Raw genomic sequence first — 106,806 nt, 5'->3', positions numbered from 1 at the left:
ACACCAGACTCGCCGACGGCTGGGAAAAATACACGCCATCGTCACCGTTTAAATCAATGGTGTTGTAGCGAATCTTCGGTGCTGCGTTACTATTCGAAAAAATGCCGTAACTGCTGTTCTCCACAATCAGGTTGTTTTCGATCTTCGGGCCGCCCGAATTCACCATGATCGCCGTGCCGCAACCGTTGATGATGTTGTGGTTGATCTCGTGGGCGGTACCGGACAGGTTCAAACAGGTGTTGGCGCCGGTGATCTGCACATACCGCACTACGCTGGCCGCGGCGCTGTTGCCGATCGTCAAGCCGCTCCATTGGCCGCCGCCGCTGGCGGCTTCAAAGATGATCGGCGACTCGGCGCTCCCCACCAAACTCGCCAGGCTGTTCACCGTCAGGCTGGCGTTGGCCGGCACTTTGATCCTGGTGCCGGGTTCGATCACCAGCCGCCACGGCCAATTCACAGTCACGTCGCCGGTCAACACCACGTCGCCGCTCCAGCGCTCGTTCTGCGTCAGGCTGCCACTGGTAGTCGGCATGGTGCTGTAGCCGGGATTGTAAACCGCGACGTTGCCGCCATTGCCGTAGGCACCGATCTCGCCGCCCGCGCTGGAGGCGGTCTTGGAGGGCGAGCCGGCGTTCAACCGCCAATCGCCCAGGTAAGGACTTTGGTATTGCGGATCGCTGGAAATCTCGCTGGCTTTCGGGGCCGTTATGTAGGCTGCGCCACTAGATTGTCGATCAGTACCGTTGCCCCAGACGTTGTTGTTGCCTCGGCTAAAGTCACTGCCGTAATACGCATAAAGCCCGATCCTGTTGCGGGTGACGATGTTGTTTTCGAACACCAGACTCGCCGACGGCTGGGAAAAATACACGCCATCGTCACCGTTTAAATCAATGGTGTTGTAGCGAATCTTCGGTGCTGCGTTACTATTCGAAAAAATGCCGTAACTGCTGTTCTCGACAATCAGGTTGTTCTCGATGCGGGGAGAGCCACTAGCGACATATAAGCCAGTTTGATTTTGAACGATGTGGCTATTGGCAAGAATGACATTGCTTGCCGATGACAGGTAAGCGCCGTTGCCGGTACATTCGCTGATCACACTGTTGGCGATATCCTGAGTACCGCCATTGACGGTGACACATGTCGCTGCGCCGCGAATCCGGGCTTGGCGAAAATTGGAGCTTGATCCGGCATTGAGGACGATTCCACCCCAAGCCTGGGCCGGATCATCGCGTCGAAATTCGACATTTTGTTCGGCCGAGCCTTGCACCGATAAACTGCCGTTGACCGTTAACGCAGCACTCGGCGCAAAAGCCAGCTCGGTTCCGGCTGCAACCGTCAGAGTCGCGCCGGAGGCAACGGTGATGTTGCCGGCAACGTGATAAGGAACGCCAATGTTGGGCCAAGTGGTGTTGGCGGTAATGGTTTGGGCCGGAATTTCCTGGGCAGGTGGATTCCCGGCAGCCGCCAGTGTTGCCTGAATCGATAGCATCAAAAAAGCAACAAACATCCAAACTGTGAGCTGAACTCTTCCCATTACCATGTGAGTGTTCCTTCGGTGGAGAAACCGGCATGCGTATGAGCCCCAGACTGTGTCTTAAGGCTTAGTGGTTAATCAAATGTACTAACGTGCGTGGCTATCTGATCCTGACGCTGTGCCGCCGGCATCGGGGATGTTACGGGACGGCACAGCCCAATCGAAGATCAGCTCTGGATCGGTGTCGATTTAGTGCGTAATCGCGATTTACCCGTTATCCAGGCACATCCGGTTGCAAAGAGCAAGAATGTGGGGGGCAGAGGAACTGGAGCAAGGTAAACATTGCCATTTTGGGTATCAAAGCTGGCGATACTCGCGGCGAGCGAGTCCGACAAAACCACAGACGACAACGTCAGATTGCTGGAACCCGGACCGATCGCCTTAAAATTGATGGTTGCCAGTATCGCAGGCGAAGTAATATCCAAACCAGCCGCAAAGGTGGTCTCGGAAAAGCTGATCGAATTCGCATTGATTTGGCTGGTTATCGGCCAGGTGTCGGCGCCGAAAAGATTGCCGCTGGTGATGGAATCCGCGGAAATAAGCCCACCATCAAAATCAAGATTGAATTCAAAGCCGGCCAGATCGCTGATATCCGATATCAGGATGTCCACGCTAAAGGTTGGATTATCCGTGATGACAAGATTCTGATCGACGCCGCCTCCGGGAACCATGTCTACCGACAGTTTGGCGGCAGAGGCGTTGAAAGCTGTTAATGCCAGCGCTATTGCGGACGCGGTTATCATCGAAAGTCTTGACATGTAATCTCCTGTCTTTTCTGAGTCATCAAATTAAATGGAAAGCTGCTTGCCGGCTCACTGTGTTGCGCACTTGGGCCTGGTGCATAGTAACGTTGCGGCGCGGTAATCGAGTACGTTGATCACGCCGTCCTTATTGATGTCGGTCGGCGAGTTTTTGAAGAGGTTTAAATCGTTGGTATCGACATCGTTGTCGAAATCCAGATCGCCAGCCAATCTGACATTCAGTAGCACTTGATCGAAGTCAACATTGCCGTTGGGGTCGGCAATATCCAGGCGGAAAAGGTAGTCGCCCACCAAATCGGGGGTAAGATTCAACTCGCCACTGTGGGCAATAGCCTGGAGCACATTAGCTACATTGCTTCCTGTCGGAGCTCTAACCAATGCCCAATTAAACGACAAGCGATTTGCGGCATCGTCAGCGTCGTAGCTATCCAGTCCCCGAACCAGTACCGGCGAACCTTTGGAAACGACTTGGTCATTTCCGGCATCGGCGACGGGAGCGACGTTAGCGGAAGATGCGTAGAACTTTGCTTGCGAGGTGGATTGTTTGGCACCGTCAGACACCGACAATTCCAAGGTGTACTCGCCTTCCACATCCGGAATCAAACCACTTTGAACCTGATTATTGGAGTTTATTTTGGAGGAGCTGCCCGAAGGGGTTGTTATGATTCTCCACGCGAATCCCAGTTGCGGATTGGGTGAGCTATCCGGATCGAAGCTGGGCGATCCATCCAAGTCGAGCAAGGTGTTAACCGGTACCTGTTTCGGCAATGACGCGATAAGCGCATTGGGGGCGATATTACCTTGCAACGGGTCTGCCGCGTTAAATGACGATTCAACGGAGTTGCTGGTACCGTTGGCATCGGTCACGACCAGCTTGAGCCGATAATCGCCCGGTAGGTCTGGCGTCAGTAATGGTGAAACCGTGTTCTGCAGATTCAGCTTGGCCTTACTTCCAGCCGGTGGTGTCAACGTCCACTGGAAATTCAAGGCATCCTTATCGACATCAAACGACTCCGTTCCATCGACGATGATCGCTTGATTGATTTCTTGGTGTTTAGGTACCCGGATCACGGCGACAGGGGCATCGTTGAGCGGCGTCACCGTTACCGAAACATTGGCTTGAGCCATTCCCCCGTGTCCATCCGAAACGGTATATTGGAAACTATCGTTACCAAAGAAATCGCCGTCTGGACGATAAGTCAACTGGCCACCGGAAATTTCTACGCTACCGTGGCTGCCTTGAGTTACTGCCGTAATGCCCAGTAGGTCATTGTCGACATCCGAGTCGTTACCAAGCACGGAAACCGTTACAGGCTGATCCTCACTGGTACTGGCTTGATCCGGCGTGGCTAAAGGCAAATCGTTCACCGAGACAACAGTGATCTGAACCGTAGCGGAACTGACGCCGCCTCTTCCATCGTTTACGGTATAACTGAAGCTGTCAACGCCGTGATAATTCGGCTTTGGCGTATAGGTTACAGTCCCGCCATTGACCGAGAGCGAACCGTTACTGACTGAACCGATCGACTCCAGAGCCAACCCATCTTGATCAGGATCCTCATCGTTAGCCAATAGTGCCACTGACACCGCCGAATCTTCTTGCGTGCTGACTTGATCGTCAGTGGCCCGCGGAGGGCTGTTTATCGCACCGACGTGGACTTGTACCGTAGCCGTATTGGATTCGAGGCCTTGGCTATCTTTTACCGCATAGGTAAAACTGTCGCGGCCTTTGAAGGTTGTATTCGGTACATAGCGAATCTGACGATTAATGACGCTAACGCTACCGTTGCCGGGAGACGACTTCATCAACAATTCCCCAGCAGGAATGCCGTCTTCGGTATCGGTATCGTTGGCCACCACGTCTATGTTCAAAGTTTCGCCAACGCGAGAGTTAAGCTCATCATTGTGGGCGACGGGAGCGCTTCCTATGTCCGCCAAACGGATCACTCCATCAACGAGATTACTATCAATCGGACTCCCCTGCCCGAACAGGAAAAGAGCGCCTGCGTTACCGGGAATTAACTTAGGAGTCACCGTGATTTGCCCATTATTGGGAAAGTTCGTACCTGCCATGCAACGAAACTCTATGAGCGATCCAGCACCCGTCTTTGGCGAGATAGTCGACAAGTCCCCTCCCAGACCGAAGGCATATCGAGCACTGCTACCGCCAAACTCATTTTTTAGCGCCAATAAGGTCCCAGCGCCCTTGCCGCCGAGGAAAAAGTCGCCCAAGCCGGATTGAAGCTGCGTAAGCACATTGGGGACGATGGTCTCGCTGGGCGCTCCGGCATTCAGAGACGCAGAGCACGTAATTTTGTCGGCAGGAAGTGGTAATGACGGAAGATTTTGTAGCGTTTGAACAAGATTTATCGGTCCAGAAAATGCCACGTCAAGGGCAAATGAGGATAGCCCGGGCGAAGGTACATTGTTAACCCCGACCGCAAAACGTATTATTCGATTGGCGTCCGACTTTATTGTGGTGGGCGTTACCAGAATTTCTGACTTGACTGCGGCTGTGTCCGCTACAACCAGGCTGGAGAAACCTGTTGTTATGATCAGAGCCAGCAGTTTTTTGTATTCACTGCGAGTTAAATCAGCCATGTATTTTGCCTTGTCCTCAATCTACTAAGGTTGAGCAGCGGAATTCTCTACCTTGCCAAATACCGATAAAAATAAATTGAAATCGCCGAAATCCACAATCTTGTCGTTATTTAAATCGAAATCAATATTGAAACTACAGTTCGGCGATTGGCTAGTTTTGCTGCTGCCGAATTTTCCGATAAACAAATTGAAATCTCCAAATCCGATATTGCCATCGCAATTAAAGTCGCTGCCCTTGCCTTCCGGTGAGAAACACGACTCCAGTGCTTCAATTTTCGCCAGAGGCGGGTTATCGAATTGCTTTACCAACCTTCGAACCTTTAGTGGAATTTGAGTATTAGCCTCGCAAGATAAACCATCGAGTTGACTGATTTCGACACTTTCCCCACCAACAAGATTGAGACTTTTTAGCGTGGATTTCGAATAGAGATTATTTAGATCAACTAAAACAGTAGAAGAACTTTGCTCCTGAACGGCAAATGACGAAACAGGATATTTTGACTTGCCTGGTATAGAAAAAAATACCAAAACGCCAGGTGCGGCAGAAACTCCATCCGGCTCAAACACTGTCTGCTTTATCAGGTCGTTGGCGATAGGCTTTCCATCATCACCGATGCGGGTAGTTTCCAATGTTGTGTGAACTTGGGAATAGATATCAGCCTCTGGAAATGTACTGCTATTACCGGATTTACTGAAGGTTTCACCAGCCACAAAATAGTCGGTATCGGCTAACAAACCTTTTACGTCAATTTTTACAATTCCACGTTGCAAAGCATCTAGAGGGCTTACGGTGGAAATCGTCAAATTGTTGGTTATCTCATATTGCCCTTGGCTGTCAGCATAAACGTGCAACTTTGCCGAATCGACCGCTTCACTAGAAACCCAAACAACCGAAAATGCGCGCGGCGTTACATCGCTGAAACTTATATTATATATTTCAGCAAAACAAAACGAGGGCAATCCGTAAAAAGTAAACAGTATGATCGCTTGAAAAGCACAGATGTTTCTCTGCCGAGCTGTTTTGCATATCGAACCTGAATATCTTTTAGCGGCGGAATAACGCATATTTGTCCGTTGGAGAAAAACCATTACCAAAGCAAGTTATTACAGAGCAACCGATTGGCCTGCAATCCGGAAAAGCAACTAAAAACACTACTCTAATTTTGTAACTAAATTAAATATCAACGAAACTGCGTAAATTTGTATTTTTAAACTACGCTTCATTCCTCTTTATCCCATCCATTGGTTTAGTTATTGATATAAGGTCGTAAAATTAAACTATTTCAGACTTGGCGTTACAGTTTTTCGTGATTAAACCCTGCTTGGAAAATGGGTAGCATAGACACATCGGTTGCCAATCTTTTTCCAAGAACTAACTAGCTCCTAGGCTGCTGTGGCACCTAGGAGCTTTCAGCAAAATCTGCACCATATTATCTATTTATATGATTTCATTTATATCTTCTTAAAAGAACCATGTTTACAATCTTAGTTTTGTAAAAAATTCTGACACTTTTGTTCGTCCGTGAGGACAAAGCAATGGAGCTGAAGATGTCAAAAAATCCGAGAAGAAAACATTCACCGGCCTTCACAGCGGATCTGTGTACAGTACCTGTAAAAATAAGGCGCGTAGGGGCTTTTCGGAGACAGTCGATGGGTGACCGGTGTGGGAGTAACATTCGGCAAAGACGGCATCCATCGACACAAATACGCCATCAACTATCGCTTACGAGCAGTCAATATTTTGGTAATTCAATAATGTTTCTTTTATGCCGGATAGAATGCAAATCATTTTCCTGATTCGAACCAATTCTTCTTCTGTGTCCCGAACAAGTTGTGCAAACCATTCCGGCTCAGACATAATTATTTTTTCTAAAATTGTATAAGTATTAATGTTTCGCGGCTTTTTGAACCGTTTTTTTTCGAATACCCTTTTCCCAACAAATTTGGCCTCAAACCACTCTATGCTAATCGAGTTGCTGCGATTGTTTTTTATCCTAAGTCCAAGCGAAATTGACGGATATTCTAAGGCGACGCTCTTTCGATTGTTGCTCCAATAATAAGTCACGTAATATTCTGCCTCTTTATGAAGAATTGCTCTCTGATTGATAATCCATTTATTAACTTCATTACATGATTGCCTGTCACTTTGATTCAATGGCATGCATATATTTTCAGAACCTTGCCCCCTCTCTTTTAAGATCGACTGGGTTATATCATCATTACCATAAGAAGAGGTTGACTCATATCTAACAATATGAGCAATAATTTTTAGCAAATAATGCTGCAGCTTTCTGATGCGCTCGATTTTATTTTCCGTCTCATTCGCCAAGCTCTTTAACTCTATGGGTGCTTCGACCAAATAATCATCTATATAATAAATACGAAATCGATTACTTTGTAGATTGAATTTCCTCGTTTGAACGAATTTGTTTTGTTCCCACTTACCGATACCCCATGTAACAGCGAATCTATCGTTTGTCATTGGCTCTAGCTTAATACCCAATGGATAACGATCGACGCCCACAATTGTTCTAACCAAACCAGAATAGTTGTCCGTATATTGTTCGATGATTAAACTGGCCTGTTCACGCAACTGGTCAAGCTGCTTGAATATCCACGCGCATACTTCGGGCGGAGTTTTATAATGATGGTATGCAACCGTCCCGGTCAAGTTACAGGATCCCGTCTCGACCATGGCCTCACCTTCCTTGCCTGAGTTGAAAACTGCCATGCTAGCGTATTTGAAAATCTAAACCCGTTGGCAAAGTGCATTTCAGATGCATTTAGCCAGCGGGTTCCTTTGATCGATCTTGGTAAGATCGACGCGCGTCTATCATCAGTCGCCAGACCTTTCCATTACGTAATCAGGACTATATTCATGTTTGTACTCGGTTTAGATATTGGTTATTCGAACGTTAAGCTCGCATTCGGTGATCAACTTGCACCACCAACCACAAAATTATTTCCCGCCGGGGCTGCACCCGTTGAACACTTGCCCCAAGCAATCGATCGGGCGAGCGATACTTTACGTGTCACGCTCGACGGCGTCGCGTGGGGCGCTGGCATAAGTGTCAGCAAACTGAGCAATTGGAACCGTGCTCTACATCAGGACTATACAAACACCTCCTCTTACAAAGCGCTGTTTTATGCCGCCTTACTATCATCCGAACGTTCTGTTATCGACGTCTTGGTTACAGGTCTCCCAGTATCACAATGGCAAGACAGGTCAGCGCGGCAAGCATTGGCCAATCAGCTCAAAGGTGTTCACCAAATTACCCCGAAACGGCAAGTCGCTGTAGAACAGGTTCACGTCGTTCCGCAGCCAACCGGCGCCTTCGTCGAACAACTATTTACGACGCAAGACAGACGTTTAAGCGATGGCCGGGTATTAGTGATCGACCCAGGTTATTTTTCGGTGGATTGGGTGCTATTGAACGAAGGTGAAATTGTTTCTGCGTCGTCCGGAACCAGCTTAGAAGCTATGTCAGTGTTGCTAGACAAGACAAGTGAATTGATTTGCGACGACCATGGAGGCAAATTGACCCCTGAAAAAATTGAGGATGCTTTGAGATCCGGAAGCAGTAATGTGCTATTGCTGGGCCAAGAGATTATTCTCCAGGATTATTTGGCCGCGGCTGCACAATCGATCTCGATGATCGCATTAGAAGCCATGAAACAATCTCTCCGCCGAGAGAAGGGTTCTGTTGATATCGTCTTACTGGCCGGTGGTGGCGCATCCCTTTACCGGAACGCAACTAAAGAATTTTTCCCCTTGAACCCCATCTTTACGCCATCGCAGCCAACACTTGCCAACGCGTTAGGCTTTTTCTATTTCGGGAGGGGGTGACGGTGAAAGTATTGGTGACAATCAATCCGAATGCCAACCCAGAGCTTTACGCCGATATCGAAAGAATAAACTCCCGAGATCGGGCGGAACGAGTGCGGACGCTAGCAACCATGGCTGTTGTCATCTCACAACTCGGATTACAAAACTCGTCCGCCGTTGCTTATATATCAGCTAGTGATTTAGCGTCTGAGTCAACCTTATCAAAACTCAAATCGAGCTTAGCTACCGAAGATTGAAAACTTTTGCTATTGCATTTTTATATTTTTGTGATTTCTTAATAAGTAAGCCAAACATATGCGGAAATTGTTACTTATCTTGTACCTAGTTTCTTTGTCAGCTAATGCTTACTCGAATGCACTGATAAACTCGAATTGGGGAAAAATTGCCGCAGAAAAAGGGCTAGACCCCTTTGAATTGTATGCCGTATCATTAATGGAGTCATCGAAATACAGTTCAAATAACACCATAACACCATGGCCATTGGCCATCAACGCAGCGGGAACGGCTATTTTTCCGCGAAACCGTGGGGATGCTTTAAATGCCTTAGCTTGTGAACTCGAAAAAGGAATTACATCGATTGATGTCGGATTGATGCAGATAAATATTAAATGGAACGGCTATCGTGTCAGCGATATAAAAAGTCTATTCGATCCAGAAGTAAACCTTCGGGTCGGCGCCGACATACTTGCCGAAGCCATTCGCTCAGAACCGCATGATAAAACTCTCGGATTAGGTCGTTATCATGCAGGTTATGGCAACGAGCCCGATCGACTGGCACGCGCATACGCCTATGGAAGAAGAATATCGCTAATTGCCAATAGGCTTAGAAAGTATTTCGGAGACTAACAATGACGGAGGCAATCGAAGCGTTCAATCTAAAGCTTTTATTGTTCATTCGAGAGTCCATGCTTGATGATCAATCCAGCAAATTGAAAATTTTACTTGGATTAGACAAGGAAACAGCACAGCTAATAAGCAGCATCAGTATTGACGAAGTAATTACTTTATCTAAATCAGGATTTTTGTTGTTCTCTCCTCGAATTAAATGTGATGAATTTAGAAAAATATTAGACTCAAAAGAACCGGACCCAAAAACACTTATAGAAATTCTAAATAGAAATGGATAGTTATTTATGAGCCACAACGACAAGGCGATTACGGTTTTCAATAGACATGAATTAGCTCTCACAATGATTAGAGCGGGTTTTCGGACGTCTATCGTGTTTATTCATACACAATTATCAAAACTGTTGCTGCGAAGACTTTACAAAGAATTGCATTTGAAATCACCAAGCTCTGGGTTGCTATCGTCATCTGCCTATGTCCTGTCCAATCGCAAGAATCAACTCTACGCAACCTTATTTATGAATATATACGCACAATTGCATGGAAAACAACAAAATTCTGTGGACGTACGGCTTGTGATCGAATCCTGGGATATTTTTAAAATGTTGGTACCAAAATATATGGAACTCGATATACATCCTCAAACGATCAATGAGGCGTGGACATTGACAAGGGACTTTCGATGTGAGACAAATTATTTTGAAACCTGCCCTAAATGCGAAAAACAATATTTGGCTTGTGATGACAGCCGCTTAGCAAAACGATGCCCTTACTGTAACGCTTCGCACTAATGCTAAAACTCAACAGTCAAAAAATTCGCTATCTGCCGATCCGCCCCAACCATATCGATGATGGCCGCATTGCTTGCCCGCATTGCCGCCGCAGAATTGTGCCGTACGTGTATTTTGAGTACGGCGTCGCTGTGCACTCAAGTTGCAGGTTATGTGGTGGGACCGTTCAGGTTTTCCGGAAAGCAAAAAAGCATATGACTTTATTAGGATTGCTTTTCCGCGTCCTTCTTTTTTTCGTTTTCTTGTTCTTGATGGTTGCCTATCATGGTTGAATTTGATGAATTACAACGTATTACCATTAAGATAATCCAATTACTTTTCTAACATACGTCTGCGTTTCTTTAAACGGCGGAATGCCTTGATATTTGTCAACATTTCCTTCGCCTGCGTTATAAGCCGCCACTGCTAATTGTAAATTACCGTGGTAGCGATCAATCAAAAACCGCATATACTGCCCCGCCCCGTCAATCGCTTGCTCCGGATCTTCGCGGTTTGTAACACCAAACCTATCTGCAGTTTCAGGCATTAACTGCATAATGCCTTTCGCTCCTTTTTCCGATTCGACGTGTGGATCGAACGTCGATTCCACTTCGCCCATACGGGCCAATAGACCCGATGGAAGACCGTATTGACGTTCCACTCGATCGAAAATTGGTTTCAAGTGACTGGGCACGGCGTAATCAGCTTTCGGATGATAATCAGTAGGTGAATCTACTGATCCGGCTTCACTGTTTTTTTTTATGGCGTTATTATAGTTGCCGATCGATCTTACTAAATCAGGTCGATTTTGCGTTGCAGCCCGATTCAACAATTCGGCGATATCGCCGCCGATACCCTCGCCGTGTTCGGTCACTAATTTTTCACGCGCTATTGCGGTTCCAGCGCCATCTCCAAAACCAAAATCAGCTGGCCTTATTCCCATGCCTGTTTCCGTGAGCGCCGCTTTGTAGTATTCGAGCTGGGCCGGTGTTAATTGATTAGCCACTTCGTTGCCCTTTGTGTTCCTCCAAGCTTCAACGGCTTTTTTTCCGCCTTCACCTGCTTCACTAAAGGCTTTTTGTGCCGCATCCGCATAACCATCACCCTCCGCAAGATGTTTTGACATTGCATCGTAGAATGGACCTGCAATACCGTAGGCCTCATTTCCCAATGATTCTAATTGCAGTCTCGTACTATACAGCGCCCCAGCTACACCATCGTAATTCATTTCTCCAGCCGATTTTTCGCCTCTGGCCAGATGGTTTATCTCTTTGGCAAAGTAGTCAGCCTTGGTCCCCGCCATTTCTGCAAATTCAGATCGGGTTCCGGCGGTTAGCTCGTTTTTCTCGGTATCGTGAAACTCGCTGACTTTCGCCTCGCCGGCGCCGACCGCTCGGCCAATTTCGCTCATCCGTGCATTCACCTGATGCGGCAAATTGCCGGCCGCCGCGCGTGGGTCAACCACGCTGGCGCGATCAAATTCCGCACGTGCCTGGCCGTGCTTGGGCGCATCGGCTCGAAGACCCGCGTTCTTGTTCGGGTCGGCTATCTCGCCGGTTTTCGCTGCGAACGAGTCGCGCAGCAATTCGAACCCGGCCGTTTTTGCCTGTTGCGATTCGCTTGGATTCATAGATCTGAATCTCGCCGGCGAATGTCCTGTCAACAACGACATGCCGGCCGCCGCGTAGGCCTGGTTTTTATCGGTAATTAAACCAGAGGATCTCCAGTCACTGGCGAGTGTCTGTGCATCGCCGCTTAACCCAAACCGCGTTAACTCATTATTCAGGCGGCTCATTAAACCGGGTTTTGTACTGATCGCCTGTCCGGATTCCAATGCGCCGAATTGGGCGTTCGTGCCGAGGCGGCTTTGCATCGACGCCGTGGCGCTATAGGCTTCCGAAGCGGACAACACATCATTGGCAGACGATTGCAAACTTTGTAGTGTTTGGTTGTTAAGACCCAGCGACACAACTTCGCGGGTACCGGACTGCGCATCGGATGCCACGCTACGGGCCAAGTCCGTTTGAAATCCCGCATCTTCGGTCAAGCGCGTGGCCATATCGTTGGCGATTTCGTTCGAACGTTGGCTGTTTAAGCCGAATTGGCTTTGCAACCTATCGCTGATATTGGCTTGTAGCATGTCTTTTTTGGAGCCACCTTTAGAATTACCTTCGGCTTCATCGCCACCTTTTCGTTCCAGTCCACTGCCACCCAGCGCCATGGCGCCTGACAACACCGAGGCAAATTGATCCGAGGTCATATCGGTATCGCTATACCGCTGTGCGTACCCTGACCCTTCGCTGCGCATCAGCTTATCGGTTTCCGACGAACTACTGTTGAGCCGGCGAGAAAATGATTGTCCTGTCGAGGCGTCGCGATTCGAGGCAAAACTGTTGCCCGCCGAATTCGCCAGTGAACTCATAAATTGAGCACCGGCCTGGCGCATATAGTTCGATGACGACGAGACGGCTTCGGAAGCCTCTCGAGACACATTGAAGGTCGGCAGCACATTTTCCGCGCCGGTTCGGTGGGTGCCTTTCAGCGGAGAGTGTTGATAGGCCGACTGATTGGCAAACACCGGGGCCGTCGCCAACACGGCAGGCGATCCTGCACGCTCGTCGATATAATCTCCACTCTGCATGCGGCCCATGAAATGCGTGGCGGTGACCGAGCCGCCGTAGACCAGCATCAAGGCGATCGCCGGCGTTGAAGACGCCAGCATGCCGCCGATTGCCACCCAATCTTGCAACACCATATCCATTTGGTAAATCCCTTCGATCGAGGGAATATTGAAGCCTTGCGCATCCAGGGCGTCCATTTTTCCGAGAGCCGACATGGTGATGTACAAATTGATGACCGCCATGATCGGCATCCACAGTTGGATCCATAACAGCATTTTGAAGTACTGGCCAACCATCGAAATCCCGGCAGACCCCAGCATGACGGCGAAGACCATGAGCGGGGTAATGGCGTAACTGAGACCCTCTATCCAGGTCATCATCGGCCGGACGATCCGGGTAAACAGCGTCTGTTCTGCGGCCCATTGCATGTTGCGTTGCTGGATAGATTGATGGACCATGGCCGCTTTGTTCCACTTCAAGCCATCTTCGTAGCGCCCGACGATACCTTTTTCGAACATTGGCACGATCAGGCTCGCCAGCATGTAATCGTTCGCACTGATAGTGCTATTGGACAAGGCTGTTAACGCATCACTGATCCGCGTGGACACGTCCTCCGACCTTGCGAGATTCAAAGTTTGCTGCAGTAAGTCTTCTAAACCGGTAATGCCATACTTGGTAATGTAATCATCCAGCGCCGCATAGGCATCGGTACAGGTCAAGACAGTCGGACCGGCGCCCAAGTAGACTTCTGTGGTGTAGATTTTGGAATTGAAACGTATCGCCGTCATCACGCTCGCCGTACGCATGATCGCGTCTAACGTGGTCTGATTTAAATCGACCCCGGTTAACGTACATTCTTTTACGTAATTGACGAACGAAGCTTCCAGATCGACCTTGGCACTCGGTGAATTGGCTTTTCCCAGAGTTATCCGTGATAACAGGCTTTTTCGGACAGCAATTAAGGTATTGAGCGGATCCGCGAACCCGTGTTCAGTCATACTCGGTACCGAAAATCCTTGCTCGAACAAACGCGTCAAGCGGTAACCCATATTGGACAGGATGGAACCCGCTACCGCCGGCCCAAACGGCACATTGTTGACCACAACCACGTTACCAGAATAGGCGTCTTCAACCTTGACGACTACACCCGGCGCAAAGAGCGCGGTATAAATCAGCATAGAGGCAAAGACATCCTGATAGCGAATGCCACTCGCATTGAATTGGGTCAAACCTCGCAGCATCACCATCGTCACTCCCAGTGATGCGCCGACTGCAGCAGCTCCTTTGTAATCGTCGGTTAAAGAAATCATGGCGATCGCATTCAGTATCGCTGCGAGGAACTGGGAGTCTCCAATCGAAAATATTTCGTAAATCACTTGGTTTCCTCCTGAGTGGGATAATTGGCGGCGCTAGCGCCGGTTTGATCGAATGCTGCGTAGTTACGGGTTGGAGTGGCTTTCATGATGTTCGAATAAAAATCGACCACGGCTTTGATATTGCCGTATCGCATCGCCAATTCAGTGGAATCGTCTTCGATTTGTTGCCTAGCCACGCTTAAGGTATCGGCCAATTTCGCGGCGTACGCGCTATCTTCAAGTGAGGAAGCATAGCGGGCGGCATCGTATAAGTTCTGGACCATCGCTTGTGCTAACTCCAGCGCGATTGCTGGCGCCGCATCTTCCGCAAACAATCTGGCCATACCGTAATCCTGTCTGGCCATGTTCCGGATCATCGCGGCGACGGCCCCCGGTACCAACTCCATAAATGCCATTTCATCGGGCGTTAATTCGCCGGTATTGGTGCCGAACTTGTAAACCAAACCCGGTTTGACGCTATTACCAATCAACAAGTCGGACACTCGTTTACGCAGCCCGACTAAGGTCACGTCTTTAATGACAGGATTCAAACAACCGTCGATTTCGGTCGTATCGCAATCGTAGATTTTGACTTTGCTATAACTGCCGCTACCCGAACCGTTTAACAGCTCTTTCATCCCGATAATGCCGTTTAACACAACGACAGGATTGGTATCTCCCTGTCCATCGCTGGCCGCCGAGGGCTCATTAACAATGACCGTGCCGCTGATGCTCATCATCGCTTCGAGTAAATCCAAACCGCCAAATTGGAACCAGTTTTTCGCGTTTTTCTCGTTTAAAGCTCGCCACACCAGGTTTCCCTGAATAATCTTCTTCATTTCGGTAGGCGCGTTGTTGGAGACTTGTTTAGTCGGGTCGCCTTGTGTCGAAGTGTTGGTCAGCGCCCCGAAGACATCGGTAACCCCCTTGGAAAAGGAGATTTTCGATTTTTTCATATTCTCGGTGACCGATGCCGGTAACAAGCTGGTGGCATCGTTCACAATGCCTTGAGCCAATTGACACGAATTCGAGAACATTTGATTAAGGTCCTGGATCCGTTTTTGCAGGCCGGACATAAGAACTCCGCACTGATTACACATCGCGTCGATAGCCAATTGAAAGGCGTATCCCGTTGCGTTGGCAGCGACAGAGCGCATCAAGGTAATGAACTGGTCCTTATTAATGAAAGAAAAGCTGCCACCGAATAAATCGATACCACCGCATCCGGCGCTAAACGAAGGGGGTTGAAAGGAAACCAAGTTAGTTTCCACAATCTTATTACGGGAGACTACGGATCCACCTGTAATGACCCCTCGCCTCTGGCCTAGGTGTGCGGTTGGCGTCGTGACGTTGGTCATCGTGCCGAACATCGCGTCCATTTCCTGTTGCAAGTCAGCGAACCCACTGGCCGGCAGCACTAGCATCCACGCCAGAACGATGATTCGAGTAATACGCAAGTGCCCCATAACAGCTCCTAGTAGGCTATTGAATAGAAACGGTTAAGGCAGCACGGGTTGCGCGCGCAATGCCTCAACCAATCGGCCAGGATCGTTCATTACCGGCTCGGTCAATGTCCCCGCCTCCGGAATCAAAAAAGTTGAATCTGTCACCCCGCGCGCCGTGCTAAACAGCCGGTCCGATATCCACCCGGCATTCTTGGCCGACAGCAATACCCTAGAGGTCAAATCGTCCAGCGACACAACGCCTTGGGCAATCGGCAAGATTTCGTTTGGGGGCTTCATTAAGAACAAAGCAGGAGTAGACATCACGCCTAACGCTTTTGCCTGTCCAGTATCCGATCTGAATTGCTTATAGAATCCCGACGGCATCGGCTTGCCATCCAAAGACACCGGATAAATTTTGAAACCGAAACGCTGCTCCAACACCGTTAACAAGGGCGCTTGCGCTTCGCAAAAATGGCAATCCGAACGAAAAAAAAACAAAAGGCCAGCTTGTTTGGATATCGTCGACATGGCCTGTTCATTCGCCTGTGTCGCCATTTGATTGGCGGCATTGGATGCAAACGTGGCCAGCGGCCGCCGGTTATTCTCGTCCAGCCGCGGATCGCTCATAACTACTCGTTGCGCCACAGTGGCAAACTTCTGGGCTTTATCCATCATTACCCGTTGCAAGTAGTAGTAAGCCGCCACGTTCTTTTCAGTGGGGTTATCGATGGCGGCGTCCTTGTAGTGTTCGAGATTTTTTCTAAACCATTCAGCAGAGAGGTATTCAGGCGGCCGAGGGGGTTCAGAGGGAGGATTAGGATTTGATGAAATCTTTTCCTCTGTCTGAGGCGGACTGGGAGTTTGCTCTATACTAGTGTCAGGAGTTGTTTCACGCCAAAACCATCCCCGCTGTTTGTCCAGAAAAAAAGACGGCTCTCCCTCATCGGATCGAGCCGTCAACGGGAGCAGCAGGCACAGCAATAGGAGCAGACATGGATTCATGGTTTCATTATCTCGTTTTTAAAAATTCAAACCCGCTGGCTAAATGCCTCTGAAATTCACCTACTCAGGCCCCCTGGCCGTTTCAATCCCTTTTCAACGAGTACCTTGATGATCGATGACATGGAAATTTCTATTTCGAAAGATGAATACAGGTTATTACTGGAGTTTTTGTTCTTGGCTGACAGGTGCGTGCTCAGTGCAGAACGGAAGAACCTCAAGTCCACCGAGCCTTATCGCGCGCTGATCGAAAAACTTTTGAGCTACGCCGAACGGTTCCAATGTGCCGATTTGGTCGTCGATATCCCCGGACTCCCTCACCGAATGGTGTCCGACTCCTTAGAATCAAAACTCATTTACAAAATCTTCAGCGAGTCGTTAAATGAGGATCAATTCTGGTTGAAACTCGCCCATGCTCTGGCAGTAAGAGACGTCGACGCCGAATTAGGCGCGATTCCTGCTCAGCCCCAAAGCTCACCCGGACAAACCGAATTGGATGAAATGCGCCTGTTCAAGCTGGCCGAAAAACTCCTCGAATGGCGTAACGAATTGCTCCGGAACGGCCTCAGCCGCTTAGAGTTACGCGCTCCGACGGCATTCGACGTGGTGAGCCCAAAAGGCCGATCCGACATCAATTAAGCGCGGCAATCACCGACTTATCCACAAAATCTGTGGACAAGCTTGTGACAAATCAGTCAATCATCGGCAAACGCCCCCACAATTCAACCAGTTAGAAAACTGTGTAATATTTGGGCAATCTCTCTGTCATCCCCTAGGTCATAGGCACAGCGGCAAGCATTGACACCAGACCCATCACGGTGGATATCGCCGAACTCGCGGCGGCCTGAATCTGGCTCAATTTACTGAACACATCGGCCGGCTGAGTGTAATCGACGATTTTCTGGAACTTCAGGATTTGTTCCGCCACGCTGCGGCGATCGCCCATACCGTCGACCAAGCCAAGTCCTAACGCGTCTTCTCCGCTCCAGACCATTCCCGTAAAGAGATTCGGATCGTCTTTCAACCGATTCCCGCGGTGCGTTTTCACCACCTCGATGAATTGGTGGTGTACGTGAGACAACATGGTTTGCAGCTGTTCGACGGCTTCGGGTTCGGGGTCGGAGAACATATCGCCGACGCCCTTGAATTTTCCAGCCGTATACAATCGGCGCTCAACGCCCAGCTTTTGCATGATGCCGGTAAATCCGAACGAGTCCATTCGGACGCCGATCGATCCGACCATACTGGCCCGATTGGCATAGATTTCATCGCCGGCCACTGCTACGTAGTATCCGCCGGAGGCGCCAAGGTCGCTGATCACGGACACTACTTTCTTATCCGGAAATTTTGTTTTCAGGCGTAGCACTTCATCGAAGATCATGCCGGCTTGTACCGGCGTCCCGCCGGGACTATTAATTTCCAGCATCACAGCTTTCGCCTGATTCTGATCGAAGGCGGTGCGCAAGCTGGCAATCACGCTATCGGCATTGGTTTGGCCGTCCGGGGCGATTTCGCCGCTAATACGCACCATCGCGACATGGGGTTGATTCCGGTTAGTCAGAGACGACCAATTGGAGTAGACGGACAGTCCTAAAAAACTCAATACTGCCAATAGCGATAGCGTTCTAAATGCGGTATTGATGCGCTGGGTTTTGCGCATGACATCCGCGTTGCTTTTGACGATTTCTAGCAAGGCGTTTACGGTAGTCGAGTTTTCGGTCATTGTTTTCACTCCAGAATTTCATAGTCAATGGAATTTCGGATATCCACCCAATAGCTCGGCTGCGATATCGCGAATAATCGCCCTTTCCAGGCTGCGAGGTGTTGTCCTTCACTGAGACACCAAGCGAATAACCAATGGCCGTCGGCCGTCATGCCGCGCAAGACTTGACGAGCTTTCGGGTTATCCCACGCGGTTTGTCCCGCATCCTGAAACTGATTCGCGGGATCGAAGGTGGCCGGTACCGGTGGCGCCCGGCGGATTACCAGGCTGTGGGCGGTGGCCACGCTATCGTCTTTGTCCGTGGCACTTTGCAAAATTACCGGGTAACCTAAGATTTCGTCGCGCGCCGGATCGCGGGGCGCCGGCTCCATATCGGCGAGACGCAACACAGCCCACAACGGTTCGCCGCCACCCGTCAGGCTATACACCCGCCAGCGTACGTTTTTTTCATCACCGCAGTTATCCTGGCACGTCGCCGTCAATCCGGCTTGCCGCACAGCGGTTTCGAAGCGGCGAATCATATCCAAGCGAGCAGTGCCCGGGATGCTGAGTGAATTGGCATAGCTCTCGTCCATATACAAGCGGCCATACACTTTGTACAAGTCGGCCGGCTTTGCAGAGGGTGTTAACAGGCTCAGTGCCAATCCCGCCATGCCGATGCCCGTGCTGACGTCCATTCCGGCCGGGGACAACGGTGCGCCAGTGGCCACCGCCCCGACGAAACTGGCGTCTTCGGCCATATTCCGTATCGGACTGGTCGCACCGGCTGGCATCGCAGCCATTGCCTCTTTACGGGCCTTAAACTGCTTGGCCTGGAATTGCTGATACATTAAATCCTGAACATCTTGCCTTTTACTCCGGCTACCGAGTACATCGCGAATTAAAAACGAAATTTGATGCGCTTCCTCGGTCGGCAGCACTTTACGGTGTGCCTCCGAAATCGCAATGGGCCGGGAGGCCGGAGCGCACGCCGTCAAGGACAACACGATGGCGGCGGCTAGCGAGCGAACGATGGTTGATGTCATGGCAGTTTTCCTTAAGGTTTAGATGGAGCGAGACCTGGCCCCATAGACCAGCCTTGCTCCTCCGCGTCTTGCCGGGTCTGGTTCATGTCGATGCCTTGCAACCGCAGAATATTACGGTCCGCCGTATTGCGACGGTCGCCCTTATAATTCAAATCGGAACTGGCGCCGGTCAACACGTCCAAATTGAGTTTTTCCGGGGTTAGCGCCGTCGGTAATCGCCCGGTACTGGTGAGAATACCAATCCATTCGTCCAGATGAACCTTGCTCCAGTCGACTTTTTGCAGTTCGCTGATTGCAATGCCTTCGCACTGGGGCGACTTAGGCGGTCCGAAGTCCTTGCCTAATTGCGGCCGGATTTGTTCCTGCAGTATTCTGGCCAACGGTGAGTTGAAACAACAATAGGCGTAGTTCTGTTGAACGCACATCCCCAGTATCTTGGAGCCGCAGTACTGTCCGACAAAACTACAGGCTTTCACGGCGTTTTTGGCCATCAATTCGTATTCTTTCTGCTCGCACTTGTAGATCATTTGCACGACCATGTTCAGAATTTGATAGATGGCATAGGCGATCATGATGACGTTGAGCATCGTCCCGATATAAGCCGCCCCTCCCCCCAACTGGAGTTCAGCACCGGTACCTTGTAAATTACCGGCCGCATCTACTGCGGAGGAAGCCCCTTGACTACCTGCCACACTAAATAGCGCATTCGCTGCTTGTGGACCAAAAATATCAGCAGTCCAGGAAACCATTTTTTCCATAGCCATATTCCGCAATGAACTGACCACATCCAAATACGCGGTTTTGGTAAAGCTGGCCGTGCACTCGGAGCCAATGTTATCGACGACAGAATCGAGCTCAAGCAACACATTATCCCAGGCCGTTTTAATAGGAGTGTAAACAGTCTCGCCAGCATCGATCAAAGGGTCGCTTAAGGTTTGCCATGCCCCGCGAATCGGGTTGGTTTTATCCAAGCGCATGACAATGTTGTGGGTTTTACTGACCTTGTACATCAGATCGATGTACTCGCCGATGCCGATGGAGGTCGGCGATTTACAGCAATCGATTTCACTGGTCAGATTGACTACTTTGCATGACCCTCCCTTGCCCTCGAAGACCTTGCAGGTGGTCACATCTTTCGGATCGCTACAGGTTTTATCCATCGCCGCTTGTTGTGCCGAATTCAACGCGGCCAAGGCATTGGTAAACTCCTGGCTTTGTGTGCGGGTAATATCAACACAATCTTCGCCCATACAGCGTACCGTTTCGCCGCAGTCCGGTTTCACGGACGCCGTCGCCTTTATCACGCCGAATTCCTTTCCGCAATCATAGGTATCCTGATACAGCCAGCACTTTCCGCTAGCGCCAATCGTCCCGTCGACGCACTCGGATCGGACGAAGGCACAGCCGCGCGCTTCCAGGGTTGCGCAGGTCTCCGGCACCTGAGCTTCAATATCGCTGACGCACTGTTTAGTTCCGTCCGGCTTTGTCCAACACGGAATATCGTTGGAATTGCACGTCGCGGTCATGGTCGCTTTGGTGCAGGTTTCCGGAATATTTTTGAAAGGTGCGTCTTTGAAATTCGGTTCGCACACCCACATTTGCCCCACCGAAGTGGTGATGGCCATGCAATATTTGTCGCCGATCTTGATCCCGGCGTTGATATCACATGTGGTTTTCACGTTTTTGCAAATTCCGTCGTCCGCCGCCTTAATTAGGTTCTGGCAGGACTTGTCGTTCATGGTCCATTCGTCCCGAATAATAATTTTCAGCGGATCGTATTTCAGTCGGATTTGCGCAAAGGCTTCGCCGCATCCTGAGACCAACGCCTCCGCATTGAATTTCAGGATGGAATTCTTCCGGGCGTTGACAAAAGGTTCTGTCACATTGATGTTGGGATAGGCCTGCCAACTGGTCGACATTTCGCACTTGGGCGACGGTGCCCAGCCGTTGTAACCCGTCCAGACCAGCTGGTCATTGATATGAACCCGCATATAGTCATCCCATTGGGCATACAGGATGGTCGCGGAAATGATCGCTTCCGGATGCTTCACGATGTATTGGCTGGACACAGTGGGATGGGCGCAGCCGCCGTCGCACCAGTAGTTGTCACCCACAATGCCCACCCAAAGATCCACGCATCCGTCCCCACAGGATGCAATTTTGGTTTCGCCTTGGGCCGGTAGAATGACCGGCTCTAGCAGTACATCATGACTGGCGACGCAGGTATTGGTAATGGGAGGGTTACGCCGACAGGTTTTGTAATCCGGTTGCGTGCCTTTACCGGGGGTGAGTGTCGCATTGACCTCCTTATTACAGTCGGTGAAATATTGCGAGAACAGATCATGGTTCTGCATGACATAATCCGTCGTTCCCCAGATGGGATCATCGAATAGATTGGGATGCGCCCGATTCGCCGACTTGATTAGAGTCCGGTACGCTTCGCCGGTATGGCTAGTTTGGCTTTCCATGCTCGTTTGCATGTCGTTGCCGGCTTTGATGGTCGCTGCGTTTTTGCCGTACAACTGGGTGAAGGTCGTGGCGTTACCCGTTTCTGAATCCGGATACAATTCGCTGATTGGGACCGATACGTCCTTACCGGTATTGGGAAAAAGGACCAAGCTTTTTTGATCGGCGCTGAGTGTCGGCATTACAAACCCGCTGACGGCGCTTTCACCGGTTTGTTGTCCAATTTTGGCTGATTCGCTCATAGTGTCAGCGACCACCGCATGGGGCGGCACCCAAATCAACAACACCATCAAGAAATGGCAAATGGCTCGGGTAGATGTGCGCTCGGAAAATTCGATAGCCATCTTAAAATCCTATGCAACAGTCAGTCCATCGCCACAATATGTAGACGTGGTATTCGCCGGAACCGGGATAAGAATGGCCTGCTCCCCATAGCAAATCACTTTCGCCAATCGCATGTTTGCTCTGGGTATCGGCCACTGGGTAAAACATGGTGGTAGCGTATTGGGATTTCGAAATAAACGGGGAAATCGTCCCGCCGCAGACGTGATCATCGCCAACGGTTCTATGGGCCAGGCCGCGCCGATGCAGTGCGGCCGTAGCTCTTGTCATCAATAAACTGCTTTGACGCGGCGCAATGCCTTCACCGGGATGGGCGTGACCGGACAACGGATAGATGCCACCCCAGGCCCCGGCGCACCAGAACATTTCGTCAATCGGCCGGCCGGCGGACGCCGCAATAGCATCGAACGAACACGCCGCCAATGCCACTGGATTGGCAAATAATACGACCTCCGGATTAGTGAAGAATGCCAATTCATCATTGTTCCAGGTCGGATCCAGTTCCGAGACATACAGCAAATCGAAATCTTTGTATCCGTCGGCAAAGCACCGATCTTCCCAGAATAGATCGAGCATGACGTATATCGGGAATGCGTAATAGTGATAATTGAGGAAGACTATTTCATCAGTGTCGTATACAACAGGCGACGAACCACCCCACAATCGCACATTCGACTGATTGATTTTTGTGCCGCCGAGCGTCGGCGCGCACCAAGGATTCGGCACCAACTCCACGACCCTGGCCGGACCCCAATAGCCCATGGTCATACCCACTTCCGGGATAAGCTCTTTGCCGTCGCAAACGCAGTAGACATTACTGGCGGCGGACGACGGAACCAAATCGTCGCCCACGGATGAATCGCCGCTACCTTTTGATTGCGGCGCGCGAAAATCCAGCACACCGCCGGCCAGCCGAATCGGAAACAAACATCCCCAGCAAATATCGGTAATCAATTTCCCTGACCAGAGTTCCGCGTCCGGACATAGGGCGTCCGCAGCACGTGACTGGCCAGAACACAAACACGCACACAGCAATACAAGTTGCAACCACGTCGCTGGTTTAGTCATGGCCTGCCACCGCGATTTCTCTGACTTTGATGTGCATGCCGTCTTGTTCGACGACGCTGGGAACCGCTTCGAGATTAAAACGTTGCCGCACGTCGGCGGTGAGTAAGAACACCGATTGTCCCAACCGTTCTTCGAGCGCATTGAACGCCTGCCATCCTTTGTCCCGTTCCAGACCGGTAATCAAATACGTCACCGGACGACCTGTCATCGCCTTCCCCTCGCGCTCAGCCGTCGCGACTTGATCGGGTTGCGTGGCATCGAAGACCACCAGGCGCTGGGTAAAAGGCAGTTGACTCAGCGGATTGATGCGCTGCCCTTGTCGGACGATGATCTGTCCTGCCGGGGTGACGATGTCTCTTGGCGCTGTCACGGTGATATCAATCAACCGCTCGCGATCTTGCTGTGCCGCTGCGAGCGATAATAGTTCGGCTTTTTGCCAGAAATGGGCCTGTGCTTCACGTTTCTTGGCGGTCCAATCGATGCCGGCCATTCGCGTCTTCATAACCTCGATCAAGTCCAGCTCGGCGATAGCCTGAGTATCGCCGTGTACGCCCAGATCCACGACTCGATCATCCGGTTCCGGACGCGATTTTAACTGTGCCTCCAACCAGGCGATATCGGTAACCCCTTCCACCTTGGCCAGAACACGGTCGCCCTCCTCCACCGTCAAACTCGGCACCACCTGAATGTGGGCATTCTGAAAACGGGTCGGATCCAGTTCGATAGACGGAACCCTCTGAGCATCCAGCGTTTGCGCCAAACCATGAATTTCGCGAATAAATTCCTGCACCCGCTGACCGTCGCGAATACCCCTGAAAACCACTAACACATCGTCTCGGCCGGCGGCCGCTTCGAATAGATTGAGCAGGCCGGTCCGACCCAAGGACGTCGAAGCGTACAGGACATAATGCCGGCGTTGATCACGCTTCGGCTTGGCGAAGGGTTGCGGTGAAGGCGCATGCTTTAAGGTTTCCAAGGCCAGCGCCTTGGCATTCGCGGCGTGCGGATTGGCATCCAACCAGGACGGACGCGGTCCTTGTTGAGCGTGCTGCATCAACGCCTTCGAACGCTCCAACCAATCGGTATCGGCGCCGGCCATTGGTACCGACCCACCGATCAATACCGCCGCCACCGCTATGGGCTTAAAATGGCAACGCATAGACTTTGCCTATAATCTGATCGGGATGCACCACGCCCCAATAGCGGGAGTCGAAGCTATTCTCGGTTGTGCCTGTCACCCACAATTCGCCGTCTGTGACAATCTCGGTCCGAATAAACGCGGCGGCCGGTTGCTTTAATTTACCCGCCAACGCCAACCCTTCGGAGACCACGCTACCGTTCACTCGCGCGGTTTGAGTATCGACCGTTACGGTGTCGCCACCCACACCGGTCGCGATCTTGATCACGATGTGGGTAAACGAAAACCAGGGCGCCATGGCCATACGTTGATCCGCGGCAAACGCCACCAGATCGTCTCGGCGAATGTCTTTGGCGTAGGTGTCGACCACGAACCAGCGGTGATTGCCGGGCAAACACCGATCTTTCTGATCGTCGATACCAATGCGAAACCGATTTTCGAGATAAGCACCGCCAATCACAATCGCGATCAGCGTCGGGAGGGCTTTTTTAAACCAAAATACTTTTTGATCGAGGGGGTTACTCACCGACATAGACATCCTCCGGTGCACCGACCACCATGTTCGCATCGACCACCACGAAACCGGAATCCACCAAATGCGAGATTTTGGCCTGCCATTCATTCATGGCCTGCTTGATGGCATCTTGACTGGCGTCTTTCGACAGATTTCGGGTCCACCCGGTCCGGTCTATCACGAACACCGGCGTCAATAAGTTCAGTTTTTCCAACTCGGTCGATAGCGAATGCCTTACCAGCCAATAGCTGGACGACACACTGACGGCAATGGTGGCCAAAACAACGGCAATCAATGATTTAAGCGACATGGCGTGTTTCCTGTTGTAGCAATAAATGGCGGATGGCGGCATCGGTCGAATAGCCTTGCCGTTTCAGATTTTTGATCGCGTTGACGTGTTCGGCCTTGGTGGAATACAGCAAGCGTTTGTAGGGATCGACCACCAGACGGGCGATGCCTTGACCGTATTCGGTGATAAAGAAAATTTCCGAGTAGACGCCGGGGATAGTGTGAACCGATTTGAGCAATTGGATTCCGCCATCGGAGAGCGGCAGACGATTCTCGTTTTTAATGGTGTCGATCGCTTCCGGTTTTTGACCTAACAGATACATATTGGCCGAGTTCTCGACGATGGCTCGGCCGGTCGGCGAGCGATACAAATCGTTGACCGACTGGGTAATCGTCACCGCGGCACCTCCGTATTTTCGGAACCGTCGATAACCATGTTCAATGAAGGTCGCTGCGTCCCCCATACTCAATAAATCCCAGGATTCGTCGATGATCACGATCTTGCGCCGATCGCGCTCTCCGAGATACATTTCCTGTTGGATCTGATAGATCAATTGCAGCAACACGACTTGTTGTAAGTGTTTGCGCCCCTTCAATTCCTCCAACTCCAACACGGTAAAACTATTCTGAAACCGAACATTGTTGACGCCGTTGAAGAACCGGCCATATTCGCCGGTCGACGTGAAGGGAAAAAGCTGTTCGCCGACATCCTTCAGTCTTTGGTCGGATTCCGCCCGCAACCGCTGAGCGATATCGTCGACGGTCATCTTTTGCGCCATTTCATCCCATAGCCCTTTTAAGATCCGCTTTAATCCGGCGGTCTGAAAGTCGCTGAGTTTTTCGGTGGGCGCCGCCATCGCGGTAACCAATCCCGCCACCACATCGGCTTCGTCTTCCCAGTTTTGCACCAACTCGAATGGATTCAGGCAAATCTGTTTGTCCGCCGTAAATTCCATGAATTCGCCGTCCAGCGTGTCGGCCAGATTCTGATAGGAGCGGCCGACGTCAATTACCCAGATCTGCGCCCCTTCGGTGAGATAATTGACGATGATTTCATTGGTCAGAAAAGATTTACCGGACCCCGATTGCGCGGCGATGCAACAATTGAAATTCGATCCGGAATCAAATAACGAGACATTGACCAGTTGTCCTGAGCGCGAAATAAAGTTAAGTACCGGCGAACCAGTCCCCGACCAATCGGCAAACATCGGCAACAGCGGAATCGCGTGACGGGTTGCCATCGTGATATAGCGGTTACTCACTTGCACTTGGCTGAGTTCCGCGCCCAATGGCAGGCAATTCAGAAAATATGGCAAACTAAAATACCGGTCTTCGAGCAGCTGAAAACCCAGCTCCCGGTAATAGGTGCGCGCATTGGACACGGCTTGGGATTCTTCATGAGGATCGCAGAACAACACCATGCCGAAATAAGTGCGGATGGGGCGATCACCATCGTTCAGCGCGTCGAAGAGTAAGTCGAAATTGTGTTTTCGGATCGCTAACTGCGGGACGATATTTAATAGCGGTCCCACCGCCTGATTGGCGGTGAATTGACGTTTGGTCTCCAATTTCATCCGTGTGGCTTCAGAATCCGGGTAATGCAGTGTGACGGAGATCAACACATTGTCGCGAATACCACGGGCTCCGCTCAGTAGATCCCCCAAATAGCTCAGGGCCGAGCCAAAATACACTTGATCCGGCAGCCGTTTGACCGATAAGGTTTTCACCCGTTTGCTGCCAAGAGTCACGCCGGTCTGATCGACCGCCAGTTCGTTATCGAAATCGAATAATTGTTCGCGGATCAATTTACGCGGATCGCACTCGGGCACCACCAGATCGTGCCAGCTGGCTTCGGGGTGCCAATTCAACATCGTGTTCAACAGACGTACATACACGTCGGCCGTCAATGTCTTTGGCCTTAATCCACTCGTCGCTAACGCTTGAAACGCGGCCAAGAGCAATTCCGACGCATGTCTCAATTCTTTCTGAGTGGGTTTTGCCCCCGACAACGGTATCTTTGCAGTCACCAGCACATGAAACCGCCTAACCCGTGTCGGCAAGGCTTTATCGATCGGATGCTGAGTCGCCCCACGCAGATAGTCCACATTGGAAGCCACCAAGGCTTGATACAACGGATTTCGTTGCTCCATTCGGCGCGTCTTCAAGGTGGCCATCACCGTGTCGATATCGGGCGACGCCCACAAACCCACCTGGAGCAAGGTGTCGATCGGCCATTCCTGATTCAACAAGACGTTGATGCGATCCGCGATCGACGGATCGTTTCCGAAGAGCGGCTCGCACAAAAAACCGAATCCCAAGCTGGCGTCTTCTCCCAAGAACAGATTGTTATCGGGATCGAACGCCAACACGGAGAATAAATTGTCGATTCTGTGGTAACTTTGTTTAGGCATCGGGGTTTACGCTTCTGTTTAACTCTATCGAGTAAGGGTTAACGGTACGGACCTTCGCTTGCTTGTTTTTGATAAGCCTTCTGGCTCTTGCCGCATTACAAGGCACCAGCTCGGTACCATCGCTGCTAAAAACCGGGACCTTTAACCGGCCATTCTGGTTATTCCGAGGACTCACTTTCATGACCCATCCTGAAAGTCAGATGGCGGTTTCCCGCCGGACCTCGTTATCCAAGGTGTGATCACAATCACTTAAAGGATTGCAATTCCAAACCCAGATCACGGTCTATCGATTACGGAATCGATAGGATTACCACGTCGCGGTAACGACGGCGTTGATGATGCCAGGGGCGGTAAACAAACCCAGACCGGCGGCGACACCGACCGCAAAACCCATCAGGGAATTGCGCAATACGCCGGCAATCAGCCCGACGACGATAAACGCCGCCGCAATCAATTTGCCCAACGATCCTTGCATCCAGTTGGTCAACAAGGTGTACACGGCGTTGAATTCGGTACTACCGGTACCGGCAAACGATTCGGAGGAAAACAGAAACATTCCCGCCACGGCGACAAGGGCGACCAACATTTTGATCTGTACCAGATTTTTCATTTGTTTCATGGTTATACCTTTCAGAAAAGTGAGTAAATAGGCTTTAAACCCAAATCTCGGGCGCGGCAACGCCCGGTTGGCGATCTAACGCCTGACTCACCTTCTGGTGGTTTAACCGATTGCTAAAACGGCGATTTTGCTTTTAACAGCGACTCGAATCCTTCCGGCATTTTGCCGCCACCTCCCCCCATTTTTTTACCGTCCACCAGTCCATCCAGATCGAATTTATCCTTTTTGGGCGGCTCACGTTGTTCCACTTGCAGGGCGCGCAATTGCGGATTTTGCGTTACGGATTTCTTGCCGATCATCCAACGTCTCGGCTCTATCTCGGTAAACACATAACCGGATACGTTCAAGTCGCCGTCTTTGTCCTCCCAGGGCGCGATCCAGATTCTCATGACTTCGGATGGCGTGCGTATCGGGGTGGGATCCTCGATATGCGGCACTGGCGATTGTTCCCGGCCACTGCCGGTCAGGGTCACCGGTTGCGGCTTGGTCGCTTCGATGGGTGCAGTTCCCTCACCGGAAGGCAACGCATTATCGGTGACTTGATAGGCGCGTTCGGTGGACATACAAATCGGATCATCCGGCATCCCTTTACAGCCATACGAATCAGGAATCAGCGTACAAGCACCGAGTAGCGGTACCCACACGATTAACAAAACTGATCTGAACATGCGTTTCACCTTATTGTTTTGCAGTTGAGACGCTTTGAGCGCTATTCAGCCAACGGGCTAAATCGTCCGGGGCGCCTTTGTGGGTACGACCGTCCTGGGCAATTACAAACGGCACCGCGGTCAATCCCAAGATGGCCGAAGTAATCACCGCTTTCTGCATGGGCTCCTTGTCGCAGTTGCCTGGAAGCTGTTCCGGCAACCCGGCGTACTCCTGATTGAGCAGTGCGGTAGTCGCCTTTTCCTTGTCCTTGGTTTGCAGCAAGCATTCGATTTTGTTGACCAGAATCGTCGACTCCTGTCCCAATACCGCGATCGGGATAATTTTGAAGGTGTAACGATCGGCGAGTGCCGGCAGCTGCTGTTGCAACTTTTTGCAGTAGCGGCATTGCGGATCGACGAATACAACAACCGGGGTTTTGCCCTTGCCCACCAGCACCGGGCCGAGTTCGTCGATGTTGAGTTTCATGTCGGCTAGCGGTATCCGATTCATCACGGAATCGACTTGTTCGATCCGGGTAATCGGTGTTTTCGACCAGGTATCCATTAATTGGCCTTTGAAGGCAAATCGGCCGTTGCGGGATATGAAGTAGGTCTCGCCGCTCGCCTCCACCATATTGAAACCATCGATCGGTAAAGCCTTCATCGCGTTAATGGCGCCTTTCGCAAACAATGCGGCCTCGGTCGGTGTCGAGACTTCAGGACTTGCCAAGGGTGGCTGACCGGCGAGAGCCAGACTGGACGCCACTAAGAGAAAAATTGCAGGGAGTAATTTCATGGGGTCTCCATTCATTGATTAACTTTTTTCAAGCAACCGCAACTTGGTGCCGCGTTGCACGACTAAATTGATCTTGCGGGTCACATCGATCTCGATCACCGGGAACAGGTTCTCCGCATAATCGATGTAATAATTTGCCAAGCGCTCCATGGCGTAGCCGGTTCCCCGTAACGCCCCTCCCTCTATCGAATCCTGGCTAAAGGAGCGTTGAAACGGGGTTGTGGCCACGCCAGCGGGTCCGGCTAACGCCAGCACCTGGGTTTGCGTCCGACCAAACATATCCGAGAATCCGCGCAGAAAGCCGGCCAACAGTGCATTGCGCAGTAAAGCGCCTTGTTTGCTGACGAAGCGGCCGCGAATACCAACCTTGCCGTCTTCGCCTACCGCATACGCATCCAAGGGCACTTCGATAACACCGCCATCCTGGCGTACACAGGAAATGGATTCCGCCCGAATGTAGGCGCGTTCCGAACTCAAGTCGCCGAATCCGGAGCTGACCACAAAACATTCTTTGACGTCGGCCGTATACCGATTCGGCAGGATGGCGTCGGCTTTTAAGCGCACTAACACCGGAAATGGGTTTTTCTGTGCGCTACTCCCGGTTGGGGCGTCCATACCATTCAACAGGTTGCCCGATAAAATACTGCCTGCCGGGATGAGGACGCTTTCTTGTTCGGCTTTTTTGGTCTCCGCGACTTCGACCTTTTTCTTGGTTTCAGGATCGGTGCTGGCAGCTTGCTTGATCACTCGGATTTGCAGAGCATTTCGCTCCGAGTCCCGCGCCGGGTTCGATGCAATCGGATCAACAGGCATCGCCGCCGGGTCTTGATAGGCCCGCGGATTAAACAAATTGTCGGCGTTGGTGACGCGCTCCTTGGCTTGGTGAGACTTTGCGGCGGCATCGGGAGGCAACACTGTCTGAGCCCCCGAGGGTTCGGCTTTGTTTTCGGTTTTCAAGCGATCGATTTCCGCTTTGAGCGCTTCGATTTGCGTTTGAGCGGTTTGACCAGTTTGATCGGCCAATTGTTTGATCCGTTGCTGATCGGACGCTTGATATTGATTATTTTGGGCGACTACGCCGTCCAGCAGAGAGCGTATTGCATGTTGATCCTCCTGGAGTTTGCGAATTTGCGCCCCAAGACCGTCGATTCCTAAAGACCTGGGATCTGCATCGGTGAAGATATGCCGGGCAACGTCCTTTTTGGAGGCATTTTGTACCGGCGGCGGGGCATCGCCCAACATCAAACTGATTGCCACCATCAGCGTCGCAACAATCGTAGTGACGACAATTACTCGTTGATACGTAGGATTGAGCGCGTCCCATTTTTCAAGTAGCGTGTTCTTCATAATCCGCCCTTATCGCAAGACCGACGGTCTGATCTGTTCTTCGGCTAGGCCTCGTTGCTTCACTACCACAAACAACTCGGTCGATTGTCCGGGTTCCAGCCACACATCCGGCCAGGCCGCCACCGCCACAATGTCGCTAAGCCCGGTTCCCTGACCAATACAAGAACGCTCGTCGAGTTCGATGCGCTGAGGGGTGGTATTGACCGTTTTTGCAATTAAGATCGTCGTATTGCGTCCATCAAAGGCTTGGCCGACGGTAGTTTGAATGCCCTGCTGGTCGCAATAAACGGTTTCGTTCGCCGATACCGGGCGGCCACTGAATCCATTGGGGCTTTGCATTAACGCCAGTTCTCTCAGGGTGGCTTTCAGTTGCGCGACATGCTCTTGTTGAACCGTATCGTCGACGTTACCGCTTTTTTTGGCTGCCGGTTGCGTCTGAGTCAGGCGAGAATATTCGACGCCGGCGAGTTCAAGCCGAATCTCACGGGGCGGAATCAGTTTCGGCGCCAGCGTCAGCGATATGGCAAGCGATTCGTTCTCGCCCGGCGTTATGTATAGAGTGACCGGATCTTCGCTATTGCTGGCGACATAGACCACATTGCCCTCCACTTGCGTTTCGGCGCGACTGACCGTTCTTACCCTAGGACTGGGAAACGGCGTCACAATTCGATTCAGGTGGTTTTGCGCCACCGTGATAATCTCATTGATCCCAGCCGATACTTTGATGGTTTGCGGGGCGATGCCGCCGGTACCGGTAGGTGCTGTTTCCTGGGATTGACCGGTTTTCAATACGTCGGCTGGAACCGCTAACAAGTCTACCGACTGAGGTTCGGCGACGACACAACAAGCTGCCCCAAACAGGCCAATCATTAACGCGCATTTACGGATTTGCATGTGTGGACGCCTCCATTTGCTTTTGCATTTCTAAAAACTCTTTGGTTTTAGGCTCCCCTTGATAGACGTCGAGGTCGTTCACCACCGGGTTGTAGTTAACAATCGCGATTTGAAACTCGTAAGTGCGAAAGGATGATTCGGGTTTATCGTTTGGACCTTTGGTTATGAGCTGGCCGGTCACGAACACTTTGTTGGTTTCCTTTTCGAAATAAACTTGATTCGGCGTAAAAGACGTCGATATTTTGTCAATCTTCAAAGCACTGATCTGATCGTTCATTGCATTGATGATTTCGCGATGGATCTCCGATGACAGTAATGGGGATATCGCGTTGCCTACGAAATCCAGTGTGTTGGGCGTTACGTTGCCAAGTAATTGCGCTAGAAATAGGCCCCACGCTTCCTTGGTTTGGGCAGACGCCTCCTGCCGGGAAATCTCGACCTTCTCAGTCAGATTGGGTGGGATCATGATCACTGTCCGTTCCGTTCGTAACGCGGCAAACGCCGTGATGACGTTGGTTGCCAGCAAACCGATCAATAAAATTCTGTGCAGGCGGTTTTCCGCTTGGACAAAACCCCACGACTGTAAAAATACACTCAGCCTCATTGGTAGTACTTCCTGATATAGGGGTTAGGGACCGATATCGCGTTGGTTGGTAGTAAACCGACCCAGTAAGCTGCGTGTACCAAAAAGCCGTTCGGACGGTTATCGGTGAATCGGCGGATGAACTTGATCACGAAGTACGATGCGATCAAGCAATACAACAGATGATCGATGAAGATGCCAAGCAACATCATGGCCACCACAATGACCAAGTCGTGGGCGGTCCAAATCAACAGAATAGGTGGATCATCGATAAAGCGGGGGATCTTGGTAGGTTCCATGCTAGCCTCCAGTGTTGGTGGCTATTGTGCACAAAACGCAAATTAAAACCCGCTGGCTAAATGCCTTTAAAATGCACTTTGCCAGCGGGTTTGGGGATCAGGATTGTGATAAACAGGTTTTTTTGTTTGAAGAGGTCGCCCATGATTTTAAGCACTACCCCTACTTGGAAGGTCATACCCTCGTTAATTTGCTAAAGTCAACGGCACCAGAGACAATAATGCTAGAGTAGCGGAATTCGGATGGGGACGAAAAGATGCCGAGATGGGCAATTGCTTTGAAACGCGCCGAATTAAATCGCGCGTTGAGCTATAAAAGTCAATTATGACGCCGAAGGACATAACATCTGCCTAGGCAAAACAGGGTTGCATTGTTGCTTCAGATGATTCCTACCGTCGAGCGTTTTTTCTCAGACGAAGTGCTTCGGCTTGGGTGAGCGTATCGAAAGTGATTTGTTGGATGTTTTGTAGAACGACCGGAGGCGCTTTTGGTTCCGTGGGTTTCCCATACACCCCGGCCGCCCGTTCTGCCATTTGCTTTTCCAATCGATAATCTGATTTTGATGAACCTCGAATTCCTGGGTCCAACTGGGTCAGCGTCTTATCGCCTGCCAAGTCTGCCAGGGCCACTTTGGCCTTGGAGGCCGGCGAATGTTTTCTTCTTGGTTTTTTGGACATCTTCTGCTCCATTGCTTTGTCCTCGCGGACGTTCAAAAGTAGCAGGGGTTTTCACTTAACCGGCTGTTCAATTTTTTGGGGCCGGCTCTGTAGGATGTTGACTTCGAAATGTTTGATTACGGAACCTTACCGCACCTACAATTTTTACAGTCGCTTATTTGATTTTTCCTACCACCAATATTTAATCGATCTGTCATCTTAAGGACGGTTTGACTCAGTGACGGACAGCAACTATCGGGTAATCGAATTCAATGACGGCTTTCGAACGATCAATCTGAATAGCTGGCAGTCACAAGGCGACCCCAAGCAGCCGTTCGCCATCCAACTAATTGACAGTCCGGTCCCATCGACAGCGGACAGTCAAACTAACGATAGAACCCTTAACAACTGTCCGACTAACAAATTGAACAAGATAGTTCAGCGGCTGCTTGCCACAATTCTTCATGGCAAGCAGCACAAATCACTTACATCTGGCGATGCATTGCTGCCATACTTAAATTGGCCTCGGCGGCTTTTTCATAGGCGTTAATAAGAACTCGGCAATGGCTGACCAAAGTGTCGCCCTGTTTACCGTAAAGATAACTTTTTGACTGGTATTGGCTAAGCAGTTTTTTGTGCTCTTCAACTTTAAGTTGCAGTTCTTTGGCCGCTTCTTCGTAATGTTTCGCCAATGCCTCGTGATCAGCTTTGGTCGTTGCGCTTTGAACGGCTTGAGTCATATCCATCGGATGCGGGTTCATCTCACTACATGCCACTAAGATGCCAGCACCTAACAATAGGGTAATCAATAGTTTTGTTTTCATAGATTTTCTCCAGATTGAGTTGTTATTCATCGTTAATTTCGTCCTGTTTTTATAGTTTATGGAGTGATGAAAGATTAGAAATGACATCAATCCATTCTATAAATCTTTATATTTCAAGCACAAATAGTGCCATCATTAAAATCAATGAGTTAAATTCGTCTTTACCTGCTCTCGCGGCCGATTGCGCAATACTGGTGCAAACAAAGGTGTTGCCGCACCGTATTGGGTCAATCTCCTAAGCCGATGTGCGTGCAACTTCATATCTTGCCTTTCGAGCCTTAAACGCAGTGTTCAAAAAGTGTTCGCCAACAAGGCGTTGCAGCATTGCTTCCAGTTGAGATTCGTCTAAATCATTCACCTCTTGATGAAGACGCGGAGCAATCTTGGCAAAAATCGTTACCAGTTGAGGGTCAAAGTGGCTGCCACCCTCTTTAGTGAGCTTGGTAATAGCATCAACCGCTGGCCACGCGTCCTTGTACGGACGGTGCGAGGTCAGCGCATCAAACACGTCCCCGATAGCGAATATTCGTGCGTTCAGTGGAATGGCGTCCCCTTTAAGGCCTTGCAGATACCCGCTGCCGTCATATTTTTCATGGTGAAACTCCACGACATCCCGCGCACCGATCAACCAGTGCGATTTGTTTAGAATTTCCACGCCTAATGCCACATGCGTTTTCATGACCTCGAATTCATCCACTGTCAGTTTTTCCGGTTTCAGCAAAATCGGATCACGGATACCGATCTTGCCGACATCATGTAAAAAAGCTCCGGCAATTAGATCGCGCATATTATCTTGAGACAATCCGACCGCTTCACCCAGCCGCAAGGCGTAATAGGTCACCCGATAGTTATGATGGTTGGTTTCCGAATCGCGCTCCGCGATGGCGCAACCGAGCACATTCATGAGTTCAAGATTACCCTGTAAGAGTTCGCCGGAAAGCCTGATGACGCCTCGATTGAGGGAGAGGACAATCGGATACATCAATAGGCTGGTAAAGAAAATGCCCAGCGTAACAAAACCCAGCATACGGATTAGGTTTTGCTTCAAGGCGGCAAAGGTTTCCGGATCAACCTGATAGACGCCTTCGAAATACCCCATCGGCGAATCCTGTTCGCCACGTAGCGGAACCAGGGTGACTAGCCACAATTGGCCATGAATGAAATGAAGGTCGTGAGTAAACCCATCGGCTTTTGGAAATTGATGGCGATATTGATCGATGAAATGTTCGACAAATTCCTTTCCTTTTCTAACGGCTTCGAGCTTTAATTGCTTGTTGCGGTCGTATAATTCAACAATCAGAAAATGCAGGCTAACCAGTTGTTCAGCCAGTTGCCTCAGGTGTTCGGTCGATTGGGCATCGAGTTGTTCCAGATTATGGGCCGATGCCCCGCTGAATATCGCTGATTCCTTCAGCGCAAGGGCATGAACTAACTGCTCGGCTCTCTTGATCTCCAGCCATAAAATGGAACCGCCTACCGTTACGCTCAGGAACAACCAACCTAAAAGCAATCGAACCAGAATTTTTCGATGGATAAAGCGATTGGTGGACATCGCTTGTGGCGATTTCATCCTTTTAGATTGATAGCGATGTGATTGCTTGGTTTTCATTGTTCTAAGCAAACTTTTTAGCTCGATTAAGCAGGATTTTTCTGAGCTCTAAGATTGCCAAGGGTATAAATCCAACCCCGATCCAGACTACACACTGATGCAACGACACCGATTTGATCTGAAACAGGGTTTGCAGCATGGGAACATGGTGTATTGCCAACTGTAAGCTAAAGCACACGGCGACAATCAGAAACAAACGCAAATTGGAGAACAAACCGATTTGCCAGATGACGCGTTGCTCGCTTCGCGCACCGAAGGCACGCAGCAAACCGGTAATCACCAGAGCAGTAAAGGCGGCGTCGCGAGCTTGATCAAGCGTATTGCCGACTATATGCAGTTCATAGGCAAACACGCCGAGCGTGACGCTCGCGGCTAATAAACCGGTGAATAAAGTCAGATAAAACAAATGCCGGTTGAGTAACTGGGACTGAGCCTGTCGAGGCGGGCGATTCAATACCCCCGGATCAATTGGATCGGTGGAAAGGGCCAAGGCCGCAAAACCATCGGTGACCAGGTTGATCCACAAAAGATGTAGCGGTAAAAGCGGTAATGGCCAACCCAACAGCACGGCGCCCAACATCACCAACAACTCGCCGGTGCTACTGCCCAGCAGGTAAGCCAAGGTTTTGGCGATGTTGTCATAAATGCCGCGTCCTTCTTCAACGGCGGCGACAATGGAAGCAAAATTATCATCGGCAACAATCATGTCGGCGGCTTCTTTGGTCACTTCAGTACCGGTAATGCCCATAGCGATTCCGATGGACGCCTCTTTGATAGCCGGCGCATCGTTCACGCCGTCTCCCGTCATCGCGACAACCGCCCCAGTCGCTTTCCATGCCCGCACAATACGCAGTTTATGCTCGGCTGTTACCCGTGCATACACCGAAACATGCGGTACGCGTTCCTTTAACTCAGCATCGTCCAAGTGGTCTATCTCGGTACCAATCAGAACTTCATCGCCCTTATCCATAATCCCTAATTCGCAGCCAATAGCTCGCGCAGTATCAGGGTGGTCGCCGGTGATCATCACCGTTTTGATCCCTGCCCGTTTGCATTTGCTGACGGCCTCTCTGGCTTCACCACGCGGCGGGTCCTGTAAGCCAACGAGTCCTAGCAAAATAAGCTGCTGTTCGATCTCGACATCACTACCGAATACGCCCGCACCGAAATGGATGCCTTCTAGTGGACGCTCTGCCACGGCCAGCACTCGCAACGCATCGTTGGCCAGTAAGCGATTGGCCTGAAAAAATCGAGTGCGGTCGATTTCAGTCAATGCCCTGACACCTTGGTCGGTACGAATCAACGTGCAACGGCTAAGAACGACTTCGGGAGCACCTTTGACAAAGGCCCAGGGGAAATTAGCCTGACGACGGATAACGCTCATGCGTTTGCGGTCAGAATCAAAAGGGATCACCGCCAAACGCGGCATGTCCGTTTCAATGGCAGAACGGGTAATATTCGCTTTCGCGGCGGCCACCAATAACGCCCCCTCGGTAGGATCGCCTACGACAGTAGATCGGCCATCGATTAGCGTGAGTTCGGCATCGTTGCATGCCGCCGATGCTCGCAGCAAGGCGAATAATTCGGGGCTTTCCGAAGGGAAACTTTCCATGTTGCCAGAGAAAAATGTGCCTTCCGTGGCGTAACCTTCACCGGTAACACGATAGAGGTTTTGCGAGGTCACCAACTTGCGGGCCGTCATTTCACCCATCGTCAGCGTGCCGGTCTTGTCGGTACAAATCACCTGGGCACGGCCTAGCGTTTCAACCGAAGCCAAACGTCGTACCAAGGCATGACGCTGAACCATACGCTGTACACCCAAAGCCAGCGCAATCGTTACCACCGCCGGCAACCCTTCGGGAATCGCCGCGACGGCAAGACTCACCGAACTTAGGAAAAGCTCAAAGGGGGCGATGCCTCGCCATAATCCCAGCCCAAAAATTAAGCCGACGATGCCGAAACATGCCATCAACAACAGACGCCCAACTCGTTCCAGTTGGCGTTGCAATGGCGTTTCTCCGCTTTCGGCCGATTCGAGCAGTTTCGCTATGCGGCCAAGTTCGGTTTCCATGCCGGTATTAACCACCACTGCGCGAGCGGAACCACCGGTCACACTGGTACCGAGAAAAACCATATTGCGCCGCTCAGCCAGCGGTGTGTCCAATGCCAAGCTATCGGTACACTTAGCCACGGCTTGCGACTCGCCTGTGAGCGGGGCTTCATTGACGCGAAATACGGATGCTTGAATAAGGCGGGCATCCGCCGCAACCAAATCGCCCGCTTCGAGTAACAGTAGGTCGCCCGGAACGACTTCAGTGGTTGTGATCACCAAACTATGGCCATCCCGAACCGCTCGGCAATGCGGCGCTGTTAAACGAGCGAGTGCGGCTGCCGCTTTCTCGGCCCGATACTCCTGGAGAAAGCCAATGACCGCATTCAAGATCACGATAGCGATGATGGCAATACCGTCGATGACTTCACCGAGTGCGACGGAAACGGCCGCTGCGCCAATCAGTACCCAAATAACGAGACTTTTAAACTGGCTGATAAGAATCACCAAAGCCGAAAATCGCTTGCCCTTATCCAGTTTATTTTGCCCATATCGAGCAAGTCGCTTTTTCGCCTCATCGGTGGAAAGTCCCTGTTCCATATCGGTCGCAAGCAGACCTGCGGTTTCGATTGAAGATAGCTTGTGCCATGTATGCGTCATGACACACCTCCCTTTAAACATATCGATAATGTCAGAGATAACGACCGGTGGCAGCGTGGGATTATCAAAACGAGTCCCTATTCCGGAATACTGCCCAATAACGAATCCACTGCGGTAGAAACCGCTAGATCGACCCTTTTATCGTTTATTAGCACGCCAAATACCCCACCATCCCCGACCAAACAAATAACGCTGTCCCGCCATAGCAGCAAACCTTTCTCCTTGTCGTAGAGAAAGCCTGCCACTTCCACCTTATCCTGGCTGCCAACCACATTGAGATCGATAAGGGCTAAGACCATGATCCAGCGTGCATCCGGCGGACCAAGGCGTTTTATCAAGGCAGGATCGGCGGCCCGTAGACTATCGTTGGTCAGGGTAGAGCTCTCGCGTGAATCACTCAGGATCACCGGGTATCCTTTCCGCTTCAGTATCGTTGCCGCCTTTTCGCGTAAGGGTTCTTCGAGATATGCCGCAACCTGTTTATCGATTCGCGCATCAACGGCTGGCAGTAGCGTAATCTGGCCTATGGATTCAGGCTTAAATTCCGAAGCCCGGTAGAATGCCGGCTGGGTAACGGCACATCCTTCCAGCAAGAAAAGCACACCGACTAAGGTGATTAGAATTGATTTATGCCAACGGATAGTCATGTCTCACCCCCCTCACTCTTTCTGGCGATGCAAATTTGCCATCATCAAATTTTCCTCAGCCGCCTTTTCGTAGGCATTGATCAATGCTTGGCAATGTTCTTTAAACCCTTCGGCTTGCCGGCCATAAAGATAGCTTTTAGCCTCATATTGGCTCAAAAACATCTTGTGTTCCTGAACCTTGGCCTGCATCTCCTTAGCGGTTTCTTCATAATGCTTTACCAACGCCTCATGCTGTACGGCCAGGTCCAAATCCATCGAATGAGGCTTGATTTCGCTACAGGCCGCTAGTAAGCCTGTCATTAAAAGCAAAGTGATCAGTAATTTTGTTTTCATAGGTGATTTCCAGATAGTTTAAATTTTCGGATAATTAATTTCTTTGAGCGCGGAACGGATAACACGGAATGAAGAATTCAGCAGCAGCATGACAAGACAGGATGCGACGACAATATCCGCCCATCCCGATTCAAAGTACCAAACTGCTCCCGCTGTGATAAATACCGATAGATTTGACGCTATATCATTTCTTGAACATTCCCATACCGAGCTCATATTGATGTCTTCGTTTCTGTGCTTCCACAGCAAAAATAGACATAGCGAATTTGCAGCTAGGCCCGCCAAACTGAAAATACCCATAATTTCGTAAGATGGCAGTACAGGCTCAATCAGCCGCAGAATGATTTGCGCCAAGACCACACACGCCCCGATCAATATCAAACTACCCTTAAATAAGGCCACTTTCGCCTTAGTGGTCGCTTCTTTAGAAACGGCGTAAAGGCTTAAGCCATATGTCAACGCATCGCCGAGATTGTCCAGGCTGTCCGAGAGCAGAGCCGTTGATTTTCCGTAAACGGCCCCGCCGACAATGACGACAAACATAACCGCATTAACAACGAGCACGGCTTTAAGCGTGCCGCGTTGTCGTTCGCGTAATTTCTCAATTGCGCAGTTATTTTCACAACATGAAGCCATATCAAAATTCTCCGTGAGCCTAACCAATTGATGAAAGCATCAGTAACCTCTCAAGACTATGAGGTTCGAAACCGTTCTTGAAACTGCAACACCAGGCTGTAAATCACCGGGAACACCAAAAGGCTTAATATCAACACGGTCAGCATGCCGCCCAACGCGGGGGCGGCAATGCGTTGCGTCACATCCGCGCCGGTGCCGGTCGCCGTCATGATGGGTATCAAACCGATGATGTTGGCCAGCGAGGTAATCGCGACCGGCCGGACGCGTAATGCCGTCGCGGCTTCGCTGGCCACTCGGATTTCCTCGCCGGTCAAGGGCGCCTGTTTTTGCGCCCTGAGCTTATCGATTTCAATATCGATAAAGCTCAGCACCATCACCCCGGTTTCCGCCGCCGTACCCGCCAGCGCGATCAGTCCGACATAGACGGTAATCGACAGGTTATAGCCCAACCAATAGACGAACCAGATACCACCGATCAGGCTAAAAGGAATCGCCAGCATCACGATGGTGGGTTCGGTGATGTTTCGAAAGGCGGTGTATAGCAGAATAAAAATCAGCAGTAGCGTGATGGGTATCACGATGCGTAGCCTTTCCGCGGCCCGCTGCATGTATTCGAACTGGCCCGACCAAGTGACGGTATAACCGGCGGGCAACGTGACTTTTTCGGCCAAGGCCTTTTTCGCCTGCTCCACATAACCGCCGATGTCCGAGGTTTTTAGGTCGACATAAATCCAGGCATTGGGCCGTGCATCCTCTGTTTTGATCACGTCGGTACCGCGCTTGAAATCGATGTTCGCCACCGCCGTCAACGGGATTTGGCTACCGGTCGGCGTCGGAATCAGCACCCGCCGTAAAGCTTCCGGATTGTCACGCAAATCGCGCGGATACCTGAGATTGACCGGATAGCGCTCCAGACCTTCGACGGTCTCGGTGATGTTCATGCCGCCAATCGCGCTTTGGATTACATCCTGTACGTCGCCGACCGTTAAGCCGTAACGCGCGGCCGCTTCGCGGTTGATGTCGAAATCCAGGAAATAGCCGCCGACCGCCCGGTCGCCATAGGCCGACAGAGTGTCCGGCAAGGTTTTCATGGCCTGTTCGATTTGCAGCGACAGGGATTGCAGCACGTTCAGGTCGGGACCGGAGACCTTGATGCCGACCGGGGTCTTGATGCCGGTGGACAGCATGTCGATGCGAGTCTTGATGGGCATGGTCCAGGCGTTGGCTAAACCAGGGAAATGGATAGCCTTATCCATGTCATCCATTAGTTGCCGCGTGGTCTTGTTCGGGTCGGGCCACTGTTCTCTTGGCTTTAACTTAATGGTGGTTTCCACCATCATCAACGGCGCGGCATCGGTGGCGGTTTCCGCCCGACCGATCTTGCCGAACACATGATGCACTTCCGGAAAGGTCTTGATGATCTTGTCGGTCTGTTGCAAGACTTCCCTGGCTTTGGTGATGGAGATGCCCGGAAAGGTGGTGGGCATGTATAAAATATCGCCTTCATCCAGGGGCGGCATAAATTCACTGCCCAATTGGGATAAGGGATAAAAGGTCGAGGCCATCAACAGCAGCGCCACGACCAGCGTGGCACCTCGCCAGCGCATCGCTATTCTTAAGACCGGCGAATGAATGGCATGCAAAATCCGATTAATCGGATTTTTTTGCTCGGGAATGATCTTGCCGCGCACGAAATACCCCATCAACACCGGCACCAAGGTGATGGTCAAGATCGCGGCGGCCGCCATCGCATAGGTTTTGGTGTACGCCAATGGGCTAAATAGTCGGCCTTCCTGCGCTTCCATGGTAATAATCGGCAGGAAGGACACGGTAATCACCAGCAAGGACGAAAACAAACCGGAGCCGACTTCGCGGGACGCATTGCCGATGGCTTCCCAGCGTTCCTGTGAAGTCAACTTGGCTTGTTTTTTCTCGGCCGCTTCGGCCAGGTGTTTATGAGCGTTTTCCACCATCACCACGCCGCCATCAACCATGTCGCCGATGGCCAGCGCGATGCCGCCCAAGGACATGATGTTGGCGTTCATGCCTTGCCATTTCATCACGATAAAGGCCATCAGGATGCCTAGCGGCAGGGTGATGACAATCACCAGGGACGAACGCAAATGCAGCAAAAACAAGGCGACCAAGGCGCAGACGATGATCAGCTCCTGGCTCAGCGCCTCTTTCAAGGTGTCCACCGCCCTCTCGATCAAACTGCCCCGGTCATAGACCGGGACGATTTCCACACCTGCCGGCAGGCCTTTTTTCAGTTCTTCCAGCTTCGCACGTACATCTTCAATGGTTGCCAGCGCATTTTCGCCGAAGCGCATGATCACCACGCCGCCGGCCACTTCGCCTTCGCCGTTGAGTTCGGTGACGCCGCGCCGCAGCTCCGGACCGATCTGCACGTGGGCGACATCCTGCAAGCGAATCGGCGTGCCGTTGGCATCGACGCCCACCGGTATGGTGTTCAGGTCGTCGATGGATTTGATATAGCCCAAGCCCCTGACCATGTACTCGGTTTCGCCGAGCTCCAGTAAACGGCCGCCCACGTCGTTGTTTGAGCGTTTGATGGCCATCATCACGGTGGATAACGGGATCTCATAGGCCTGCAACGCATTGGGATCGACTTCCACCTGATATTGCTTGACGTAGCCACCGACCGAGGCGACTTCCGACACACCGGGCACGGTTTGCAGTGGATAGCGCAGATACCAGTCCTGGATGGATCGTAACTGAGCCAAATCATGTTTGCCGGTCTTGTCCACCAAGGTATATTCATAAACCCAGCCGACGCCGGTGGCATCCGGCCCTAATGCTGGCGTGACGCCTTGCGGCAGGCGGTTTTTCACATAGTTGAGGTATTCCAGCACCCGCGACCTGGCCCAATACATATCGGTGCCGTCTTCGAAAATCACGTAGACGAACGACAAGCCAAAGAACGAATAACCGCGCACCACCTTGGCATGCGGCACGGCCAACATCGCGGTGGTTAAAGGATAAGTCACCTGATTTTCGACCACCTGCGGCGATTGGTCGGCGTAATCGGTGAAGATGATCACCTGTACATCCGATAAATCCGGTATGGCATCCAGCGGCATGTTTTTAAACGACCAAATTCCGCCGATGGCCAGGATAATTGCCCCCAGCAATACCATGAAGCGGTCCTTCAAGACGCTATTGATGATGAAATCAGTCATGGCGATGCGCTCCCTGCTCGGTCTGCAAGCGAGTCGGTTCGGACGCCGGCGTCGCCGAAGGCTCCAGCATTTTCGACGTGGCTTCGTTCAGCTTGGATTCGGAATCGATCAAAAATTGCGCCGAGGTCACCACTTCCTCGTCGGCATCGAGGCCCTGAAGAATCGAGACATCGCCGTTGGACGCCAAACCGACTGTCACCGGGCGAGGTTCAAACTTGCCGGGGGCTCGTACCACGAAAACTTGAGTATGCGCACCGGAACGAACCACCGCTTCCGAGGGTATCACGATGGCATCCACCTGTTTACCGGCCAATATCGTCACTTCGGCAAACATATCGGGTTTTAACAGCAGACCGGGATTATCGAAGGCCAGACGCACCTTGATCGTCCGAGTCTTGGCTTCGGCATACGGATAAATAAACGTCAGATGGCCTTTGAAGGTGCGACCCGGAATGCCGGCCAATTGCATGTCAACCGGATCGCCTTCTTTCACCCACGGCAATTCGTACTCGTAAATTTCGGCATATACCCAGATTTTAGACAGGTCGGCGATCATGTACAGCTCGGTTTCCGGCGTGACGTATTGGCCTTCACGAGCGCCGATGTTGATGACGATACCGTCCGCCGGCGTATGGATATGCAGGCTTTTTTTGATGGCTCGGCTATCGGTCAATTCATGCAGTTGATGTTCGGGCACATCCAGCAATTTCAAGCGTTCGCGGGAGCTCTTCACCAAGTCTTCCGCACCGCGACGGATGTCTTCGATGGGGCTTCTTTCCAGAACTTTGAGATTATTGATGGCCAACACGTATTCCTGTTGGCTGGCCACTAATTGCGGGGAATAAATGCTCAACAGCTCTTCATTTTTCTTGACCAGTTGCCCGGTTTTATCGGCACGTAGCGTTTCAATCCAGCCTTCGGTTTTGGGATGCAGCCGAACGATATGCTCTTCGTCATACGCCACACGGCCTACGGCTCTGACCACATGCGAGAGCAAGGTTTTTTTTGCCCGCGCGGTCCGCACGCCGATGTTTTGCACCGTCGCCGCATCAATTTTAACAGTGCCCGCTGACGCGTCCTTTTGAGTCTCGTCCTCGGCATACACAGGCAGATAATCCATCCCCATATTGTCCTTAGCGGGTACCGGCGACGTCACCGATGGATTCATCGGATTGCGGTAAAACAAAATTTTGGGTTGTTTGGGCGCATTATCCTCGGTATAAACCGGTACGTAATCCATGCCCATGGCATCCTTGGTTGGCACCGGGGACGTTACCGATGGATTCATGGCACTTCTGTAAAATAATGGCTTTCTGCCCTCTGCTGGTTGAACCGCCGATTCCTGTTTAGGTTGCTGAGCCAGCCAATAGCCGCCCGCCAAGCCTATCCCCAAGGTCACCGTGGCGGTTAATAACAATTGCTTATTCATAAATTTCGTCCTCGCCAACATTCGCGCACAGTTGCGCCAGTGCTTGTTGGGCTTCCGTGAAGGCTTTCCAGTATTGGGTTTCGTATTCGAACAAGGTGATCTGGCTACGTACCAGATTCAAAAAATCGACTTTGTTGACCTGATAACCGGCCAGCATTGAGGCGACGGTTTGCCGGGCCTGCGGAATGATGCCGGTATCGAACAACACGAATTGCTGTTTGGCCCGCTGGTAATCGCTGTGACTTTGGGTAATTTCAGAACGAACCGCGTTCCATCGATCTTGCAGTGCGTAGCGTTGTTGCATCAATTCGCTGGTACGCTGATCGACGGCTTTGGCTTGCTTGCTGGCGGCAAAAATCGGCACGTTCATGCTGACGCCCAGGCTCAGCAAATCCGAACGTCTGGTGCCGTCGAGCATGTTGTTGCGTGCACCATAGGCCGCTTCGACGTTGAAGTCCGGTAGAAAATCTTTATGTGCCAGTTCCAGCTTGGATTGCGCCGCATGGATGCCTTGTCGGTCGCTTTCCAACATCGGTCTTGAGACTTCCGCTTGTTGATAAAGCCGGTCTTCGGGTTTAATTTCCGGCAAATTCAAGGCGAGTTGCGCCGGTAATTGCAGCCAATGGTTGGCGGGTTGATCCAACAGTGCATTGAGTTTGGCGACGGTACTGCGCCGCATGCCATTAAGGTTGATTTTCTGATCCAACAGCTTGGAGAGTTCCAGTTGGGCTAGCAATACGTCCTGTTGCAAACCTTCGCCCACTTCGTATTTGCTGCGGGCGATATCGACGAACTGCTGCAATAACTTGTGATTGTTATCGACGATCTCCACCGTCCGATCCAGATAAAAAACCTGCCACCACAGGGTTTTGACGTCGCTCAACAGACGCAGGCGCAACTCATCGGCATTCAGTGTAGCGGCTTCCGCTTCATACAGCGCTGCCTGCTCGCGTAGCGCCAGTTTGCCGGGAAAGGGAATCCCCTGGGAAAGCCCGAAACCGATTTGCGTCATGTCTTCTTGCCGCGTGCTAAAGCTATTAGTCGGCAAACTCATCGCGTTGAAGGTGATTTGCGGGTCGGGCAGGCTGCCTTCCTGCGACGGAATGGCGGCCATCGCCTTGGCACGGGCCAAGGTTTGCGCCAGATCAGGATTGTCCTGAATGACTTTTTGAGTGGCCGCCTCAAGCGTCAATAGCGGTTGCTCATCTGCGTTGGCCAGGCGGCAGACGATAAACAGCGTCGCCATCAGCAGACGCCTTGATCGAAAAAAGGATGTCATGATGATCCTCGTAAACTCGTGATAACCATGACGAACAAAAATCAGCCGGACTTTGGCCGATGTTGATCGTCATAAGGGCGGTGATTATTTCTTACAGCGAAACACCACCGTTGAACGGCTTAGAGGCTAAAAATCGGCGGTTTTATGTCGGGAGGTGCAAGAAACGAGGCGGAATTAGGTTTTTCCCCAAAGCCATAGCTATTGGACACCTGGATTGGAATAAACCTAAAAGATGACGTGATCCCGCAATCCACGCAAACATGAAAGCTGCAACTGGCCAAGTGCGGTTTGGCTGTGGCGGACTGGCAATGATCGGCGTGTGTGGAGGCCGAAACTCCTTCATCGCCCATTTCATCGGCAACGACAACCATTTGCGCAACCGATAACTGGCTGGTGAGTGCAGAATAATGAGCAAACGCCACCACTACAGGCATGATAGCCATGAGCACTAATAGAATGGTGGTGAGGCGATGTTGCATCATATTTGCCAGAGTCTAACTTATCTATATCATTGTAGATGAAATTTTTCATTATTGACGTCATAAAATCTGGACGCCTAAAGGCTAGCGATTGGAAACTGCATGACAATAAAACCCTTTGATCTAAGGCTCAATAAAATGCCGGCTTTGACCATAGGCAAACTTGCCAAACAAACCGAAGTCAGCATCGAAACCATCCGTCACTATCAACGTATCGGTTTGCTGACAGAGCCAGCGAAACCCGATAGCGGCTATCGAGTTTATTCCGCTGATGCTATTGCCCAGATACGTTTTATCAAACGCGCTCAACAGGCCGGATTTACCTTAAAAGAAATTGCTGCCTTACTAGCCCTTGATGGGGCGCACTGTGCTGATGTTCGGCAACTCGCCGAGCAAAAATACCAGCAGATCGATCGACAAATCAGGGATTTAACGGCACTGCGTCAGGTATTGGAAAGCCTAGTCAACGACTGTCAGCAGACAGCTCCAGCCGCACGTTGCGCTATTCTCGATGCGTTTAGCGATGATGACGCATCAACCAACCTCTAATTTTAAGTAAGACACCACCGCCTACTTGACTCTGTTCTAAACAACAGGGTTTAGACTCCTTGCCAACATTGAGCATGGTTTGGCTTAGGAGATTGCTATGAATACAGACCCTGAAACGTCCTTAAAAACCCCATCATGGTTGGGTATCGGCGCCCTTTTGGCCGCTGTAGGGGCTTCGGCCTGTTGTGTTGGGCCATTTTTGCTGCTGTCATTGGGTATTGGTGGTGCGTGGATCAGCGCGTTGACGGCTATGGAACCGGCCCGGCCATTTTTCATTGTCATGGCCCTGATTTTTATAGTACTCGGCTATCGAAAGCTCTATCTAACGTCTGATCGCTGTAATGCGGGTGAAATATGTGCCACATCAGACAACCAACAACGACAGCGCCGATTGTTCTGGCTGGGTTCCGCATTCATTTTGATACTGCTGGCCTTTCCCTGGTTAGCGCCTTTTTTCATGACTTGAGAGGGCTCGATATGACAATTAATTCCGGATTGTTACTGGTAAGTTTGTTGTTACCGGCCACATTATGGATGCCAATGGCCTATGCTGAAACCACAGTGGTACAGCCAAACCAACAACAAACGGTGACACTGAAGTTAGAGAATATGACCTGCGCTATGTGCACAGTCACCATAAAGAAAGCCTTGCAGAAAGTCGAAGGCGTACAAAAAGTGGCTGTCGATTACGATTCAAAAACAGCCACGGTCACCTTCGATAGCAAGAAAACCGATAGTGCAGCCTTGATCAAAGCCACGACAGATGCCGGTTATCCGGGTTCTCTCGTCACACCTATTATTCGGTAAGGCCGAGGATAGCGTCTATGTCTAATTGCTGCGGCTCCACCAAAACCAAGCAGATTTGTTCTGAATGCGGTTCCTCGTGCAAAAGCGTCGGCATACTCACGCTGTATCATCAGGTACGGTTTCCCGAGAACCAGTCAATCGTTACCGACAGCTATTATTTTTGCCCGGCAAAAACATGCCCGATTGCCTACTTTTCCAACGCCGGCAACACCATCCCCAAACAGCATTTGCGAAGCTATCAATCGATTCGGAACGATGCGCTTTGTTATTGCTTTGACATAGATACCGCGCAGTATTTATCGGCGTTAAAAGATCAACGTGCAGAACCGATCAAAGCTTTCGTCATGCAACGCACTCAAGCCGGGGAATGTGCTTGTAAAATTAGAAACCCATCAGGCCAATGCTGTTTAGCGAATTTCAAGCGTTTAGAAAATGAGCACAATACAGATGTCAAATGATCGCTATAAACCAGCCGTTCGGAGAAACTGATTTTGTATTTTTCACAGACCGCTTTTGGCCGGTTGGTTGAGGTCGCCAGCGGCTGCTTTGCAGTCCGCCAGTTTCCAAAATCTGGATTTCCCCGACTGGCCGCAATGTAGAAAAGCAACCGGTAAAATTGGGGTCGAAATGTCACCGTCAGCCAAACAAAATGGATGTCAGCTTTCGAATTAATCCACAATCAACCTAAGTCACCCAGGTAATCCTTCTTGCCGATTTCCAACCCGTTGTGTCGCAGAATAGCGTAAGTAGTAGTCACGTGAAAATAAACATTGGGTAGCACAAAGTCTGTCACGTAGGTTAAGCCAGTAAAAGTCAATGTTCGGTCATGCAAGGGCAGCAAAATTGTTTTGGCTTCCGATCCATCGATTTGCTCAGCGGGAAACGAGTTGATATGCGCCAATGTTTTATCAACTCGCTCGATCAACTCGGCAAACGAGTTTTCAACATCGTCGAACTTCGGAGGCTCCTGTCCGGCTAAACGGGAAACAGCACCCTTGGAAACGTCACTAGCAATTTGCACCTGACGCTTCAACGGGTACATGTCAGGATATAGGCGTGCGTTGACCAATACCGACGGATCAAACCTTTTGGTCTCTGCGAAATCAGTTGCTTTTTTCAGAATGGATCGTAATTGCGTCAGACTGCGGACGAGGGGCGGAACCGAAATGGCAAACATGGATAAAGACATCTGATAACTCCTGCACGGGTGAATCAGTCGAGTGGGTAGTGTAAGCCGCTTTATCAAAACGCGCGATCAATATTGTCGATTCGAATTCGGTTGCCGTGGGGTTAAACTACAGCGCATTAATATATCGAGATTCAACATGGTCGAGCAAAAGCCCGTTCGTAAGAAACACACCAACAGTACCAGTCAACCATGCTTGTACACGCTGCACATCGAGCTTAGGCCTAATGAAATTCGCCCACCGATCTGGCGAAGGTTGGAAGTCGATGGCCGTATCAGTTTGGCGAAGTTACACCACTTTATTCAGGCCGCCTTTGGCTGGAGCGACTATCACCTGCATCAGTTTAAAATTCGAGACAAGCTTTATGCCTTGCCGGACCCTGGCGATGAGCTGGATATGCTGGACGAGCGTAAAGCCTATTTGAATCGCTTGCTGGCTACCGGTGACACTATGCTCTATCGCTACGATCTGGGTGATAACTGGGAACACCTGGTGACCGTCGAGGAGATTCGCAACGACTTAGACAACGATCCCAAAGGCGGCGCCTGGGTATTGGATGGCGCACGCTCTGGTCCTCCGGAAGATGTCGGCGGCCCGGAGGGTTATGCCGATTTTCTGGAAGTCCTGCAGGAGGAACCGAATTCTGAAGAAGCTGCCCATTTGCTCGAATGGGCAGACGGCGATTTCGACTCTGAGAGATTTGACCGGCGATTGGCCAACGCAGCGATCATGCGTATCTTGTTTAACCGTTGGGGCGGCAAATAATGCTGGTTTTACGCTGTACCAAAAAGCGGCAAACTGCACTCAAGCTGAATAAAACCGACCTGGTCGATGCGAGTGTCGAAACCTCTAATTTCTGCTCGTGGCACCTCAATCTAATCGAGATCGATGGTCGCCCCTGTCTGTTGGTAGCCAACGACCAAACGCTTTTCAATTTCTTGATTGCCGATGTACCCCAGCTTGACGCTACCCAACTGATCCAACTGTTTAAATCCTATCTGCATTGTGTATTGGCCGAGGAAGGTTTCGAGCAGACCTTTATTCAAAATCTGATGACCGACTTTGCCGAAGTCAGGTTTGCCAACACCAACAGCAGACGAGTGCTGGGCTCGTTAAACGAGCTGGCTTTTTTCTACCTGTGCCACCTGGAATATGAAGGCGTTCACAGCCCCCGTTTGCCGGAAATTATCAAATAATGAATCGCTTCGTTATGGGCATGATTTCCTCCAGCGCCATCAACGAAGTGCATGATTTGTTCGGCCTAGAGCGTCCGCAAAATCAGTGGTGAATCAGTCCGAGCCGCGACCTCTTAGCCGCTTTGAACGTCGCGCGGTCGCGCGGGTTATACAGTGCGATCAAACACGTTATAGGGGAGATATGGCACGTGCGAATAGTAAAGTATCACGCATTAAGGTTAAATTGATTTGCTAGCGGCAATTCACCGTAACCAATTCCAGCCAATTCGTTGTATAGCGCTGTGAAATCCTCTCCGCCTTAGGCTTCCAGGTCTGGTCGATTTTGGTACTGGCAATGGCAATGCCTTTGGGAAACCGGCGATTGATCTGATCCACGGTTTGCATTAGCTCAGGGCTTTCCTGGGTTTGCTGGCTACCGAATAAATCGAATTGTTCCGGTGCGGCTTGCGGTTGAATCTGGCTGAGTTGCACGCCGCATTTTTGATAGCTATAGCCGGGGCGGTAAATTTCCTTTAGCAGTTGTTGGACGATGCCGGTAATCAATCGACTGTCCTGGCTGGGGAATTGGAGTTTTTGACTGGCGGCGCGTTGGGTTTGCGGTTCGTGTTCGGCGAAAGGATTGGTGCGAATAAAGGCAGTGACATAGCCGGTCACCGAGTGTTGCTGGCGGAGTTTTTCGGTGGCGCGGCAGGCAAATTCTGCTATCGCCGGGCTGAGTTCTGCTAACGTGGTCAATTTGCGACTGAAACTGCGCGAGCAAACGATTTGCTGCTTGTCGGGGGCAATTTCTTCCAGGTCCAGACAGCCAATGCCATTCAGCTCCATAATGGTTCGTGCCATGACTACGCTGAATCGTTGTTGCATTTTCTGCGGTGATTGCCGGGCTAAATCCCAAACCGTGCTTATGCCCAGCTGATTGAGTTGTTTGGATAGCTGGCGACCAATACCCCAGACTTCATCGATCGGCACGATCTTCATCAGCTTTTCCCGTCTGAGCGGATCGGACAGATTCAGTATCCCGCGGGTTTGCGGCCATTTTTTGGCGGCAAAGTTGGCGAGTTTGGCCAAGGTCTTAGTCGGGCCCAGGCCGACGCAGACCGGAATCCCGACCTGACGCTGCACGGCTTGTTTAATCTGTTTGGCATAAGCGATCGGGTCTCGGCGACAAAGATACAACTCGGTGAAATCGAGAAAGGCTTCGTCGATGGAATAGACTTCCACTGTCGGCGCGAAGGTTTCCAGTATCGACATCACCCGTGCCGACATATCGGCATTTATGTGGAATTAAAATGCAAGCTATTTTTGATGATTTATCTGGTACCACAATCAATGAAATATTTCACGGCTGTGGCCGTAGTAAAAATCCCATATTTTGAATGCCAAGGTACGGCCAAAAGCGGAAATTCGGTGACAAATTTCCGCTACCGTAAAGCTGCCTTTCATGACAGTTAACAGGTTAGACTTGTTTGATCGTTACACATATCGGACGCAACTTGTAAACTACGTCAAATGTAGTATGGTTTGGTATCTATGATTCCCATGTGCAAGGGCAAAGTATGGAAACTGGACTTAAAGAGCGGTTTGAAGTGTTCCCTTGGGACAAGAACTTTGAAACAGGTATTGCTCTAATTGATCAGCAACATAAAAAACTTGTCGGGATTTTAAATAAGCTTGCTGCCCATTTGGCTGATCGATCCTGCCCAATTACTCTAAGCAAGGTTTTTGATGAGTTGGTGGCTTATACCGACTACCATTTCAAGACCGAGGAAGCCATCTGGCATTCCCACTTGGCCGACGACGCGCTATTTACCAACCATCATCTCACCCACGACACCTTCATCACAAAGCTTACCAATTTAAAAGCCGAAGAGAATGTAAAAGCCATCGATGACGTTGTCCAGGATATCCTCGGATTTTTGGTTCATTGGCTGGCCTTCCATATCCTGGATACAGACAAGCGCATGTCAAAGATTATCTTTGGCATACAATCCGGTCTGCCTTTGCAAACCGCACAAACGCAGGCTGACGAGGCAATGAGTGGTGCGATGGAGGTTTTGATCGATACCGTCCTCACCATGTACGACAACCTCTCCGTACGCACCATGGAACTTCTCAGAGAGCGAACCGAACGGCAACGAGCCGAAGCAGCGTTGAAAGTCAGTGAAGAACGCTGGAAATTCATCCTGGAGGGTGCAGGCGATGGCGTATGGGACTGGAATATTGCCACTGGCGAGATCTATCGTTCGACCGACTGCTTTCCCTTGCTGGGTTTGATAGAGTCCGAAGGCCAACTGGCGAACCAAAATGCCACGATTCATCCAGATGATTTGCTCCGCGTTAAATCCGAGCTTGAGGCGCATCTAGCGGGCAATACCGAAAGTTTCGTCAATGAACATCGTGTTGTTCACCGGGATGGACACTGGTCTTGGGTCCTGTCACGCGGCAAGGTGACTACACGCGACGCCAATGGTCGGCCATTACGGATAATCGGCACTCACTCCGATATCACTGAACGCGAAATGGCTTCGCTCGTATACCAGAATACAAGTGAAGGCATGATGATTACCGATATCGACAACAACATCATTACCGTCAATCCAGCGTTCACGACCATAACCGGTTACTCTCTCAATGAGGTCATAGGAAAAGACCCGAACCTTCTCAGCTCCGGGCAACACGATCTGGCGTTCTATCAGACTATGTGGGGCGAAATTGAGTCGTCTGGTCAGTGGGTCGGTGAGATTTGGAATCGACGCAAGAATGGGGAAATCTACCCAGAACGGCTTGCGATTAACTCCATCAAGAATCCAGACGGTACGGTGCATCGTCGAATCGCCATTTTTAACGACATTACGGTTTGGCATGCCGCCTTGGAGAAGATTGAACAACTGGCCTTTTTCGATCAATTGACCCGTTTACCCAATCGAAAATTATTTCACGACCGGTTGACTCAAGAGATCAAAAAAGCCCATCGGGATGGTTCCATTGTCGCGCTGTTGTTTATCGATCTCGACCATTTCAAGGACGTCAACGATGCGTTGGGACATGATGTCGGGGACTTGTTGCTGATTGAGGCTGCGAGACGCATCAAAAAACAGGTGCGGGATTCCGACACACTGGCTCGACTTGGAGGCGATGAATTTACGGTCATCCTTTCCGAATTGACCGATGGTTCCGATGTAGGCCCTATTGCTCAGGCCATCATCTCCTGTTTAAGTGAAGCATTCTTGCTTCGTGGCCATGAAGCCTTTGTTTCCGCCAGCATTGGCATTGCCATGTATCCTGAGGATGCCACAATTCAGAGCCAACTCATCAAGAATTCGGATCAGGCCATGTATGCCGCCAAAGACCATGGACGAGGTTGTTTTCATTTCTTTACCAAAGCATTGCAGGAGGCTTCAGAGTTTCGCGCTCACCTGGCGAGCGATCTGCGTCATGCGCTTGAGCTGAGGCAGCTCGAGGTCTATTACCAGCCCATTATTGAACTTAACAGCGGAGAGATCCACAAGGCCGAAGCCTTGTTGCGTTGGAAACATCCGGCGCATGGATGCATCAGTCCTTCGGATTTTATTCCCATTGCAGAAGATAGCGGGATGATCCATGAAATTGGCGACTGGGTGTTCATGCAGGCTGTACAGCAAGTCAGGCAATGGCAAACTGTATGGGGAGAGACTTTTCAAATCAGTGTTAACATGTCACCGGCACAGTTCATCGGAGAAAAGAATAACCATCGCCATTGGCTCGACAAAATGCAGGAATTGCATTTGCTTCAGAACAGCATAGTGATTGAAATCACTGAACGCCTGCTGGTGAGCGAGGATGCAAAAATAATGGATAAATTGCTAAATTTTCGGGATGTGGGCATTGAGATTGCGATAGACGACTTTGGCACCGGCTACTCATCATTGGCCTATCTGAAAAAATTCGACATTGATTACCTGAAAATCGATCAGTCATTTACCAAGAATCTCGCACCGGACTCTTCGGATCTGGTTTTATGTGAAGCCATTGTAGTCATGGCTCATAAACTGGGCCTAAAGGTAATCGCCGAGGGCGTGGAAACGCAGGAGCAGCACAATCTGCTTCACTCTATTAGATGCGATTATGGCCAGGGTTATCTTTATTTCAAGCCAGTTCCTGCTGGGGAATTTGAGAGTTTATTTATTAAACGAACCTGTAAAGACTGAACTGGTGGGATAGCGACGAATTGACTTCCGAAAAACTCAGGTCAATAGCCGTCGTTCGTGGACTCTTTGGGGTCGCTCTACTCCTTCAGCTGGGCAAAAAGCTGAACGTCAGCTATCCGGAATTGCGTACTCACAGGTTCGGCCAAATAGCGGAAATTCGAGGATCAGAATTTATCCCCGTAAAGCTGCCTTTATCGGTGAACAGTTACGCAGACAAATACGGACTTCAACATCCCAGGTAAGGTGTGGCAGACATCAACACCATTTGGACTCAGACATAGCCGTGCTACCTTCGTAGTTTTGCTTTGCCGGGCTTTGGCTTAGGCGTTTCCGATGGATCCCAGGCAACAATCTGTCAAATTCGAATTTCTCTCTACCAAAGTTCAATATCGTCTGCTGCTTCGCCGGTTTGCGAACTAAGTGATTCCTCCTTTGCAGCACGAGAGTTTTCCCGTTTTTTGATATGCCATGAGGCGTCGCTGACTACAAATTTTTCTAATTGTTGTTTCAATACGGCGTTTAGCTTGAATAAGTCATCACTGGATACGGCATGTATTCGCGTGTTTTCCAAGGCGTCAGCATTTAACTCGGCCAGGGTATCAGAGGCTAGTCGGGTTTTTTCGACAAAGGCGGTTTGCTGGGTGATGGATAACCGAATGTTGTCGGCAACATCATTAATGTGTTGGGTAGATTTGCGTATTTCGTTCAGTTGAACTTCCGTCTGAGCGGATTTTGTCATGGACTCCTGCATCGCGCCTGACTGCTAACCATCGTAGCAACTGCTGCCGAGGTGCTTTGTTGAATACGCTCAATGGTTTGTTGAACCTCAATTGCCGATAGCCGCGTCCGTTCCGCCAGTGTTCTCACTTCATCGGCCACAACTGCAAACCCCCGACCATATTCACCGGCGCGTGCCGCTTCGATGGCCGCATTAAGTGCCAGCAAATTGGTTTGATCGGCAATCATTTTAATGACTTCGATAATTTTGCCAATTTGACTGCTACTGACGTGTAAGGCTTCGATCTGTTGCGAGGCGTTGGCGAGTTGACTGGACAAATGATCGATACTGAGTACCATTTCGTTGACCAATCTTTCATTCTCGGTAACGCGCGCGAGTCCAGAACGGGCAGACTCGATGATTTCATCCGTGCGTTGATTGACCAACTGGTTTGACGTGTACACTTCATTGATCGCACTAATGACCGAGCGGCTGATTTCCGTTTGCATTGCAGTTTTTTGGGTGATGGCGCTGTAAGTGTCTTTCAATTCCTGCGCCATAGGCACCAATCTAGCCACCGACCCCCTAATTGTCACGATGGCGTTATCGCTGCGATCAAGCAATCCATTCAAGCCCGCCAGGATACTCTCGAGAATGTCTTTTTCAGGAACAGGAATCCGCGATGTCAGATTAATATTTTCTGTATCGAGAATCGTCTGAAAATGATGCTCGAGCGCGCGTATCCGTTTTCTAAATGCCCGCTTAGTCAAAAAATAAGTGAATCCAGCAATGAATATATCCTGACTGAATGTTATAAAAGTGGTCAATAGGTTAGGAGTATATTGAATGTTAAGAGCTAACAGCCAATTTTGCATAGCTATGCCCGTAGAAATGGCCATGAAGGAAAATAGCCCATTTCTATAGCTCAAGCTGTTGTTATTAATGGCAATTTTGTTCATGCTGCCTCCATTTTCGATTGATCGTTCACTCATTTCGACACACAAAATCTCTAATGCCCTGCATCAGTTTTGGGGGGCGTATTGTTCTTGGCTCCGATGTTGTGCATTAATTATGCTTACTAACTAATGGGCAGATTACAAAGGTGCCAACTGCACCGCGTTGCGGGTACTGGTTTTCACTTTATACAAGGCCTGATCGGCTAAGGTTACCAGTGCCTGGCAACCTGGCTTGTCACCGACCGAGCCAGCGACACCCACACTGACGGTCACGGGCCGTTTCAGCACCAGTCCTTCGGGTTGATGGGTTTCAAGAGCCTTGCGTATTCTCTCACCCAGTAACACGGCTGTTGCGCCTTCGGTATTGGTAGCAACCACCAGGAATTCTTCCCCGCCGAAGCGACAGACGATATCCGTGGCCCTGGCCGCGGCTTTCATGATCTTGGCCGCATGGGCTAAAACAGCGTCACCCACATCATGGCCCAAGGTATCGTTGATGGATTTGAAAAAATCCAGGTCCAGCATCAAGACACTCAAGGGCCTTCGATAGCGCAGAGCCGTCGCCCACTCTTGTTCTAGGCGCGTCAAAGCATATCGACGATTGGGCAAGCCGGTCAGAATGTCGGTGTTCGCCATGGTGACCAGCCGCCGGTTGGCGACAGACAATTCGGCACTGAAGCGTTCGATGTCCTGCTTTTCCTTTTCCAGTTCCCGCTGCAGTTTGACGAGACGTTGACCCGCGCGAATGCGGGCTAACAAGATCCTTAGGCTCACGGGTTTGATCACATAATCGTCAATGCCGGCATCGAAAGCTTCAACCAGCTCGTCTTCGGTTTCAGCCGCCGTCAACATGATGACGTAGAGATTTTTGCCAAACACCGATTGCCGCAGGATTTTGCAGAGCGCCACACCGTCCATCGGCTTCATGTGCCAATCAGTGATCAGCAGGTCAGGCAACTGTTCGAGCAATTGCTTGAGCGCCGTTTCGGCATCGCGACAGGTCACCACGCGATGCCCGACTGCCGTCAACTGTTTGGACAGCCGCGCCAATAAAATGGGATCATCATCGACCAACATAATATCCAGCCCGGGCAAATCGCTCTGAGCCGTATTCTCGAGTGAAGCAATTACTTCCTTATTGGCTTGGTTCATCGCGGGCCAACGGACCTCGGTGTCGATATTGATCTGCTGGCCCCATTGCCGCCATTGGTCCTCGACCTCTGCCAAGAAGGCGTCGATCGTACTGACATCGTCGCTATGGTGTTGCGCTTGTTGTTGCAATGCAGGCATCAACGTGACACGATCGGTCTCATCGGCAACACAGTGGCGTGCGATTTGCTCTGCGAAGGCCAATTGCTCGGCAAGACGGTGGGCACGCGAGGTTTCGTTGCTGTCCGATGTGAAGCTCAGTTTTAACCCATCGACAAAGATGGCCGGCAGCCCCCAGTCCTGTAATAAAAGCAGTGTGAGCTCCTGGTGATCGACCGCAAAGCACTCGCGTTCCAGATGCAGTAAGTTGCCCGCCTGCGACGATTTCAGACATCCGCCGTAAAGATCGGACCACGCCGAGGCCAATGCCAGTTTGCCAATATCCGACAACAAGCCCAAGGTAAACGCTTCGTCCGGTGCAATCGTACGTTCGCGGCTGGTAATGGCGGCCATGGCAACCGCCTTAGCCAAGGCCTGTGCCCAGTACAAGCGATAATCGAATTCCGGACAGCGTCCGTTACTATGACCGCCTACCAACGAGAGACTCAAAGCGAAATTGCGTACGGACTGCACGCCCATCATGACCACGGCATCATGAATGTTGGCGATGGGGCGACGCGCTCCAAAAGCTGCGGAATTAGCGAAGCTGAGGATGCGTGCAGTCAGTGCAGGATCCAATTTGACCAATTCGGTCAGTTTCAGCACATCGGCATCATCCCTCTGCACCAATTGCATGATGGCCAAAGCCGTGCCGGACGGCGTTGGTAGGCGTTCAGCTGCTTTGAATTCCTGAAAGTTGAATTCATCACTCATGTCATGACTCGCTGTTTACTCTAAATTGCAGTGCATCAATCAATTCGACTAGGGCCTCTGTCATCGGTCGAGCCAAGGCCTTGTAATCGGCAATTTGTCCATGAGCAGCATGGCCAGCGCTTCCAGTAGCGCAATCACCGTACTGATGATCAGTTGTGATCGGATGAAAATCCGATACGATGACACTTCAAGCAATGAACGGTCTATCATCTAAATCCATACGTGATCGAATGGCCTTGAGGAGATGCCCCTCACCAAGCCGAATCCAGGGGCAGCGGATATCGAGTCGGTGAGCTACCTATAATCATTTAAATATAGACGAAAAAATTGTTCTTATTGCCTAGAATCAGGGTAAGCGAATTGTAAGGCTGCAAGCAATCGATCATCGAGACTGTAAAACCTGGGTAATCAGTAGTTAACCCGGCTCGACAGGGTGCCATCGACATGAATATTGGCCCCAGTTACAAAGGAAGCGGCAAGTGAACACAGAAAAATGGCGATGTTGGCGACTTCCTCGGCTGTTCCCATTCTGCCGAACGGATTCTTGTTCAAATAGCTTTGGAACACTTCCGGCATCTGTCGTTTGGCATTCCCACAAAAGCCATCTTCGACGTTAATCGTGCCCGGGGATTGTTCGCTCAACCGTCAATTATGTTGAGAATTTATCATGCTCCCATATCTTCTTATGGGCATATAAACAATACTCTCTCGAGCATGTCGGGCAGGGTCTTTCTTCTATGCGCGCTCTATACAAAAGTCCGTTAATTTGCCTGCACAGTTGAAATTGATCACTCAAAATAGGCTTCTATAAAGCAGACCTCCGTCAATGTCTCCAAGGGGTCGTTGCTTGCCTTTCACTACCCATCCAGTAAGCACATCAGGTATCTTTTTGCTCACTCTAAGTAATGATTAGCTAGCTGCATTTTACAATCGCCAACTCATCCCACTGGGTTGTATAGCGTTTTGACATGCGTTCGGGCTGGAACTGCCAGCTTTTGTTTAATCCTGTGGCGGCTATAGATATGGACTTAGGAAACCGATGGTTGATTTTATCGAAGCAGGCCATTAACTCTCGCTCCTTTGAAGATTTTGGGTTGGCAAACAAATCCGTCTGGCCAGGCATGGTATTGGGGTAAAGGCCACTTAATTGGATTCCGCATTTCTGGTAACGGTAACCCTCCTTGTAAATACCTTGCAACAACTGCTTGGCAACATTGATCAACCTGCGTGTATCTTGCGTGCCTATTGCCAATTTCAAAGTTGCTGAACGTTGATATTGAGGTTCTTGTGGATTAAACGGGTTAGTCCTGATAAACACGGTTAAACGATCTGCTGTCGAATCCTGTGCTCTGAGCTTTTCCGCCGCCCGGCTGCAGAACTCGGCTAAAGCTTCGGATAATTCCTTCAAATTATCTAAAGGCCGCTTAAAACTTCGGGAACACATGATTTCTTGTTTGTCCGGCGCTATTTCTGCAAGCTCCAGACAGGAAATGCCATTGAGTTCCATGATCGTTCGAGCCAAAACAACACTGAACTGCGACTGCATTCGTTGAACGGGCTGCTGCGCCAAAGCCCAGACGGTGTGAATGCCGAGTTGCGAGAGCTGCTGGCTTAGGCTTGAACCTATACCCCAGACTTCATTGACCGGTAACAGGCGCATTAACCGCTCCCGCCGTTGAGGGCAGGACAAATCCACAACACCGTTGGTTTTAGGCCATTTTTTAGCGGCAAAATTTGCCAGTTTCGCCAACGTTTTAGTCGGCCCCATTCCGACGCAAACTGGGATGCCGGTATTTTTCTGGATCGATTGTTTAATAGTGAGACCATAACCGATAGGGTCTTGCTGACAAATCCCGGTCAAATCTAAGAATGCCTCGTCAATCGAATAAATTTCGGTGCTCGGTGAAAATGTCTCTAATAATGACATCACTCTGGATGACATGTCGCCATACAACGCGAAATTTGATGAAAATAGATGGACATCATGTTTTTTAACCAAGTCGGCCACTTGAAAGAGCGGCACCCCCATTTTGACACCGAGGGATTTTAAAGCCTTGTTCCTAGCGATAAAGCAACCATCGTTATTGCTGAGTACGCCTACCGGCTTATCCCATAAATCCGGACGGAATACGCACTCGCAACTGACATAAAATGAGTTACAGTCTACTAAGGCAATCAGGGGTCGCGGCGGCAGTGCAGAAAGGGAATTGCGTGGGTCGGGCATAGGAATAAGCTTTTTAAGTGGCGCCAAAGTATACTTTTTGTTCTAATTTTGTTCTATTTAATTAGGTAACTTCATTTCCATGAATTTGCTGCGGCGTTCTGCCATCCAGGGTTGGAACATTTTTTAGCTTGTCCAGCATGACTTCCAGCTTCTGCAGGTCGCCCTTGACGATCTGTTGTTCCTCGGGCGTTAATGGCACCTCCTCAAGATAACGGTGCAAAAACGCTTTGGCCGCCAGTGCTTCACCCTTGACCGAATCCTTGGGTATATTGAAGTCGCAGCCAGCGCAGGCCATACGGTGTGGGCAGGTACTCCAGAAGGGGTTCGAGCAATAAGAGGAGCCTAAATCATAATATCGGTAAGGCTCACCCTTGGCTGCGGCTCCACTGACCACGGCTGTATGGTCGATAAGTACTTCGATTAGGTGTGACATCTGATCAGCTTTCGCAAAAGCGCCCGCTAACTGCGTTGGTTTTGTCCGAATGTAGTACAAAGTAGATTTTGGACTGCGATGACCTGACCATCGCATCAAATCAAATAGGGACATCCCTTGAGGTACGCTAGCTAAGGCAGTGACAGCCGAGGCCCGTCCCCTGCTGATTTTGCCTCTGCTGTCCTCTACAGGCAATCCGGCTTTGGCGCATAACATCGGGATGATCGTATCATTGATTGCCGAGTGTCCAATCGTCTTGCCACGGTACTGAAACAAAAACCGTACGCGTTCACCTGTCTTGGGATCGATTAAGAAACCTTGTTCAGGCCGAATTGCTTCCCATTCAGTGATAAACTGCCGGACGATTGCACTCACCGGTTTTGCGAAGGCGGTGAAGGTTTTGCCGGCCGGCACATCTAAATAGCATAATGTACCGGCGGCAATTGTTGTGCCGGTCGTTTCATCAATAATGGGATCATTTTGGGCTCGCGCACAGCCGACGCGAAGGCGGATGATTTCGTTCTGGCGCAGTCCGGCATGAGTCCATACGACGCTGATCGCCCGCAACATTTCTAAGGGATACCAAATCTCACTCAATTTATCGTTTGCTTCAAGATTGAGGCTGGCCCATACCAATTTGAGCCAAAAATTGTCGTCTATGGCTCGCGGATTAGGGCCGCATAATCTCAAGATTGAATTCGGTGTGGCCAAATGATAATACGGATTAAACTTCAGCCGGACCCAGCCCCAATGTTGAATGTCACGGAAGAAACGCCGCATGGCATACAGTACGGAGCGTTTGGAATTAGCGCCAAGCGGCGTTCCTAGATTAACTCGCCCAGTATAGTCGAACGAATGAAGCTGCCATTCGCCAACCTTGAGCCGATTTAGGGCTGCGAGAAAATCAGCACAGGTTTCGACCGTCCAATCCGCCGGACTGGTGATTTCTGGATGAATTTGGGCTAGCCACAGGCCAGCACGCAGAATATAGCTGTAGTTAGACTCCCGTGTTTTAGGTTGCAAGGTCGATGTTTCCCGCCATCGCCGGCAATAATCGACCCATTGCGGCGCAATACCACCACCGCTTTTTTCCTTCCATGAGACATAATTGCGCATCCGGAGTGGCTCGGGCAGGATTCCCAGTGCGGCCAACCCGTGGGAGAGCTTGCCGATACCGTGAGCTTGGGCGCTGTACTTTTCACGGGTGCGTTCCAAGAGTTCGGTATCGAAACTTTCTAGGTAGGGGTTGCGGTTTTCCAGCATTACCGCTGCCAGGATGGATGGAAAATTCTGTTGCAGATTAACTTTGCCATACCCAATTTTCTGTAAAGCCTGATGTAAACGCCCACATTCGCGTTCGAAAAGTTCTTCTCCGAAAATCAATCGCCCAAGACCGGATAAATAAAATATAGGGCCAATGCAATGGACGAGGCGGAAATCGCAAAGAAGATAAGCATTCGCGGTGATGAAAAGTCGTGCGCTTGAGTGGATTAATGGGTGGCAGACTAAATCAATCCAAGCCTGCTGACTCCAAGCCCAGTAGGGCTGCTGAGTTCGCTGAATCTCTTGCAGGATAGCGGTCTGAGCTTTGGCGTGCCTTTCTAGCAGGCTTTGCTTTGAACTCAAAGCCGCCACATCCCGTAGCGGCAAATAAAGCCTTGGCACAGCGGCTCTAACCCTCATGGTATTACTCCAACTGACCAATGCACATTCTTCAGTTTCCGATAGATATGGACTTCGATCATACTGAGCCAAGTCAAGAGGCCATTGCCAATTCTTCGCACTTACAGAATCTAATTGAGCCATAGGGCATTACTCCATCTTCGCAAATAAAGCCGCGTCGATTTTGGCATCGGCATAACGGATGGCCTCAGTCATCCGGTTTAGTAGGTCTGCGCCGGAAAGATGAAGGTACATCAATGTCGTTTGCGGGTTGCGGTGTCCCGCATAGGCACTCAGCTCATGCAGTTTCCAGCCAGCTTGTGCGAGGTGAGTCAAACGCAGATGGCGCAAGCTATGTGTACTAAAGCCCTCGACACCGGCCTGTTTTGCCAAGCCTTCGACAATCTTGCTCCAGGTCCATTTCGAAATTGGCTGACCAGCGTTGCGGCGTGATTCGGAGAAAAATACTAATCCGGCTTGCTGATTGATCCGATGACGATAAACCAAATATTCGCTCAATGCATTTCCAGCAGTAGCGGCATAACAGACTGTTCGAGGTGTACTGCTCTTTGTGGTTTCGGGTCGAATACGAATGAGGCGATGAGCAAAATCGAAGTCGGTGACACGCAAATTCACCAATTCCTCACGCCGCAAGGCGCCATAATAAGCCAGAGCGAACATCAATCTATTTCGAAGAGATTCCTGAGTAACCGCTTCGATGAGTTTTTTCCAATCCTCTTCCGAGGGAATGGCAGGTAGTAGTTTAAGTCGCCGAATCAAGCCGTGCGCAAATCCAGGATGGTAGTCGCTATTTCGATTCAGATAAGTGCCACGAGGGACTGGATTAAAGTCCCGAATATCTTGGTAAACCAAATGGTCATACCACAGGCGAACTGCCGTAAGATATTGCTGCATCGTAGCATTCGAGTGGCGGTATGACTTTTTTCCATCCTGAGCATCGCCACCCAAATACCGAACATAGAGGGAGACGTGCTCCAGCGTGGCTTTTTCGGCTTCCACTCCCAAGCCTTGGCAAAATCTAAAGTAATTGCTGAGTGCGCGCGCATAGGCGTCGAGCGTTGCGTCGGCACGTCCCAAGTTACCCAGCAGAACCAGCCATGATCTACCGTACGGGTTTTCAGAAAGAAAGGGGTAACGTTCCCAAACGAGATTAGTCATGAACGTGTAACTCCACTCGGAACTAAATCTGTTCACCAGATTATGGCACCAATAATTTTGATTCCAAATAACTTACTACAGCGTGTAATTGGACGAGAATAGCTGGATCTGATGCTGATCCACCAACTGCCGCACCTGAAACAACGGCACGCCCATTTTGATGCCCAGCGCTTTGACTTCATTACTGCGGGCAACGATGCAGCCGTCATTGTTGCTGAGTACGGCCACCGGTTTACCGATCAGGTCTGGCCGAAACACCCGCTCACAGCTGACGTAAAAATTGTTGCAATCGACCAGGCCGATCAGATTGGCTGGAGGGGTAACGAACTCCGTCACACGGCATGAATGACGTTGGTCACCACACCCCAAACCACCAGCTCCAGCTCGTCGTGGAGTAGAAAATCCGGATAGGCCGGATTTTCAGCGCGTAGTTTCCATTGCTCGTCGTCCAATACCAAGCGTTTGACCGTCAGTTCACCATTCAACGCGCAAATCACGATCTTGCCTGACACGGGTTCTATCGAGCGATCCACCACCAGAATGTCGTTGGGATGAATGCCGGCCCCTAACATCGAATCGCCTTGAGCACGGACAAAAAAAGTGGCTGCCGGTTTTTGAATCAGCAGTTCATTCAGATCAAGGGTTTTGTCGACATAATCCGCCGCCGGCGACGGGAAGCCCGCCGAGACTTTGCTGGCGAATAACGGCAAGCGGCATGCAGACAGCGGCCACTTGGGCGTCAAGATGGCAGGGTAATCCAGATGCAACCCGGCAAACGCACGACGCTTCAACTTGAACTGTAACGGCAGATTCGACATCATCGCTCCATGGCAACTTCTAGGGCTGCATAGTCTACCGTCGAAAATGCATTTGTTCTATATTTGTTCTTTATTCAAGTGTCAGCCATGTGCGGTCGCTACAGCCTGACCACTGACGCGGCAACCCTGGCCGAGCATTTTCAGGTGTTGAGGCAGATTCGATTTCAGCCCGGTTACAACATTGCGCCGAGTCGGAAGATTTTGACTGTCGTCGAACTCGATGATGGCTCACGTAAGGCGGTGAATCTGTTCTGGGGATTGGTGCCCTCCTGGGCGAAAGACAGCAAAAACAGTTCGCACCTGATCAACGCACGCATGGAAACCCTACGGGAAAAGCCCTCGTTTCGCAGTGCGTTTAAACATCGACGCTGCTTGATTCCCGCAGACGGCTTTTACGAGTGGGAGAGCCGAAATGGCAAACAAGCGTTTCACATCCACCGCGATGATCGTCAGCCCTTCGCCTTTGCCGGATTATGGGAGCAATGGCAGCACGACACGGAAACCCTGTATTCCTGCACCATCATTACCACCGCTGCCAATGCATTGATGCAACCCATTCATGAGCGAATGCCGGTGATCATTTCACCGGAGCATTATCACGACTGGCTCAACAAAGCTGCGGATGCGGACCATGCCTATCGGTTGCTCGATGCCTCGGCCTATACCCACATGATTGCGACGTCGGTCGGCGATTGGGTCAATAATCCACGGCATGAGGATGAGCGTTGCATAGCCCCGATTTAGACTAGCGCGCAATGTTGGCGTCAATCACAATTGGCACTACACTTTGGTCAACGCAAGCCAGAAACGGGTAGCAGACATGGAAAGAATAATATTGGCACTGTGGATTTTTTCCAGTGTGGCCTTTGCAGAGGGTGATGAAAAGCTCTGGCCTGAAGACAAACCAAAAAACTTTTGCCTAGATCCATCCTTGGAGACCAAAAGCGAAAATTTAGCTAAAGAGCATCCTGAGGATGAGCGATTGGTGAAGCTTGTAGCCTTGCGTTCTGGTTTATGTAATCTGGTATTAAAAAACATCGTTCCGCTAAATACTGCCATCGATATATTTGATGCCGAAAAGGAAAGTGAGATGCAAAAACGCTTACAAGAGGGACAAACCAATAAAGGGGATATCGTTCTGTAAACGACTCAGAATGAGCAAAACTTTTTCCAGAGTTTGTGTCGCTATCGACCCAGGCTGTGTAAAAGCGCTAGCTTTATTAAAAAATCTCACGACCAATTAACCGGGAGTGTAGATGAAGCGCTCATTCAGAGTACAGACCGAACTCAGGTAAACCTATTTCCTGAGCAACTGGAGGACTTGTCGCCGAGGACAATCCTATTTGGGTCGTTGATGTCATTGTTGAACAACTCAACCTGGACAAATTAGGATTCAAAGGGGTTACGCGAGCCTAGAAGATCGACAACCTACAAGTTAGCGTTTGTTAAGCTGCGTCTTGCTCAGATCATTACCCAAAAATATTTCACATCAAGTTTGTTAGCCAACCCATTGAAGTGTGCCAAATCGCCTCAGTCACGCAACAGATTGTTGCTCCATATCGACTTGATATATCAATAAAAACTGAAACAATGCTCCCCCACAGCCAACACGACTGGTTTGATGGAGGGCCTGGTGAAAATATTATTAGTTGCTATGACCGTTCTGTTTTCTGCAGCGATTCTGCTGATCGCCGGGTTTCAGCTAATTCGCTTATGCGTTACCGAATTGGTGGAATTTGTCTTAGAAGCCTGGCGAAGTCCCGAACTGAAGTCGACTAATTAATGTAATCGTCATCTAGCAAGGATGCCTTTGGGAAAACTGCCGATCATCATCGTATCATAGGAAATCGTTGGTTTGAAAAAAGCACAGAACGGCTCGATAAGAAATTGAAAATAACAATCAAGTAGGCAAAGTATTTGTTCTTGAACTTTGAGCACCCACCACAAGCCCTTATTGTCAGATCAGTAATCTATCAAACGAATTATTGTGATATTGATTCAGTTCCGATACAAATTGCTCATGGAGCGGAGAAATGCGCAACAGTTATCAACAGCCACCCATAGTTATCCACAACATTCCGTATTCAAACTGCGTTAGTTTCGTTGTTTGTGAACACTAATCCCGTTTTTTTTAACCATTAAGACCGTAGTAGCGCTTCGTTTATTCCGTTTTAAAGAAACATGAAATAAACGAATTCGATCGTTAACTTACTGAAATTAATAAAGAAATCCAGCTAGACTAAGATTTTAGTCTTTCTATAGTATTAAATTAGTCTTTCTAAGTACCGCCGCAGTCATCGGCGGATAAAACCAAAATAATTTCGTTAAATTGAATTTGATTTGACTTTGATACCCATTTCGGAGAATACAAAGATGACATGAATATATTGCTGAGCAGTATGAATAAATCGCCCTACCGCTAATTTCTTACTCCGTAGTATAACGACATGAAGTTAAACGCCACATTCAACATTTAAGGTGATTCCATCCCAGAAGCATAAGGAAAGCACTACTTTCTAGTTTCCACATAAATTCTTTAATGTTTGGGGACCAGAATCATCCGTAGTCTCGCGACATGAAGCTTACCTTAATTACGCTCCATGTTCATGCGAGGGGAAGCTCGAAAAACCTATTTCCCTTAATTACACCAAAATAAAATCAATAGGTTATATGCGGTTTAGGATGTTTGCCCTGCCCTGCCCTGCCCTGCCCTGCCCTGCCCTGCCCTGCCGCACGCAACAATTGTCGACAAAACCCACTGCTTTCTCCGTAGTATAACGACATGAAGGATCATTTGTATCCTTGCGTTTTTTACAGAGGGTTTAGCCAATTGTTTACCGTAGTCATGCTACATGAAGATCAATACCCTACTTATCTAACATTTCATTTGGTGCAATATCCGGTACCGGACACCAAAGTTATGCCGAACTCGTGAATAACGCACAGTAACTTCTACTTGTCTTACTACCGTAGTAGCACTACATAAAAAATGTCCAATTTCAACTCAGATGTACCCCTGCTAAATTTTAGGACCTTCAACCTCCAAACGACAATTTCCCGCAAATTTAGGCGATATCAACTACTTACTCCGTAGTAGAACGACATAAAAGTAATGTTGGGGCGAGATCGAATTCGTTCTGTTTGATCCTCTTAACTTCGCAATTTTTTGTTGGTACGATTTAATCGATACAGATACCTTCTGTCCGGCACCGGACATTTTAACTAAGGATCACAACAAATCTCCGTAGTATTGCTACACATAAGAATTATTGAATCTTCTAAATTCAAGCTCAGGTAACCTCTGATGAATGCTCTATTCGTGAAGAATTAACTTGTAACCAATTGATTTTACAAGTACTGGAATTTGAGATATCAAATTTTCGTAGGCCCCAAGTTCTACTTTGTCTCCGTAGTGTCGCTACATTAAGATACTTTCTAACCCCTTCAATTGAGCTCAATTTGCTCCTATGTGAATTAAAATCAACAAGGTACGTACTCAATAAAGCTCGATGAAGTATAAAATTTCAATTTCTTTCTCCGTAGTAGGGCTACATGAAGGATATGCTTAATTAGCAGGCTGTTGAAAAAATGGTTGATATACGTTTGCGCAGTGACAAAATTGACTACATATTGCTGACTGTTGCTAAGAATGCTACTAGATATAGACTCCCTAAAGTGCCAAAGATACAAATTCAACAGCCTGCTAACCCAAACTTAACGAACCTTTATTTCACCGTAGTTTCAGTACACGAAGAAAGCAACTGAGCAAAATTGGCAAGTGACTTCTTCTAGTGAATAAGATTTTCACCCATACAAGGATCGAAAATCAGGAGTCTATATTGGCTGCCTTCGGTACCCCTAGCCATCAGCGCCAATTTGGCTTTGACCCCGCAGGTGGATTAAAGCATTGTATCTCGCACCACTCGACGATGTTTGGCGAGCCCCTAGTTTTCACAACCGAAAGTCCGCCCGGTGCTATTCCTTTCAGAATTTACTTTAACTTCGCTCGCTCTCGCTTTGCTTTCCTGACAAATTGGTGAAAATTGTGGCCAATTAGAGTGCTTCCGCCATCTTTATAGTTACTGCTTTAAGCGACAGCTAATATGCCGCGATAGTGTGTATGGAAGGGCTGCAGGTTCATAAACTGCCCAACGAACTGGGAAAGCGCGTTAGGGCCAGACACGGCTACCTGAGATCAATGCTGGTATGAGTTCCAGCGACAATTGAGCAAACTTGCTTGGTATAGCGGACAGTTCAGAGTTACTCCACCCAAAAATCCGCTGGAATTATTCATGTTGGGCCCGTGTCGCCAAAGAGAATGGGCTAACTCAAGCGCAATTGAGGTATGTGAAATAGGATTTGAGGGTATCTGGTCGGCGCAATCAATGCACTACGGGTAAGACATGCCGGATTAGCTAGTCCGGAGATTTCTCGTGCGATTAGGCTGTTAAGCCAAGAACCCACAGTAGCACTCCGGCTGCTACAGCCGGACCGCCACGGGATGCTCTTTCCTTCAGGCTGGTGACGAGGTCAAATTTGGGCAGAAATGTAAGAAATTCTTAAGTCAAAATTTTGTCCGGTACCGGACACTTCTACAGTTGATAACGTTCTTACTCAGTATCTCGAATAAATTAAGTATTTGTTACGTGCATTGAAAATTGTCCGCGAGTAGCGAATAGATGGTCAATAAAGCTTTGAAACACATAACATATAACCTATGCCCTTATCTGTTTGAAGTTAACGGACGGATTTAATGTTTGGCAGATTCAGAAATCTTATGACTAGAGCAGTCCTTGAAGAGTGGATATCGCCATTCATCCTGTTTTTATCTAGATGGACAAAGACTAAGCCATATCCACTACAAAGAGATGCTATTTAGGTGGGATAAAATGTAAATATTCGTTAATTTAATTCTTCCGTCGTCTTGAAAATTCAAGGACAAAAGGTTCACTTCTTCCTGTGCCGTGTATGACAAAATCGCACCAATCAAACTGGTCACGAAGTTGCTTTAATACTGCTTCCATACGCGGACGTAAACGGGAGCGATCGCCATGCCAATGGATCACATCTGCTATGTACTCAAGCTCTTTTTTATAATAGTTACCTTGGGTGCAAAGGAAACGATAAAGTGCCCTACCGTTTGCTGAGGATATCTGCCTGCGCATTTTCCAGTTATGGAAGGTCGCCTGTTCCTTAAGCCACTTAACCATAAGCGGTGAGAATTGGGCAAATATCAACCCGTCTTCTTCATAAGCTCGCCATTGAATATCGACAAGTCTGATCGTTTGACCATCCCAACTTTCTCCAAGGTATAAATCCTTTTTTCGTGTTTCCAGTTCGATGCTGACGTGAGCAAGCCTTCTTATTGATTCAATAGTTGCTTTGTAATTCAGACCCGAATCATTGATACCAAGTTCTTTATTGATCTGCCCTACTGTTGCAATCATAACCTGTACAGTTAGGTTTCCCCGCTCATCGTTAAGCCATGATGAATCGTTAAGAGGAACTGGTAGTTTTGATCCCTGCCCAATTAAGCGCCTACCCGATAACTGAAGCATTGCGAATAGAACGTCTTCGTCCTCGATAGTCACCGGTGGTCCAAAACGTCTACCCCGACCAAATGGCGTTTCAAACGCGAATGCCAAATCTTTATCTAGCATGTTGCGCTGACAACGTGCTGGAATGGGAACAAAAATTGGTAAACGTGCTAAAAGAGTTGGGATGGCATTCGTGTCTGAAACAGACAATGAAGTGAATAAACCCAATTGCTCTGCTTCTAGCAAACGTGCATCAGCAGCCTTCACTAACTTTCTACCGATACCCTTTATTTTTTTTCGATTTTCAACAGGCAGCGTATGTGTAGCTTCTTCGACTATTGTGTCCATCGTCGCTAAATCAATTGCCTGTTCTTTTTCAGCATCGAATAAATCCTTTTGCCGTTGTTTCGACTCCGCATTTCGCTTAGCAAGGAAGCTGTCCATTTTTGATTGCGAAGCTGCCATTCATAACTCCAATATAGGTCTCAAACGGTATATCTAGTAACAAGTATGATCGTAAAATACTAATTGGTCAATGTACAATACACTAAGCAGTGTGGTACTATCAAGCGTATTGTACAGTTAGGAATAGAACTGTCCGGTACCGGACACTTAGGAAACGACTCTAAAAGATAGGGTGAAAGCAAAATGGCAGCAGAACAGATCACAAATATACCCGATTACGCAAAACTGAAAGTACTTACAATCGGTAATCATAAAGGCGGAGTAGCAAAGACAACTTTGTCAAAATTACTGACAGAGTACAGCGTCCGTAAAGGGAAACGAGTTCTGGGCATTGATATTGATCCACAATGCAATTTCTCCGCAAGATTTGTACAAATGACAGAAGACGGCGGTACACCGCCTTTTCATCCAAATTTTGATCCTAAGGATCCGACTTGGGATGAATTACCGTATGCACCCCCAGGATATTGGTCAATAGCAGAATTTTTCCGATTGGGATACGCAGAGCCTTACCCCACGGACCACCCTACTCTAAGTTTTATCCCATCACACAAAAGAGAATTGACATCTTTTCTAGAGCAAGTTGAGAGGAATAGTATTCAAGAAGCCGTTGTGGAGCATATGAGGGCTATGTTGTCGATGGAGTATTACCAAGACGAATTCGATCTCGTCATTGTCGATACCCCACCCCAAACCTCCGCATTAACAGCATCTGCAGCGCGTGCAGCCACCCACTTATTAATACCGACAGAAATGCAAGAAGACTCCGTTGCTGGCATGGCTGATATGGCACAACTATGGCAAGCCGAGAATCAGGTGCGCGATACCAATAAATTACAATTGATTGGAATCCTGGCAACAAAATACGATCCACAGTCAGCTGCCCAAAGAAAAACAATGGAACAGCTAATTCAGAATGAAGTATTAGGGGACAAGTTAATTTACCCACCAATGCGTTATTTACAGACATATGCTAATAGTTCTTCAACCTTTGCGAACCCGCGCTCCCTCTTTGAGATGCACGAAAATACACCAGCTCGAAATGAGGCAGAACAATTTTGCAAAGTAATTTTTGAGAGGATCTTCAAATGAACGAAGAAGGACTACCCAGAAAGCCGGGGCTTTTAAAAAGAAATGCAGTAGGCGTACAACCTGGTACGATCTCAAAAGTAGCCGCGCAAATTGCGGCAGCTGAAAATGCAAAACAGCAAGAGTACGAACTACGGCAAGTACCGCTGGCAGATATTCAGCTATGGGAAGATCAGCCAAGGACATTTCATTTAACGCTTAGTGACATCTATCGTGGATATATCCAAGAGGATGATCCGTATCGAATGAACAAAACCGAGGAGTTGGAAGGCATTATCACTTTGGCGATGAGCTTAAAGGAATTTGGTTTGCTTAATCCACCAATTGCATTTGCATTGCCTGGAAAACACGTTCAGTTAATGGGTGGGCAACGTCGAACAATGGCTGCTATTTTTGGTTTATTTCATCTGGAAACCATCATAGATGAGCATGAAAATAGGGTTCATGAGTTAACAATCAATCCGGAGCCGGATTTAACCCTCTTACATGTTGAACGAATAACCGTAAAAGTATTTTTACGTAAACCACAAGCACAAACGGTAGAACGCCTGGGTATCATCGATAATGTTCAACGCGATGATTTATCTATTGGTGACAAATTACGATGGCTGATAAAGTTCTCAGCGCATCAAGAAGAGAAGGGAAGGGCGGTCCGGTGGCGTGATTTGGTTGATACTTTAGGACTTTCGAGATCTCAAGCCTATGAATGGATGAACGTAGTCCAAACGCGAAATGATGAATACGTTAGACAGGTCATACAATTCGTTATTGAGGGAAACGCATCGTTTGCCAGGTTACTGGAATTAGCTAAAGCGGACTCTCACCAACGAGCTCATCAGTTTCGCCTATGGTTTGGTGAAAGAGGAGGGCGTGGCAATACGGCAAAGGTTTCCCTGGGACACACCACAAATCTAAATGCGTTGAAATCGTTGGTTTTAGCTAACGTCGACGACGATCATTTGGAAGAGTTCAAGGCTCTAAATTGGGATGATCCTAAAAGTGTAAAGAAAGCCTTTGCAACATTTTTAGACTATTGGATAGAAAAAAATGGCTGATGTTCGTCCCCAGGGTATCAAGGCAAATGCATCAATTAGGAAAGTCACAGTAAAGCTACCAGCAGCACTGAAATTGTCGTTACCAGCCAAGATATTGGCAGATGGTTATAACATGCGCCAGAAAAGTAAATGGGTTGTCGAAGCAATACAATCCTTATTAGCAAAGAATGGATGGGAAGGGGCCTTGCTTTCCGAATTGGTTGTCAAACCAAATTCACAAGATGTATTCAGTATTCCAGACGATTTAGTTTCCAAAATCAATATGGAAGCTCATCGAGTAGCATTGCAGAATCCCAGTCTTAATGCCAATCAATCTACAATTATTCGGGCGGCCATTAACAGGCGATTACTAGGCTTTTTCCAAAAGCCTGAATGACTATGTATTTAGTTTCATCCGAAACATTCGTTTACAAGAAGATCGGCAATAAGTGTAGGTGATGAAGTGCATTGCTTTACTCTAGACCAAATCTGTTGAGCTACTTGGAAGAGGGGATGTATTAAGGTTATTAGAAATAACTATAAAACCCTATTATCTTCGCAAAGGGGTAGGGCATGGCCAACGTACCACCCACAATGTTTGAGATTTTGTTAGAGCGACAACATTCATATACCGTTGAGCGCATGGCCGAGGTCATGGTGCCGCGATTCCACCATCTCAACGACTGCTTAAGAAAGCTGCTATGCTTGTGAGAGCACATAGGGCTGTACTGAAAAGTGGTGATTAGTTGACTGCCGCCAAAATCGCGCAACTGGCAGGATTGAGCAAACAAACTCCGAGCGCTCAGCCCAATAAATAGAAAACCAGGGAATGATTTTTGCAATAAACCATGGCGGCGTCGATTACTTTCCGGATTACGGGCGGGACAGTGCGGAAGGCTTTCGGCCAATAAAAATCATTGGAATCTTTAAAGGCCACAAGGACAGCGGGGCAGTGGCATACTGGATTCACTCGGACAACAGCTTTTTGGGGCAATCGGCCTCTGGATTTGTTGGCGCCGGAGCGGGTTGCCGAGGCTGCCATAGACGAGGTTCAGGAACTGGCGCATAGTTAATGGAGGAGCTTCTCCGTTACCTGTCGATGAGGAAAAGTTTCTCATACCCAGTCTACAAATCAGCTTCATGTTACGGTCATCTCGCTTACGAAGGGTGAGGTTTTCCACCGGCTCCATCGAAGAGACAATTCGATCCGGACATACATGGGAATGTGCGTTTTAGTCCGATTCAAGATAAATCGTGTAAACCTATCCCCGTGCTGTAAGGTGGGACGACGAGAGTGATTCACGATGTACCTTACACCCCAGGTTTTAAGAACTTCGATAGGGGCAAGTTAGTTGACCAGGTTCATTCAACCGTTGTGGTCAATCAGTAGTTTCAACTCATCGATACCGAGAAGGACCAATATCCGGCCACACGAAAGTGTGCCGAGGCCTTCCATCATCACTATCCACAAATCCAAGGGTTGTGCCGGATATCCAGGCAAGACGAGTCCACACGCGCTGTCGTGCATTTTGGTAATGGCATTCCTGGCAACGTAATTAAGTTGGAAAAGAATTCACGCAGTTTGTTGGGCGACGCCGAAGCTTACGAGACACAGCTAGGACTAGCCGATCGAATAGGTAAAAGTGGCCCCATTCGTTTGAACAGCGAAACCGGAATTTAAAGTGAAATCCCTGCCATGGTTTAGGCAGCCAACTTGAGGCTTAGCAAGCCATCGTTATACGCCTGTTGTGGCGTTTTTCGTTCCAAACTGGAATGCGGTCGTTCGTGGTGTACCACTCGGAATAATCCAGAATTGAGGCGCGGGCTTGACCGACTGAATCCTGAACGTGCAGGTAGACTCGCTCGTATTTGACAGATCGCCATAGCCTTTCCACCAAGACATTATCCCGCCAGGCGCCGCGACCGTCCATGCTGAGCTGGCAGCCCTTGCCTTTCACGGCATCGACAAACGCCTTGGCGGTGAACTGGCTGCCTTGGTCGGTGTTGACGATGTCCGGCCTGCCGTAGCGCTTGAAAGCCTGCTCCAACACATCTACCGTATGACAGGCTTCCAGGGTGATCGCGACCTTGGCGGCCAAGACCTTACGAATCGCCCAGTCGACCACCGCCGTTAAATACGCAAACCCTTTGGCCAGCGGGATGTAGGTCGTATCCAGTGCCCAGACCTGATTGGCAGGGTCGATGGTCATGCCGCGCAGCAAGTAGGGATAGATGTCGTGACCGGGCGTCTTCTTACTGGTATTGGGCTTGCAATACACGGCCTCGATGCCCACGCGCTTCACTTGTGCCCTGTGGGTATCAAGGTTTCACATGCTTACGACCGACCTCGATGCCTTGCCGATCGAGCTGATCCCGCAGTTGGCGAGCACCTATGAACGGGTGCTTCAGGTGCAGTTCGTCGAGTCGGCGCATGATGTCCAGATCGCGCTCCGAAACCGGCTTAGGCAGATAGTACACACTGCCGCGACTGATGCCTAATAGCTCGGCCTGCCGACCAATCGGTAGTTGGGATTGACGGTCGATCATCGCTTTGCGCCTTGTGCCCTTTGGGTATCAGCAATCCCGCCTTGGTGAGTGCGCCCTCTACCCAAAGGGCACAAGTAAAAAATCGTTCTCCAAGGTCAGTTGGCCGATTTTCGCGTGTAGGGCTTGTAGATCGACGGGTGGCGATTCGGGCTCCGTGGGCTTTCCAAACACCTCGGCAGCCCGCTCGCTCAGTTGCTTCTTCCAATCAACAATCTGATTTTGATGAACCTCAAACTCCTGGGTCAATTGGGCCAAGGTTTTATCGCTAGCCAAGGCCGCTAGGGCAACTTTGGCTTTGAAGGCCGCTGAATGTTTTCTTCTCGGATTTTGGGACATCTTCTGCTCCGTTTCTTTGTCCTTGCGGACGTTCAAAAGTAGCAGGGTTTTTCACTTAACCGACTGTTCAATTTTTTGGGGCCGGCTCTGATAAGAGGGCTTTCACATTTATTCGGAGTAGCCGGAGCTAAATTGGTCGTTAAAACGGGGGAGGGGCGCAAAATTCTTTTGATTTTCACTTGGTTATAAGACTACTTAAATAAATCAAGGTTTAATATAGCTACTGCTGATAAGTATAATAATCAGTTGTTGTCCTTCGAAATAGTTAAATAATTCAGCGAAACACTGAATAAATTATTTATTTTTTATGTCTAAAAACGTCCGGAAGCCATGGCGACCGCGGGAAACAGCCAATCACGCGGGCTTGAGCGAAAGACGATTTAACTGTCGATAATGCGCTGCCCGAATCCGCCCGGAAAAATCGCGACTATTAACTGCAGAAACTAAGCGAGCAGTGAGTTGCGAATCGCCGCAAACCAGCGAAAATTGGACGATTTCAACCAAGTGAAACGGTTGAAAATGACAGCACTTGCAAAATTGGATGACAATGCCACGTCAGCCGTGGCTTAGCCACGATAGCTGATACAAAGCCTGCTCGTTGGCTTGGTTAATGAGACTAAATGCATTTTGCCAGCGGGTTTTTGCATGCACGAACTGCGTGGTTACATCGAACTGGTGGTGATTTGCTGATAATGTGCCGTATTTATCATCCTGATGACCCTTAACAGGTTATATTTGGCGCATTATGGCGGGCGTTACAACCTTAAGGACGCATTATGGGCATACAAGATCGAGACTATTACTGGGAAAGACATCAGGCGGCATCAAAAGTAAACGTTTCTGACTTCGACAAGTTGTCCCGACACCGTCCACAACCGACCAACCGGTCTTCTGGGAGCTTAAAATACCTCTTAACACCGGCCATGATCCTCTTCAGTCTTTGGTGGGGGACCGATAAGTTTCTAAAGCTGAATGGGGGGCATCTTCCAGCATCACCCTCTGTATCAATTCCTGCAGAGAACACCCCGGTTGCTATGCCTATTTCTGGGGGGCTTGAAATAGTGGCCGATCGACAAGGACATTTCCGGGGAACCGTGTTGATCAATAATGTGCCGATGCCTTTTTTGATCGATACCGGCGCGACCATGACCTCCATTCCAGCGCGCTTTGCCGATGCCGCTGATCTACCGGTCGGCAGGCCCATTAATAGCAATACCGCGGGTGGACAGGTTATTGATCGGCTGACCCAAATAAATAGCCTGAAAATTGGGAATGCTGAAATCAGAAATCTCAATGCGACGATCAATCAGCATCTGGATGAAGTCTTAGTTGGCATGAACACCTTGAAATATTTCACCATTACCCAAAGCCATAACAGGATGACGCTGGTGGCCAATGGTTCTTCACCGGAACAAATAGTCAGGGCGCCTGTTATGTCCCCGGTCCCAATTCGACCGGCCACACTGGCCGTCGAGCAACCGATTGCAACACCTGAAATTAAGCGAGTTACCAAGGTGAAAAAGACGGTAAATTGCAACGCGCAACAAGTTTGCACGACGACGTATAGCGACCACTAGCGTAGTTGGGATTTGAGTATTTGAAGGTGTAGTAGAGTAGGGGACCGAACGTTTATTGGTGCTGCCTGTCCGTTGTCGGCTTAAAATAGCCCATTGAATATGGCTGTATCAGATTTGTTGACCCAAATTGTACAACTCGAACAATTTCGAGCCTTGGCAAAACAAGAAGGCCTGCCAGACGATACCGGCCAAGCTTTGTGCGTGAGGCGTTTTTTCGGGTAAAACCGACATAAGGGTAAAAACGGGTACAGCCGACATACGTTTAAAAATAGGACATAGCGACTAATCTCCGCTGTACAGCTGCGAAAAGCCCCTTGTTCAGGGGCTAAAATCGAAGGCGACTATTGATGATCGGTATCAAACTTCGCCTGTTCAAATTGTATTAGATCGTCATTGTCCACGCGATCGTAAATATCTTCCACGGACAAGGTCAGTTGAATCGAATCGAAGGTGACGCGATCCCCGAGATAATAATACTCCGAACGCCAGTCGCGTTTCCGGCGCATCACGATGATCGAGACGATATCCTGTTCGATCAGCACATATTCCTCAAGCGCTGGAATATTGATGTAGTAAAGCAACTTTTTAGTGGTATCGATTTTACGAGTCGAATTCGATAGCACTTCGACAATCAGCAGGGGCGACGTTAGAAAATCCGCATCGCCGGCCGCATTCGTACAATCCACTACGACATCCGGATAAAAGTAGTTCTGACCGGCTTTCACCTTGGTATCGGCCATGAACGCCTCGCAAGGCCGGCCTTTTAAATGACTGCGAAACTCGCCAAGCACGTTGGCCGAAATCCGCGAATGGTTGTGATTCGCGCCGGCCATGGCCAGAACCCGGCCATCGAGATATTCGTGTTTAGTTTCGGACACGCGCTCGCTCGCGAGGTATTGCGCCTCGGTCATGAAAGACTCGCTGGATTGTAACGTCATCGCTGGTTCCGTAGAGTGTGGAGAGTGTGTGTTCATGCTGGTTTCCTCGAATTGTTATGAAAAACCGTCGGGAAAACAAGCCCCCAGACCGGGAAGCAGTTTCCCGTCCGGGCGGATTGCGATTGAATCGCGTTAAGCGTTAAAACATCCCCCTAACGCGATCGTCAGGGGGACGGGGTTAATCGCCGACAGACTGCTCGGCGTGTATTTTCCTCAGCATGCTATCGAGGACAGTCGGCAATAGCGCGCCGAACCGGCCTCGAAAGTCTAAAGGCTGTTGTTTTGCGTAACGTCTGGCCGCCAAACCTAACCGTTGTCTAACCCAAGGACTGGCCTTGAATTGGCTTCTCAGCCAGGTCAAATAGGCGTCGTCGTCGCCCGCCCAATCCGCCGGCGGCGAAAAGGGCGACTCGGGATGACCGGGTTCCGTATCCAGCGTTTGCGCGTCGAATACGAAGGGCGAGGTCATGACCCAGCCTCGACAGCCCCAGAAGGGTGGTTCGTTAACGTCACGCTGGCCAACTGGCCCTCTGGATCGATTTCCACTACAAACTGAGTGCCGTGCAAGACTTTACAGCCCCTAAGATCCGGCATCAGCCGTTTCAACGCGTCGGCCGGATCATCGGCCGTATTCGCCACGATGAAATGGCTGAATTGCTCGACGTCCTGATCGTGACAGGAACCTTGATAGTCATCGTCGTTCTCGCAGAAACGCGACACCTGTTCCAGCACGTCACCCCACTTTTCCTGGCAGGGAATCAGGACGATATCATCCTGTTCGTTGCCGGTATAGGCGCCGTGCTCATCGATTTCTACGCTATCGTCACCGATCCGGATCCGGTAAGCCCGGCAAAACACCGCCGTCACCCAAACCCAGATGCCTTGAAATTGCGCGCGATGTGACTCCTCAAGGATCTCACATTGCACTTCTTCTCGGCTTAAGTGCCGCAGGTAAGGCTGCACCCAATGCCCGGCGTCGAATTGGTTATCGACGAGCACCCAGCCTTTTTTCCAGGCCAGCAGGTATCGCAAGGCCCCATCGGACTGGAGATCGTCGTCAATCGTCACCAATTGCACTTGTCCGCTTTTGACGGCGGACTGGGTAATTGGTTGGTCAACCATTTCCAGAAAGTCGCCAAATAGGTCGGTATCGCAGACCGGTGGTCGTTGGATGCGGGAGACTAGCGCTTTGGGCAGTCGGTCGACATCGTTGAGTAAGTGTATCAAGCCACACTCGCGTAGCACCGGGTAGTAGGTCAGGAAATCGTCCGCGCTCAAGGCCGTTTTCAGTGCCATGAGCTGGCGTTCGACCGCCGCGGCGATCGCCTCTCTGATCAGCTTAATCACATCGGCTTCATCCACCAATTTGTCGCGATCCGGTAAACGGGCCATGAATTGCGCGCTATCCAGATGCACGATATTGCCAAGGTATCTGGTGTCTCCGATACGGTAATAGTGGCCTCGATATACCGGTAGGCCTTGCAAATACACCAAGCAATCCCGGTAATGCCGATACGAATCGATCAGGTTGATCAAGCGAATTGCGCCGACCGGCGATGCCACAAACTCCGCGGCCCCGATAGAATCGATGGCGTTGGGTCGCGGTAGCGAGACTCCGTTAAAATGCACCGGAATCGGAAAACCGGTGGCTAAGTCCGCCAAGGTGTTTTCGAGCGGACCATTGACGATATCGATCAGCCGGATTTCGGTCAGACCATTCCAATCGGTCACCGGCAAGACCTCTACCGGTTGGAACCCCAGGATGTGATCGGTATCGACCGAAAAACACCCGCCTTTACTGGATAATCCCAGGTGCCGGCAGGCGAATAGCGCGGAGAGAAAGCCCACGCCAAAGGCGTGTTCCTTCGCAATCAGTTCCACGTCCCAGCCGGACTCGGCGACGGTGAGCAGGGTTTCGAGCGAATCGATTCCGCAGCCGTCGTCCGTCACAGTCAAGGTGTTGGTATCGGCGCAGTAGTCGAACGCGACATAGCTGGCGCCGGCGCGGCGGGCATTCTGCATCAGTTCACCCAAATACGTCGTCCGATTGGTAAAACTCCACTTCAGACTGTGGACTAAATTTTCAGGGTTTACTTTCAGTTGTAGGGGTGCGTTCATGGTGTTTTCCTCAAGTAAATTGGAACTTCGAGGAAACCGAGACGCACCCCTGTCGGGGAATGTCCGTTTCCCCGAGTCACTGGGTTTTAAAGCGCGTCACCGTGTTATCCCATGTGATGCGCGCGGGTGGTGTTAAGCTGCCAGAGCCTCACCGCCAAACGAATGGCTGGCGTTTCCAGCAAGCCTGTACGGTTCGGTCGCAAGACTAATCCGCGTCGTTTTTCGGAGCGTATCCGTCACAATTCGAATACTGTCCAGGCCGGACAGCTTGAATTGCGAAACGATCGGTCCGCCGCAGACGAGGGATAGGCCGTTTTCCTGTTCTTCGTCCAGATTGATATCGCCCCAATCGCCGTTGGCATGTCGGTCCAACAACGCTGTCATTTCGACACCGCAGGCGGTTAACAACGCCAGTGCGGCGATAGAGGTTTGTATCCTTCCGTTTGAGAGTGATACGAGTGCAGTCATGGTTCCTTCTCCAAAAATGACGGGGAACACAGGCTCCCGTACGGGAAAGACGGTGCTCCCCGCAAGGGTGGTTTCAAAAAGGCTCGGTTAATATTCGTCCGGCAACAATATGGTTGTCGCCGAATGATCGGCTTCGGTAATGACCCAGACGGTGTGTGCGTCATTAATCCGATACACCGACATCAGTTTACCGCCGTCAGCCAACACAAATTGTTCTAGCACCGGATCCTCTCCGGCCCAATCGTCAGCGTGACGCGAGAGCAAGTGGCCCGCATCGAGCAGCATGTCTTCCAGCAGAGCGAGTACGCCGGGTGTTACCACCGTGGTACCCAGCCGGAAGGGCTGTTTTTGCGCTTCATTCCGGATCAGACGGACGGCGTAACTCTCCGCGACCCGCGCGTCGATGGCAGCCGAAAATTCCGCGATTGCCTTCCGAATCGTGTCGGCATTGGCCGTTTCCGGCAATGTTACGCGTAGCGATTCCAGGATATTGCGGCCTTGACTGTCATAGCCGGCGGTCACTACCTGTAGTTTCTTGATTTCATAACCGGCTTTTCTTGCACTTATCCGGCATTTTCATCTCAAATTAACTGACTCTATAAAATCACTTTTTCTCACATTAATTGCACAGGGCGGTTTTCTTTCTCGCATTAAATGATTTTATCGAGTTGGATTTCTCGCTTTATTTGACTCTATCCTACGCCCATAAACCATAAATTGAAGGCGCGAGCTTTATAAAATCCCCAGCTTATGGATTTCCTTGTTAAAATCCTCAGCCCGTGCCGCTGGCAATTGTCCGTTGAAATACGCCTTGATTTCGCCCCGCCTGGCATTCAGATGTTCGCACAAAGCCGTAGTGTTATACCCATGCCGGGCCAGTTTGGGTTCCAGCGTGTTTAAGTCGGGCGATAATATGGTTTCGACAATCTCCACATCGACCGGTTTTGTGCCTGTGGTGGCACCCTTGATCAAGGCGAGCGTCAGGTAATGGCAGATTTGCAACGGCGTGATCAGCCGCTCCGCCAAGAGATTGATCGCGTCGGGGGTCACGATGTCATGGACGGCTGTTTTCGGTTTGCTGCAATGCGTCAACACCCATTCGATATACTTCTGTTTCTGTTGCCCCCAACTGTCCAAGCTAAACAATTTAGCCCGCGCACCGATTTCTTCCATGGTCGGCTTGTTGAGGTCATTGCCCAGTTTGGGGTGGCCGACCATGATAATGGTTAAGATGCCTTTGGCATCCTCAATGGTTTCAATCAATTGTTTTAGCGCAATCAAGGTGCGCCAATGGAGGTCATGGGCGCCATCGATGAAGAACGCGATAGGCTTGTTGATTTTACGGATCAGTTCTTGGAGTTTCCTTTCCCTGATCTCGGCTTGGGTAGGCACCTTAAAATCCTTGGGGGTGGGCAAATCGGCGAATAGCGCAGCATATAAGGTGTTAATGTTGACGCGGCGCTTGTCGGTCGCCAACGACTTGGCGACGACCACTTGGTTATTCTTTTTTAAGCCCTCCTGAAAATGCCGGATAACCCGTGTCTTGCCAACGCCGACGATGCCGGTCAAGGTAATGATGCCGCCTGACATGACGGCGGCTTCAAGGCTATGCAAAACACTTTTAAAGGCTTCGGTCTCAAAATAGTCGGCTTTATCCAAATCCTTAACCAGGCCATAGTATTGCATCATTTCACCATACATCAGTCACCTCCCGAATGCCCGGTCGAGCTTAAAGTAAAATACGCGCGAATTTTGTCCAGCACAGTCTTCTTGTCCAATGTCTCATCGAGGATCGTATTGATGGCGGCTATTTGCTGGTCGGTCAAGCGGGACAAGGGTTTGCCGAGATAATCGGCAATGGCAGTCTTGGCATCCAGCTTGTTTTTGAACGTGGTAGGTTGCAGGAATGGACTGTCATCGAAAGGCATCGATTTGGGTTTTTCCATCTGAACGATATTGGCTTGGGCCAACAGGGCTTGGTCGCTGCCGTTAATGCCGGACAATGCGGAACGTGGCAAGCTGATCGTTTTTGCCAATTCCCCGATCCGATCCGCTTTAAGCTCAACGCTGCTCTTTTTGTGTTTCCGGAACTTGCCGAACGGGATCGGCCCCTCTTTAGGATAGAAAGGCCCTAGCTTCTCGTCATTGAACTCAACATAGAGTTCGTTATCGAAAATCCCCCAAAGCAAGGTGATGTCTTGCCCCGCCATGTCATGGCTTAATTGATAGCGGATGCCATCAATACCAACGCAGGCGTTGCTATCCGCCTTGCGCTGTTCCGGTTCACGGGCGAAAGTGCGGAAGCGATCCCACGAACACATTTCCCTAAACCCTGTCGACGGCAGGTTCTGTAGCCAATCCTCCATACGGGAATGGTCTTCATAGCGGTGATCCATCGCGTTATATTCCTCTAAATACCTGTGTAACCAAGCATTGGCTTCTTCCAGCGTTTCCGGCTGCTGGAGATGGTAAAGGGTTTCCAAGGAAGATTTGATGGTCAGGAAAGAACGTTCCACTTTGCCCTTGGACCGTGAGGTGGTGCGCCTTCCATCGCTGCCCCTTGGCATATGTACCCGCACTTCGATGCCCAGTTGCTTCATAACCCACAAGAACACCCGGCTTTTAGACACCGGGCCGGCATCCATATAAATGACCGAAGGGATGCCCTGGAATGGGTTGTTCTTGTCCTTCTTGGCGGACATCGCATTAAACAGGAACAATAGCGCGGTTATCACGTCTTCGCCTTTTACCAAATGGTATTCCTGGTAACAAACCCCGCTCCGGTCATCGGTAACACCGGCCAAAGCCAGATATTCCGAACCCTCTTTTAGCGTTTTGCCGAAAAATTCCGGCTTTTTCAAGTCTGACGGCGAGAAATCAAATTGCCAGCACTCATTGCTAAAGGTTGCCTGGAAGGGCGTCCAGGGTGGCTCTATGGTCAGGGTGCGGTTGTCGTATCCCCATTGTTTCAGATAACGGCTGACCGTGCTGAGCTTGAGCAGGCCGGATTCGACTTTAACCAATCCCTCCGCCGTTTCAATGCCCGACTTTTCGAGGATTCCAATACAAGCCTTGGTCGATAAGCGCCGTCCTTTTTTGCTGGTCGTCCGAAGTTTCAGCGCCGCAATCAATTCGCAGTAACGGCGCATGTCTACCTCGGGCAGGCTTCTTGATGTATTGTAATCGCTGCGGTGGGTCAAATATGGCAGTTGATGCGTGCGTAATTGTCGCCGGACAGTGGATGCCGAAATCCCAAATGCTTCGCAGGTTGCCTCAACAAGGTCTTTGCGTTGGGTATCCCTTGGGGACAGCGCATCCAGTTGGTTTTGAAGTGCTATCAGTACCTCAAAAGGGAGGCGTTTACGCGGCACGAACCCTGTCCCGTTTAGGCCGACTGATGCCGTGCTTGCTCATCCAGTTGCGCAAATTGGCGGAAGTGGTGCCATATCGACCGGCAATAAAAAATAGGGTTGCGCCATTTGCAAGCAAAGCTTCAATTTCAGGGCGGAACGGGTCGAGCTTGCTCTTGCCCGGCCCTTTGGGGCGGCCTAACGTCATACCGGCGGCTTTTTTGGCACGCAAGGCTTCTGTTGTGCGCTGCGAGATCAAATCGCGTTCAATTTCGGCAGCCATGGAAAACGCCATTGCGACGATCTTGCTTTGGATGCTTTGGTCAAGCCGCCAATTGCCTTTCACCGAATAGACATGGACACCGCGTTCCATCGCAATCGACAAAATTTCCATGCACTCCAACATACTTCGCCCCAAGCGGGACATTTCGCTGACCACTAAATTATCTCCCGTTTGAAGGTCTTCGATGACTTGGGCAATCTTGCGTTTGCGCCAGGAGATTTTGCCGGAGGCTTTTTCTTCAGTGAATTTGACCTGACCCAGATTGTGGTGATTGGCCAGCACCAAAATATCTGCCTTGTTTTTCTCCAAGTCCTGGTCTGCGGTCGATACCCGTAAATAACCGATCGTTTGTGCCATCAATTTGCCTAAAATGCCTATAAAATCATCAAAGGTAATGAAAACCCTAAAAACAGGTTTTATAATAACCAAAAATGGATTGAAAACACAGTGCTTTTCTTTAACTAAAGCGGATAGCAAAAACGTTCGTTTTTAATGGTGTTTATTGCCATCATAACCCCCCAGTAATTTAAATGCAGTTGGCAAACACTAACCCAATAAACCAGCTATCGACCTTCCGTTTCTTGATGGATAATTTGCATTATGTTGTCATATCTGACTACAATAATCGGAGCAAGGCGGACGTATGACAGCAAAGACAAGGCCGATTTCATGGATCAAGGCGGCCCGGAAGGATTTTGAAGATTTTCCCATGCCGGTGCAGATAGAAGCCAACCGCGCACTGACTGTCGCGGCGTAAGGCCGACAATGTGAAACCGTTGAAGGGCTTCGACAGCGGTATTATGGAAATTGTTCTGCGCCACCGTGGGGATGCTTTCCGCGTTGTTTATGCCGTGCAAATTGACGAAGATTTATGGGTGATCCATGCTTTCCAGAAAAAATCGAAGGAAGGCATTAAAACGCCAAAATATGAAATTGACCTTGTGCATGAACGCCTAAAACGATTGAAGGAGGTGCTGCGATGAATGACGAACCGTTTGATATTGTCCGGGGCAGCGGCAACGTCTTTGCCGATTTCAGCCACCCTAATGCGGAAGTCGAACAACTGAAGGCATTGCTGGCCGCCGAAATAATTGGTGTCCTGGATGACCGTGCGCTGACGGTGCGTAAAGCTGAAGACCAAACCGGCATTGCCGCCGCCGACTTTTCGCGCATCCGCAAGGTAAAGCTCAACCGTTTCACTATTGACCGCCTGATGACAATCCTTAAACGTCTCGATCAGGATGTTGACGTGAGGGTGACTGTCCGCCCGCACCACGCAAGTGGGATCGATCCGCGCCTTGTATAACAGCCATCAAAAGCGCCTTCGTGCCAGGCATGGAACGGCATCAAATGGTTCCAAAAGGCGGGACTCAACTGTTTTGAATTTTCTTTGTTAGGATTGCAGCCTACTGCTGCCACATATCATTGGGTAATGCATCACTCCAATATCAGCAACTGACCAGAAGCCGATATCCAGCATCGGTTCCACTGACCGCTTTAGGCGAAGAGGCGCTTAAATCGCCGCACCGCGAAGCCGAACATGAGTGCGCCGAGAACGACGATGCCGAAGATGTCGTGCCAGACGTAGGCCAGGCCGTTGCCCTTGAACAAGACCTGGTAGCTGAAATCGAAGTAATAGCGCAGGGGCGAGAGAAGGCTTAGGTACTGCACCCAGGGCGCCATGCTTTCCGGCGGGGTGATGGCGCCCGACAGCATCAGCATGGGGTACATGATGAGCAGGAGCAGCATCATGACCTGGGCAATGTTACGGGCCAGCATGGCGATGACGAGCCCCAAGCTGGCGACGCAGGCCGTATACAAGACGGTGACGCTGTAGAAGAGGAGGAGACTGCCGCGGATGGGCGTGCCGAACACGCCTTGCACTACACCGAACAAGGCCATGAGGGAGAACACGAGCACCAGGACGACGGTGGGGATGATTTTCGCGGCGAACAGCTCGGCCGGGCGCAAAGGGCTCACCAACAGCTGCTCCAGGGTGCCGTAGGTTTTCTCCCGCACCATGGCCGCGGCGGTGAGCAGCATGGACACCATGGTAATCACGTTCATCATTTCCAACAGACTGGAAAACCATGGGTTGGAAATATTGGGGTTGTAGGCCACGCGCAGGCGCGCATCCACCTGGGGAATTCCCGCAACGATGAGACCCCGGGTTTGCAGGATGTCCCGATTGAAGTCCTGGGCGATGCGGGCGAGATGGCTGCCGGCGATCGTCGCCGTGCGCGACAGGGTGCCGTCCGAAATCACCTGGAAGCTGGCCTTTCCCTCGGCGATGGCGCGATCGAAATCGGGCGGGATGACCAGTCCCACGCTGGCGTTGCCGGCATCCAGCGCATGGACCAGTTCCGCGTCACTGCTCACAGAGCCGACGAGCTTGAAATGGGGCGCACGCAGCCGAGAAACCAGTTCCCGGCTGGCCGGGCTTCGCGCCAGATCGAGCACCGCCACGGGATAATTCCTAAGCTCCGAGGTGATGGCATGGCCCATGACGTAAATATTGCCGCTGAAGGCCCAGAACAGAATGAACAAGATGGGTACATCCCCCAGCAACTGGGCGAACTCCTTGCGCAGCATGGCGATGAATCGTCCCATCGTCAGCCGATCCGCTTGTTCAGGAACATCCAGGCGAGGCCGTACAACAGCACACTGTAGACCGTCAGCGCCAAGAGGTTGGGCCAATAGAAGGCGAAACCCAGTCCTTTGAGATAGGCGCCGCGCACCATGTCCATGAAATGGGTGGCGGGGAGCAGATAGGCCACGAACTGGCCGATCCGGTCCTGGCTGGCCACCGGTGCCATGAAACCGGAATAGTTGAAGGAGGGCGTCACGGTGGCGAGGAAAGTGACCAGCATGGCGGCGATCTGAGTGCGCGTCAGCACCGAAACCAAGAGACCGATACCGATGGTGCAGGCCGAGTACAACAGGGCGCCGGCGGAAAGCAGCCAGAAACTGCCGATGAAGCGCACCCCGAACAGCACTATGCTCATGGCGAACAGGATCAGGTAATCGAGAAAGATCACCCCAACATAAGGCAGCGCCTTGCCGGCGATGATTTCCCAGCGCCGGGCGGGCGAGGCGTAGTAGTTGAAAATCGTGCCCGCCTCCTTCTCCCGCACCACCAGCAGCGCGCCCAAAATGGCCGGATAGAGCATCAGGATGATGACCATCATGCCGGGCACGATGAAGTTCTTGCTTTCCAGCGCCGGGTTATACCAGACCGAGACCGCCATCTGCACCGGCTGCGGCGGAGGCAGGCCACTCCGGCTCATGGCCCGCTCGAAGAGGCGCTGGTTGTAAAGGCCGTTGATCGCGGAGACATAGCCCACCATCACCTCCGCTCTTTCGGCGAAGGAGCCGTCCACGGTGACGCCCAGGGAAACCGGTTCTCCCCCGGTGATCTTGCGGGAAAAATCCGGCGGGATGTCGACGATGACACGCGCCTTGCCGGAACGCAGCCAATGTTCCACTTCGCCGGTATCGTTGGTCACGCCCACCAGGTCGAAGTAGTCGGAATGGGTGTAGCCGTCCATGTAGTCGCGACTGAAAAAGGAGCGGTCGTGATCCACGAACAGAATGGGCATATGCGTGACGTCGGCGGACATCCCATAGCCGAACAGCAACATCAAGGCAATCGGGACGATGAAGGCCAGACCGAGATACACCGGATCGCGCAGCAGTTCCCGGGTTTCCTTCAGTAAAATGGCGCGGGTGCGTTCAAACATCTCTCACTCCAGTACTCTCCAGAAAGCTGGCGAAGGTTTCCTCCATCGACAAGCCTTGAACCGCGATTTCCGCCGATATTCCGGCACGATTGAGGGCTGTGGATGCCTGATCTCGATCCGCCTCGGGGGTAAGGCTTTGCCATTGAATGCGCCGGCCGTACAGCATGGCCTTAGGAAAAATGGCGTGCAGCAACTTAAAGGCCGGGGCGAACTCGCCGGTTTGCACCGCCAGTAAGGTGCCGGCGCGGGTTTTCGCCGTTTGCTTCAATTCGGACGGCGTACCCAAGGCGATCAACTGGCCAGCTTGCATCAGGCCCAGCCGATGGCAATGCTCGGCCTCGTCCATGTAATGGGTGGACACCAGCACCGTGACACCGCTTTGCTCGGCCAAAAGATGCACGATGTCCCAGAACTGGCGGCGGGCGACCGGATCGACGCCGGAGGTGGGTTCGTCGAGGAATACCACCGGCGGTTCGTGCAACAGCGCGCAGGCCAAACCAAGGCGTTGGCGCAAGCCCATGGGCAACGAGTCAGTCAGACGACTGGCGTATTCGCCGAGTCCCAGGCTGGCCAACAGGCTATCGATGCGCGGTCGCCGTTGCGCCGTTGTCAGGCCGTAGAGGCCGGCATACAGCTCCAGGTTGGCGGCCACGGTCAAATCCCGGTACAGGGAAAAGCGCTGCGACATGTAGCCGATGTGCTCGCGCAATGCGAAGCGCTGTTTATCCACGTCGAGACCGGCCACGCGGCCCTGGCCCGCGCCGGGCTTTTGCAGGCCGCACAGCATCTTGATCAAGGTGGTCTTGCCCGCGCCATTGGGTCCCAGGAGACCGAAGATTTCGCCGGTACTGATGGCGAGATTCACCCGGTTGACTGCGGTGAAATCGCCGAAGCGGCAAGTCAAATTGCGGGTCTCGATCGCGTGCTTGCTCGCTCCATCGGCGGGACGAAGCGGGGCCACGGCCAGTTCAAGGGCTTCGCTTTGCGCCGACTCCCGTTGGGTGACACGATGAACGAATACATCCTCCAAGTTACCGGTGATGAGGCGAACCGACACGCCCTGCAAACCCTGGCGGGCGAGTTGCGCATGCAAATCGGCTGTTTCGACCGTCAGCAGTACATGCACTTCCGCGCCGAACAAAGCGACCGAGGCCGAGCCATTCCAGTCCGCCAAGGCGGCGCGGATCGCCTTCACCGGTGCGCCGGAAACGGCAACCAACGTACCGGGCAGGCTGCGCGCCAGTTCATCCGGCGTGCCGGCGGCGATGATGCGCCCCCGGTGCATCATCGCCACATCGTGGCAGCGCTCCGCCTCGTCCATATAGGAGGTGGTCAACAGCACCGTGACGCCGCGTTCGGCGACCAGTTCGTGGATGATGGTCCAAAAGTCCCGCCGCGACAAGGGATCGACGCCGGTGGTCGGCTCATCCAGCAGCAGCACGTCGGGCAGGTGCAGTAGGGTACAGATCAGGGCCAGTTTCTGGCGCATGCCGCCGGAAAGCTTGCCGGCGGGACGATCCAGAAAAGGCGCGAGACGAGTCATGGCCAGCAGGCGGTCGCGATTTTCCCAGAACTGTCCTTCCGGAATCAGTCGGAGGTCGCGGAAGAATTCGATATTTTCCGCCACCGTCAAGGTATCGTAGAGATTCTGGCCTAGGCCCTGGGGCATGTAACCGAGACGGGATTTGACCGCTTCGGGATCGCCGATGGCGGATATGCCTTCCACCCTGGCATCGCCGCCATCGGCGGAAAGCACCCCCGCCAACACCTGGATCACGCTGGTTTTGCCGGCCCCGTCCGGGCCGATCAGACCAAACACCTGGCCTCGGCGCACCGAGAAAGACACGCCATCCACCGCCAGTGGCCCCTTGCGGCCGTAACGCTTGCTCAGGCTGTCGACATCGATGATAGCCGATGCGTTCACGTCACGGCCTCACCCAAGGCGCGCCTTCCCGCCAACGGATCACGCCATCGGCGGGCATACCGGGTTTGAGTATGCCGCCAGGATTTTCTTTCAGCCTCAGCTCGACTGCGAACACCAGTTTGACCCGTTCCTCCTTGGTCTCGACGTTCTTGGGGGTGAACTCCGCCTGTTGCGCCACTTTGCTGACCCGGGCCGAAAACGCCCGGTCGGGGTAGGCGTCTACATAGATTTGCGCCTCCTGGCCCAAGGCCACCTTACCGATCTGGGGTTCCGGGATATAGACCTTGAGGTAAAGTTGATTCAGGTCCACCAGGGTGAACAGCGGCATGCCGACATTGACCCATTCACCCAGTTCGACGGTGCGGGTCAGTATCGTGCCAGCCAGCGGACTCCTGAGCGAAAACCGCTCGAAGATGCCTTGCTGTTCGGCCAGCTGCGCTACGGCCTGTTTCAACTGGGCGGCCATGGCGTCGCGCTCGGCGGACTGAACGGCGATGCGTTGCTCGCCCAGTTTGGCCAGGGCCAGTTGTTTTTCCGCCCGCGCCTGAGTCTCACGCGCCGCCACCAGGGCCTTGTCTTCCACCACCACGGAAAGCCGCATGTTTTCCGCCTGCAGTCGCGAGGCGGCGTCGGCCGCCGCCAGATTGGCGTAACGTTCGGCGTCGCGCCGGGCTTGTTCGGCGCGAGCCACCGTCCGCTCCACCTGGGCGCGGGCTTCGGTCACGGCGGCCAGCGCTTGGGCGATTTCCAGCGGTACTTGCCGGCGCAGCAGTTCCAGTTGCACCTCCACCGCACGCAGTTGTTCGGCGAGGGCGTCGCGGCGGGCCGCATGACTCCGAATGCGCTCGCGTAGCGCCGGGTCATCCAGTACCAGCAGTACTTCGCCCAGCGCCGCCGTCTGACCTTCGTCCTTGTCGAGTTTGTCCACCCGGCCAAAAGCTTCCGGCGTCACCGTGGTAATGCGCCCCTCGATGCGGCCATTGGCGGTCAGGAGGCCATTGTCCCGACCGGCAAACCACCCTGAACGGATGGCCCATCCAAGGGCCAGTATCAATGCCGCGGCGACGAGCCATGGCCATAGCTTTTTATTCGACATAGTGTGTGTTCCCAATGCTCTGTTGATGGAAACGCCTAGGCTTGCGCCGAATGCTTAAAACCTCGTGCGGCATCCCCATGGTTTACTGTTTACCGTTGGGGCGAATCGCGATTTCCGCCTTGACTCGCGTACATATACGACCATCCGTTTGGTAAAATCCGTACTCGAATACCGGTGTACTTCGGCCTTTTCTGGCCAGATCGCCGCGAATTTGTTGTTCCGTTTCCGGTGGAAAGTCAAAAACCAGTTCCAAATCCGTCAATCCAGGGCGTATGAAGTCAAGTTGCAACGAGCTTGTCAAGCTTCGGTAGTCGGGAAATCGTTTCTGACACGCCATGGCCGCAACAGGATCGGCCAGACAGGCCTGAAAACCGCCAAACAAACCACCGCCCGGATTGGTTGCAATCCAACTCTGCGGCAAACGTATTCTCATAAAACGCCAGTCCGGTGATAACGCGAGTACTTTGATCCGCATCAGCCAGAAAAAAGGCAGGTATTCGAGTTTTTTGGCATCCGGTAATAAGGCGGTCTCCCAAATAAATTGACGCAGATTCATCGTCATTCCGCAGCCACATCATGATTGCGGCCGGGGTCGATGCCGACCGCGTTCAACATGCGCTCGATCCAATCCGTGTCGTGACGGTAGGGTTCGGGCCGATGGGTTGTTTCGGCATCGGTTTTGCCAGCCAGGGCCAATGTTTGGTCCGCGCCGCCTCCACCCAGGGATTTATACACGGCAATCAGGTTGGTGGACACCGTGGTCTCGGATTGAGTCAGCTCGGTTTCGGCGGCGAACAAGGCGCGCTGAGCGTCGAGTACATCCAGAAATGACGATACGCCTTCCTGGTAGCGCAATTGCGCCAGACGCACCGACTCGCGCAAGTCGGCCGCCGAGCGGTCCAGGCTCTGCCGGCGCACTTCTTCCTTCAGATACCGAGTCAAGGCGGTTTCGGTTTCACGCAAGGCTTCCAACACCGCTTTTTCATAAGCCAGGTAGGCTTCCCGTTGTTGCGCCTCGGTCAGGTCGATACCGGCTTGAATGCGGCCGAAATTGAGCAAGGGTTGCAACAGCGTGGCACCGGTACTCCAGGAGAAGGCCGCCGAGCGGAACAATTTTTCGATGTCGGTGTTGCGCAGCCCCAGGAAGGCGGCGATCGAGATTTTCGGAAACAACTCGGCGGTAGCCGCGCCCTGCATGGCAGTGGCGGCGGCGAGCCGGCGCTCGGCGGCGCGCAGGTCCGGACGGCGAGCGAGCGTTTCCGCTGGGGAGATTAAAAGTTCCCGGCCAGGCGCCACAGGAATCGCGGCGGTCTCGCCCAGCTCGACAGCCAGGGCACCGGGCTGCTGAGCAGTCAGGACTTCCAATCGATGCAATGCCGCGTTCAGTTCGCTTTCCAAGGCCGGAATCCGCGCCTCGGTGGCCTCGGTTTGCGCCCGCGCCCGCACCACGTCGTGGCGGGTGCCGACGCCTTCGGCAAACAGTTTTTCCGTCAGTTGCAGCGTGCGCCGCTGGGCGTCCAGATTGGCCCGGGTGATTTTGAGTTGATTTTGCAGCCCCCGGTATTCGGCGTAGTCGCGCGCCAAATCGGCCGTCAACGTGACCAGCGCTTCAGCATGCTGTTCGCTGGCGGCTTCCAGATCGGCACTGGCTGCTTCCAGCTTGCGCCGTTGGCCGCCGAACAGATCGATTTCCCATAATGCATCGAAACCCAGCTCGAACAGATTGAAGCGAATGCCGGGGGCGAAGCCGGGGAAGGGATTTTCTTCGCGCCGCGCGCCGGCTGAGGCATTCACGGATGGCAATAGCGCCGAGCGCACGATACGCCGCTCGGCGCGGGCCTGATCGATGCGGGTCAAGGCTATTTTGACGTCCAGATTGCCTGACAGCGCCTTTTCCATCAGCCGGTCGAGTTCGGCGTCGCCGAAGTGTTTCCACCAGCTTTTCAAGGCTTCGGCGTCCATGGGCGTCAAGCCGGCCGTGTCAACCGGGGCGGCCTGCCAACGCGCCGGCGCGGGAGGGGCAACCGGCCGGTAATCCGGGCCAACCGTACAGGCGGTCAGACCGACCATCAGCAAACCGGGTAAATAACGTCTCGTCATAGTGCCACCTTTGGTCCGCTACGCCGATGTCCGCGCAGAAACAGGTTGACGGCGCTGTCGACGATAATTTTTTTTTCATTTGCATCAGGCGGCGAACGCAGTCCCATCAAGCAACGCATGTGGTCATTGCCTTGTATCATGCCCAGCAGCAGTTTGGCGGCGCGCTCTTGATCCGGAATCTGAATGGATTCGTCATCTTCGTGAAGCCCGACGAGAAAGCGCGTCAGACGGTCGAACACCGGTTGTATGCCTCTGCGATGCACCTGTTGACTCAATTCCGGAAAGCTTGGGTGTTCGGCAATGATCAAACGCAACAAGCCCAGTGACTCCGTCGAATAAATCAGGTCCGCGAACGACATCGCGATCTGCCGTAGCGCCGCTTCAGTGGCGCCCGGTATCATCCGAGCACTGCTCAGCGTATCGAAAAACGCCTGACACTGGCACTCGATCACCGCGGCGAACAACTCCTGTTTACCTTGGAAATGATTGTAGAGCGTCGGCTTGGACACCGGCGCCGCCTCGGCAATGGCGTCCATACTGACTGCGTTGTAGCCTTGAGCCACGAAAAGCCGCTTGGCTGCGGCCAGAATGGCCTGGCGTTTTGGATTGGGAGGTGTATTCATTAAGTTTACGGAAACAGTGAACGGCCTTGAAACGGAATCGATGATGGCATTATACTAAACTACACTGTTCAGTATTTCAACCAAGACTATGATCCATTCCAAACTTCCGAAATCCGTGTTGATTCTTATTGTGCTGGCAAGCGTGGCGGCCGCTGGCTTTATGTATTGGCATCAAGCCATCCATCCTTACGAAAGCACCGACAATACTTATCTCAAGGCGCACATCACCTTGATCAGCCCGAAGGAAACCGGCTATGTCAAGGAAGTGCTGTTCACCGACAATCAGAAGGTCAGGCCGGGCGATCTGCTGGTCGTCATCGACGATCACGATTTCAAGGCCCGCGTCGATCAGGCCGAGGCGCAAGTAAACGTGGAAAAGGCGCGCATCCAGACCCTGGAAACCGACAAAACCACGCAGAGTGCCAAAATCCGTCAGGAAGAGGCCAATATCGCCGCAACGGAAGCCGACCTGGAACGGGCGGCAAAGGATTTGAAACGCTTTGAACACTTGGCGGAAGACGGCGCCATTTCGGCGCAAACCCGCGATGCGGCCGAGGCCGGCCACAAGCAAGCGACGGCGCAACGGGAAAAATACCGTTCCGCGCGTCAGGAAGCTGTCAGCCAGTTGGCGTCCATCGAAGCGCAGATCAACGAAGCTCGCGCCCGCTTGCAAGTCGCCGAAGCGGCGTTGGATCTGGCCCGTATCGATTTGGCCAATACCCGGATTACGGCGCCGATCGCCGGCACGATCGGCCATCTTAGCGTGCAAGTCGGACAGTTGGTCAAGCCGGGTAGCGCGTTGGCGCATTTGATCCCGGACGATGGCTTGTTCGTGGAAGCGAATTTCAAGGAGACGCAAATCGAACGCATGAAGCACGGCCAGACGGTGGACATCCGTGTCGACGCTTACCCAGACCAGGTATTCGAGGGAAAAGTCGATAGCTTTGCGCCGGCGTCAGGCGCCGAATTCAGCCTGCTGCCGCCGGAAAACGCCACCGGCAATTTCACCAAGATCGTGCGGCGCATACCGGTGAAAATCGCGTTCCACTCCGACGCGAACCTGAACGGCTTGAAGCCTGGCATGTCGGCTTTGGCCAAGGTAAGGGTGCGTTGAGATGCCGACCAATCAGATTTCCACATCGGTAACCACGGCCGACGGTAAGCCGGTAACGATGAACAAGCCGCTCAGCCCAGAACAATGGCTGGGCTTCATCGGCATGGTATTCGGCATTTTCATGGCGATTTTGGACATCCAGATTGTGGCTAGCTCGCTGGAACAGATTCAGGCCGGCTTGTCGGCCACCCGCGACGAAATTACCTGGGTGCAGACGGCTTACCTCGTGGCGGAAGTAGTCATCATTCCGTTATCCGGCTGGCTGTCCCGCGCGCTTTCGACGCGATACCTGTTCGTGCTGTCCTGCGGCGGCTTTACGCTGATGAGCCTCTTGGTCGCGCTGTCCTGGAATCTGCCGTCCATGGTGGTGTTCCGCGCGCTCCAGGGCGTGTTCGGCGGCGCCATGATCCCTACCGTGTTCGCGGTTATCTACACCCTGTTTCCGCCGCGCCTGCAGCCGGCCATGGTCATCGTCGTCGGCCTGGTGGTAACCGTCGCCCCCACGGCAGGCCCCGTGCTTGGCGGCTATCTGACCGAAGCGGTCTCATGGAAGCTCTTGTTTCTCATCAATGTCGTGCCGGGACTGCTGGTTTGTCTCTCGACCTGGCTGTTCGTGCGGGTGGACGAACCCGACTGGGGCTTGCTCAAGCAGATCGATTTCCGTGGCATCCTCTACATCGTCGTCTTTCTCGGCAGTCTGCAGTTCGTGCTGGAGGAAGGGGTGCGGGAGGAATGGTTCGAAAGCCGTGAGATCGTGTTCTTCAGCCTGCTCGCCGCCGCGGCCGGCATCGCCATGTTCTACCGGGAACTGACCATCGAGCACCCGATCGTCGACCTGTGGGCCTTCCGTAACCGTAATTTCGCGGTCGGTTGTCTGTTCAGTTTCGTGCTTGGCATCGGGCTTTATACCATCATCTACCTGATGCCCGTCTACCTCGCCAGCGTCAAGGGCCTGAACAGCCTGCAGATCGGCCAGTACGTCATGGTAACCGGGATGTTTCAGTTTCTCTCGGCCTTCGTGGCCGGCCCCCTCGCCAAAGTCCTGGACTCGCGCCTGATGCTGGCCCTGGGGCTGTTTCTCTATGGCCTGGGTGCGTGGATGAACGGCAATCTCACCCATGAGGCCGGCTATTGGGAGTTCTTCTGGCCGCAGGCGCTTCGGGGCTTCGCGCTAATGTTCGCTTTTCTCCCAATCAATTCACTGGCTCTCGGCACCCTGCCTCCGGACGAAGTGAAAAACGCCAGCGGCCTTTACAACCTGATGCGCAATCTGGGCGGTGCCATCGGCCTGGCGGTCAGCAACACGCTGATGATCCAGCTGAACAAGCAGCATTACGCCGTGTTGCGCGAGGCGGTCACGCCCGGTTCTCCCGAGGCGCAATCCTTGCTGGCCGGCTTGCAGGAACGCCTCGCGCGCTCCGCTTTGCCGGATGGCGAGCTGGCCGCGCTCAAGGAACTCTACGGCGTGGTGATGCGCGAGGCCGAGGTGCTGACCCTCAATACCCTGTTTCATACCTTGAGCCTGACGTTTTTTTTGGCCCTGCTGTTTATGCCTTTGGTCAAAAAAGTCTCGGCCGCTTCCGCCGGAGCGGATGCTGGACATTAAACCCAGGAAGCAACGAGGTCTGTAAGAAGGGTTGAGCCGGTAGTATGGTGGTGGTAATACATCAATGAGGAGATTGTCGAAACCGTATTATCGCCCGACTTAAACACGCTGGAACCCAAACTGGCCCGGCATGGGTATAACACTACGGCTTTGTGCGAACATCTGAATGCCAGGCGGGGCGAAATCAAGGCGTATTTCAACGGGCAATTGCCAGCGGCACGGGCTGAGGATTTTAACAAGGAAATCCATAAGCTGGGGATTTTATAAAGCTCGCGCCTTCAATTTATGGTTTATGGGCGTAGGATAGAGTCAAATAAAGTGAGAAATCCAACTCGATAAAATCATTTAATGCGAGAAAGAAAACCGCCCTGTGCAATTAATGTGAGAAAAAGTGATTTTATAGAGTCAGTTAATTTGAGATGAAAATCCCGGATAAGTGCAAGAAAAGCCGGTTATGAAATCAAGAAACTACAACTACCCATTCGCTTGCCCAGTAGCTTACGAATACATAGGCCCGCTTGCGTCCGACCGCGGTGGCATAGCCTTTCGTGGCGATGGCCACGCTGTTGAGCGCGATCCAGCCTTGGTCCGTCAAAGATTGCTGTACGCTGCGTTTGATGGCGGCGTCAGTGTTTTGTGGTTGGTCTGTCATGGTGATTTTCCTCAGAAAATGTCCCGACAAGCCGCACCCAAACGGGTAGGGTACCCGTCGGGGTTAAATAAAATGTCAATCGCGCCCGGTTACTGCAGTGCGTGCCAATACCGCGTCGCTTCAGCTTCAGACAAAAACGCGGCCTTCTGCCGGTCGTTCACCCAAACTTGCCAGGGTAAATCGTCGTTTTCGCACTCGATTAACCCGTGCTTGTCGACGGGCAAGGCAAAGCGTAGGCCTTGAATGAAGGCAGCAAACGCATTTGCCCGCCGTTTGTTTACAAAGCCGGCATGGACTTGGCCGTCGATCGTGACCGACCACGGATAATCGACGTGAACCCCTTTATGGATGGCAACGTCGCCAACCCGAAAGGTCGGGTGCTGGTAAAGGGTCCGAAACGGACTGTCAATCCGCACGATGCAGTGGTCCAAAATAGCCGGACCACCGATTTCACCGGGTTCGATCAGCAACGGCACCTTGATGTTGCCGCACGAGCGACCGATGGTGCCGATGACGTCGTTCTCGTCGAACCAGGACTGTCCCGTTGCCGGGTCGCCATAGTACAAACGGATTTTCCGTTGCGTACCCTGGACTTCCTCAAGTAGAGCAATGACTTCTTGAGGCGTGTCCTCGTGATAACAGGTGCCGGACGGCAGACGCTGATAGCGAACTGTATTCCCGTGACTGGTCTGTTCAATAATGGGGTTTTGCATGATGTTCTCCAGTTGAAGCGGGAACACCACGCCCCAGTCGGGAACAGGTATTCCCGCAGGGTAAGGTACTGGTGAGACCAGTAGTTAACTTAAGATAGGGTCGGTCTTTGGCTTAATCGAGGAGTAAGCTTGACGCCAATACCTTTTCACAACAAGCCATGCTCAGCGAATGAATGCACGGTTTCGCCGACGATGAAGTGATCAAGTACACGAACGTCAATCAAGGCCAAGGCTTCTTGAAGTTTTGCTGTAATCGCGCGATCGGCCCGACTAGGTTCGCTAATCCCCGACGGGTGGTTATGCGCCATAATCAGAGCTGCCGCATTATGGTGCAGCGCAGCTTTGACCACTTCGCGCGGATACACGCTAGCGCCATCAATCGTCCCACGGAACAATTCATCGCAAGCGATAACGCGATGTTGATTGTCCAAGAACAAACACAGAAATACTTCGTGCTCGTATGGCGCCAACTTCAATTTGATACAGTCCTTCGCATCGTCCGGACTGTTCAAGGCTTCACCTCGACTGAACGTGCGGTTGTAGATCTTAATGGCCTCTGATATGACAGCCTGTTCATTAGCCTTACGATAACTTTTATCGGTTTCTTGAATGAATAACATGGGCTTTCTCCGGTAATCTTAAAATGTGGAGAAAGCCGTCCCCTGCCGGGGTAGACTTTCTCCGGAAGGGTTGTCAAAAATATTCAAAGCCTCGTCAGCGATGTCTACCGACGTTGACCGTCGGCAGAACATATTTTGCTAAAGAGGCTCAATTACGACGCCAAAGGCAGATCTTGATTGGACTCGAAGGCATCAATCCATTCCAGCAAATTGCGGTTGACGGGTTCATTCGCCAACATCGCATCCGGATCGATCCCTCGGCTGGCCAGTACCGCGCTCATTGCCTGGGCTAAAAGGGCGTTGCCTTTTTCCCGTTCCGACTCGCTGCCGCGCTGGATGGCCAAAAATGGATTTAAACGCAAGTGTCCTATACCGCTTTGGCACTGCTTTTTTACCTCGGCATGAAATGCCCGATCGAGCGATTCAGCCTGTTCGAACTGCTGCCAGAAACCTGGATCGGCTTGAGTATCCACCGGCGGTAACCAGCGTCGCCGACAGCCAACCCAACGGTTCATGCGGTCGATCAAGGTCTTGCTTTTCGGAAAAAAGTGGATGGTCCCGGCGCCCGGATAGTAACGAACGTCAAAGTAACTACTGCTTATCCGTTCACCGTCCTTAAGCGCACTGAAATGCTGCCTAAACACCGATACCAAACTGACTTCCGCTTCGGTCTTGCCGTCGAGCAAGGCAAATACCTTGTCGAAATCGGCTAGAATTTGCTCCGAATTCCAGTCAAGACCTGTGTGGTAGGACTCGACTTTATGCCCTGGCAGTACGAAGCGTGTGGTCTTGATCCGCATCCCCAGCGTGCGGTGTTTATCATTGGATTTCCACCCCATGTAATACACTGCATTGTCGCTGTGGTAGCGCGTGATCAGATCGAACACATCGCAGACCATGCTGAGTTGAATTTCACCTTGCTGATCGATGATGCCTTGCAGAAAACCGTAAATATTCGCCACGGTAAATTCCAAGGACTTGATCGATTCGAAATCCGACTCCAACCGCTTTTGCGCCGCCGATGACAATCGTGACTTGACCTGAGTCGAACGCAGAATGCTACTCCACGCGCGATTTTTCAGGTCCTGATAACGTTCGTACAGCGTCTGCTTCACCGCATCCAATGACGAATCGTCTACAGTGTGCACACCGCCACCACTCAACTCACCCAGGGTTTTACCTAGCATGGCTCGATAGCGGCTGGCACGGGCTTCACTGAATACAGCCTGCCGTGTCGCTTCGAAGGCGGCATCGAACATCAATACCGCGTTATCGATAAAAGCAGTCGGTAAGGCTAACTCCTGGGGCACATGAAATGCGCTGGCCAAGTCGTCCGCTTCACGACGATCCTGACGCAAATTGTCCAAAATATTGCCGAGGATCTCCTGTTCGAAGGTTGAGGTTTTTTTCAACCAGATCAGCGCAATTTCGACGTTGGTTTTGCGTTCGGCATCTTCGCCGGCGAACATGTCCGATAAGAACTCCACCTCGCCATGCTGTTCGATCAAACGCACTAACAGCTGGCGTTCTTTCGAAAACGGATTCCGTACGGTTTCGGCATTGAGGATGGCGACGATTTCAGCGTCGAACAAGATGTCCCAGGCCTTCAGCACGTGCTGAGCGCCCTGTGCAAAAGGCGGATTCATAATGCAGTGCGAGTAACTGCTGCCGTTTTGAAACTGCAGGAAATCCAACCCGACCACCGTGTAGCCTTGCGCACGTAACACCGCATGCTTACGCATATCGATTTCGACGCAATCAATCGGTACCCGCTGGTACTGTTTGAATGGCTTGCCTTTGAGCAAATGGCCTTCGCCGGCCGATGAATCCAGGACCCGCACAAACCGGGTGTTCTTGAACTTTGCCCAAGCCTTGATACTCAGCGCTTCCGTCGAGGCATAGTATTGAAAGGGATCTCTCATGACATTCTCCAAAAAAAGGGGAATGCCACGCCCCAGTCGGGAACAGACATTCCCGCAGGGATTGATAATGAGGCTCGCCGCGGATATCGCGAAAAGCCGAAGGATGATTAAGCGGCTGGGTCTGAATCAGACAATCCCAGTGCTTGTTTGGCTAACGTTAACAATTGGTCCAAATCGTCCCAATCGAAACTGCCGCCGGCATCTTTACCGCGCTGGTAGGCGTCGATCAGACCGCGGCACACCGCCATCGCGGTGCGTTCTTGACGTAGCTTCACTACCGAGGCATCGGCCTTGGGCCAGACGTCGACCGCTTCGACCTGCCAACGCAGGGTTTCGCCGTCGACTTCCTCGAAGTCGTCGAACAACAGCGGCATTTCCGGGGAGTCGTCCCAGATGGTACCGTCGTCGAAGGCGGCTTCGGCAACCGCTTGCGCGCTATCTGCCGACTCTGCGACGATGCCGACTACCACCCGGTGCGTGTAATCGAGGGTGTACGTCACGGCGTAGGCCGGTGATGGGTTCTCCTCGGTCAGCACCTCGCTGTGGTAGGGTGAGATTTCGGCATTGCACGATGGGCAACGGTCGTTGCAGGCGCAATTCCATTCGTCGTCCCATTCGATTTGGCAATGGGGGCAACGGTATTGGTTAAGGTACAAAATCTCCGAAACCGGAGCTGGTAAGAATGACATGGCAATACCCTCCGTGATCGGCGGGAACCGCCACCCTGCAGGATGGAGTCCCGCCAGGGTGAATAAAAAACCGCCGGCCGCGCGGGCAAACGGTTGCACTTTAAATAAGTCGTTGTAAGGTCAGCGTACGCTTCCTTTTTTCAAGGTACGACGATGAACCCGATAATGACCCGATTAGTGAACTGGGTGAAGTGGCTGGATCGAATCATCGATCCACCACCTAAACTCAGGCCACAACCCGAACCAAAACCGATGGCGATTCTGGTAGGGCCCGGCAAACGCCACTTCGATTTGTATCGAAAACTCCTTGCGGATTTGAACGATGCCGAAGTCGGCGTGTTAACCAAACTGCGCGATCCCCAGGTTGCAGGACCGCTGTTAGCCCGCATCCGCGCGCTCCGGCAGGAGACGATCGTTGAGATTGCGCCTCAGCTGGGGCTCGATGTCGAGCGGGAACTGAAGAGCAACAACGTGTTTCACCTGCCTTCGGATAGGACCAGGCTGCACTGACCGCCGATTAATGCACGGCCGAACGCGAGCCCTCTTTGCCGCCGCCAAGCGCGTTGCGCAATGCAGAGGCTGGATTCGGCCTTTTAGCCGGTCCTTCCACCTGCGTTTTGCGGCGCTTTTTTGCAGGCTGCGCGAGCAGTTCCTGTGCTTGGGCCAAACTGAGTTGCAATTTGGCTATTTCAATGTCCGCAAGCATAATCGCTTGGGTTTTCTGTTTAACCTGCAGCTCGATATCGAGTGTTTCGAGCCGGTAGGTCGGACGGTTGTTGCGATCCAAAATACCCTGCCTTACGGTTTGGGATAAGGTTTCCCAATCCGTTGCCGGCAGGCTGTTTTGTGCGGTAAAGCGGGGTGGTAGTAGGGCCGGCATTACCGAAGCTTGGCGCAAGCGTGCTGTTTGCCATAACGCCCAGTGCTGACTAAACCAGAGCCGGGCGGACTTGAGAGTATGCCAGATCACCCGAATGGCCAGGATGAATAGGGCAAGAATGATGGTGCCTAAAATGAAGTGCATTGAAACCTCCTTCCGCAATGGAAGAACATGCTTCAAACGCACGACCCGGTTCGGGCGGTGGCGCCCGAAGCGGGATGGATAAAGGCTTGTAACAAGCCCGATTAAGGATCGGCATTAACGCAACCGATACAAGCAAAACGGATTTTGCTCGCCGCCTGAAGACGGAACGCCGGCAGAAGCCGGAATCAGCATTCTCGAAAGAACGCATGAAGTCGATTTTTTCATGTCCCGTCGCGGACGACGCATGAAAAAACCGGCTGATATCGCACGCCGCCACTGTAGCCCGATCCGGCCGGGCGTGCAATAGGGAAGGGTGTCGATACGGGCAGGACTTCATCTAGGATGAAGTTCTGGCCACGCATCGACACGATTCAAGTCACCTAAGCGCTCACGCCGCCAATAGCATGGCTTTGGACAGTGCGAACAGCTGAGGCCTCAATTCAGCCAGGTCATGAATGGTGAGGGCGACCGGAAACAAATGGCCAACCTCCACCCCCAAGCCGATGCCGAGGGTTTCGATGCCGCTGTCACGGCAACGCTTTAAGATCGACAGCGTACCCGGTAAATCGTTGGGTACGCCGTCGGTCACCGTTAACAGCAGTTTGCGCGGTTCGCGGCATTGCAGCAATTGCGCCGCGGCAAACCAAACGGCTTGCGTCATCGGCGTGGTATAGGCCGAAAAGACCGAAAAACGTCCCAAATTGTCGCGGACTTTTTCGCCGTGCCGTAACACCTGGTGCACCGATTCATCGTTGGCGCCGGGAAAGGCGGTGATTGCCGGATTGACCCCTTGAATGCTCTCCAATGCTAGGGCCAAGGCCATCGACGCTTCCAGGGCCAGAGTGAGCAAACTCACCTCTTCGCCATGAATGACAAGGGTTTCGCCCATGCTTTCGGATTTGTCCAACAAGATATGCACCGCACAATTGGGCGCAACTCGTTGCCCGGATCGGCAAAACACCCGCGTATCGCCCAACGCGAGTTTGGTTAAGCGGCGAGGATTGATACGCCGGCCGTTTCGCGCGGCTTGCGGCCGATTTTGCCGGTGGGCTTGCACCGCGCTTTGCAACGCGACCCGCAGGGCTTTGCTGTTCTGCTCCACCCGGTTTGCTAAGGCTTGGCCGACTAGCCGACTACCTTTCGGAAACAGACCGACCGGTAGCGTACATTTTTCGGCCGAATCCGGCGTCAAACCCAATTGCGATTTCGCCGTCTCGAACCAATCCTGTTCCAGGTCTTGCTCGGACGTGGTGCGCAGCTGGTCCATTAAAGACGGCGTAGCGCTATCGTCCTGTTGGGCTGGCTGATCCGTTTCGGACGAAGCGTTATCCGCACCCGCCGAATCGTTTCCAGGTTCGTCGTCCTGATCGGACGGGGCCGGGTCTCCGGGATCGGTCAGGTTTCCGACGCCGTCTGCGTCTGAACCGGACGATGACGAATCCTCGCGCTCGGTGTCCGTGTCGGATGAATCGTTATCATCTTCGAGGGTGGCGTTGTCGCCATCCTCCGAATCGGAGTCCGAATCACCGCTAGCCGACGTGTTCGTCGGTTCGGTACATTCCTCTTCGAGCATCGCCAAAATCCGATCGGTCAGATCCAGACAGTCGCGTTCACAGGTTAAACCCTCCGGTACTTCCGACAATAAGCCTTCCAAGCGAATCAAAGCGCCGCGTGGAAAACATGCGCGCAAGGCCTCTCGGGTGGCGTCGACTAAGGGTTCGAGTACCGTTTGACCTAACACCTTGGCCCGAAGCCGTTTCAGAATGTAGCCGAACAGGACATTGCCGGGATGATCGGATGCGGCCTGGGCCGTTAAGCGACCTTCGGTCAACATCTGTTCCACCATCTTTGCCAGGGTCAAGCGGGTGCCCGGATAGACCTTGGCCAGTTCATGCTCAATGCGCACGTCTTCGATCGCGCCGCAGATACGCCGGCGCAGGACCGAGTCACCAAAATCGAGCTGAAAGTCCGAATACCGAATATGCGCCGCTTCATGGGCCAGATAACCCCATGCGTAGTTCTGGTACTGCGGATCGGACCCGTTGTAGCCCGGTAGTTGTATCGATTGGCCGTCGGTGTAGGCGTCAGTACCGCCGACCGCGACCGAAATGCCAAAGCGGTTGCCGATCGCGGCCGCCACAATGGGAAACGCGCGTTCTAAAGTTTGATGCATGGCTTGCTCCTTAAAAAACAAGGGGCAAGCCACAGCCCCGAGGGCGTGTCGCATTGCCCCGATAGGGTGATTAAAAAAACGCTTAGAACCAGAATTCGGTCACCGCTTCCGCCGGTAGTTCGGATTCGTCGGTGCCGTGGGTTTCGGGTTTGTTGTCGTTGTCGGATCCGTACGCTTGCGCAGCCAACGCGGGCGGTGCAACGGGTAGAACCGGCCGCGAAGCGATGTCGGCAAAGGATTGAGCTTCGCCTTCATCGTCATCGTCGGTAAACAGATCGTCTAACAAGCCGGCAAACAGATCGTCCGGGTCCACCGTGGGCGGCTCTTTCGGTTCGAGCAGGCTGGTTTGCACCGGGGCGATCACGGCTGCCGATATCGGCGATGCCGGATGCCCTGACGACAACACGTCATCCGCGTCTTCGTCGTTCGTTACCTTGGACGGGTTCGACGACAAGCCTTCACCGTGACGGCGAAGCTTGTCGGGATCGGCCAATAGCATGGTCATTGCCATGATCTCCTGCAGCAAGGCCCCCTCGATCGCGCCGCGATTGGGGATCTCTTGCAGTACGCCATCGATCCAGGTGACGATCGGTGCCACGCGATAATCCAAAAAGCTCAAGCCATCCAGTTTGTCGCGAATCCGCTTAATCGGCCGCAACGCATTCCGGGTGACCTGATCTTTTCCGATCAAGGATTGTTCCAGCAATAACTCGGCGTCGTTGGCCACTTCGTGAAACAACTGGCCGCCGATCGAATCGATTTGCTGTTCCAGCCGTGCCACATCTTTGGGGCTGGATGCTTCCGGTTGTCGGATGGCGACCACCATGAAGTCGAAACCCAACTTCGTGGCCACGTACGCCATAGGGTCGATCGCCTTTTCGATAATGCCGGCAAAGCTCGGATGCTTTTTGATCCAATCGCGCACGGCGTCGTCGTAGCCGGCCAGGAACTTCGCTTTATTAACCGCGAATTCCTGAGCGACTTTTTCCAGCTCGCTCACGATGGCGTCCGTGTGTTCGACCGGCACCACAAAACCGCCCATGAAGCGGGTGCCGACCCGTAAACAGTGGCGTTCGGCCGCTTTTTTCAAGCGATTGAAGTCCGCCAACTGGTCGGGATCGAGCAAACGTTTCGAGCCTAAGCTGGCCAAGTCCTCGGGCGGTAATTCACTGCCGTCGGCCAGTACCAGATCTTCTTTGCGCAATTTTTTCCGCGCGCCGTAGATGTTGGCTTGGATTTTGACCAAGACCACACGGTCCAATATTTGATTACACTTCGTCATAGTGCCTCCTTAAAAGAGGCCTACGACTGCCCCGGAGGGCAGTGTAAGCCCCTTCCGGGTTGATAAAGCCTGTTGAAAGGCGGGTTCAAAAAAGTAAAAACCGTGACCGGTTAAAACCAGTCACTGTCCATTTCGCCTAAAGCGGCAACCAGATCCAAGGACGGCAACAGCAAGCCCAGTGCTTCAGCCACAGGCCGGATCTGCACTAGGTTGGTACCGAATAGCTGTAACACCTCGGATTCCTGGTGTAAGTTGGTCGAGGTTTCGCGAGACGCATCGGTGACAATGCCCACGTCGATGCCGACGAAGCCGGCTTTTTTCAACGCCGTTAGCCATAACCAGGGGGCAATGCCGTGTTCCGGGTGTATTTGGCCGCTGGTGTCAAAGCCGCGGCCGATTTCACTTAAACGCAGCAGCGAGTCCCAATCCGGCCAACCCACATAACTCAAACCAAGGTCTTGCTGCCAGCGGTCGATACAAGATCGCCACTGATGTAAGGCGTGGTTTACGGCAAAGACGACCGGTTGCGGTGCGCGGCATTCGACTTGCCAATACAGCACCGACATGTCACACCTGCCAATCGCTGCCGAACACGTCTTGCGCCAACCGATGGATGGCCTCGCGTTCGGCCGCATCCCCCCGCAGAACCAGCGCCCGATCCAAGGCATAGGCCAGGGCGTTCGGGGAACCTTTGTAGTTGGCACTGAGCTGGGCCCAACGCAACAAGCTGCGGGTCGACATGGTGATCGAGAGCAGACCAGACGAATCGGTGCCGCCAATAAAGACCTTGCGGATCTCGTTGGCCAGCTGAATCATGCGTTCCCGAATGCTCAGCGGCATGGTCGGGACCGTGCGTTCCAGCATACTCATTTCGTCGTCCGGTTCCGGATAGCCCACTTCCATCAAACGAAAGCGGTCCATAAAGGCCACGCTTTGACGCATCACCCCTTGATACAAGCCCGACTGGTCGCCGGCGCCGGCACTGTTGCCGGTTGCAACCAGACGGAACTTCGGGTGAGGCATGACGACTTCGTCGGTGGCCGCAATCATCAGCGGTTTGCCTTCGACGATATCGTTCAAACCCAGCAATTCGGCCGGGTCGGTCGCAT

Annotated in this window: 94 protein-coding genes and 3 pseudogenes (1 of these 97 only partly in view); 23 read left to right on the top strand and 74 right to left on the bottom strand. The window is 51.5% G+C overall.

Annotated elements, in window-relative coordinates:
- The 5 genes from QLH52_RS06755 to mobI form a co-directional block, all read right to left on the bottom strand.
- On the bottom strand, positions 1-1,507 hold a 1,507-nt coding region (locus tag QLH52_RS06755), incomplete at its 3' end, for a right-handed parallel beta-helix repeat-containing protein (protein ID WP_319961011.1).
- 194 nt (positions 1,508-1,701) lie between these two features.
- Complete coding sequence (locus tag QLH52_RS06750) at positions 1,702-2,277, bottom strand: cohesin domain-containing protein (RefSeq protein WP_319961010.1); 576 nt, start codon at positions 2,275-2,277, stop codon at positions 1,702-1,704.
- 69 nt (positions 2,278-2,346) lie between these two features.
- Complete coding sequence (locus tag QLH52_RS06745) at positions 2,347-4,233, bottom strand: Ig-like domain-containing protein (protein WP_319961009.1); 1,887 nt, start codon at positions 4,231-4,233, stop codon at positions 2,347-2,349.
- A gap of 687 nt (positions 4,234-4,920) precedes the next feature.
- Positions 4,921-5,961, bottom strand: a complete 1,041-nt coding sequence (locus tag QLH52_RS06740; protein ID WP_256611944.1) for a hypothetical protein — start codon at positions 5,959-5,961, stop codon at positions 4,921-4,923.
- A 658-nt stretch (positions 5,962-6,619) separates the two neighbouring features.
- Positions 6,620-7,627, bottom strand: a complete 1,008-nt coding sequence (gene mobI / locus QLH52_RS06735; protein WP_140911939.1) for a conjugative transfer protein MobI(A/C) — start codon at positions 7,625-7,627, stop codon at positions 6,620-6,622.
- A 147-nt stretch (positions 7,628-7,774) separates the two neighbouring features.
- Between mobI and QLH52_RS06730 the strand changes: the two genes are divergently transcribed.
- From QLH52_RS06730 to QLH52_RS24600, 4 genes are all read left to right on the top strand, one after another.
- On the top strand, positions 7,775-8,743 hold the full coding sequence (locus tag QLH52_RS06730) for a ParM/StbA family protein (protein WP_319961008.1): 969 nt from the start codon (positions 7,775-7,777) through the stop codon (positions 8,741-8,743).
- A gap of 294 nt (positions 8,744-9,037) precedes the next feature.
- Complete coding sequence (locus QLH52_RS06725; RefSeq protein WP_319961007.1) at positions 9,038-9,589, top strand: transglycosylase SLT domain-containing protein; 552 nt, start codon at positions 9,038-9,040, stop codon at positions 9,587-9,589.
- A 2-nt stretch (positions 9,590-9,591) separates the two neighbouring features.
- Positions 9,592-9,870, top strand: coding sequence for a flagellar transcriptional regulator FlhD (locus QLH52_RS06720; RefSeq protein WP_064023741.1), 279 nt, complete (start codon positions 9,592-9,594; stop codon positions 9,868-9,870).
- Positions 9,871-9,876: 6 nt separating this feature from the next.
- Complete coding sequence (locus QLH52_RS24600; protein ID WP_140911934.1) at positions 9,877-10,380, top strand: FlhC family transcriptional regulator; 504 nt, start codon at positions 9,877-9,879, stop codon at positions 10,378-10,380.
- Between the two features lie 298 nt (positions 10,381-10,678).
- Here QLH52_RS24600 and QLH52_RS06715 read toward each other — a convergent pair whose 3' ends face one another.
- The 3 genes from QLH52_RS06715 to traF are packed head-to-tail and all read right to left on the bottom strand — an operon-like array spanning position 10,679 to position 16,782.
- Complete coding sequence (locus QLH52_RS06715) at positions 10,679-14,356, bottom strand: conjugal transfer protein TraG N-terminal domain-containing protein (protein WP_140911933.1); 3,678 nt, start codon at positions 14,354-14,356, stop codon at positions 10,679-10,681.
- Complete coding sequence (locus QLH52_RS06710) at positions 14,353-15,801, bottom strand: conjugal transfer protein TraH (RefSeq protein ID WP_319961006.1); 1,449 nt, start codon at positions 15,799-15,801, stop codon at positions 14,353-14,355. The genes QLH52_RS06715 and QLH52_RS06710 overlap by 4 nt, the downstream gene beginning before the upstream one ends.
- A 33-nt stretch (positions 15,802-15,834) precedes the next feature.
- Complete coding sequence (traF, locus tag QLH52_RS06705) at positions 15,835-16,782, bottom strand: conjugal transfer protein TraF (protein ID WP_319961005.1); 948 nt, start codon at positions 16,780-16,782, stop codon at positions 15,835-15,837.
- Positions 16,783-16,890: 108 nt separating this feature from the next.
- Between traF and QLH52_RS06700 the strand changes: the two genes are divergently transcribed.
- A complete protein-coding gene (locus tag QLH52_RS06700) occupies positions 16,891-17,418 on the top strand; it encodes a hypothetical protein (RefSeq protein WP_319961004.1) in 528 nt (175 codons plus the stop codon).
- Positions 17,419-17,551: 133 nt separating this feature from the next.
- On the opposite strand, the gene QLH52_RS06695 is transcribed toward QLH52_RS06700, so the two are convergent.
- The 27 genes from QLH52_RS06695 to QLH52_RS06570 all read right to left on the bottom strand — a co-directional run bounded on the left by QLH52_RS06695 (position 17,552) and on the right by QLH52_RS06570 (position 46,742).
- Entirely contained in the window at positions 17,552-18,502 is a 951-nt protein-coding gene (locus QLH52_RS06695; RefSeq protein WP_319961003.1) for a S49 family peptidase, read from the bottom strand.
- A 5-nt stretch (positions 18,503-18,507) separates the two neighbouring features.
- Positions 18,508-19,527, bottom strand: a complete 1,020-nt coding sequence (locus QLH52_RS06690) for a hypothetical protein (RefSeq protein ID WP_319961002.1) — start codon at positions 19,525-19,527, stop codon at positions 18,508-18,510.
- Positions 19,528-19,538: 11 nt separating this feature from the next.
- A complete protein-coding gene (traN, locus tag QLH52_RS06685; RefSeq protein WP_319961001.1) occupies positions 19,539-22,337 on the bottom strand; it encodes a conjugal transfer mating pair stabilization protein TraN in 2,799 nt (932 codons plus the stop codon).
- Between the two features lies 1 nt (position 22,338).
- Positions 22,339-23,403 carry a TraU family protein gene (locus QLH52_RS06680; RefSeq protein ID WP_319961000.1) on the bottom strand — a complete coding sequence of 355 codons (1,065 nt, stop codon included), beginning with the start codon at positions 23,401-23,403 and terminating at the stop codon, positions 22,339-22,341.
- Positions 23,396-24,562: a TrbC family F-type conjugative pilus assembly protein gene (locus QLH52_RS06675; RefSeq protein WP_319960999.1), complete on the bottom strand. Its 1,167-nt coding sequence runs from the start codon at positions 24,560-24,562 to the stop codon at positions 23,396-23,398. The genes QLH52_RS06680 and QLH52_RS06675 overlap by 8 nt, the downstream gene beginning before the upstream one ends.
- Positions 24,546-25,073 carry a S26 family signal peptidase gene (locus tag QLH52_RS06670; protein ID WP_054759578.1) on the bottom strand — a complete coding sequence of 176 codons (528 nt, stop codon included), beginning with the start codon at positions 25,071-25,073 and terminating at the stop codon, positions 24,546-24,548. Before QLH52_RS06670 ends, QLH52_RS06675 begins: the two co-directional genes overlap by 17 nt.
- Positions 25,060-25,365, bottom strand: coding sequence for a hypothetical protein (locus QLH52_RS06665; protein WP_064023752.1), 306 nt, complete (start codon positions 25,363-25,365; stop codon positions 25,060-25,062). Before QLH52_RS06665 ends, QLH52_RS06670 begins: the two co-directional genes overlap by 14 nt.
- A complete protein-coding gene (traC, locus tag QLH52_RS06660) occupies positions 25,355-27,754 on the bottom strand; it encodes a type IV secretion system protein TraC (protein ID WP_319960998.1) in 2,400 nt (799 codons plus the stop codon). The genes QLH52_RS06665 and traC overlap by 11 nt, the downstream gene beginning before the upstream one ends.
- On the bottom strand, positions 27,747-27,935 hold the full coding sequence (locus QLH52_RS24595; protein WP_425257132.1) for an RRXRR domain-containing protein: 189 nt from the start codon (positions 27,933-27,935) through the stop codon (positions 27,747-27,749). The genes traC and QLH52_RS24595 overlap by 8 nt, the downstream gene beginning before the upstream one ends.
- A 126-nt stretch (positions 27,936-28,061) precedes the next feature.
- On the bottom strand, positions 28,062-28,373 hold the full coding sequence (traA, locus tag QLH52_RS06655) for a TraA family conjugative transfer protein (protein ID WP_256360532.1): 312 nt from the start codon (positions 28,371-28,373) through the stop codon (positions 28,062-28,064).
- 113 nt (positions 28,374-28,486) lie between these two features.
- Positions 28,487-29,041: a TraV family lipoprotein gene (locus QLH52_RS06650; RefSeq protein WP_319960997.1), complete on the bottom strand. Its 555-nt coding sequence runs from the start codon at positions 29,039-29,041 to the stop codon at positions 28,487-28,489.
- A gap of 10 nt (positions 29,042-29,051) precedes the next feature.
- A complete protein-coding gene (locus tag QLH52_RS06645; protein WP_319960996.1) occupies positions 29,052-29,816 on the bottom strand; it encodes a DsbC family protein in 765 nt (254 codons plus the stop codon).
- 18 nt (positions 29,817-29,834) lie between these two features.
- Positions 29,835-31,163 carry a TraB/VirB10 family protein gene (locus tag QLH52_RS06640; RefSeq protein ID WP_319960995.1) on the bottom strand — a complete coding sequence of 443 codons (1,329 nt, stop codon included), beginning with the start codon at positions 31,161-31,163 and terminating at the stop codon, positions 29,835-29,837.
- Between the two features lie 9 nt (positions 31,164-31,172).
- Positions 31,173-32,057 carry a TraK domain-containing protein gene (locus QLH52_RS06635; protein ID WP_319960994.1) on the bottom strand — a complete coding sequence of 295 codons (885 nt, stop codon included), beginning with the start codon at positions 32,055-32,057 and terminating at the stop codon, positions 31,173-31,175.
- The gene (locus tag QLH52_RS06630; RefSeq protein ID WP_319960993.1) at positions 32,044-32,661 is read right to left on the bottom strand and encodes a TraE/TraK family type IV conjugative transfer system protein; all 618 of its coding nucleotides are present in this window, start codon (positions 32,659-32,661) and stop codon (positions 32,044-32,046) included. Before QLH52_RS06630 ends, QLH52_RS06635 begins: the two co-directional genes overlap by 14 nt.
- Complete coding sequence (gene traL, locus QLH52_RS06625; protein ID WP_054759564.1) at positions 32,658-32,939, bottom strand: type IV conjugative transfer system protein TraL; 282 nt, start codon at positions 32,937-32,939, stop codon at positions 32,658-32,660. The genes QLH52_RS06630 and traL overlap by 4 nt, the downstream gene beginning before the upstream one ends.
- A 387-nt stretch (positions 32,940-33,326) precedes the next feature.
- Positions 33,327-33,614: a hypothetical protein gene (locus tag QLH52_RS24590; RefSeq protein ID WP_425257128.1), complete on the bottom strand. Its 288-nt coding sequence runs from the start codon at positions 33,612-33,614 to the stop codon at positions 33,327-33,329.
- 464 nt (positions 33,615-34,078) lie between these two features.
- On the bottom strand, positions 34,079-34,417 hold the full coding sequence (locus tag QLH52_RS06615; protein WP_256611986.1) for a hypothetical protein: 339 nt from the start codon (positions 34,415-34,417) through the stop codon (positions 34,079-34,081).
- 235 nt (positions 34,418-34,652) lie between these two features.
- Positions 34,653-36,026, bottom strand: a complete 1,374-nt coding sequence (locus tag QLH52_RS06610) for an HD-GYP domain-containing protein (RefSeq protein WP_256612905.1) — start codon at positions 36,024-36,026, stop codon at positions 34,653-34,655.
- 4 nt (positions 36,027-36,030) lie between these two features.
- Positions 36,031-38,736 (bottom strand): cation-translocating P-type ATPase, encoded by a 2,706-nt coding sequence (locus QLH52_RS06605; protein WP_319960992.1) that lies wholly within the window; start codon positions 38,734-38,736, stop codon positions 36,031-36,033.
- 77 nt (positions 38,737-38,813) lie between these two features.
- Positions 38,814-39,383 carry a hypothetical protein gene (locus tag QLH52_RS06600; protein ID WP_256612903.1) on the bottom strand — a complete coding sequence of 190 codons (570 nt, stop codon included), beginning with the start codon at positions 39,381-39,383 and terminating at the stop codon, positions 38,814-38,816.
- Between the two features lie 12 nt (positions 39,384-39,395).
- Positions 39,396-39,716, bottom strand: a complete 321-nt coding sequence (locus tag QLH52_RS06595) for a hypothetical protein (protein WP_256612902.1) — start codon at positions 39,714-39,716, stop codon at positions 39,396-39,398.
- Between the two features lie 18 nt (positions 39,717-39,734).
- The gene (locus QLH52_RS06590) at positions 39,735-40,352 is read right to left on the bottom strand and encodes a cation efflux transmembrane domain-containing protein (RefSeq protein ID WP_256612901.1); all 618 of its coding nucleotides are present in this window, start codon (positions 40,350-40,352) and stop codon (positions 39,735-39,737) included.
- A 56-nt stretch (positions 40,353-40,408) separates the two neighbouring features.
- Positions 40,409-43,552, bottom strand: a complete 3,144-nt coding sequence (locus tag QLH52_RS06585) for an efflux RND transporter permease subunit (RefSeq protein WP_319960991.1) — start codon at positions 43,550-43,552, stop codon at positions 40,409-40,411.
- Complete coding sequence (locus tag QLH52_RS06580; protein WP_256612521.1) at positions 43,545-44,981, bottom strand: efflux RND transporter periplasmic adaptor subunit; 1,437 nt, start codon at positions 44,979-44,981, stop codon at positions 43,545-43,547. The genes QLH52_RS06585 and QLH52_RS06580 overlap by 8 nt, the downstream gene beginning before the upstream one ends.
- Positions 44,974-46,227 (bottom strand): TolC family protein, encoded by a 1,254-nt coding sequence (locus tag QLH52_RS06575; protein ID WP_256612523.1) that lies wholly within the window; start codon positions 46,225-46,227, stop codon positions 44,974-44,976. Before QLH52_RS06575 ends, QLH52_RS06580 begins: the two co-directional genes overlap by 8 nt.
- Before the next feature lie 152 nt (positions 46,228-46,379).
- The gene (locus tag QLH52_RS06570; RefSeq protein WP_256612520.1) at positions 46,380-46,742 is read right to left on the bottom strand and encodes a hypothetical protein; all 363 of its coding nucleotides are present in this window, start codon (positions 46,740-46,742) and stop codon (positions 46,380-46,382) included.
- Positions 46,743-46,841: 99 nt separating this feature from the next.
- Here QLH52_RS06570 and QLH52_RS06565 point away from each other — a divergent pair, with 99 nt between their 5' ends.
- The 3 genes and pseudogenes from QLH52_RS06565 to QLH52_RS06550 all read left to right on the top strand — a co-directional run bounded on the left by QLH52_RS06565 (position 46,842) and on the right by QLH52_RS06550 (position 48,553).
- Entirely contained in the window at positions 46,842-47,288 is a 447-nt protein-coding gene (locus tag QLH52_RS06565) for a MerR family DNA-binding protein (protein WP_256612519.1), read from the top strand.
- A 97-nt stretch (positions 47,289-47,385) separates the two neighbouring features.
- A pseudogene (locus QLH52_RS24535) lies at positions 47,386-48,095 on the top strand (MerT/CopZ fusion-like heavy metal transport selenoprotein).
- Positions 48,096-48,112: 17 nt separating this feature from the next.
- Entirely contained in the window at positions 48,113-48,553 is a 441-nt protein-coding gene (locus tag QLH52_RS06550) for a putative iron-sulfur cluster-binding metallochaperone (RefSeq protein WP_256612516.1), read from the top strand.
- Between the two features lie 221 nt (positions 48,554-48,774).
- Here the strand turns inward: QLH52_RS06550 and QLH52_RS06545 are convergent, their stop codons facing one another.
- A complete protein-coding gene (locus tag QLH52_RS06545) occupies positions 48,775-49,284 on the bottom strand; it encodes a DUF1993 domain-containing protein (RefSeq protein ID WP_319960990.1) in 510 nt (169 codons plus the stop codon).
- 136 nt (positions 49,285-49,420) lie between these two features.
- Here QLH52_RS06545 and QLH52_RS06540 point away from each other — a divergent pair, with 136 nt between their 5' ends.
- On the top strand, positions 49,421-50,047 hold the full coding sequence (locus QLH52_RS06540; protein ID WP_319960989.1) for a plasmid pRiA4b ORF-3 family protein: 627 nt from the start codon (positions 49,421-49,423) through the stop codon (positions 50,045-50,047).
- Complete coding sequence (locus QLH52_RS06535; protein WP_319960988.1) at positions 50,047-50,478, top strand: DUF6933 domain-containing protein; 432 nt, start codon at positions 50,047-50,049, stop codon at positions 50,476-50,478. Before QLH52_RS06540 ends, QLH52_RS06535 begins: the two co-directional genes overlap by 1 nt.
- Positions 50,479-50,709: 231 nt before the next feature.
- Here the strand turns inward: QLH52_RS06535 and QLH52_RS06530 are convergent, their stop codons facing one another.
- Positions 50,710-51,744, bottom strand: a complete 1,035-nt coding sequence (locus tag QLH52_RS06530) for a Y-family DNA polymerase (protein ID WP_319960987.1) — start codon at positions 51,742-51,744, stop codon at positions 50,710-50,712.
- Between the two features lie 290 nt (positions 51,745-52,034).
- Between QLH52_RS06530 and QLH52_RS06525 the strand changes: the two genes are divergently transcribed.
- Positions 52,035-54,665: a bacteriohemerythrin gene (locus QLH52_RS06525; protein WP_319960986.1), complete on the top strand. Its 2,631-nt coding sequence runs from the start codon at positions 52,035-52,037 to the stop codon at positions 54,663-54,665.
- 373 nt (positions 54,666-55,038) lie between these two features.
- Here QLH52_RS06525 and QLH52_RS06520 read toward each other — a convergent pair whose 3' ends face one another.
- The 10 genes and pseudogenes from QLH52_RS06520 to QLH52_RS06475 all read right to left on the bottom strand — a co-directional run bounded on the left by QLH52_RS06520 (position 55,039) and on the right by QLH52_RS06475 (position 64,680).
- Positions 55,039-55,404, bottom strand: a complete 366-nt coding sequence (locus QLH52_RS06520; protein WP_319960985.1) for a hypothetical protein — start codon at positions 55,402-55,404, stop codon at positions 55,039-55,041.
- A complete protein-coding gene (locus QLH52_RS06515) occupies positions 55,401-56,342 on the bottom strand; it encodes a methyl-accepting chemotaxis protein (RefSeq protein WP_319960984.1) in 942 nt (313 codons plus the stop codon). The genes QLH52_RS06520 and QLH52_RS06515 overlap by 4 nt, the downstream gene beginning before the upstream one ends.
- Positions 56,343-56,477: 135 nt before the next feature.
- A complete protein-coding gene (locus QLH52_RS06510) occupies positions 56,478-58,361 on the bottom strand; it encodes a diguanylate cyclase (RefSeq protein ID WP_319960983.1) in 1,884 nt (627 codons plus the stop codon).
- Between the two features lie 60 nt (positions 58,362-58,421).
- Positions 58,422-58,571: a hypothetical protein gene (locus tag QLH52_RS06505; RefSeq protein WP_319960982.1), complete on the bottom strand. Its 150-nt coding sequence runs from the start codon at positions 58,569-58,571 to the stop codon at positions 58,422-58,424.
- 198 nt (positions 58,572-58,769) lie between these two features.
- On the bottom strand, positions 58,770-59,003 hold the full coding sequence (locus tag QLH52_RS06500; protein ID WP_319960981.1) for an SDR family oxidoreductase: 234 nt from the start codon (positions 59,001-59,003) through the stop codon (positions 58,770-58,772).
- Between the two features lie 271 nt (positions 59,004-59,274).
- Positions 59,275-60,585, bottom strand: a complete 1,311-nt coding sequence (locus QLH52_RS06495; RefSeq protein WP_319960980.1) for a Y-family DNA polymerase — start codon at positions 60,583-60,585, stop codon at positions 59,275-59,277.
- A 61-nt stretch (positions 60,586-60,646) separates the two neighbouring features.
- Positions 60,647-62,824: a site-specific integrase gene (locus QLH52_RS06490; protein WP_319960979.1), complete on the bottom strand. Its 2,178-nt coding sequence runs from the start codon at positions 62,822-62,824 to the stop codon at positions 60,647-60,649.
- 6 nt (positions 62,825-62,830) lie between these two features.
- Complete coding sequence (locus QLH52_RS06485) at positions 62,831-63,859, bottom strand: tyrosine-type recombinase/integrase (protein WP_319960978.1); 1,029 nt, start codon at positions 63,857-63,859, stop codon at positions 62,831-62,833.
- Positions 63,860-63,937: 78 nt separating this feature from the next.
- Positions 63,938-64,195 (bottom strand): annotated as a pseudogene (locus tag QLH52_RS06480) (Y-family DNA polymerase); the annotation flags it as partial.
- On the bottom strand, positions 64,192-64,680 hold the full coding sequence (locus tag QLH52_RS06475) for a LexA family protein (protein WP_245006539.1): 489 nt from the start codon (positions 64,678-64,680) through the stop codon (positions 64,192-64,194). The gene QLH52_RS06475 and the pseudogene QLH52_RS06480, both read right to left, overlap by 4 nt.
- Positions 64,681-64,764: 84 nt before the next feature.
- Between QLH52_RS06475 and QLH52_RS06470 the strand changes: the two genes are divergently transcribed.
- The 3 genes from QLH52_RS06470 to QLH52_RS06460 all read left to right on the top strand — a co-directional run bounded on the left by QLH52_RS06470 (position 64,765) and on the right by QLH52_RS06460 (position 66,460).
- Entirely contained in the window at positions 64,765-65,421 is a 657-nt protein-coding gene (locus QLH52_RS06470; protein ID WP_319960977.1) for an SOS response-associated peptidase, read from the top strand.
- A 76-nt stretch (positions 65,422-65,497) separates the two neighbouring features.
- On the top strand, positions 65,498-65,821 hold the full coding sequence (locus QLH52_RS06465; protein WP_221054695.1) for a hypothetical protein: 324 nt from the start codon (positions 65,498-65,500) through the stop codon (positions 65,819-65,821).
- Between the two features lie 489 nt (positions 65,822-66,310).
- On the top strand, positions 66,311-66,460 hold the full coding sequence (locus QLH52_RS06460; RefSeq protein ID WP_319960976.1) for a hypothetical protein: 150 nt from the start codon (positions 66,311-66,313) through the stop codon (positions 66,458-66,460).
- Between the two features lie 3,124 nt (positions 66,461-69,584).
- On the opposite strand, the gene QLH52_RS06455 is transcribed toward QLH52_RS06460, so the two are convergent.
- On the bottom strand, positions 69,585-70,679 hold the full coding sequence (locus QLH52_RS06455; RefSeq protein WP_157199149.1) for a hypothetical protein: 1,095 nt from the start codon (positions 70,677-70,679) through the stop codon (positions 69,585-69,587).
- 183 nt (positions 70,680-70,862) lie between these two features.
- Between QLH52_RS06455 and QLH52_RS06450 the strand changes: the two genes are divergently transcribed.
- From QLH52_RS06450 to QLH52_RS06440, 3 genes are read left to right on the top strand one after another with little or no spacing between them, the layout of a single operon-like run.
- Positions 70,863-71,771 carry a ParA family protein gene (locus tag QLH52_RS06450; RefSeq protein ID WP_319960975.1) on the top strand — a complete coding sequence of 303 codons (909 nt, stop codon included), beginning with the start codon at positions 70,863-70,865 and terminating at the stop codon, positions 71,769-71,771.
- The gene (locus QLH52_RS06445) at positions 71,768-72,823 is read left to right on the top strand and encodes a ParB N-terminal domain-containing protein (protein WP_221054696.1); all 1,056 of its coding nucleotides are present in this window, start codon (positions 71,768-71,770) and stop codon (positions 72,821-72,823) included. The genes QLH52_RS06450 and QLH52_RS06445 overlap by 4 nt, the downstream gene beginning before the upstream one ends.
- Positions 72,816-73,199: a hypothetical protein gene (locus tag QLH52_RS06440; RefSeq protein WP_319960974.1), complete on the top strand. Its 384-nt coding sequence runs from the start codon at positions 72,816-72,818 to the stop codon at positions 73,197-73,199. Before QLH52_RS06445 ends, QLH52_RS06440 begins: the two co-directional genes overlap by 8 nt.
- Positions 73,200-74,503: 1,304 nt before the next feature.
- On the opposite strand, the pseudogene QLH52_RS06435 reads toward QLH52_RS06440, so the two are convergent.
- Positions 74,504-75,685: pseudogene (locus QLH52_RS06435) on the bottom strand (IS3 family transposase).
- A 776-nt stretch (positions 75,686-76,461) separates the two neighbouring features.
- On the opposite strand from QLH52_RS06435, the gene QLH52_RS06430 reads away from it, so the two are divergent.
- A complete protein-coding gene (locus tag QLH52_RS06430) occupies positions 76,462-77,262 on the top strand; it encodes a retropepsin-like aspartic protease family protein (RefSeq protein WP_319960973.1) in 801 nt (266 codons plus the stop codon).
- A 341-nt stretch (positions 77,263-77,603) separates the two neighbouring features.
- On the opposite strand, the gene QLH52_RS06425 is transcribed toward QLH52_RS06430, so the two are convergent.
- From QLH52_RS06425 to QLH52_RS06390, 8 genes are all read right to left on the bottom strand, one after another.
- A complete protein-coding gene (locus tag QLH52_RS06425; RefSeq protein WP_319960972.1) occupies positions 77,604-78,236 on the bottom strand; it encodes a Uma2 family endonuclease in 633 nt (210 codons plus the stop codon).
- Positions 78,237-78,378: 142 nt separating this feature from the next.
- Complete coding sequence (locus tag QLH52_RS06420; protein WP_319960971.1) at positions 78,379-78,669, bottom strand: hypothetical protein; 291 nt, start codon at positions 78,667-78,669, stop codon at positions 78,379-78,381.
- Complete coding sequence (locus tag QLH52_RS06415; protein WP_319960970.1) at positions 78,666-80,318, bottom strand: hypothetical protein; 1,653 nt, start codon at positions 80,316-80,318, stop codon at positions 78,666-78,668. Before QLH52_RS06415 ends, QLH52_RS06420 begins: the two co-directional genes overlap by 4 nt.
- Before the next feature lie 132 nt (positions 80,319-80,450).
- The gene (locus QLH52_RS06410; RefSeq protein ID WP_157198355.1) at positions 80,451-80,786 is read right to left on the bottom strand and encodes a hypothetical protein; all 336 of its coding nucleotides are present in this window, start codon (positions 80,784-80,786) and stop codon (positions 80,451-80,453) included.
- 87 nt (positions 80,787-80,873) lie between these two features.
- Positions 80,874-81,308: a hypothetical protein gene (locus QLH52_RS06405; RefSeq protein WP_319960969.1), complete on the bottom strand. Its 435-nt coding sequence runs from the start codon at positions 81,306-81,308 to the stop codon at positions 80,874-80,876.
- 210 nt (positions 81,309-81,518) lie between these two features.
- The gene (locus QLH52_RS06400; protein ID WP_319960968.1) at positions 81,519-82,487 is read right to left on the bottom strand and encodes an ExeA family protein; all 969 of its coding nucleotides are present in this window, start codon (positions 82,485-82,487) and stop codon (positions 81,519-81,521) included.
- A complete protein-coding gene (locus QLH52_RS06395) occupies positions 82,487-84,157 on the bottom strand; it encodes an IS481 family transposase (RefSeq protein ID WP_319960967.1) in 1,671 nt (556 codons plus the stop codon). The genes QLH52_RS06400 and QLH52_RS06395 overlap by 1 nt, the downstream gene beginning before the upstream one ends.
- Complete coding sequence (locus QLH52_RS06390; RefSeq protein WP_319960966.1) at positions 84,147-84,776, bottom strand: recombinase family protein; 630 nt, start codon at positions 84,774-84,776, stop codon at positions 84,147-84,149. Before QLH52_RS06390 ends, QLH52_RS06395 begins: the two co-directional genes overlap by 11 nt.
- Positions 84,777-85,186: 410 nt before the next feature.
- Between QLH52_RS06390 and QLH52_RS06385 the strand changes: the two genes are divergently transcribed.
- Together QLH52_RS06385 and QLH52_RS06380 are read left to right on the top strand one after the other, a co-directional pair.
- Positions 85,187-85,402, top strand: a complete 216-nt coding sequence (locus tag QLH52_RS06385) for a type II toxin-antitoxin system RelE/ParE family toxin (protein WP_319960965.1) — start codon at positions 85,187-85,189, stop codon at positions 85,400-85,402.
- Positions 85,399-85,725, top strand: a complete 327-nt coding sequence (locus tag QLH52_RS06380; RefSeq protein WP_319960964.1) for a helix-turn-helix domain-containing protein — start codon at positions 85,399-85,401, stop codon at positions 85,723-85,725. Before QLH52_RS06385 ends, QLH52_RS06380 begins: the two co-directional genes overlap by 4 nt.
- Before the next feature lie 191 nt (positions 85,726-85,916).
- On the opposite strand, the gene QLH52_RS06375 is transcribed toward QLH52_RS06380, so the two are convergent.
- From QLH52_RS06375 to QLH52_RS06345, 7 genes are all read right to left on the bottom strand, one after another.
- Positions 85,917-87,029: an ABC transporter permease gene (locus QLH52_RS06375; RefSeq protein WP_319960963.1), complete on the bottom strand. Its 1,113-nt coding sequence runs from the start codon at positions 87,027-87,029 to the stop codon at positions 85,917-85,919.
- A gap of 2 nt (positions 87,030-87,031) precedes the next feature.
- The gene (locus QLH52_RS06370; protein ID WP_319960962.1) at positions 87,032-88,159 is read right to left on the bottom strand and encodes an ABC transporter permease; all 1,128 of its coding nucleotides are present in this window, start codon (positions 88,157-88,159) and stop codon (positions 87,032-87,034) included.
- Positions 88,152-90,083: an ATP-binding cassette domain-containing protein gene (locus QLH52_RS06365; protein ID WP_319960961.1), complete on the bottom strand. Its 1,932-nt coding sequence runs from the start codon at positions 90,081-90,083 to the stop codon at positions 88,152-88,154. Before QLH52_RS06365 ends, QLH52_RS06370 begins: the two co-directional genes overlap by 8 nt.
- A gap of 1 nt (position 90,084) precedes the next feature.
- Complete coding sequence (locus tag QLH52_RS06360) at positions 90,085-91,179, bottom strand: HlyD family secretion protein (RefSeq protein WP_319960960.1); 1,095 nt, start codon at positions 91,177-91,179, stop codon at positions 90,085-90,087.
- Between the two features lie 82 nt (positions 91,180-91,261).
- A complete protein-coding gene (locus QLH52_RS06355; protein WP_319960959.1) occupies positions 91,262-91,735 on the bottom strand; it encodes a PaaI family thioesterase in 474 nt (157 codons plus the stop codon).
- A 2-nt stretch (positions 91,736-91,737) separates the two neighbouring features.
- The gene (locus tag QLH52_RS06350; RefSeq protein ID WP_319960958.1) at positions 91,738-93,279 is read right to left on the bottom strand and encodes an efflux transporter outer membrane subunit; all 1,542 of its coding nucleotides are present in this window, start codon (positions 93,277-93,279) and stop codon (positions 91,738-91,740) included.
- Complete coding sequence (locus QLH52_RS06345) at positions 93,276-93,902, bottom strand: TetR/AcrR family transcriptional regulator (RefSeq protein ID WP_319960957.1); 627 nt, start codon at positions 93,900-93,902, stop codon at positions 93,276-93,278. Before QLH52_RS06345 ends, QLH52_RS06350 begins: the two co-directional genes overlap by 4 nt.
- A 115-nt stretch (positions 93,903-94,017) precedes the next feature.
- Here QLH52_RS06345 and QLH52_RS06340 point away from each other — a divergent pair, with 115 nt between their 5' ends.
- Positions 94,018-95,016: an HlyD family secretion protein gene (locus QLH52_RS06340; protein WP_319960956.1), complete on the top strand. Its 999-nt coding sequence runs from the start codon at positions 94,018-94,020 to the stop codon at positions 95,014-95,016.
- Between the two features lie 58 nt (positions 95,017-95,074).
- Entirely contained in the window at positions 95,075-96,622 is a 1,548-nt protein-coding gene (locus tag QLH52_RS06335) for a DHA2 family efflux MFS transporter permease subunit (protein WP_319961013.1), read from the top strand.
- A 460-nt stretch (positions 96,623-97,082) separates the two neighbouring features.
- Here QLH52_RS06335 and QLH52_RS06330 read toward each other — a convergent pair whose 3' ends face one another.
- From QLH52_RS06330 to QLH52_RS06310, 5 genes are all read right to left on the bottom strand, one after another.
- A complete protein-coding gene (locus QLH52_RS06330) occupies positions 97,083-97,274 on the bottom strand; it encodes a hypothetical protein (RefSeq protein ID WP_319960955.1) in 192 nt (63 codons plus the stop codon).
- A gap of 89 nt (positions 97,275-97,363) precedes the next feature.
- Positions 97,364-97,987, bottom strand: a complete 624-nt coding sequence (locus QLH52_RS06325; RefSeq protein ID WP_319960954.1) for a hypothetical protein — start codon at positions 97,985-97,987, stop codon at positions 97,364-97,366.
- 146 nt (positions 97,988-98,133) lie between these two features.
- Complete coding sequence (gene radC, locus QLH52_RS06320) at positions 98,134-98,607, bottom strand: RadC family protein (protein ID WP_319960953.1); 474 nt, start codon at positions 98,605-98,607, stop codon at positions 98,134-98,136.
- 152 nt (positions 98,608-98,759) lie between these two features.
- The gene (locus tag QLH52_RS06315) at positions 98,760-100,529 is read right to left on the bottom strand and encodes a DUF4942 domain-containing protein (protein WP_319960952.1); all 1,770 of its coding nucleotides are present in this window, start codon (positions 100,527-100,529) and stop codon (positions 98,760-98,762) included.
- 107 nt (positions 100,530-100,636) lie between these two features.
- Complete coding sequence (locus QLH52_RS06310) at positions 100,637-101,218, bottom strand: hypothetical protein (protein ID WP_319960951.1); 582 nt, start codon at positions 101,216-101,218, stop codon at positions 100,637-100,639.
- A 165-nt stretch (positions 101,219-101,383) separates the two neighbouring features.
- Between QLH52_RS06310 and QLH52_RS06305 the strand changes: the two genes are divergently transcribed.
- On the top strand, positions 101,384-101,728 hold the full coding sequence (locus QLH52_RS06305) for a hypothetical protein (protein WP_319960950.1): 345 nt from the start codon (positions 101,384-101,386) through the stop codon (positions 101,726-101,728).
- Between the two features lie 7 nt (positions 101,729-101,735).
- Here QLH52_RS06305 and QLH52_RS06300 read toward each other — a convergent pair whose 3' ends face one another.
- The 5 genes from QLH52_RS06300 to QLH52_RS06280 all read right to left on the bottom strand — a co-directional run.
- Positions 101,736-102,284 (bottom strand): hypothetical protein, encoded by a 549-nt coding sequence (locus tag QLH52_RS06300; RefSeq protein ID WP_319960949.1) that lies wholly within the window; start codon positions 102,282-102,284, stop codon positions 101,736-101,738.
- Positions 102,285-102,630: 346 nt separating this feature from the next.
- Positions 102,631-104,415 (bottom strand): vWA domain-containing protein, encoded by a 1,785-nt coding sequence (locus QLH52_RS06295; protein ID WP_064023849.1) that lies wholly within the window; start codon positions 104,413-104,415, stop codon positions 102,631-102,633.
- An 82-nt stretch (positions 104,416-104,497) separates the two neighbouring features.
- Positions 104,498-105,697 (bottom strand): DUF3150 domain-containing protein, encoded by a 1,200-nt coding sequence (locus QLH52_RS06290; RefSeq protein WP_064023815.1) that lies wholly within the window; start codon positions 105,695-105,697, stop codon positions 104,498-104,500.
- Positions 105,698-105,807: 110 nt separating this feature from the next.
- Positions 105,808-106,263, bottom strand: coding sequence for a hypothetical protein (locus QLH52_RS06285; protein ID WP_054758406.1), 456 nt, complete (start codon positions 106,261-106,263; stop codon positions 105,808-105,810).
- A gap of 1 nt (position 106,264) precedes the next feature.
- On the bottom strand, positions 106,265-106,806 hold the 3' portion of the coding sequence (locus QLH52_RS06280; protein ID WP_064023816.1) for an AAA family ATPase. It continues 400 nt past the right edge of the window; only the last 542 of its 942 coding nucleotides appear in the window; the start codon falls outside the window, past its right edge — the gene reads right to left on this strand; its stop codon occupies positions 106,265-106,267.

The organism is Methylomonas defluvii, from assembly GCF_033949435.1.
In the GTDB taxonomy this organism is placed as follows: Bacteria; Pseudomonadota; Gammaproteobacteria; order Methylococcales; family Methylomonadaceae; genus Methylomonas; species Methylomonas defluvii.
This window is presented reverse-complemented; position numbering and strand designations above follow the sequence as displayed.

Coding starts and splice junctions, on each gene's coding strand:
- traA (WP_256360532.1), bottom strand. CDS start 28,373: ATGAAACAAATGAAAAATCTGGTACAGATCAAAATGTTGGTCGCCCTT.
- QLH52_RS06325 (WP_319960954.1), bottom strand. CDS start 97,987: ATGCAAAACCCCATTATTGAACAGACCAGTCACGGGAATACAGTTCGC.
- mobI (WP_140911939.1), bottom strand. CDS start 7,627: ATGGCAGTTTTCAACTCAGGCAAGGAAGGTGAGGCCATGGTCGAGACG.
- QLH52_RS06750 (WP_319961010.1), bottom strand. CDS start 2,277: ATGATAACCGCGTCCGCAATAGCGCTGGCATTAACAGCTTTCAACGCC.
- QLH52_RS06720 (WP_064023741.1), top strand. CDS start 9,592: ATGACGGAGGCAATCGAAGCGTTCAATCTAAAGCTTTTATTGTTCATT.
- QLH52_RS06390 (WP_319960966.1), bottom strand. CDS start 84,776: ATGGCACAAACGATCGGTTATTTACGGGTATCGACCGCAGACCAGGAC.
- QLH52_RS06400 (WP_319960968.1), bottom strand. CDS start 82,487: ATGTATGGTGAAATGATGCAATACTATGGCCTGGTTAAGGATTTGGAT.
- QLH52_RS06315 (WP_319960952.1), bottom strand. CDS start 100,529: ATGAGAGATCCCTTTCAATACTATGCCTCGACGGAAGCGCTGAGTATC.
- QLH52_RS06430 (WP_319960973.1), top strand. CDS start 76,462: ATGGGCATACAAGATCGAGACTATTACTGGGAAAGACATCAGGCGGCA.
- QLH52_RS06335 (WP_319961013.1), top strand. CDS start 95,075: ATGAACAAGCCGCTCAGCCCAGAACAATGGCTGGGCTTCATCGGCATG.
- QLH52_RS24590 (WP_425257128.1), bottom strand. CDS start 33,614: ATGTCCAAAAAACCAAGAAGAAAACATTCGCCGGCCTCCAAGGCCAAA.
- QLH52_RS06475 (WP_245006539.1), bottom strand. CDS start 64,680: ATGATGTCGAATCTGCCGTTACAGTTCAAGTTGAAGCGTCGTGCGTTT.
- radC (WP_319960953.1), bottom strand. CDS start 98,607: ATGTTATTCATTCAAGAAACCGATAAAAGTTATCGTAAGGCTAATGAA.
- QLH52_RS06590 (WP_256612901.1), bottom strand. CDS start 40,352: ATGGCTTCATGTTGTGAAAATAACTGCGCAATTGAGAAATTACGCGAA.
- QLH52_RS06675 (WP_319960999.1), bottom strand. CDS start 24,562: ATGCGTTGCCATTTTAAGCCCATAGCGGTGGCGGCGGTATTGATCGGT.
- QLH52_RS06360 (WP_319960960.1), bottom strand. CDS start 91,179: ATGTCGAATAAAAAGCTATGGCCATGGCTCGTCGCCGCGGCATTGATA.
- QLH52_RS06505 (WP_319960982.1), bottom strand. CDS start 58,571: ATGATAGACCGTTCATTGCTTGAAGTGTCATCGTATCGGATTTTCATC.
- QLH52_RS06650 (WP_319960997.1), bottom strand. CDS start 29,041: ATGTTCAGATCAGTTTTGTTAATCGTGTGGGTACCGCTACTCGGTGCT.
- QLH52_RS06375 (WP_319960963.1), bottom strand. CDS start 87,029: ATGGGACGATTCATCGCCATGCTGCGCAAGGAGTTCGCCCAGTTGCTG.
- QLH52_RS06630 (WP_319960993.1), bottom strand. CDS start 32,661: ATGAGGCTGAGTGTATTTTTACAGTCGTGGGGTTTTGTCCAAGCGGAA.
- traF (WP_319961005.1), bottom strand. CDS start 16,782: ATGAATCCATGTCTGCTCCTATTGCTGTGCCTGCTGCTCCCGTTGACG.
- QLH52_RS06420 (WP_319960971.1), bottom strand. CDS start 78,669: ATGACCTCGCCCTTCGTATTCGACGCGCAAACGCTGGATACGGAACCC.
- QLH52_RS06355 (WP_319960959.1), bottom strand. CDS start 91,735: ATGAATCTGCGTCAATTTATTTGGGAGACCGCCTTATTACCGGATGCC.
- traC (WP_319960998.1), bottom strand. CDS start 27,754: ATGCCTAAACAAAGTTACCACAGAATCGACAATTTATTCTCCGTGTTG.
- QLH52_RS06345 (WP_319960957.1), bottom strand. CDS start 93,902: ATGAATACACCTCCCAATCCAAAACGCCAGGCCATTCTGGCCGCAGCC.
- QLH52_RS06465 (WP_221054695.1), top strand. CDS start 65,498: ATGGAAAGAATAATATTGGCACTGTGGATTTTTTCCAGTGTGGCCTTT.
- QLH52_RS06285 (WP_054758406.1), bottom strand. CDS start 106,263: ATGTCGGTGCTGTATTGGCAAGTCGAATGCCGCGCACCGCAACCGGTC.
- QLH52_RS06575 (WP_256612523.1), bottom strand. CDS start 46,227: ATGGCGACGCTGTTTATCGTCTGCCGCCTGGCCAACGCAGATGAGCAA.
- QLH52_RS06640 (WP_319960995.1), bottom strand. CDS start 31,163: ATGAAGAACACGCTACTTGAAAAATGGGACGCGCTCAATCCTACGTAT.
- traL (WP_054759564.1), bottom strand. CDS start 32,939: ATGGAACCTACCAAGATCCCCCGCTTTATCGATGATCCACCTATTCTG.
- QLH52_RS06330 (WP_319960955.1), bottom strand. CDS start 97,274: ATGACAGACCAACCACAAAACACTGACGCCGCCATCAAACGCAGCGTA.
- QLH52_RS06690 (WP_319961002.1), bottom strand. CDS start 19,527: ATGACATCAACCATCGTTCGCTCGCTAGCCGCCGCCATCGTGTTGTCC.
- QLH52_RS06425 (WP_319960972.1), bottom strand. CDS start 78,236: ATGAACACACACTCTCCACACTCTACGGAACCAGCGATGACGTTACAA.
- QLH52_RS06450 (WP_319960975.1), top strand. CDS start 70,863: ATGGCAGCAGAACAGATCACAAATATACCCGATTACGCAAAACTGAAA.
- QLH52_RS06380 (WP_319960964.1), top strand. CDS start 85,399: ATGAATGACGAACCGTTTGATATTGTCCGGGGCAGCGGCAACGTCTTT.
- QLH52_RS06580 (WP_256612521.1), bottom strand. CDS start 44,981: ATGAATAAGCAATTGTTATTAACCGCCACGGTGACCTTGGGGATAGGC.
- QLH52_RS06565 (WP_256612519.1), top strand. CDS start 46,842: ATGACAATAAAACCCTTTGATCTAAGGCTCAATAAAATGCCGGCTTTG.
- QLH52_RS06610 (WP_256612905.1), bottom strand. CDS start 36,026: ATGAAAACCAAGCAATCACATCGCTATCAATCTAAAAGGATGAAATCG.
- QLH52_RS06535 (WP_319960988.1), top strand. CDS start 50,047: ATGCTGGTTTTACGCTGTACCAAAAAGCGGCAAACTGCACTCAAGCTG.
- QLH52_RS06520 (WP_319960985.1), bottom strand. CDS start 55,404: ATGACAAAATCCGCTCAGACGGAAGTTCAACTGAACGAAATACGCAAA.
- QLH52_RS06605 (WP_319960992.1), bottom strand. CDS start 38,736: ATGACGCATACATGGCACAAGCTATCTTCAATCGAAACCGCAGGTCTG.
- QLH52_RS06570 (WP_256612520.1), bottom strand. CDS start 46,742: ATGATGCAACATCGCCTCACCACCATTCTATTAGTGCTCATGGCTATC.
- QLH52_RS06595 (WP_256612902.1), bottom strand. CDS start 39,716: ATGAAAACAAAATTACTGATCACTTTGCTTTTAATGACAGGCTTACTA.
- QLH52_RS06295 (WP_064023849.1), bottom strand. CDS start 104,415: ATGCATCAAACTTTAGAACGCGCGTTTCCCATTGTGGCGGCCGCGATC.
- QLH52_RS24600 (WP_140911934.1), top strand. CDS start 9,877: ATGAGCCACAACGACAAGGCGATTACGGTTTTCAATAGACATGAATTA.
- QLH52_RS06540 (WP_319960989.1), top strand. CDS start 49,421: ATGGTCGAGCAAAAGCCCGTTCGTAAGAAACACACCAACAGTACCAGT.
- QLH52_RS06665 (WP_064023752.1), bottom strand. CDS start 25,365: ATGTCGCTTAAATCATTGATTGCCGTTGTTTTGGCCACCATTGCCGTC.
- QLH52_RS06525 (WP_319960986.1), top strand. CDS start 52,035: ATGGAAACTGGACTTAAAGAGCGGTTTGAAGTGTTCCCTTGGGACAAG.
- QLH52_RS06490 (WP_319960979.1), bottom strand. CDS start 62,824: ATGGCTCAATTAGATTCTGTAAGTGCGAAGAATTGGCAATGGCCTCTT.
- QLH52_RS06740 (WP_256611944.1), bottom strand. CDS start 5,961: ATGCGTTATTCCGCCGCTAAAAGATATTCAGGTTCGATATGCAAAACA.
- QLH52_RS06710 (WP_319961006.1), bottom strand. CDS start 15,801: ATGGGGCACTTGCGTATTACTCGAATCATCGTTCTGGCGTGGATGCTA.
- QLH52_RS06470 (WP_319960977.1), top strand. CDS start 64,765: ATGTGCGGTCGCTACAGCCTGACCACTGACGCGGCAACCCTGGCCGAG.
- QLH52_RS06615 (WP_256611986.1), bottom strand. CDS start 34,417: ATGAAAACAAAACTATTGATTACCCTATTGTTAGGTGCTGGCATCTTA.
- QLH52_RS06530 (WP_319960987.1), bottom strand. CDS start 51,744: ATGTCGGCACGGGTGATGTCGATACTGGAAACCTTCGCGCCGACAGTG.
- QLH52_RS06680 (WP_319961000.1), bottom strand. CDS start 23,403: ATGACTAAACCAGCGACGTGGTTGCAACTTGTATTGCTGTGTGCGTGT.
- QLH52_RS06445 (WP_221054696.1), top strand. CDS start 71,768: ATGAACGAAGAAGGACTACCCAGAAAGCCGGGGCTTTTAAAAAGAAAT.
- QLH52_RS06350 (WP_319960958.1), bottom strand. CDS start 93,279: ATGACGAGACGTTATTTACCCGGTTTGCTGATGGTCGGTCTGACCGCC.
- QLH52_RS06585 (WP_319960991.1), bottom strand. CDS start 43,552: ATGACTGATTTCATCATCAATAGCGTCTTGAAGGACCGCTTCATGGTA.
- QLH52_RS06515 (WP_319960984.1), bottom strand. CDS start 56,342: ATGAACAAAATTGCCATTAATAACAACAGCTTGAGCTATAGAAATGGG.
- QLH52_RS06695 (WP_319961003.1), bottom strand. CDS start 18,502: ATGACCGAAAACTCGACTACCGTAAACGCCTTGCTAGAAATCGTCAAA.
- QLH52_RS06310 (WP_319960951.1), bottom strand. CDS start 101,218: ATGTCATTCTTACCAGCTCCGGTTTCGGAGATTTTGTACCTTAACCAA.
- QLH52_RS06305 (WP_319960950.1), top strand. CDS start 101,384: ATGACCCGATTAGTGAACTGGGTGAAGTGGCTGGATCGAATCATCGAT.
- QLH52_RS06670 (WP_054759578.1), bottom strand. CDS start 25,073: ATGTCGGTGAGTAACCCCCTCGATCAAAAAGTATTTTGGTTTAAAAAA.
- QLH52_RS24595 (WP_425257132.1), bottom strand. CDS start 27,935: ATGAAAGTGAGTCCTCGGAATAACCAGAATGGCCGGTTAAAGGTCCCG.
- QLH52_RS06635 (WP_319960994.1), bottom strand. CDS start 32,057: ATGCAAATCCGTAAATGCGCGTTAATGATTGGCCTGTTTGGGGCAGCT.
- QLH52_RS06510 (WP_319960983.1), bottom strand. CDS start 58,361: ATGAGTGATGAATTCAACTTTCAGGAATTCAAAGCAGCTGAACGCCTA.
- QLH52_RS06545 (WP_319960990.1), bottom strand. CDS start 49,284: ATGTCTTTATCCATGTTTGCCATTTCGGTTCCGCCCCTCGTCCGCAGT.
- QLH52_RS06440 (WP_319960974.1), top strand. CDS start 72,816: ATGGCTGATGTTCGTCCCCAGGGTATCAAGGCAAATGCATCAATTAGG.
- QLH52_RS06700 (WP_319961004.1), top strand. CDS start 16,891: ATGATCGATGACATGGAAATTTCTATTTCGAAAGATGAATACAGGTTA.
- traN (WP_319961001.1), bottom strand. CDS start 22,337: ATGGCTATCGAATTTTCCGAGCGCACATCTACCCGAGCCATTTGCCAT.
- QLH52_RS06600 (WP_256612903.1), bottom strand. CDS start 39,383: ATGACTATCCGTTGGCATAAATCAATTCTAATCACCTTAGTCGGTGTG.
- QLH52_RS06495 (WP_319960980.1), bottom strand. CDS start 60,585: ATGCCCGACCCACGCAATTCCCTTTCTGCACTGCCGCCGCGACCCCTG.
- QLH52_RS06415 (WP_319960970.1), bottom strand. CDS start 80,318: ATGAACGCACCCCTACAACTGAAAGTAAACCCTGAAAATTTAGTCCAC.
- QLH52_RS06550 (WP_256612516.1), top strand. CDS start 48,113: ATGTCTAATTGCTGCGGCTCCACCAAAACCAAGCAGATTTGTTCTGAA.
- QLH52_RS06455 (WP_157199149.1), bottom strand. CDS start 70,679: ATGGCAGCTTCGCAATCAAAAATGGACAGCTTCCTTGCTAAGCGAAAT.
- QLH52_RS06370 (WP_319960962.1), bottom strand. CDS start 88,159: ATGTTTGAACGCACCCGCGCCATTTTACTGAAGGAAACCCGGGAACTG.
- QLH52_RS06290 (WP_064023815.1), bottom strand. CDS start 105,697: ATGACGAAGTGTAATCAAATATTGGACCGTGTGGTCTTGGTCAAAATC.
- QLH52_RS06725 (WP_319961007.1), top strand. CDS start 9,038: ATGCGGAAATTGTTACTTATCTTGTACCTAGTTTCTTTGTCAGCTAAT.
- QLH52_RS06410 (WP_157198355.1), bottom strand. CDS start 80,786: ATGACTGCACTCGTATCACTCTCAAACGGAAGGATACAAACCTCTATC.
- QLH52_RS06485 (WP_319960978.1), bottom strand. CDS start 63,859: ATGACTAATCTCGTTTGGGAACGTTACCCCTTTCTTTCTGAAAACCCG.
- QLH52_RS06730 (WP_319961008.1), top strand. CDS start 7,775: ATGTTTGTACTCGGTTTAGATATTGGTTATTCGAACGTTAAGCTCGCA.
- QLH52_RS06645 (WP_319960996.1), bottom strand. CDS start 29,816: ATGAAATTACTCCCTGCAATTTTTCTCTTAGTGGCGTCCAGTCTGGCT.